Here is a 115,343-nt window from a genome sequence, read left to right as displayed (position 1 = left end):
TAATGCGGCATTAGTTTTTGCAGCGCTGGCCTTGATCAGCAAAAATGCACGCATGAACTCGGGGCATCGGCCAATCCCCACCCCGGTGACCGGAAAATTATCCAGAGCACGTTGTGTATGCACCCCCCAGTTTGCGCCATACGGCACAGCGCATGCACCAAGACTATCCTGTTCGACGCGCTGATTGGGGAGACGTTCTGTGATAAGTTCATGGCGAGATGGCATGATGATTATCTTTTTAAAATATTGATTGTAAAAAATGCAGTGTGGGAAGACTTACCTCCCACACCGTCATATACTCAGGCGAATATCTGCACTTTAGAAATCAAGTGATGTTTTGACGTAATACATTCCACCGTTAAATCCATAAGGGGAATATGATGCATATTTGGAGAGACCCTGCTGCGTATTGGCAATGGAGCTTGGCACACGGGTTGGGTATTTATTCCCCAGATTATTGGCCCCTACCCCAATGCTCCAATGCGGCATGACCTTGTAGTTCACTTCCATATTTGTAATAAAACCGGGGTTTTGCGTAAAAGGTACCGCACCTGCCCCCGTTGGAGCGGCCATGTAAATAATAGAGCCGTAGCGCATTTCCTGCACAAAAACAGACCATTTCCCCATTTCCCAATTCACGCTTATCTGTTCGCGGTTTTTGGGAGCGGAGTGTAGGACCATCATTTTGGTGTATTCATTAACAAGACTATCCTGAGCCGAACGAATTTCATTATCCGAGAAGTTAACACCAAGCGCAAAGCGGAACTTGCCCATGTTTTTGGTATGCAAGGTGTAATCCGCGCTCAGATCGCCACCAAAAGTCTGGGTATTATAAAGATTGGCGTAGTAAGAAATAGACGTAGCCGTAGAAAGATTGGCAGCATCCAAAAGGGCTTTCAGTGCTGTATCATTCGGGTCAACAGAAAAAGACTTTGTGCTGCCCATGCGGCCATTAATGGCAATGTAATACAGATTTCCAGTGACATGAAAATCATCGACAGGTGTTGCATCAATACCGATAGAATAGCTCCGCGAGTATTCACCCGACATTTTGCCAGCACCAAAATACTTGGCCACATCACTGCTTGATGGCACCTGATCGACCGTATACCCCGGGTAAGGCGCAGAGTAGAAGTAAGACAGCGCACCCAGAGTTGGCGGACGATACCCAGTATTGATGTTGGCCCGAACAGCCCAACGCTTATTAAAGTTATAGCGCGTGCCAATAGAGCCGGTTTCTACCGTAGCCATGTTGCTATAACTGGCAACACGCCCCCCCAGTGTCCACTCCCACTTTTTGGTCACGTAAAAATCCAGATTGATATTGCCTTCGTAAATATCGCGGCTTTGATGTGTCGCTGACATGGGTACGTTACCGGGGTGATCGGTCGCACCAAGCCCTGACCATGATGCCTCCTCCCCCTCTGTCATCTGGAACGTATCATGCCGATATTCTGCCCCAAAACGCAGGTTGATCGGCTTTGGTGCCCAACTGGGACGGAACGAACGCGACCCGCGCAGGCCTGCTGTCATTTCGGATGAAATGGAAGCGCCATCCTCAAACGAGGTTTGCGTGCTGTCGGGATAGGACACGTTTTCAGAATCCATGGTGCGATAGTTCTGCTTGTCCCGTGCGTAGGTTATGTACGCATCCCATGCAAAACCAAACTTGCGGGCCTTGATCCCGTTGTCAGTCTCAAAATCATACTGGTCCATGCCAATATACGGCTGGTTACCATCGGGGTACAGGTTGGTGTTGGTCCACGAACTGGTCGCTGAGCGGTAAGTTTCCGCCACATTGGAACGACGGTGCGAAAATGTGGACGTGCTGTAAAAATTATAATCACTGATCAGCGGTACAGACATGTTTTCGCTGATCGTTTCCAGCGTGGATTTTGGCGTTCCCAAACCGCGCTGAATATCACGATCGGCTGTCTCGTTCCGGCCGTCGTTAAAAAGAGTTCCGTAAAAATCACCACCACGCGTTGTTGGCTGCTGGTGCGTTACCTGAGCCGCAAGGTCCAGATATCCGCCATTATGCCCAAGGGCCATGCCATAATCTGCCGACCCATCCAGCCCCTGACCATCACCTGCATAATAGCCACTGTTTTTAAAGTTAATGCTGCCACCATGCGTATTGTGCTTGAGCACAATGTTGACAGCCCCTGCAATGGCGTCCTGCCCATAAAGGGCCGATGCTCCTTCAGTGACCACTTCAATATGATCGATGGCGGAAATGGGAATAAGCGAAATGTCACTTGGTTCACTCCCCCAGTTGGTGCCTGAGTTGGAGTTGAAGTTGGCACCAATATGCCGCCTGTGCCCGTTAACCAGAATAAGCGTATCATCCGGGGACTGCCCGCGCAGCTGCATGGTCTGCACAAAGGAGCTTGCACCACCACCGGGCAGTGCCGCCGTAGTAATGGCCGGGTTAGCTTGGGCCAAAGCGGAAAGAACACTAGTCTGACCAGTTTTAAGCAGTTCAGCCCCGGTTACAATTGTAACCTGAGTAGTGCTGTGCCGTGGGGTGGAGGGTGTAAACACGGAATTGACGGAATGCCCACCCACATCAATCGATTCCGACGACGCCATAAGAGCGGCATTTTTTTTACGCGCTGCCATTTTTGTCTTGGAAACAAGCACTGTTTTTGCAGCACTTTTGCCTGTTCCCGTGGATGCAGACACCGAATGAGCAGCAAAAACCTGCTTTGCCGGGATCAGGGCGCCCAAAGCAACACCTGCAACAAGGGAGAGTTGGAATCTGGAAAATTTAGCCATCGCATCACCTTTAAAAGCCGGTCAGGCCCACATCATTTCATTATCGTTATGATACGTTTCCGTGATGTTTTGGCGTCATACTGATTATTGATATATCGCCTAATCTAACAATTTCAGTTTTTATGTTTTTGAAAAACAGGTCTGTTATAAAAGAAAAAAGTCCATGCCCAGAAAGCATGAACTTTTCCTACCTAGGTAGGCATCACCCCTATAAATCTATGGTCTTAGCATCTGTCATGCCATGCGGATCGACTGGCGAACAGTTATCAGGGAGATACATGCCGCCACAATCAGGGAAATGGCACACGCATACCATGCGGCATTAAAACTCCCTGTGTAGGAAACAACATATCCTGTTACAATGGGTGCTGTCAGGCCAATGGCATTGCTGCATGTCAGGGTAACACCTGTTACCGATCCTATTTTGCTCCCATCTTCCAGCATGTCTGCAAGCATTGCCGTATTGGCGCCATTGGCGGCGATAAGGCAGCAAAGAGAAAGCGATAGAATAATAAGAATTGGAAACTCTGCGTGAAAAAATGGCAAGATTCCAATAATTGAACTTCCCATAATGCATGCAGCAACAATATACCGCCTATGGCTAGGGATCGCATGGTTTTTAAAGACTGCTCGCTCCAGCACGCGCCCCAGAATAATGGCGCCTACAGCCCCCAGCACATAACACCCAGCCGTACCGCTACCCGAATGCAGCACATCTATATGCAACTCATGCATAAGGTACACAGGAACCCATGACATAAGCAGAAAATTGAGAAAATTTTGTGTGCACTGGACCGACAGGATACCGCAGAACGTGCGGGATTTGAAAAGTGAGAGAACTTGCGGAATGGAAATGGGTCGTGGTGTCGCCTTTTCTGCCCCGACCTTGTCCCGATAGATAAGCCACCATGCCATTGACCAGACAAAGCCGATCATACCCAGAAATATAAACTCGTACCGCCACCCCATTTTGGTAATCAGATACGCCCCTGCCAGAGTGCCACTGGCAAGGCCAAGCTGCATTCCGGTTAAGAGAATGGTCATAACCGTGCCACGCTCTTTGCTCTGCGCCCAACCACGCACAATAGTAGCACCCACACCAAACGTTGGGGCTTCCCCCACGCCCAGCAGCATACGCGTTGCAATAAACTGCGAAATATTCTGCGCCATTCCCCCCAGCATCATGGCGCCAGACCAGACCGAAACAGCCAAAGTGCCCACCAGCCTGGCCCCCACAATATCAAGCATGATGGTTGATGGCAGGTTAAGCAGAAAATAAGACCATAAAAAGCTGGATGACACCCACCCCATCTGCACTGAAGACAAGGAGAACTCCCGCCCCAGGTCCGGCAGGGAAATGGAAAGAGCCGCCCGATCACCATAGCTGATGACGTACATAAGAAAGATCATGAAGAAAAAGACGTAACGAGATGTCTGCCTGCCCGGCACCTGCACACTCTTCTCCTTGTCGCAGGAAACAAAAGGCGACAGGATAGCAGGTTGATGATTCTGTTTTTTGTATGCTGACATTTTACAAACACCTGTGCGTTATCTGCCTCATGATGCAGAAAAAGAATTTTCAACGGCGTGCAAAAAAGCCTTTCTGTTCAGGCTTGTTTTTTAGGAGTGATTTGTTCATGCCGCAGCATCCACAGGCCTGAACCAATAATCAGGAATCCACCCGCGAACATGGCTATACCGGGCACTTCCCTAAACCCGAGCCACCCGATCAGCCCTGCCCAGATCAGGCCGGAGTAAGTGAATGGACCAATGGCGGACACCTGCGCCGATGCAAATGCCTCGGTCTGCAAAACCTGCGCAATACCGGCAAAAGCACCGATCGCCACCAGAGCAAACACTTCGAGCAGAGTGGGTTTCTGCCAGACAAATGGCAGGGCCGCAGCCGTTGCAACCGTCATAAGAATTGCCTGCCACATGGCAATGGTCGTGCTTTTTTCTGTGGTGGAAAGCTGCCTTATCTGCATTGTGGTCAAGGCACCAACGCCACCTTGCGCAAGGGCTACGCCATAGGCCCATGCAGGAACATGCACCGCACCGCCATGCAGCAGCCCCTTGCCTGCACCAACAACCACCACCCCTACAAACCCGATGGCCACGGCAATCCACCTTTGCAAAGATGGCTGTTCGTTCATGAAGGGAATGGAAAGCAGGATTAAAAACAGAGGCTGTGTGTAAGACAGAACCTGCTGCTCGGCCAAAGGCAGATGGGTAACGGCAACAACAGTCATGACCATGCTGATAAGCCCCACAACCGAGCGCAGCACATGCCCCGAAAAATGGTGCGTTTTCAGCACTATTCCCTTACGCGATGCAATGAGCACAACAAATGGCAGGGAAAAGAGATTTCTGAAAAAAACAATTTCCAGAACAGAGAGTGAAGACCCTGTGAGCTTTTGCAGGGCATTGAGCATAGCCGTGAACAGGGTTGCCAGCGACAGCAGATAAGCGCCACGAACAAGGTTATGCTTCATATTTGTGTCGCCCTCATTCCATATTCCAGAACTACCGCCTGCCGTTTTATTTTACTCCAGATATTATTCCGGTATCAAAATATTATGCTTGCAGTATTACATTTCAAGTCTTGCGCCAAACCTGCGCGGCCAATCAGTCCGGACGCAGGATTTGCCCGCCAGCCTCCATAATTTGTGACGCAATAGTCCGTGCCAGAACATCTGACCCCGGCGTGTCACTATGGAGGAGGATGGAGCGCGTCTTTATTGGCAGCGCTGTTCCATCCTGCGTAATGACGCCACCTTGTTTGAGAAAATAACCAATCCGTTCACGCATTAACTCTGGTTCGTGAATAACCGCGCCGGGTTGCCCCCGTGGCACCAGAGTTCCATCTGCCCGGTAAGCCCTGTCTGCCAAAAAGAGGTGCCTGACCCGCAGACCCGCTTTTTGCGCTGCTTTTTCTATCGGATGTCCCGCCATGCAAAGCATGACAAGGCTGGAATCAAGCCCCGCAATAACGCGCGCCAGCCTGTCTGCCAGGTCCTGATCACTATTGGCCATGGTACCAAAGGCGGCATGGTAGCTTACATGCTCAACACGCACACCATGGCGGGTGGCAATGCCTTTTAACGCACCAATCTGGTAGGCCAGCATGGCTTCCATTTCTTCAGCACTGACCGCCATATCCCGCCGTCCAAACCCCATAAGGTCAGGCAGGCCGGGGTGAGCACCAATGGACACATGATGTGCTTTGGCCGCACGTACCATCCGGTCCATAATCAGGTGGTCACCCGCGTGGTAGCCACAGGCAATATTGGCGGAGGAGATTAACGGCATCAGCGCATCATCATCCGCAATACGCCACCGGCCAAAACCTTCGCCAATATCAGCATTCAAATCAATTTTCATGCTTGTTTTCCGGTATGTCCGGCTCCTCTACGGCTAAAGGATTTTCTGTAAAGCATTAAGTTTTTCTGAGCATTTTTCAGATATGTCTGAACATCTTCTGCGGCCGCCAGACCTTGCGCATGATCGCACAGTTGCAGCCGGACAAAACTCCCTATACGGGCCTGCGCCAGACGCCACAGATCTGCCTCGATCACTGTTGCAATCCGTGGATAACCTCCAGCGGTATTGGCGTCCGCCATCTGAATGATTGGCTCGCCCGATGGAGGCACCTGAATGATCCCGGGCACAACCCCATAGGAGCGCAATTCCACCGGCTCCCTCATCCGCAGAGCGCCCCCCTTGAGCCTGTAGCCCACACGGTCACTCTGCGCGGTAATCTGCCAGCCGATTGCGCCAAATTGCTTAAGGGAATCCCCTGTAAACAGCGTGTAATCTGTTGCTGGGATAACCCTGAGAACGACAGTTTTTTCGTCCGTACCCTCTGCCTTCAATGCAAGTGCCTGAGCTGGAGGCACAAGCCCCACCTCCTCTACACAAGAGAGGTTGCACAGTGGCAGTTCATCACCTTGCTGCAACGGGCGACCTTGCCAGCCACCAAACCCACCCCGGAGCTGCGTGCTACGCGATGCAAGAACGACGGGAACGTCCAGCCCACCTGCAATACACAGGTACATCCGCGCCCCGGCAACCGGCCGTTCAATCCGCAGAACATCTCCTTGGCGGGCACAAAGCGCAAACCATGGCAGAACGGGTTTGCCGTCCAATGTCATGGGGGCATGACCACCAGTGACGGAAAAACCTGTTTGACTGCCAAAACTTACAGAAAACGGGAATGTCTGTATCTCAATACAGGCAGCCTCTGCCGGGTTATTGAGCAGCATATTCCCGCATTGCAGGGCAAGCCTGTCCATAACACCAGACGTGCTGACCCCAAGATGGCGGTAACCCAGACGCCCGGCATCCTGCACGCTGTTCAGCATGCCTGTTTCCAAAATCCGGATCACAACTCTATACTTTCAGCATGGAACCGGAGCGTATCACCCACGGCAAACAGGGCCGGTGGCTGCCGCGTGGGGTCAAACATCACCAGATCCGTAAAACCTATGGAATTCCAGCCATTTGGGCCCGTAAGGGCAGAGATCCCCGCTTGCGGACCCCCTATGGTGACAGTTCCCGCCAGCATTTTGAGCGATGGCGTTGTCTTGCGCGGTGTGGCAAGCCTTGGGTCCAGCCCGTGCAGGTAGCCAAATCCGGGCACACTGCCGACTGCGCAGACTGTATAAACAGGAGCCTGATGCAGCGCGATAACCTCGTGCGGGGACAAACCTGTATGCAGGGCAACACTCGCCAGATCATGCCCCAGTTCCCCACCGTAGCGGACACCAATGTCAAACTGACGCCCTTTGATATGCTTTTCCGGCAGATGATCCCACGCACGGCGCAGGTCTGCTGCAACCTCATCCGGGCATTCTGGCGGGGTGGAAAATATGAGCATAAGGTTGGTAACACCCGGCATGACCTCGGCCACATCCGCACGCATTGAGGCCACATCCATAAGCGCCCATATCCGCCGCTGGCACGCCAGAGTGAACTCCCCCGGAGCCTCAAAAAGCATGGCGCTGGTGCCAATCATGCTGATTGCAGGCTCACCGTTAACCAGAGCCGTTGCAGGGGCAGTACGCTCCACGCACTCAACCACGGCAACGGCTCCAGCTTGCCCAACCAGCCCCGCAAACGGGCAGGCAGCATACGCATGCGGCATGATGTAAAGAACGTGTCACCAGAAGCTTTCCCGAACCTGATTGTCTATATCGTGTTCGCAACGATATGACTGCAGGCCCTGCCTCCGCCAACATTATATGAATGTAAGGGCATACAATAATCTTATGACCTGACCACTCAGCGCGCAGACATTGAATCTTCTTATGACGCAAGACCAAACGCATCTTGGTCAAGCAAACATTTCATCTCTAATCTGAAACAAATAAAGGAATATCGCCCATAATCTCAGCACGGTGCGATAACATATTTATTGGGGTATCTCGCAGCATGACCATACAGCCTTATCATACAGCACTTGTTACCGGCGCATCCTCGGGTATTGGTGCTGCCACCGTACGCAAACTGCGTGAACTTGGGCTGGAGGTGCACGCAGTTGCACGGAATAAAGAACGCCTTGAGGAACTGGCAGCAGAAACAGGATGCATTGTGCATGCCGCCAGCGTGGCTGACTGCACCGCAATGCAGAAGATTTTTGAGAACACAGACATTGATGTTCTGGTCAACAATGCAGGCCAGTCGCGCACAGGCAATATTGCCAACACAACTGAAGACGATGTGGACGCACTTGTTGATATTAACCTGCGCGCCGTCCTGCAACTGACCCGCCTTGCCCTGCCGGGCATGATGGCACGTGACCGTGGCCATATCATCAACATCAGTTCCATTGCCGGGCATTATGCCTTTGCCGGGGGCAATACTGTTTACCACGCAACAAAGGCGGGTGTACATTCGCTTTCCCAGCAGTTGCGCTGTGATCTGTTTGGAAAAAAAATCCGCGTCACCGAAATTTCTCCCGCACGCGTGGAAACAGAAGTCTTTGGCCGCCTTATCGGGGATATGGAAGAAGCACAGCGCCGCTTCTTTGCCGAATATGACTCCCTGCTGCCCGAAGACCTGGCAAACGCCATTGCATTTGCCGTAAGCTCCCCCCAGCGCATGAATGTCAGTTTTATGGAGGTTCTGCCAACCATGCAGGTTGTAGGCGGGCTGAACTTCGCCAAAAAAACCACTGGCACGCCCTGAACGTCATGGACATTCAAGCGCTCAAGTCCCTGATTGACCTGTTTTCTCAAGCACCATTACAGGAACTTGACGTTTCGGATGGTGCATGCACGCTCAGGATCACGCGGACTGCCAGCCATGCCCCGCTCCATGGCGCGGCATGCCTGCCCCACCACCCCACCTCTGCACCAGAGGTGGACATTGCGCACACGCCACTGCCAGCAGAAGGACCTGCTCCAGCCCCAACGGGGGAACACACCCTGTGCGCTCCCCTGTATGGCACGCTCCACCTAGCCCCCTCCCCCGATGCACCTGCCTTTGTATCTGTTGGGGATACGCTGAGCATAGGCCAGCAGGTAGGACTGATTGAAGCCATGAAGGTCTTTACACCCATCAAGGCAACATGTGCGGGCAGGCTGGAGGCCATTTTGGTTGAGGATGGTCAGGAAGTGGAGGCCGAGCAGCCCCTTATGAGGCTTTCATGACAGAACCCAAGAATTTCCAGCGTGTTCTTATTGCCAATCGTGGCGAAATTGCACTGCGCATCCAGCGGGCCTGCCGCCAGCTCGGGCTGGAAACGGTTGCCGTTCATTCCGAGGCAGACGCCCAGAGCCGCCATGTGCAGGAAGCCGACATAGCCCTGTGCATTGGCCCCAATGCAGCCGCACGCAGCTATCTGGATGCCGAGGCGATTATTCTGGCAGCCCGCCTGACAGAGGCTGGCGCCATTCATCCCGGCTACGGTTTTCTGTCCGAAAATGCGGATTTTGCCGAGGCCGTGGAAGCCGCAGGCATACGCTTTATTGGACCAACCCCTGCCGCAATCCGCCTGATGGGGGATAAAATTACCGCCAAACAGACCATGCAGGCAGCCGGTGTGCCCTGCGTTGCAGGCTCGGATGGCCCATTGCCAGAGGACGAACAGAAAATTCTCGCACTGGCCGAGCAGGTCGGTTTTCCAGTTATTGTCAAGGCATCTGGCGGGGGCGGTGGACGTGGCATGCGCGTGGTCTGGCAGGCTGATGACCTGCTCAAAGCCGTAGCACTCACCCGCAAGGAAGCCCAACAGGCATTTGGCAACCCGACCCTGTATCTGGAAAGCTTCATGCAGAAGCCCAGACATATCGAAATTCAGGTCCTATGCGATACGCATGGCAACGCGCTGTGGCTGGGCGCGCGTGACTGCTCCTTGCAACGGCGCCACCAAAAAGTGCTTGAAGAGGCACCTCCCCCCGGCATTCCGCCAGAACTGATTGCCAAAATCGGGCAAAGCTGTGCACAGGCCTGCCGCCACATTGGATACCGTGGGGCTGGAACATTCGAATTCCTGTACGAAGACGGCGTTTTTGCGTTTATTGAGATGAACACGCGCCTACAGGTAGAACACCCGGTTACAGAGGAAACAACCGGGCTGGATATTGTCTGCGCCCAGATTGAAATTGCTCAGGGCAAACCGCTGCACCTGCAACAGGCAGATGTACAAACCATCGGGCATGCCATTGAATGCCGAATCAATGCGGAAAACCCGTTTTCCTTTGCGCCCTCGCCCGGCCTTGTCACACAATGGACGCTACCGGGTGGGGCAGGTATTCGCATGGACACGCATATGGCGCAGGGCTGCACGGTTCAGCCTTATTATGACTCGCTCATTGCCAAGGTCATAGCCCGCGGCGCAACCCGGACCGAAGCCATAAACCGCCTGCAGGTCGCCCTTGCCGAAATGCAGGTGGAGGGGATTGAAACAAACATCCCGCTCCATCAGGCTATTTTGCAGGATACAGGTTTTTTGGAAGGTGGCGTGGACATTCATCACCTTGAACACTGGCTGGAAAAAAGGTCTCACCCCTGATGGAAAAGCCCATAACGCTCCCTGCGTTTGAAGCACTCCCCACACCGCAGGATCTGGCCCAGATCACCCACTGGCTGCAACAGGCTGGCCTGCATGAACTGGAACTGACAAACGCACAGGGTCTACGCCTGCGCCTTGTCGCCAATACGTCCGCTCTCTCTGTGGCCTCGCCTTCCCTGCCGTCGACTGCCCCAACCGCACCTGCCAAGCCCACATCAACGCCTATCCTTACCCCCTATTTCGGGCATTTGCGTTTACAGGATGTGGCAACAGACAAGGCTTTTGTCACTGTCGGCCAGACAGTGCAGCAGGGGCAGACCGTGGGCATGCTTGATCTGGGGAGCATAACCGTGGCCATACAGGCCCCCGGCAATGGTGTGCTCAGCAGTATCTGTGCTCAGGAAGGTGATCTGGTGGGGTATGGGCACACCATTGCCTTTATAACCCCCTCATAATCTTTTGCTTTTCCCCCTGCCATTGCGGCAGGGGGAAAAAGCAGAAGCCCCGCTTATTTGAGCCCTGCCACAAAGTCCGCAATACGGCGGCAACCTTCTGTAAGAACATCCACACTGGTTGCATAGGAAAGACGAAAAAACGGGCTCATACCGTAAGCCGTTCCCTGCACGGTAGCCACCTGCTGCTCCTCCAGAAGCCCCATGACAAAGTCTGTATCGGTTGCAATCTGCCGTCCGGCGGCCGAAACCTTGTTCAGACAGGCACGAATATCGACATAAACATAAAACGCCCCCTGCGGTTTGTGGCAGGTCAGGCCGGGAATGGCATTGAGCAGGTCCACGACCAGATCACGACGGGCCTGATACTCCAGTGCCCGCTCCCGCAGGAACTCCTGCGGGCCTTCCAGCGCTGCAACAGCCGCAGCCTGTGCAAGGGTGTTGATCCCACTGGTGGACTGCCCCTGCATATTGTTCATTGCGGCAATCAGTTTTGCTGGCCCACCACAAAAACCAACCCGCCAGCCGGTCATGGCATAAGCTTTGGAAACACCATTGACTGTCAGCACCCGTGGCTTCAGTGCCGGTTCCACCTGTGCGATCGTACAGAATTCAAAATCGTCATAAACCAGATGTTCGTAAATATCATCGGTCATGATCCAGACATGTTCGTGCTTGAGAAGGACTTTTGCAATTTTCTGCATCTCTTCCTTCGGGCAGCAGGCACCTGTGGGATTGTTGGGAAAATTCAGGATAACCCATTTGGTCTGTGGCGTAATGGCCGCATCCAGATCTTCTGCCTTCAAGCAAAAACCATTGTGTTCGTGGCAAGGCACCTGCACAACACTAGCACCCGCAAGGCGGGCCTGATCGGCATAGCTGATCCAGTATGGCGTTGGCAGGACAACATTGTCGCCCGGATTGCAGGTGGCCATAATGGCATCAAAAATAATCTGTTTTCCGCCATTGGCCACCAGAATTTCGTCCAATGCGTAATCCAGATTATTCTCACGCAGGAACTTGGCCCTTACGGCACGTTTGAGTGCTGGTTTGCCTGCCTGTGGCGGGTATTTTGTATCTCCCGCACGCCCGGCTGCCACTGCGGCCTCCAGCACATGCTCAGGTGTTGGAAAATCCGGCTCACCAGAGGATAGGCTGACAATCTGCTTGCCGTCCGCCTTCAGGGCAGAGGCCTTATCCGTCATTGCAGCCGAAGCAGAAATGGCAATTCCGTTCAGTCGATCGGCAAAACCTGGCATGGTATGCATACTCCCGCAGCTCTCCCTCCAAATAGAAAGACAGCCTGTATAAATGTGATATCGCCTGAATTTACCCCACTGCCTGCTCCCCTCGGTAGCGGTTAAAAACATCTGGCCCCATAGAAGAAAGCTATGGAATGATTTAAATTTTTACATAAGAACAATGCCAGATGCACTCCTTGAACAACCCACCCAAAACCTGTTTATAAGTATTTATTTCAATCACAATCAAAGAATTATAAGTAAAAATATTTAATTTTACAGAAATTGTTATTTTTGCATTTTATTGACTTTAGCCCGATATATCATTAAAAATTATAGCTGTTCCGTCGCAGGGAGTGCAGCGCATTGGACATCAGGCGTTTACAGGCGTTCGTAAAAATTATTGATGTTGGCAGCATTTCGCGCGCCGCAGATATTCTCAACATTGCCCAGCCTGCACTCAGCCAGCAGCTTGCATCGCTTGAAACGGCTTTTAAACAAAAACTCCTGATCCGCAGCAAAATGGGGGTCACGCCGACTGCCGCCGGGCTGGAACTCTACCGGCACGCACAGACCATGAGCAAACAGCTTGACCGCGCCATGGAAGAAGTCAGCAATGGCACCGGCCCGTTGGTTGGCAAGGTTTCGGTCGGGCTTTCGCCCTATTGTTCCGGCTCCTCCCTTGCCTTGGGCCTGTTACAGGAAGTCCGGCAGAAACTGCCCAATATCACGCTCCATCTTTCAGAAAGTTTTGACGATATTTACAGTGAGATGGTCATGACCGGCAGGCTGGACATGGCAATCATTCACGGGGCGGGACCGATCAAGGGTGTTAATTTTATGCCCTTGATGAAAGAGAATTTTTTTCTGGTCGCACATGCCGACTTCGGTTTTGGCACAGACACGGCCACGCCAGTCAAATTATCGGATCTGGCACAAACGCCCCTTCTGGTCCCCCCCGATTACAACTTTGTTCGCAAACGGATCAACGTCGCTTTTGCGCGCAAACAGATTGTTCCAAACATTGTTGCCGAAGTGGAAGCCCTGCTCACCCTGCGCGACGCCGTGGCCGCAGGGTTGGGCTGCACCATTCTGCCATGGGCTGTAGCAAGCAAAATTGTCGTCCCCGGCCAGTCGCTTATTTACCCGCTCAGCAGCCCGACCATTCAGGAAAACGTCTCTCTGTGCATTCCTGAAAGTATCCCCGAAACCGAGGCCGGGGTTGCCGTCAGGGAGCTACTTGTGCTTCTGGCCCAACATATGGTGACCTCCCAGAACTGGCCCGGCACACAAATGGCGGACCCTCCCCCCGCCGAATAAGCCTCTCCCTACCCGGCCAAACCGGGAGGAGCAAAAGCCAACGGGCAAAGCCCTTATACAATTGCTTTGCCACAACATCGTTGTTTGCATGCCTGCCCCCGCCAGCAGCACCCCTGCATGCAAGATATGATCTGGCTAACGCGAATGATTTGCGATAAACAACACGCATGTCCTCTCGCGCGCACAGTCTGGCTTACCTGATGGTCTTTTGGCCTCTTGTAATGCTTGCTCTTATTGCGCGCCTGACTTTTGGTGGTCTTGCCTCCCCCACTACTCTGGTGGACGACCCGCTTAAAAACCTTACAAAACTCAGTATTCTTTGCGACGACCAGTCACAATCCCCATCCCCCGATGGGCAACATCATCACTCCACCAATCCAGAAGACGACAGCTTTCTTCTTTCCGAAGCTGATGAGCTTTTACTGCTCAGCGTTGCGTTTTGTCTCTGTATGGCGCTGGCTGTTTGCGACAGCCCTCACGCATGGATGTTCGCGCCCATTCGTGGGCCACCCGCGCCACAACGGACGTCTCTCTGCCCGCAGGGACCACCTGCCTGACCTGAATTGAAAACGCCGCTCACACGCATTGGCCTGTGAGCTTTTTGTGCTGTTTATTCAGGTTTAAACCCCATGTTACATACTCATCACCTGTCACGCCCGTTATGCGGGGTGGCGGCGCTTGTCGCCGCACTTGCCACACCTCATGCTCGTGCAGAAACACAACATATTCCACCCCTTACGGAACGTGAGCATGCTCCTGTTCACACACATAGGCCCGGCAAAGCGGCCAACACAACGGAACAGATCCTTGTAACAGGATCAAACCGTGCATCGGCCCTGACGCATCCGGCGGGCCAGACAACTTTTAGCGCTGACAGACGCGATTTTGGGAACCAGGTTGGCCAGAGCGTTGCGGATATGGTGGTCACTATTCCCGGTGTCACCTTTACTCAAGGGAATGGGCCACGCGATACCAACATTTCCATTCGCGGTTCAGGCGACCGCCAGTCATGGGGGTTGAAAAATATTCAGGTGCTGGAAGATGGTTTCCCTATGACCCAGCCAGACGGCACAGCCCGCGCCGATCTGATTGACCCGCACGCCTATCAGGGCGTGGATGTGTTTGAAGGCCCAGCCTCCACCCTTTACGGCAATTACGCCATGAACGGCGCCATCAACTTCCGCACCCGCAAAGGGGCTGATATTCACGGGCTGGAACTCGGCTCCGATTTTGGCAGCTTTGGGATGTTTAACAACTACGCAACCCTTGGCTTTGGCAACAGGCACTACGACCTGATGATCTTTGGCAGTGACGTGCGCGGTAACGGATTTATTGCCAACAGCCGTTATAATACCTCAACAGAAAACATCCGCCTGCGTGTCAACCTGAGTGCAACAGACCGCCTTATTCTCAAATTTGTAAACAACGTGACCGATGCTTTTCTGCCTGCAAGGCTCTCGCTCAACCAGTATCGTGCCAACCCCTACCAGCAGGGATGCGCACAGGCAGCCAGCGCAGCAGCGGGTTGTGCATCCGTTAACCTGCTGGTCAATGGCCGTTACGGCGCAAAGGAGGCCATGAGCCCCGAAGCCGCTGGTCTGGGCCGTTTTGACCGACGAACAGTTGTCGGGCTGCGCTGGGAACATGATTTTAACAGCCAGACCACATGGCACAACCAGTTTACCTATGACCAGCGCCACATTGACCAGCCAACTTCTCCTACCGTTTATGTCGGCCCTTATAATTCCTATGCAGTAAGCAGCGATATCACCAACCACGCCCAGCTTGCAGGCAGAACGCTGGAGACATTCGGCGGGGTAAATTTTGATTATCTCGACTTTGGGTCACAGACGTACAACGTCATGCCGCTAGGTGGCGCAACCCGTGGGGCCATGAGTTCGCAAAGTTATGGCCATCAGTGGAACCTTGGTGCCCGCTTTCAGGAAGACTGGCATTTTGCACCTGACTGGCACGCAGTTGTCGGGCTTGGCGGCACCTATTCCGACATTGGCGCGACCGAAACACTGTATGCTTACTCCGCCACAACAAGCAGCCAGCGCGCCATTACCGCCAACCGTTTTTACTTCAACCTCGCCCCGGAAGGGGCCTTGATCTACACCCCGTCCAAAGACTGGACGCTGCACACCCGTGTTGGCACGGCTTACGGCACCCCCTCCTCCTCCAACCTCTTCATCACGCCGCAAGGGCAATACGGCAACAATACACAGCTACAAAGCCAGACAAGTGTTGGCATTGACCTTGGAGCAGACTGGCACCCGTCTTCCAACATCAACATTCAGGCAACGGGTTTTTACGAGTTTTACAAAAACGAACTGGTCAGCCAGTCGGCTGGCATTAACGCTGTGGGTTCCTATACTTTCAACGCCCCTGCATCTGAACATCGCGGCGTAGTGCTTGGCGTGGAGTGGAAGCCACTCCCCCAAACTCTGGCAGGCGGACGGGTCAAGCTGAGCTATACTTACGATAATCAGATTTATACCAATTATACCGAAACACTTTCCAACACGACCCTCTCGCGCAGTTTCAGCCGGGCAGGCAATTATATTCCCGGGGTTGTTCCCAATTTTCTCAATGCCCGTTTTCTCTACGATCAGCCTGATGGTCTGCTGGAGGGTCTGGGCGGTTATGCGGAAGTCACCTGGCGGGATTCCTACTGGCTGGACAACGCTAACCGCTTAAAAGCACCCGGCTACACCCTGCTGAATCTTGAGGTGCATTATAACCCACCAGCCCGGCTAGGATGGGCGCACCGCCTGCACTGGTATTGTGAGGTGCAGAATGTTGCCAACCAGACGTATATCGCAGGTGCCAGCAATATCAGCGACAAACTGCAATCCAACGGACAGCAGGCTGATGCTGCCACACTCATGAACAGCACAGGCTCGATCTACGCAGGCTCCCCCCGCGCGTATTTTGGCGGTGTGCGGGTCCGGTTCTGAGGATAACACTACCATGACCAGATACCTGACTACTCTCTGGCCTGATCGGCGCACGCTCTGGCGCTGGCATTTTTTTGCCGGGTTATGCTGCCTGCCTTTTGTGGCCTTCTTGTCTGTCACAGGCGCCATCTATCTCTTCAAACCACAGATTGATGCGTGGATAGACTGGAAATATGACCACCTGCCAGCAGCCGTCTCCCCCTCACCCGAGGGGGAGGTGCATGCAGCCCTTGCGGCTGTGCCACACAGTGCTTTTCTGGCCTATGAACTTCCGCATTCCCCACACAGCGCGGCAAGGGTTCTGTTAACCCGGCAGGATGGTCAGGCCGTGCGTGTGTACGTCGACAGAAATACCCATGCAGTGCTGAAAACCATACTGGAAGAAAGCAGGTTTGAGCGCCTGATCTTCCGGCTGCACGGACAGCTCCTTTTAGGGAATATTGGTTCTATCATTATGGAAATGGTCGCATCATGGACCATTGTTCTTGTTATCACGGGCCTGCTGCTCTGGTGGCCACGTGGCAGGCAAAGGCTGGCAGGTGTTATTTACCCTCGGCTTGGAGCAGACAGCCGAACCCGCTGGCGGGACCTGCACGCCGTAACAGGCGTGTGGATCTCTGTGTTTCTGGTACTGTTTCTGGTCTCTGGCCTTCCATGGTCTTTTGTGTGGGGGCATGCGCTGCAATCGGTTGAAAATACGGTTGGCCGCCTGACATCCGTCAAAGACTGGGAGATTGGCTCCGTACCAGCGGCCACGGTTATTGCCGGGCATCCCCCCACACCACCAGCATCCGCTCCTGCTCCAGCACCAAACACAATGGACATGCCGGGAATGGATATGCCCGACACACCTGCACCGGCTCCAGAACAACGCCAGTTGGAGGGGCTGGACACCGTTGTGCAGGCGGCCTCTGCTCTCTCATGGCCTGCTCCGGTGCTTGTAACCCCATCTGGCCCGCACTGGACCATCCGCTCGGACACACAGAACCGCCCCTTGCGAGAGAGCATGACAATAACACCAAGCGGGCACGTAACGGCCCATGCCACCTTTGCCCAGAAAGGCATGGTGGACCGCATAATTGGCTATGGTGTTGCCGCACATGAAGGCCAGCTTTTTGGCTGGGCAAACCAGATCATGAACATGCTGGTCGCGGGCGGTTTACTGCTCATGAGTAGTGCTGCCACACTCTTATGGCTCAAACGCAAACCCGCCGGGGGGCTGGGCGCGCCTCCTGCCCTGCACTCACAAAAAAACGGCTTTGCAGGCATAGCCCTGCTGATGGTTCTGGCTCTTGTTCTGCCAGAACTCGGTGCATCCTTACTTATTCTGGCTCTGGCTGCCTTGGCCATGAAGGCGCGGCGCAAACCCTGAAGTCAGGACGGCGGCAACAGGCGCTTAAGGTCTGCTACGATCTGATGGGCACTGGAATCAACAGGTATCATGCCGACAAGGTGGTTCTGCCCGTCCATCAGATACAGCAAGGAGCTATGATCGACCAGATACCCGGCCCCATCCCCCGAACGATGCCGTGCAGAGACATGAAACGCCTTCATAACCGGTTGCAGTTGTGCCTCACTGCCTGTCAGGCCGACAATCCTTGGGGAGAAGCGCTGTACGTAATTCTGGATAACCTCAGGCGTATCCCGCTCAGGATCAACCGAAATAAAAACCGGCGTAACACGCCCCCCCTGCGCACCAAGCTCATCAAGTGCAGCAGAAACAGTTGCCAAAGTCAGGGGGCAGACATCCACGCAATGCGTGTAGCCAAAATAGAGGAGCGTAAAATGACCGTAAAAATCGGCTTGGGTACGCGTTTTCCCGTATCCATCAATCAGGGTATAATCCCCGCCAATGGGTGCATGATGCTGGGATACCAACACGGCGCGCAACCCGGCCGCCCCAGCCAGCAGAACCAGAACGGCACCAAGAACGGGAAGTATTTTTTTCCACTCCGCTTGAGTGGAAGTCGAGGCTCTTCGAGTTTTGGTGGTGTTTGAACGGTTCTTCGGCTTCATACCCGAAGAATAGCAAATTCAGCCTGAGATTTCATTACAACCTACTTCATTTTTCTTATGGCTGTTTCGCTTATAGCGGCAAACATTCAGGGCTATGGCACAACACAAGCTGCCGAATAGCCTCATTTTAGGCGTCAGACACATGCAGGTTGCCAGCATGCAGTATATTCTAGCACGACAATGAATATAAATTCCTGCTTTGCGTTACCCACACAGAGCGAAATTTTACCCACTCATTACCCACAAAGCTATGCGCTTATATGAAACAAAATGAGAACACGTGAGAACACAAAAAGCGCAAAAAGCCCGGAATATCAAGGCTTTTGAGAGCTTATGAGAATGAGGGTTGGCGGAAGGGGTGGGATTCGAACCCACGGTACGCTCTCACGCACGCCGGTTTTCAAGACCGGTGCCTTAAACCGCTCGGCCACCCTTCCTTACCTGCTCAGGTGGAGGTCTTATAAACAGGATGCACCCCTTCTGTCCAGCGGTGCAAAGCGGGAGAGTTCACCTTGCAACGCTTGCCCTTCCCGCCGTGGAACTGTAGAAGCCCAGACAGAATAGCCATTCCTCATCAGGAACCAAGTATGAAACAGCAGGCAAACCTGATCCGCGCCGGTCAGGTCATTGAACATGACGGTCGTCGCTGGACGGTATTGAAACAGCAGATCATTACCCCGGGCAAGGGGGGGGCGTTCATTCAGGTTGAAATGCGCGACCTCAAGACCGGCAACAAAACCAACGAACGCTGGCGCACCGCCGACACGGTAGAACGTCTGATGACCGAAGACCGTGAATATCTGTATTCCTATACAGATGGTGAACTGCTGGTTCTCATGGACCCGGAAACATTTGAACAGCTTTCCGTTCCCGTGGACCTGCTGGGCGATCAGGCTCCCTTCATTCAGGACAACATGACCATCAACCTGCATCTGGTTGAAGGCGACCCGGTTGGCATTGACCTGCCGCCGCATGTTACGCTGGAAGTGGTTGAGGCTGACCCGGTTGTTAAGGGCCAGACCGCCAGCTCCTCCTACAAGCCCGCAATGCTGTCCAATGGTGTAAAAACCATGGTGCCGCCGTTTATCGAAGCGGGTGAACGCATTGTGGTCCGCACGGAAGACGGCTCTTACGTCGAACGCGCCAAGGACTGATTTTTTCAGGTTTTTTCTCTCCAGAGCAGGACTTAACTACAGTGGCCATGCGTCTCTCCCCCGTCATGATGGTGATGCAAACCGCAGCACAGAAAGCTGCCAAGCGTCTCCTGCGCGATTTTAACGAAGTCGAGCAGCTTCAGGTCAGCATCAAGGGGCCGGGTGACTTTGTTTCCCAGGCGGACCTGCGTGCGGAACAGACCTTGCGCGAAGAACTGGAGCGGGCCCGGCCGGGCTACGCCTTCCTTATGGAAGAATCCGGGGAATCGGGCAGCGAAAACTGGACATGGCGCTGGATTGTGGACCCGCTTGATGGCACATCCAACTTCCTGCACGGCATTCCGCACTGGGCCATCTCCATTGGTCTTCAGCGCCGCCTGCCCGATGGCAAGGTGGAACTGGCTGCGGCCCTGATCTACAACCCCGCAGCAGGGGAAATGTTCTGGGCAGAAAAAGGCAACGGGGCGTACCTCAACGAACGGCGTATCCGTGTTTCCGCCCGCCGGGACATGCACGAATCCCTGTTTGCAACGGGTATTCCCTTTGCCAAGGTTCCCGCCCGCCAGCGCCTGCCTTTTGCCCGCGTGCTGGGCAACCTGATGCCCCGCGTTGCTGGTGTCCGCCGCTTTGGCGCTGCTGCACTGGATCTGGCATGGGTCGCTGCGGGCCGCTACGAAGGGTACTGGGAATTCGGCATCAAACCATGGGATTGCGCCGCTGGTATTCTCATCGTGCGTGAGGCCGGCGGTCAGGTCACCGACCCTGATGGGGGTGAGCTTGATGACCTGCCCGATGATGTGATGATTGTTGCAGGCAATGGCCACATGCACGGCAAGCTGCTGGAAATTGTTGCCGACAGCCTGAAAAACCCCGAGTAAAATCCGGTTTTCCCGCAAACCCCGCCGTGCGCTGCCCGGCGGGGTTTTGTGTATCTGGCACTCTGCATAACGCCCTGCCTGTTCTTCTCTGGCATTTGCCGCCAGAATGGATCATGTAAAACAGAATGCAGCCATCCTTTCCCTCAGCCCATGACGCACCGGCCCTTATCTCCTGCCATGGTCGGTTTTCGCTGCTGACCGAAGATGGGGAACTGCTCAGCCTGAGCGCATCCGATGTGCGCGAGCGCCTGCATGCCATGCCATGCCCGCTGGTTGTGCATGCGCCAGCCCTTGCCCGCAAACTCGGCCTGCCCCCTACAGGCCAGCCCGCGCCATGGCTGGACCTGCTTGAGCTTTTTGCCTTCGTCTTTCCCGCCCAGACCGTTGCACCCACGCCACGCGGTCTGGCCATAGCCCTTGGGCTGGATGAGCAGAGCCTCCACACAACCGAGGCAGACCTGCTCCCCAGCCTGTTATCCATCCTGCTGGGAGCTCTGGCGCGGCAGGCCAAGGCAGGCCAGAGCGAACTGTTGGCAGCCTTTACCGTACGTCTGGGTCAGGCTGGCTGGGTCTGGACCGGCACCGTGGCCGAAACCATAGACCTACGTGCCAGACTGACCAATAACGGCAAACTGGCCGAGGAGGCCACACAACCCACTGACGCCCTAAGGGTATGGCGGCATCTGCCCAAATGGGAAGAACAGGCCCAGCGCCCGCCCCCCGCCTCCAACCCCATAAGCCCGGCAGAGGCGCGTGAACGGCTGACCCACATACTGGGCAGCGAGGCGGAAATACGCTCCGGACAGGCAGATTTTGCCAGTGTCTCGACCGAAGCCTTTGCCCCGCGCGCCATGCGCGGAGACCCCGCCATTGTGCTGGCCGAGGCAGGCACAGGCACAGGCAAGACTCTGGGCTACATTGCCCCCGCCAGCCTGTGGGCCGAGCGTAATGATGGGGCTGTGTGGATAAGCACCTACACCCGCCACCTGCAACGCCAGATTGAGCAGGAGACAAAACGCCTCTACCCTGACCCCGCAGCCCACCGCCAGCATGTGGTGTTGCGCAAAGGGCGGGAGAACTACCTGTGCCTGCTAAACATGGAAGAGGCCGTCAACAGTGCGGCCTCCCGCCCGGCTGGTGTGAGCATTGCCCTGTGCATGCTCGCCCGGTGGGCAATGGCCACAGCGGATGGAGACCTGTTTGGCGGAGACCTGCCCGGCTGGTTTGGAGACCTGTTCGGCCACGGCAATCTTGCGGGTGTGGCCGACCGTAGGGGCGAGTGCATTCACGGAGCCTGCGCGCATTATCAACGCTGCTTTGTGGAACACTCCATACGCCGTGCGCATGATGCCTCTCTGGTCATCGCCAATCATGCTCTGGTTATGACGCAGGCCGCCTACGCACAGGCGGGCATGAGCGATGATGACGAAGCCGGAGCGCAGGCCAACACCCCCTCGCGCTATGTGTTTGATGAGGGGCACCACCTGGCGGATGCCGCAGACAGTGCGTTCTGTGCCGAACTCTCCGGGCTGGAGGCGGCCGAACTGCGCCGCTGGCTACTGGGGGCTGAGGGCAGGCGCTCCCGGGCTCGCGGGCTCAAACGCAGGCTGGATGATCTGGTGGTGGGCCACCCAAAGCTGGAAAACCCGCTGGATGCGGCCCTGCTTGCGGCAACAGCCCTGCCTGCGCCGGGCTGGTCCACCCGTCTGGCACCAGAGGTGGCCAACGAACCACCACCACCAGAACCCATGGACCTGAGCACCCTGTTCCCGCCCGAGCCCGTAGCCGACCAGCCGGTTATGGAAAACCCGACGGAAGCTTTTTTGCGCCTGTTGCGCCAGCAGGCCATGGCCCGCTCGGCCGAAGGCGGCAAGCAGGCCATCCACGCTGCCATGGAATGTGACCTGCACCCGCTTATACCCGATATAGCAGAAGCCGGTCAGCAGCTTGCTCGCGCCCTTGGCCGCATTGTGGAACCCCTGCGCACCCTGAGCGAGCGCCTGCAAGCCCGCCTTGAGGACGATGCAGATACGCTGGATGCAACCACCCGTGGCCGCATAGAGGCCATGACCCGCGCCCTGCGCCGCCGCGCCATCTCCCGGCTGGATGCGTGGATTGCCATGCTTGCTGCGCTGGACCAGCCGCCAGAACCGGGCAGCACCCCGGCACATGTCCACTTCATCCGCCTTGAAAGACGCGAAAAACAGCGCGTGAACGAGCAGGACGTCGGCCTGTACCGCCATTGGCTGGACCCGACCATTCCATTTGCGGGCATTATGGCCGTACCCGCACAGGGTATGCTCATGACGTCGGCCACACTGCGTGACCAGCAGGGCGGCGCACAGGAGAGTGACGAGGCAGAAATTGCGTGGGAAGCGGCAGAAGCACGCACCGGGGCCAATCATTTTCCTTCCCCTGCCCTGCGCGCCAGTCTGGCCAGCCCGTTCGATTACGCCCGGCAGACCCGTGCCTTTATTGTAACGGATGTAGACAACAGCAGCATTGTGGACCTGTCTGCCGCGTTCCGCACGCTGTTCCAGTCCTCTGGCGGTGGGGGGCTTGGCCTGTTTACCGCCATATCCCGCCTGCGCGGCGTGTATGAGCGCATAGCTCCAACGCTGGAGAGCGAAGGCTTACCCCTTTACGCCCAGCATGTGGACGCGATGGACAACAATACGCTGGTGGATATTTTTCGGACGGAAGAGCACGCCTGCCTGCTTGGCACGGACGCCATGCGTGACGGTGTGGATGTTCCGGGCAACGCCCTGCGTCTGGTGGTATTTGAGCGCGTTCCCTGGCCCCGCCCCGACATTTTGCACCGCGAGCGGCGTATTCATCTGTCTGGTGGAGACCCCAAGGGTTTTGATGACCGCATAGCCCGGCTCAGGTTGCGGCAGGCATTCGGGCGGTTGATCCGCCGCCAGTCAGACAGGGGGGTATTTGTTCTGCTGGACCGGCGCACACCCACAAGGCTTTTAAGCGCTTTTCCCAACGGGGTTGCCGTTGAGCGGTGTGGTCTTGCACAGACTGCACGCCAGATTTCCGCCTTTTTGGCGGAGCAGGCCGGACAGGCGTAACCGGCCCGGCCCCGGACCGCTGTTTTAGAGCGGCTTCAGGTTGGTGGCTGCCTGCTTACCGCGTTCCTCCACCATGTCGTAGGACAGTTTCTGCCCATCATTCAACGCGCGCAGACCGGCTGCCTGTACAGCGGTAATATGCACAAACACGTCTTTCCCTCCATCATCGGGGGCAATAAAACCAAACCCTTTGGTGGCGTTGAACCATTTAACGGTACCTGTCGACATGAGCGAAGTCATCCTTATTTCGGCCAGTTACTCCTCCTGCACACGACGTGCCGCGAGGAGAGAGGACATTCTCCCCCACGACAGGGGGCGCTTGTCAATCACAATTCAGCCCGACCTGCCCTGAAGGCGCACAAAAATCCTTACGGATTGAGCGTGCTCTTGAGGAACGCAATGCTGCGCTCCTGCGCACTTACAAAGGCTTTTGCATTGTACGAGGCACGCTCCTCGCAGCCAAAACCGTGCTCTGCATCGTCGTACACATAAAGTTCCACTTCTGGGTGAGCAGCGCGAATGGCGGCTACATCGGTGTGGGGAATACTGGTGTCACGCTCACCAAAATGTAATTGCACAGGGCAATGCGGAGTCTCGTCCTTATGGTCGGCAATGCCCCCGCCATACCAGCCTACGGCTGCGGCAAAGTCATGCGTCCGGCAGGCGGCGTTCCATGCCAGTGCACCACCCCAGCAATAGCCGATCACCCCGACCCTGCGCGCCTTGAGCGCATGGGCCGCGGCCTGCACGTCCAGCAGGATTTTGGACAGAGGAATCTGCGCACGCAGGGCCAGCCCCTTCTCCACACCATCGGTCGTGTATTCCAGTTCCACCCCACGCTCGACACGGTCAAACAGGGCGGGGGCGATCACATGGAAGCCCGCCTGCGCAAACCGCTCGCACACGGAGCGGATATGGTGGTTCACGCCAAAAATTTCCTGCAACACCACCAAAGCGTATGGGTGCGTGCTCCGCTCGGTCTCCCATACGGCAAGTTCGTGGCCGTCTGCTGCCTCAATTGTGCGCATCTGTCCCATGTTCAATCTCCTTGTCAGGGATGAAGTTAAAACAAAAAGAAACTTCTCCCGCCTTCCTTGACTCACCTTGGGGGCGAACCTACTTTCTGCTCTAGCACTCCTTGTGGTGGAGTGCTAACGCGACGCGGCGTTATGTGTACGCGCGGTTCAAACGGGTGGCGCTGCTTTCTGACAAAGGGCGTCATCACAGCAAATGAATGTGGAGTGATCCATAATGACGAAGTTTCGTCCCTTACACGACCGGGTAGTTGTACGTCGCCTTGAAGGCGAACAGAAGACAGCCGGTGGCATCATCATTCCCGACACGGCAAAAGAAAAGCCGATGGAAGGCGAAGTGGTCGCTGTTGGTGCGGGTGCCCGCAACGAACAGGGTCAGGTTGTGGCGCTTGATGTCAAGGTCGGCGACCGCATTCTGTTTGGCAAATGGTCCGGCACGGAAGTGAAGATCGACGGCGAAGAGCTGCTGATCATGAAGGAAAGCGACATTCTGGGCATTGTCGCAGCCTGATCCGCTCTGATCCGACCGTTTACCTACAAAAGATCTTCACAGGAGAAATTCAATGGCTGCCAAAGACGTAAAGTTTGGTGCAGACGCACGCCAGCGTATGCTGCGCGGTGTGGACATTCTGGCTGACGCCGTAAAGGTAACACTCGGCCCCAAAGGCCGTAACGTTGTTCTGGACAAGAGCTTCGGCGCGCCCCGCATCACCAAGGACGGCGTTTCCGTCGCCAAGGAAATCGAACTGGCTGACAAGTTCGAAAACATGGGCGCACAGATGCTGCGCGAAGTGGCCTCCAAGACCAACGACGTGGCCGGTGACGGCACCACGACGGCAACCGTGCTGGCTCAGGCCATTGTGCGCGAAGGTCTGAAGGCTGTTGCAGCAGGCATGAACCCGATGGACCTCAAGCGCGGCGTGGACAAGGCCGTTGCCGTGGTTGTCGAGGAACTGAAGAAGAACGCCAAAAAGGTCACCACCCCGGCTGAAACCGCTCAGGTTGGCACCATCTCCGCCAATGGCGAGAGCGAAATCGGCAAGATGATCTCCGAAGCCATGCAGAAAGTTGGCTCCGAAGGCGTGATCACCGTTGAAGAAGCCAAGCACTTCCAGACCGAACTGGACGTGGTTGAAGGCATGCAGTTCGACCGTGGCTACATCTCTCCGTACTTCGTGACGAACCCGGAAAAGATGACGGCCGATCTGGAAAACCCCTACATCCTGATCCATGAAAAGAAGCTCTCTTCTCTTCAGCCGATCCTGCCCCTGCTGGAATCTGTTGTTCAGTCCGGCCGTCCGCTGCTGATCATTGCTGAAGACGTTGACGGCGAAGCGCTGGCAACTCTGGTTGTCAACAAGCTGCGCGGTGGGCTCAAGATTGCTGCTGTCAAGGCTCCCGGCTTTGGTGACCGCCGTAAAGCCATGCTTGAAGACATTGCCATCCTTACGGGTGGGCAGGTCATCAGCGAAGACCTCGGCATCAAGCTCGAAACCGTTACCCTGCCGATGCTTGGCACCGCCAAGAAAGTACACATCGACAAGGAAAACACCACCATTGTTGACGGCGCTGGCAACGGCGACGACATCAAGGGCCGCGTGAAGCAGATCCGTGCGCAGATCGAGGAAACCTCCTCCGACTACGACCGTGAAAAACTTCAGGAACGTCTGGCCAAGCTGGCTGGCGGTGTTGCCGTGATCCGCGTTGGCGGCTCCACGGAAATCGAAGTGAAGGAACGCAAGGACCGCGTGGACGACGCCCTGCACGCAACCCGCGCAGCAGTGGAAGAAGGCATTGTTCCCGGTGGTGGCACGGCTCTGGCCCGCGCAACCAAGGCTCTGGCCCACTTGCACTACCACAATGACGACCAGCGCGTTGGTGGCAACATCATCCTCAGCGCTCTGCAGGCTCCCCTGCGCCAGATCGCCCTGAACGCGGGTGAAGACGGTGCCGTGGTCGCCAACAAGGTGCTCGAAAGCGAAGACTACAACTTCGGCTTCGACGCACAGGCTGGCGAATACAAGAACCTGGTTGAAGCCGGTATTATCGACCCGGCCAAGGTTGTCCGTACCGCTCTGCAGGACGCAGCATCCGTTGCTGGCCTGCTGATCACCACGGAAGCCATGGTTGCAGAACGCCCTGAAAAGAAGGCAGCCCCTGCGGGCGGGCCTGACATGGGCGGCATGGGTGGCATGGACTTCTAAGTCCCCCCAACCGGGTTTTGGGAATGTGGGGGGAGTTGGCCTGACTGGCTCCCCCTCTCCTTCCCAGACAGGTATTAAGGGCGTGCAGACCTTCGGGTGTGCGCGCCCTTTTTGCGTTAAGGGTCTGCCGCGCTGTGATTTTTATGGCTTTTTGAGCGCACAAGTCAGATTGTAAAAATAATTCGGTATCAAACCGGATTGCCTCCCCGGTCATTCCGGAATAGATACAATACAATTAGGCCTGTCGCTGCCTTGCACGAATCTGGCGAGCATCAATGGCTGCGTATTTTAAGGAGAACGCATCATCATGTCAGCGCGACCCTTCCAAGCTGTCAACCCGGCGAGAGGTCCAGTTATCCGCAAGACCATGGCTATTCTGTCGGTCAGTCTTGTAGCAGCACTTGGCTGTTCCGGGGCCTATGCCGCGGATGCAGCACCTCCTCCGATCGACACGGGGGATACGGCATGGATGCTTACCAGCACCGCACTTGTGCTGATGATGACCATCCCCGGTCTTGCCCTGTTCTATGCGGGCATGGTGCGCAAGAAAAACGTGCTGGCCACACTCATGCAGTCCTTTGCGCTGTGCTGCATCATGTCCATTGTATGGATGGTCGCGGGTTATTCGCTCGCCTTTACAACGGGTACGCCGTGGATTGGCGGCTTCTCCCGCGTGCTGCTTAACGGCATTGGCGCACACATCCATAACGGGGCGGACGTGGGCTTTACACTGGGTGCGGACAGCCCCAATGCAACAACCATGACCATCCCCGAGAGCATCTTCATGATGTTCCAGATGACCTTCGCCATCATCACTCCTGCCCTGATCTCTGGTGCATATGCCGAGCGCATGAAGTTCAGCGCCATGTGCATCTTCTCCATTGTCTGGTCTTTGGTCGTCTATGCGCCCATCGCCCACTGGGTCTGGAGCCCGATCGGCTGGCTGGCGGGCCTTGGTACGGCTGACTTTGCCGGTGGTACGGTTGTGCACATCAATGCTGGTGTGGCCGGTCTGGTCTGTGCGCTGGTGCTGGGCCGCCGCAAAGGGTACGGGCAGGACGACCTTTCTCCTTTCAACCTGACCTATGCCGTTATCGGTGCTGCCCTGCTGTGGGTTGGCTGGTTCGGCTTTAACGCAGGGTCCGCTGTTGGTGCCAACGGTCGTGCAGGCATGGCCATGGCCGCAACCCAGATTGCCGCTGCTGGTGCTGGTGTGTCCTGGATGGTGGCTGAATGGCTGCGTTCGGGCAAACCCACAGTGCTGGGCGTGATCTCCGGCGCTGTTGGCGGGCTGGTTGCCATTACACCTGCTGCAGGCTTTGTGCTGCCGGGCAGTGCGCTGATTATCGGCCTGATTACTGGCGTTGTCTGCTACTGGGGCGCCACATCCCTTAAACACATGATGGGGTATGACGACAGCCTGGACGCCTTTGGCGTACACGGCGTGGGCGGTATTGTTGGCGCGCTGCTGACCGGCCTGCTGGCTTACGGCCCCCTTTCCGCCACAGACGCTAACCCCACGGGTGTTGTCGGCTCCCTGCACCAGTTGCTTGTGCAGTCCGAGGCGGTACTGGTGACCATTGTGTGGTGTGCCTTTGCCTCCTACATCATCCTCAAGGTGATTGATCTGGCAATCGGGCTGCGCGTGACCGCTGATCAGGAACTCGAAGGGCTGGATATGTCCCTCCATGGTGAGCGGATCAACAACTGAGCGGCTAACCCCACTCTTTTGAACAAAAACCTCCGTGCCACAAACACGGAGGTTTTTTTATGCCCGCAGCCACGCACTGGCAGGCAAACCATGCTATGCCCCGGCCATGGCTATTTCCATTCTTCCCACCCTGTCGCTGCCAGAGTCCGAGCTCGAAGTCAGCTATATTCTGGCCTCAGGCCCCGGTGGGCAGAATGTGAACAAGGTCGCAACTGCGGCCCAACTGCGTTTTAATGCCGCACTATCCCCCTCCCTGCCTGAGCGGATACGCACACGTGTGCTGGAGCTGGCAGGCACCAGAGCCACGCGCGACGGCGTTATTGTAATTACTGCGCGGCGCTTCCGTACCCAGTTGCGTAACCGCGAAGACGCCATAGAGCGGCTGGTCGCCCTGATCCGGGAGGCCGCACACCGCCCCGCCTTCCGTGTGGCCACACGTCCGGGCCGGGCGGCACGCCAGCGCAGACTGGACGGCAAGGCCCACCGTGCCACCATCAAACGTGGACGCTCCGCCCGGTTTGATGACTGAACACACCACACATTGGCTTACCCGCTACCAAGTCCCCACCAGCACTACTGGCCGGAGAGCCGGGGCATATGCGTATTAATATTTTATTCATGCTGCGCAAAGCCGTGAGACGAGCATTCCTCGTCCATGGTTTTTCATGATACTGATGCAAGGTAGGCAGCATGGGGCTGCCGCTCAATCGTCCTCCTTGCATGAGGTATATTCATGACTGTTGTTGCACGCACCGGATTGGCCGCTCTGCTGCTTGGCTGCGCCACAGCCCTTTCCCTTCCCAGCGCCCACGCCATGACGGTGAAGGAGTGCCACGAGAAGTTCAAGGAAGCCAAAACCGCCAATACGCTCAAAGGTCAGTCTTTTAAGGAATTCAAGGCCAGCTCCTGCGATACGGCAGTACAGGCTCCGGCCCCCGCAACTGCTGCGGCAACAGCAGCCCCCGCCGCTACCAAGGCAGCAGCCAAGCCAGAAGCCGCAGCAAGCGCAGAGGCCGAAAAACCTGCCAAGCAGACGGCAGCCGCCACCGCAGCATCGGCCACAAATGCAACCCTGCCCACGGCCGTAGCTGCGCAATATGCCAAGCTCGCCCCCGGCAAAGCCCGCATGAAAACCTGCCTTGACCAGTACAACGCCAACAAGACCAGCAATGCCAATGCTGGCCTGAAGTGGATTGAAAAAGGCGGTGGCTACTACAGCGTGTGCAACAAGCACCTGAAGGGCGAATAACCTTTTCCCACGGTTATGGGGCACATTCCCCCATAACCGTGGCAGCACCTTTAGCGCGTGCGCCCCGTTGCGGGCATGACATACAGCGTATGTGTGCGATACGATATCCACACCCTGTGCGCGGCAAACCAGTCTGCTCCAAGCAGCATGTCCACCGTATCCTGCACCGGAGCCACCGTGAGCACGGGTGCGTGCTCCTGCTCCTGCCCCACCTGCATCATGCCGAACTTATGCCAGTGGTACGTCTGCTGGTGACCATCCACCCCTGTGGTCAGCCCACCGGGGTCTGTGGCAAGCTGAGCGGCACTCACGCCCATGCGCTCAGCCGCACGGGTTGAGACAATGCATGAGCGCGCCCCGCTATCGACCAGCGCCTCCAGAGCATGCCCATCCAGTTCCACACGGGCAATAACCCGCTCGCCCACATTCTGCAGGGGGACTGCACGGTAAATATAGCGCCACCCCTGCGGCCCGGCACACTCTGGCGTTCCCACAGACCAGAAGGAGAGCGTGCCCTGTGCCACGTCAAACTCCACATCGTACCGCGAGAGCAGGTCCCCCCCGACCAGCCCTTCCACCGCAGGCTCCGTGCGCGGCACTGCGGGTAAGGTGTCCACTGGAACAGAAACGGGGCCAAACTCCAGCCCCCCCATTTTAAAGGAACGTACCACCGCATTGGGCACAATGCGGCCAACGCCACCCGTGCCATGCACCATGGTATGCCTGCTCGGATCAAGCCGCGTGTCAAACAACGCTGCGGCCTCGGGCGAGAGCAGGCTACCCTCCGAGCCGGTATCGACAATCATACTTGCAGCATGGCCGTTCAGGCTGACCGGAATATTCAGGAACCCCTGATCATTCCGCAAGGCAACCCGCGCAACCAGCTTGGGGCAGGACTGGGCACTGGCCGCATACGGGGCAAGCCCGAGCAGGGGCAGAGCCACTGCCATGCCGTATAGCCAGCCCCCTCCACCCTTTTGCTTGACCCGAGCGGGTGTCATGCCAGTTCCCGCGCAAAACGGTCCGTGGCATTGAGCAGGGCGGTCAGGATACCGGGTTCAAACAGGGCGTGGCCAGCAGCATCAATCAGCTGGAAATCTGCCTCCGGCCATGCCCTATGCAGGTCCCATGCGGTGCGCACGGGGGTTGCCATGTCATACCGCCCTTGCACAATTACGGTCGGGATGTGGCGGATGCGGTCCACATCAGCAATAAGCTGCCCTTCTTCCAGCCAGCCACCATGCACAAAATAATGGTTTTCAATACGGGAGAAGGCCAGAGCGTAATCGGCCTCGTCATGCTGATGTTCCATTTCGGGGCAAGGCAGCAGGGTCAGGGTGCGCCCTTCCCACAGGCTCCATGCCCGCGCGGCTTCCAGCCGCTCCTCCCTGTTGTCCGAAATCAGGCGTTTACGGTAAGCGCCCATCATGTCCGCCCGCTCGGCGGCAGGGATGGGGGCTACAAAGTCCTCCCATTTGTCGGGGAACAGCCAGGACGCTCCTTCCTGATAATACCAGAGCAGTTCGGCACGACGCAGGGTAAAAATCCCCCGCAGCATCAGGGCACTCACGCGCGTCGGGTGCGCCTGCGCATAGGCCAGCGCCAGTGTGGACCCCCATGAACCACCAAAAACGGCCCATTTTTCCACACCACACAGGGTGCGCAGGCGCTCTATATCGGCCACGAGATGCCACGTCGTATTAGCCTCGAGCGAGGCATGCGGGCGCGAGCGGCCACAGCCGCGCTGGTCAAACAGCACAATGCGGTAGCGCGCGGGGTCAAACAACTGGCGCTGGGCGGCCGAACACCCGCCCCCCGGCCCACCGTGCAGAAACACAACCGGAATACCATCGGGGTTACCACACTGCTCCCAGTAAACCTGATGCCCCTCCCCGGTATCCAGATAGCCATGGGCGTAGGGTTCTATTTCGGGCCACGGAGTGCGGTGGGCGGTGCTTGTCATAACCCTCAACCTTCTTTTTCATGGGTGTTGCGCTCCATTTGCGCACGCGGATGCGCACGCGTCCAGACATCAAGCAGACGCGCCTCATCCGCCAGCGTGTAGCGCTGCGTGGTGGACAGGCTGGCATGGCCCAGCAGTTCCTGAATAACGCGCAAATCCGCGCCGCCTTCCATCAGATGTGTAGCAAAGGAATGGCGCAGGGCATGCGGCGTTACGTGTTCGGGCAGGCCATTGCCAATGCGCCATTCACGCATGGCCTTCTGGGCAATGGCGGGTTGCAGGCGCCCCCCCCGAACCCCGACAAACAGCGGACTATCCGCTGTGGCCGCAGGGTGGCGTTTGCGCCATGCCTCCAGCGCCTTGCGCACAACAGGCAGCACTGGCACCAGCCGCTCCTTGCCCCCCTTGCCATGAATGCGCAGCACGCCACTGCCATCCATGCCCTGCAAATCGGCTATGTTCAGGTTCAGCGCTTCAGAAATACGCAGGCCACACCCGTATAGCAGCAAAAAAAGCGTTGCATTGCGCTGCTCCTCCATGGGCGTACGCGCCATGCTGGCTATGTCCTCCGGGGCGAGCAGTGCTGCCTCCCGCGCCAGCGGGCGGGGCAGCGTTTTTTTGGTGCGGGGCAGCCGCAAAAGCGAGACTGCCGGATTCTCCACCCCTTCCCTGCGCGCCAGATATTTAAAAAATGACCGCAGGGCAGAAACGCGGCGCGCCCGGGTGCGCGCCGCCTGATCCGGTGTTGTCTTCCGCGCAAGGGGGCGCTTGGCCTGCGCTTGCGCCTGTGCAACCTCATGCGCAAGCCATGCCCTGAGGTCCCGCAGGCTCAGACTGGCAAGGCCCTGCATATCAGGCGGCCCACCCAGATGCGTGGTCATGAACGCCAGAAAACGGGCCAGGTCCCCCCGGTAGGCCTCTATGGTTAAAGGGGAGGCCCGTTTTTCCACCGCCATCCACGCCAGAAATTTTTGTACCGCGTCCTCGCCCGTCATACCCTTCCGCTCCCCCCAGTGCTGGCGCCAGTGCATTGCGTTCAGGCAAAAAGCCCCGCAGGCAACCCCTGTTCTTTAAGCACCCACACGCTTAAACAGAAAAACATGGCAGTGGCACCTCCTCCCCCGCATGCGCATGACCCGGACATGCCCTCCCCCGCAGCACAGGCAAGGCGCGTGCCCGTGCTGCTGCCCATGCCCTTTGCCGGAGCGTTTGACTACAAAGCCCCCGCAGATATGCGACTCAGGGCGGGGGATATTGTCAGCGTTCCTCTGGGCAACCGCCGCCAGACCGGCGTGGTATGGGATAGCCAGAGCGCTCTACCACCCGACCTTGCCCAACCCGCACCGAACAAAACAGTTGCAGACAACCGCCTGCGCGCCGTGGCCGAACGGCTGGACCTGCCCCCGCTCAATGCCGAACTCCGCCATTTTGTGGACTGGGTAGCCGCCTATACCCTCTCCCCCCCCGGTATGGTGCTGGCCATGACCCTGCGCCTGCACATGAAGGGCAGCGCACCAGCCCCTGCAACCGGCTGGATGGTGCAAAGCCCAGCACCGACTACATTGCGCATGACCCCCGCACGCCAAAGCGTACTGGCACTTATGGCAGACGGCACCACCCGCACCACAACGGACATTGCCAGTGCCGCCGGGGTCAGTGCCGGTGTAGTCAAGGGGCTGGCGGATGCTGGAGCGCTACGCCCGGTTCTGCTGGAGCCTGCCCGTCCTTTTGCCCAACCAGACCCCCTGCACCACCCCCCAACACTGGAAGGCGCGCAGGAGGATGCCGCCGCAGCCCTGCGCCAGAGCGTGCGGGAGAAAAAATTCTCCGTTACCCTGCTTGAAGGGGTAACAGGCTCAGGCAAAACGGAAATCTACCTTGAAGCCATAGCCGCCTGCCTTGAACAGGGGCAGCAGGCCCTTGTGCTGCTGCCAGAAATTGCGCTGTCCGCCCAATGGATGGAGCGCTTTACCCGCCGCTTTGGCGTACGCCCCGCCGTATGGCACTCCGAAATCGGGCAGAAGGCACGCCGTCAGACATGGCTGGGCGCTGCCGACGGATCGGTTACGGTAGTGGTTGGTGCACGCTCTGCCCTGTTCCTGCCGTTTTGCAACCCCGGCCTGATTATTGTGGATGAAGAGCACGAATCCCTGTTCAAGCAGGAGGAAGGCGTCATTTACAACGCACGGGACATGGCGGTTGTGCGCGGCAGGCTGGCAGGTTTTCCTGTTGTTGTGGTCTCTGCCACCCCCAGCCTGGAAACACTGGCCAATGCACAGGCCGGGCGTTACCAGCGCCTTGTCCTGCCCACCCGCCATGGCGGCGCATCCCTGCCACAAACCCACCTGCTGGACATGCGCGACGCCCCACCCGAGCGCGGGATGTTCCTCTCCCCCAAACTGGTGAAGGACATAGCTGCCACTCTGGGGCGGGAGGAGCAGGCCATGCTGTTCCTCAACCGCCGTGGGTATGCACCCCTCACCCTGTGCCGCACATGCGGGCACCGTATGGAATGCCCCCACTGCACGGCATGGCTGGTGGAGCACCGTAACCGGCAGGTGTTAAGCTGCCATTACTGTGACCACACAGAACCCATGCCCCCCGTTTGCCCAAGCTGCAAAACCGAACACAGCCTGACCGCCATAGGGCCGGGAATCGAGCGCATAACCGAGGAGGCGCGTCAGCTCTTCCCCGATGCGCGCATTCTTGTCATGTCGAGCGACACGCTGGGCGGCCCTGCTGCTACGGCAGAAGCCGTGGCCAAAATTGCCCGCCGCGAGGTGGACCTGATTATTGGCACACAGATCGTGGCCAAGGGCTGGCACTTCCCGCATCTGACGCTTGTTGGCATTGTGGATGCCGATCTGGGGCTTGGCGGGGCGGACCTGCGGGCGGGGGAGCGCACCATCCAGCTTTTGCATCAGGTAGCCGGGCGCGCGGGGCGGGCCTCCGCACCCGGGCGGGTGGTGCTGCAAAGCTATACGCCGGAACATCCGGTCATGCAGGCGCTGCTTTCTGGCGATTTTGACCAGTTCATGGAGCAGGAGGCAGAACAGCGCCGCCCCGGCTTCTGGCCCCCGTACGGGCGGCTGGCGGCCCTGATTATCAGCGCGGACACCCCACAGGCGGCGGATGAGGCCGCCGCCCGCTTTGGCCGCACGGCACCTTATGGGGAAGGTATTCAGGTACTGGGGCCGGCACCGGCCCCACTGGCGCTGCTACGCGGGCGGCACCGCCGCAGGCTGCTGCTGCGCACATGGCGCAACATTGCGGTGCAACCCATATTGCACCGCTGGCTGGGACTGGTGCAGCTGGACAGGCACATGCGGGTCGAGGTGGATATAGACCCCGTATCCTTCCTGTAACCTACCCCATACCTTAATTTGGCACTTAGTCGTTGGCAGGCTTGGCTGTGCTGGTCAGCACGGTGGAAATGGTCTCACGCATCACCATAACGCGCACGTTGGGTGCAATTTCCACTTCCACTTCGCTCGAATCTTCCTTGGTGCGCTGCACAACGCCCACAACACCACCGGCTGTTACAATCCGGTCGCCCCGACGCAGGGCCTTGAGTTCGGACTTGAGCTGCTTCTGCCGCTGCTGCTGCGGGCGGATGAGCAGAAAATACATGATGGCAAACACAGCCACAAACGGCAGGAAGGACATAAGCCCCGAAACACCGCCAGAGCCTCCGGCTGTCTGGGCGTATGCAGCGGGGATAAGAAAATCGGACATAAGGTTACAGACCTTCAACAATGGCTGGTTGCGAAAACAGAAGAAGTGACCATAATTTTCAATCCCTCCGCGTCAAGCTCCCATGCGGGGGAAAGAGCGCCAGAAAGACCTTAATAAGGAATAAAAACCGATGGACCAGACCCTACTGCCAACATTGGACCGTATTGCCTCGGCTCTGGAGCGCCTTTCCCCGCCCCCCGCAACGCTGGATGGGGTGGATGGCGCGGATGCTTTTGTGTGGCTGCCAGAGCGCGGGCGGCTGCTGCCCATAGCCCATGTGGCCCACGTACCCGTTGACCTGCTACAGGGCATAGACCTGCAACGGCGTATTCTGCTGGAGAACACGCGCCATTTTGCCCACGGCCTGCCTGCCAACAACGCCATGCTGTGGGGTGCGCGCGGCATGGGCAAGTCATCGCTCGTCAAGGGTGCGCACGCGCTGGTCAATCAGGTGGACGGCAGACCCTGCACACCAGGTGCGGGCCGGGTGGCGCTGATAGAAATCCAGCGCGAAGACCTGACAAGCCTGCCACTCCTGCTCAGCTTGCTGCGCGAGAACCCGCGCCGCTTTATCCTGTTCTGCGATGACCTGTCGTTTGAAAAGGAGGACCGCGATTACAAAGCCCTCAAATCCGTGCTGGATGGGGGCATTGCGGGGCGACCGGAAAATGTTCTGTTCTACGCCACATCCAACCGCCGCCACCTGATGCCGCGTGACATGATAGAAAACGAACGCGCGACCGCCATAAACCCGTCCGAGGCCACGGAGGAAAAAGTCTCCCTCTCCGACCGGTTTGGCCTGTGGCTTGGCTTCCATGCCTGCGAGCAGGATACCTACGCCGATATGGTCAAAACCTACGCCCGCGCACGGAACCTGCCCATTGCTGGCGACGCCCTGCTGGCCCGCGCCAATGAATGGGCCATTACCCGTGGCAGCCGCTCCGGCCGTGTGGCATACCAGTTTGTGGAGGCCCTGACCGCCGAACTGGCCGCGCATTAATTTGCCAGACTGCCCCCTATGGTCTTGCATCGCGCAGGCCTATGCGTTGAGAATAGCATTCGCAAATGGCAGCATCACACCGATGCTGCGGGGGTCCCCCTGATTCGAGGCGCCATGAACCAGACAGTACCGCCCTGCCCTGATGATGCATCCTTTGGGGCGGAAACACGCTCCAGCACAACGGACATACGCAGGGTACGCTCAAACCCCGACTACTGGTACCCGGTCGCATGGTCGCACGAACTCAAAGCAGGCAAAACCATAGGCACCCGCTACGCAGGCACGCCCATAGCGCTGGTGCGCCCGGTGGAAGGCCCCGTTTTTGCTCTGGAGGACCGCTGCGCGCACAGGCAGGTGCCACTCAGCAAGGGTGTTGTCTCGGGCAGTTCGGTCAAATGCTGCTACCATGGCTGGGCCTATGGCCGCTCTGGCCGGTGTATTGATGTGCCCTATCTGGGCAAGGGCAAGCTGCCCAACGGCGTGCGCACCTTCCCCTGCCGCGAGCAGAACGGCATGATCTTTGTCTTCCCCGGCGACCCGGAGAAGGCCCAGAGCGTGCCCCTTGCCCCCCATCTGGCCAAGGCAGACAACCCCGCTTACAAAACCCGCTATTTTGGCCGCAAGGTCGGGTGCCACTACAGCTTCATGCATGAGAACCTGATGGACATGAACCACCAGTTCATGCACTCCAAACAGATGGGGCAGATGAAGCCCCGCTTTCTGGGCCAGAAGCGCGAACCCGGACTGGTGGAAGCCCGCTACAGCTTTGCCCGCACAGGCGGTAAGCAACCGTATGGCGAGGCGCTGATTTTTGGCGAGCGGCGTGATGCATCGGACAAGTTCCAGCACCGCGATGTCATGACCATCCGCACCGAATACCCTTACCAGACCCTGCGTATCCAGACAGGGGATGAAGACCCGGTCATGGACCTGTGGATTGTGTACACCCCCCAGAGCGCGGATGAACTGACCAACCGGACCTTTGGCCTGCTCTCGGTCAAACGGCCCAAAATTCCGGGTATTCTGGACCTTGCATGGCCGCTGCTAGTAGCCTTTACCGAGCGGATTTTTGCCGAAGACCGCGAAATTGTGGAGCTGGAGCAAACCGCATGGCGCGAACTGGGCGGCGACCATAACGTGGAGGTCTTCCCCGTTATCAACGCACTCAGGGCTCTTCTGGTTGAATGCGGCATTCCCCCTGCCAGCGAGTCCCATGCCTGATACCGGACCTTTGTTACTGGATGCTGGCCCGTATCTGTTACGCCCGCTCCAGCCTGATGATGCAACCACCCTGCACCACCTCGTCAACGACTGGGAGGTGGTGCGTATGCTCAGCCGCCTGCCTTTTCCCTACCCGCGGGATCTGGCGGATAACTGGATTGCCTCAACCTGCCAGATGCAGGCACGGGGCGAGGGGTACCATTTTGCCATAACCACACCCGGTGGGGCTTTTCTGGGCTGTATTGGGGTGCGTATTCAAACCCTGCCACAGGTGGGGCGCGTGGGCATGCTGGGCTACTGGGTTGGCCGCCCTTACTGGGGGCAGGGTATTGCCACCCATGCCGCGACCCGCATGGCCCGCTGGGCCCTTGCCCATCTGGACATTACCGCCCTGCGCGCAACGGCAGCGCAGGATAATGCCGCCTCCATCCGTGTGCTTGAACATGCGGGGTTCCGCCACTGCGGTACCGACAGGCAGATGTTTACCGCCCGCGGCACGGAACTACCTGTTGCCATGATGGAAGCCAACCGGACCGATCTGGACATGAGCACCACACCCATCCCCCCCCAGAGCACCCGCAAGCTTGTGCTGGTCAGTGCAGCAGCGCTGATAGATGCACGTGGCCACATTCTGCTCGCCCGCAGGCCAGAGGGCAAAAGCATGGCCGGGTTATGGGAGTTCCCCGGTGGCAAGGTAGAGCCGGGAGAAACACCCGAGGCGGCCCTTGTACGCGAACTGCATGAGGAACTGGGGCTGGATATGGCGCGCGCCTGTCTGGCGCCCTTTACCTTTGCATCCCACGCCTACCCCGGCTTTGACCTGCTGATGCCCCTGTACATCTGCCGCCGCTGGCAGGGCACCCCCACCGCGCGGGAGGGGCAGAAGCTGGCGTGGGTCGCCCCCTCCGCCCTGCGCGATTACGCCATGCCAGAGGCTGACCTGCCATTTATTCCCCTATTGCAGACGTTATTATAGATCGTAACCACAACCCTGATATGTGGAATATGGGCGGTTCGTAGATAAAATACATTCTTGACGAAGGATAAGAACACGGATTAACCAGAACACAGAATGTTTCCAACCGGAGACCTTCCCTCGTGATTTGTTGGGCCGGCTTGCGGCGAGGTAAAAAAAACGCGCTAAAGAGGCTTTGACGGCGCGCATAATCCGACGTCATGGTTTCCACGGTCAATTTGAGAGCCCAAACCCTGCGGATGAGCGCACCCCTGCGCACGCCCCGTGGTTTGGATCAGGCACGAAAGAACCGGATACTAGTCCCATGAGTGATAACCAGACTTCCTCCCCCAAGGCGTGGCGCCCGGCCACACGTCAGCTCCATGCCGGTCTGGAGCGCACTGAATATGGCGAAACCAGCGAGGCCCTCTTTCTGACCTCCGGCTTTGTGTATGACAATGCCGAGCAGGCGGCCAAAACCTTTACGGGTGAGGTCACGCACTACCAGTACAGCCGCTTTGGCAACCCCACCACAGCAGCGCTTGAAAACCGCCTTGCCGACCTGGAAGGGGCCGAGGCCTGCGTGGCCACAGCCACAGGCATGGGGGCTGTATCTTCCGCCCTGCTCTCCCACGTAACGGCTGGCGGGCGCGTTGTGGCCTCCCGCGCGCTGTTTGGGTCCTGCCACTGGATTGTCAACCACCTGCTCCCCCGTTACGGCGTGGAAACCGTGTTTGTGGATGGCGAGGATCTGGCCCAGTGGGACGAGGCACTGTCCGTCCCGACCGATGCGGTGCTGCTGGAAAGCCCGTCCAACCCCATGCTCGATATTCTCGACATTGCCGCCATTTCCGAGCGGGCCCACAAGGCCGGGGCCATTGTGATCGTGGACAATGTGTTTGCCTCCCCCATCTTCCAAAAGCCACTGGAACTTGGGGCCGATGTGGTGGTCTATTCGTGTACCAAGCACATAGATGGTCAGGGCCGTGTGCTGGGTGGGGCCGTACTGGGCCGCAAGGACTGGATTACCGAGACCCTTCAGCCCTTCACCCGCAACACCGGCAATGCGCTCTCCCCCTTTAATGCGTGGGTCATGCTTAAAGGGCTGGAAACCCTGTCCCTGCGGGTGGAAGCCATGGCCCGTAACGCTGCTGCCGTAGCGGACTACCTTGCCTCTGCTCCGGGGATCAAACTGGTGCGTTACCCCGGCCGCAAGGACCACCCGCAGTACGAACTGGCCCAGCGCCAGATGAGCGGCAACGGTACGCTGGTGGCGTTTGTGGTCGAGGGCGGGCAGAAAGAGGCCTTCGCCTTTATGAACGCGCTGGAACTGATCGCCATTTCCAACAATCTGGGCGATTCCCGCTCGCTGGTCACGCACCCGGCCACCACCACCCACTCCAAGATCAGCCCCGAAGAACGGGCAGCCCTTGGCATTACCGATGGCGCCATCCGCTTTTCTGTCGGGCTGGAGGACAGTGCGGACCTGATAGACGACCTGGCACGTGGTGTTGCCGCTCTCAAAGCGCTGTAAAAACTCCATAACCTGCGTACAGTGTGCGCCCGAGCCAGCGTAAGCCCGGCTCGGGCCACCACCACGCAGGGTGCTCCCCATGTGCTGCATGGTGGATCGCGCTTTGCACAACCCCCATGTTCATGATACTGGCTCCCTCTTCGCATCCAATGCGAGCATGGCGCGCGGAACGGCTGATCTGGGCCGAACCTTTTTCCATTTTGCAGGAGCTGGAGACTCATGGCCGACTGGGCCGTTGCCCCCTTTGCACAATCCCCGGAAGATGCTCTGAACGACCTGTTTTCGCCACTTCCGGTGTACGAGGCCATTACAGAGGGTATTCGCGTTCAGGTGCAGGTCTTCTGGCTACCCGACCAGTCCGAACCGGACGAGCACAGTTACTGTTGGGTTTACCGCATCCGCATTGGCAACGACACCGTCCGCCCGGTGCAACTGCTGGAGCGGACATGGCATATTACCGACACATCCGGCCGGACCGAATATGTCCATGGCGAGGGTGTGGTGGGCGAACAGCCGATTATTCAGCCCGGCACTCTTTACGAATATACGTCCGGTGCGTCTCTTTCCACGCCCGGTGGGTTCATGCGCGGGTCTTACCTGTTGCAGACCACCACGGACAAAAAACGGTTTGATGCCGTCATTCCCGCCTTCAGCCTGGACAGCCCCTTCCAGAACCACCAGCTCCAATAACCAAAGCAGGAGACCGGCATGAGCGTGCCTGAGCACAACACGGACCGCCCCACCCAAAAAGAGGCCGAACAGGCCGTACGCACCCTGCTGCGCTGGGCGGGGGATGACCCAACGCGTGAAGGTCTGCTGGACACGCCAGCCCGCGTTGCCCGCGCGTACACCGACTTTTTTTCGGGGTATGAGATTGATCCCGCCAACCTGCTGCGCCGGACTTTTTCCGAAGTAGATGGGTATGACGAAATTGTGCTGCTGCGTGACATCCGGTTTGAAAGCCACTGCGAGCACCATCTGGCCCCCATTATTGGCCGCGCCCATGTCGCCTACCTGCCGCGCCAGCGGGTTGTGGGCATTTCCAAACTGGCCCGTGTGGTGGATGCCTATGCCCGCCGCCTCCAGATTCAGGAACGCATGACGGCCCAGATCGCCAACACCATCAATGACGAGCTAGAGCCCCACGGCGTGGCGGTTATTCTTGAATCCGCACATGAATGTATGACAACACGCGGCGTGCATAAGCCCGGCGTATCCATGGTGACCAGCACCATGCTCGGCGTTTTCCGCGATAATTCGGACACACGGCGTGAGCTGATGGCCATGCTCAGCCGCCCTGCCGTAAGCGACTACTAAGCCGCGCAAATACCCCGGTGCCACACTGGCTACCGGGGCCTCCCCCAGCGCTCCCCCCACAATACAGGGGCGCGCAAGATGGGGTTAAATGCTGATGTTGGCGCCAAGTACCTTAAGGAACTGGGCAAGCCATGCAGGGTGTGCTGGCCATGCGGGCGCACTCACCAGCTCTCCGTCCGTTACCGCTTCTGTCACAGCAATATCGGCATAGGTGCCACCTGCAAGCTCCACCTCCGGCCTGCATGCGGGATAAGCCGATACGGTGCGCCCCTTGATAACCCCGGCTGCGGCCAGCAACTGCGCACCATGGCAGATGGCGGCCATGGGCCGGTCCGCAAAAGCACGCACAATCTCGATAACACGCGGGTTGAGACGCAGATATTCAGGCGCACGGCCACCGGGGACAATAAGGCCCAGATATTCGTCCGTATCGATCGCATCAAAATCCGCGGTCAACGTAAAAGCATGGCCGGGTTTTTCGCTGTAGGTCTGCGCGCCCTCAAAGTCATGGATCGCGGTCAGGACCTTATCGCCCGCCTTCCTGTCCGGGCAGACCACGTCCACCCGGTAGCCCAGCATGGACAGTGCCTGATAGGGGACCATGATCTCATAGTCCTCTACGTAATCTCCGGCCAGCATCAGCAGTTTGACGTCATCAGTCATGGTGTGTGCTCTCCTTCAGCCCTTCACGCAGGCGGGGCATCAGTTCCACAAAGTTGCAGGGGCGGTGGCGGCTATCAAGCTGGAACACCAGAATATCGTCCCAGCCATCCTTGACCGCACCTGTCGATCCGGGGAGTGCGAACAGGTATGTCCCGCCCGCAACACCCGCAACAGCACGGGACTGAATGGTGGATGTGCCAATCTTCTGGTAGGACAGCATGCGAAAAAGCTCACCAAAACCTTCAATCCGCTTTTCCATAACGCGCTCGAACGCCTCTGGTGTCACGTCGCGGCCGGTCACGCCTGTGCCGCCGTTGGTGATGACCACATCCACCAGCGGGTCGGCAATCCATGCGCCAAGCTGTGCGGCAATCAGGTCTGCATCGTCAGAGACAATGGTGCGGACGGCAACGCTGTGCCCTGCGCCCTCGATCCGTGCGACAAGGGCTGCGCCGGATGTGTCCGTCTCCAGCGTGCGCGAATCCGAAACAGTCATGACAGCAATACGCACGGGCAAAAACGGTCTGTTTGTATCAATTCTGGACATGGCTGACTGTTATATCTCCGCAAGTATGATGCAAAAACGCATCAGAGAAATGAATAATAGCCATCTGGGGCAGAAAATAGCCACATCTGGGCAACCTTTTGTCTGCACTGGCATAAAAAACATTTAAACACTGGGGTTGTTCCACCCCGATAAACCATGATTGATCTTGTTGCTCACGCAAAAGACCAATCCAAAGACAACAAAATTGGGATCATGACCAAACGTATTTTTTTTCCTTTTCGCACCCTCTGGCTTTTTGCCGTTCTTTTCCCTCTTCTGGCTGTGGCGCTGCCTGCACGGGCGCAGCTTCTGCCCGGCGGCAACAGTTCTATTGGTCTTTTACCCAGTCTGGAAGTTGATAACGAGGCCAATCTGGTCGAGGACCCCGGCCCCCTGTTTGCCGCGCCTTACGGCAAGGACCATTTTTTTGGTGACTGGGGCGGCGCACAGCCGTGGCTGCTCAGCCATGGCATTCATATTCTGGCCGATGTGCATGAGGAACTGGCAGGCAACTTCCGTGGTGGCCGCAAGCAGGGCGTGACCAATGCTGGCCAGGTGGGTGTTGAGCTGGACGTGGACTGGGGCAAGCTGACCAATACGGACCTGTTCAAGAACTTCTGGACCCATATGATGGTCGTTAACGGCCACGGACGGAACCTGAGCACGGACTATATTGGGGACTCCATTGGTGGTGTGCAGCAGATTTATGGCGCACGCGGCAATGTGGTGGCGCACCTTGTTTACCTGTATGCCGAAAAATCCTTTTTGCATAACCATCTGGATATCAGCGCGGGCTGGATTCCGCCGGGCAGCTTTTTTGCCGCCTCCCCCCTGTTCTGCATGTATATGAACGTGGCCATGTGCGGTAACCCCGCCCCCACCAAATACACAGAAGGGGCGCGTGACTGGCCATCGGGCAACCTCGGGTTTGTGGCGCGTGTCATGCCCACAAGCGAGACCTACGTCATGGGTGCGCTGTTTGCCGTCTCCCCCCACGCTTTTAACGGTGGCATTTCGGGCTGGGCATGGGCGCAGGATGGTCTGGGTAAGTTCTCCTCCCCCGTGGAAGTGGGCTGGCTGCCCAAGTTTGGCAAAAACCACCTGAACGGGCACTACAAGGCCGGTTTTGGCTACGATAACTCCAGCTATCCCGACCTTTTGGAAGATGGGCAGGGTAATGCATGGATCAACAGCGGCAGACCCGCCCGCTACCGTGCGGGCCGCGCAAGCGCATGGGTGATGGCCGACCAGATGCTGATGCGCAACGGTGATGGCCCGACCAACGGCCTGATCGCTCTGGCAGGCTGGATGTGGGCAGACGGGCACACCACCGCCATGTCCCACCATATCTGGGCTGGCATGGTAGAAACCGGGGCCAAATGGGGCCGCCCGATGGATAGCGTGGGGGTCATGTACCAGTGGGAGCTGATGAGCCGCGCCTCAACCTTGCAGCAGGAAGCCGCAAGCATGGCCGGTGTCCCCTTCCCCGCCAACCAGTGGGGCAAGGTATGGGGTATTCAGTCGCACGAAAATATTTACGAAGTGTTCTATAACGCCCATGTGGCTCCCGGCATTTCGTTGCAGCCGGACTTCCAGTACATCAACCGCCCCGGCGGCAGCACCGTCTTCCACGATGCCGCCGTTATGGGGTTGCAGTTCAACGCTGTTCTGTAATTAACGCGGGGGCGTAAAATGCTCCATCGGGTGCAGGCTCAGCAGCCTGCCCCGCAGGGGGGCAAACTGCTCGGCATGGCAGGTGAGCAGAATGATCTGCAACCGCGTTGCTGCATCGGACAGAACGTCAAACAGGGTTTCCAGCCTTTGGGAGTCCGAAAAACTCAGCGCATCATCCAACACCAAAATGGCCGGTGCGCCGCGTTTGTGCAGCAACTCGGCAAAGCCCAGCCGCACCAGCACAGCAATCTGCTCGCGTGTTCCATCGGACAGGTCCTTGACCTCCTCCGAGCGCTGGCGGGTTAAGCCGGTCAGGGCAAACTGCGTATCCATCTCCAGCGCAACACCACGGAACAGGGCAGAAAAAGCCGGTTGCATAGCCTGCACCAGCGGAGCGAGATACCGCTCGGTCTGTGTGGTTTCGGCCTTGAGCAGTGCGCTCTCCAGCAAGGCAAGGGCTGCGCGTTCGCGCTCGCAGGCAGCCTGCTCCCCCTGTAGGCGCGTTGCATGGCGCTGCGCGCTGGCAAGTTGCTCGTCCAGCCCTTCCCCTTCCGCCTGACGGATGCGTGTTTCACGCTCCCGCAGGTTCATGGACAGGGTTTTAACCTGCTCGCGCGCGTGCTCCATGCCCTGCTCACGCCGCAGAATCCCCTGCTCCACCACGGCCAGAGGCTCCTCCTGCTGGCGGGTCTGGGCAATACGCTCCAGTGCCTCCTGCGCCTGCTGCTGCTGCTGCCCGCTTTGCGCAACACGGACCAGCAAATCCGGCTCCGGCTCACGCGTGAGCCATACATCCAGCTCCCTCTGGCAGCGTTGCAACGCCTGCTGTTGCTGCGTAGCCTGAACCAACGCCTGCTCCAGCCGGGTATGTGCCGCACGCCGCAGGTCTGATGCAGACTGCTCACACTGTCGGGCCACCTCCACCGCGGCAAGCCGTTCCTGCTCCTGCCTGTTGGCTGCATCCATATCCGGTTGCGGGCTAAGCCCCTCACCTTCTGGCGTCAGGGCCGCCTGTTCACGCGCCAGAAGGGCTTCCTGCTCGTGCAAGGTCTGCCGCTGGCTATCCAGAGCCCTGCCAATACTGCTGACATCGGATACGGACAAAAGCGCCATACACTCGGCTGCGGCCTGCGCCACCTCACGTTCCATCTGCCGGTACGCCTCATGCTGGCTTTCCGCCTGATCGGTGCTGTGGCACCCGACCTCGCGCAGCAGTTCGTCCACGGCTGTCTGGGCGGCTGCATGGGCTTTGTGCAATGCCGCATGCTGCTGCATGGGTGGGCTTATGGTAAAGCGGCCCACACCATCCACCACCAGTTCGGCCACATCTGTCAGGGCTTGTGGGGTTATTGGGCAGGGTTGCCCGTTCAGCCAGACCGTTCCTGCTGCATCGGGTTCCAGTTGCGCCACAAAGCGTGTGGCCTGCGCATGCATATGGGCCTGTGCCTGCTGCAAAGCCTGCACGGCTTTGGCCAGACGCCGCATAAAAGCCCCGTCCACGCGCATGACCTGCAGGCTGGCCTGTGCTTTTTCCAGCTTTGCATGGGCGGCCTGCGCGCGCTCAAACGCAGTACGTTCGCGCGCAACACTCTGCCGGGTCTGGGCCAGTGCCGCATGCAGCACAACGCGGGCCAGCACGGCACGGGCCTGCTGGTGCTGCTCCGTAGCTGCCGCCAGCCGGGCCTGTGCCTGCACCAACGCCTGATCTGCCTCCCGCGCCAGGCGCTCCAGTTCGCTCCGGGCGCGTTGCCCCTCCGCCAGAGCCTGCTCCAGCCGGGCAATCTCCGCCCGGTGAGTGTGCCGGCGCTCCTGCTCGGCCTGCGCATACTGGAGGGCCTGCCCCGCTGCGTGCAGCTTTGTTTGCGCAAGCTGCTCCTGATCCACCAGAGCGCGCAACTGGTCGCGCTTTTGCCTGAGCAGGAGCAGTTTTTCCTCCTCCTGCCTGCGGCGTTCGGGGTTTTCGCTCTCGGCCAGTGTGCGGCGGATCTGCTCCAGCGCGTGAATATCTTCACGCAATGCCTCCCTGCGTGCCGCAAGTGCTGCAACCTGCGCCTGCGCCTGTGCGCTTTCCTCCTGCACCTGTTTTAAACGGCCTGTGGTTTTGCCTGTGGCGGCAGTCTGGTACTGGGCAAGCTGCCTGCGTACCAGTGCCAGCATGGCGCTGGCCTCGGCCGTGCCTGTTACGCCCTGTAGGCCCTGTTGCAGGCAGGCTTGCAGGCTGCTCCGCCCGGCACCTTGCAGTGCGGGCTGGGCAAAGCTCTCGCCCTGCGCCACCAGCAGGGCGTTCCACAGACCTGCGGCCTCGCCCTTGCTGACTTTTTCCAACTCAAACAGGGCTTGTAGCTGCTCCTCCGCCTCGTCCCCATCAAAGCGCTCGCCCCCCAGATCAAGGCGTGCGAGCTTACCGTTGCCAAACTTCTTTTCCAGCCAGCAGGGCTGATTGTTCCACGTAAAACCAACGCCGATATGGGGCGAGCCACCACCATAGGGCAGCAGGTCACGGACCGGTTGCGCCTTGGAGCCATGCCGGAGTGTGAGGGCTGCCCGCAGCGCCATAAGCACCGTGGATTTGCCTGCCTCGTTCGGGGCGGCCAGTACGTTCAGCCCCGCCCCCAGCCCTTCCACCCGAATGGGCGAAGTAAAGCGACGCACGGCTTCAAGCTGGATATCAGTCAGGATCATGGCTGCGCCCTCCGCACGTCACCCCATAGCAGGAAGAGCCTTTGCAGCGCCTCCTGCGCAACCACGGCCTCTGCCCCCCCGGCCTCCACCTGCGCCAGCAGGGCCGATGCGGCCTCTCGCACCGGGCCGAACGCCCCCAACATGTCCAGATCGTCCACCCCTGCGGCAAGCCCCGGTGCACCGGACAGGCGCAGGCAGGTCAGGGCGCTGCGGAGGCGGCGCTCGATCAGACTTTCGTAAAGAGCCAGATTCTCTACCCCCAGCATGCCGCTGACTTCCAGCCATGCCAGAATGGTCTCAGGCTGCTCGGGGGCTATGGCGCGCACCCTGCTTTCCAGCGCCTCTATGTCCGCGCCACTGGTCAGCACCACATTCTCCAGCTTGCGCCAGATAAAGCGCCCCGTTCGGTGCGTGCTCAGCCGTGGGGGGGATGTGGGGCCATCAAACGCTGCCACCACACACTCACCTCCACCCGCACCCCCCGTGCCAAAACGGTCCACCTCTGGTGTACCCGCATAGACGGTGCGCGCGTTGATCTGACGAAACCCGTGCCAGTCCCCCAATGCCAGATAGGCAAGCCCGGCCTGCTCCGCCCGGTCTATGGCAATGGGGTTATGTTGTGCCTCGTCCTCATTCCCAAACCCCACAACCGAGCCATGGGCCACTCCAATGCGCAGGGCGCCTTCAGGCGTTGGGGCATCGTTCATGTAAGCCGTCAGGTCGGACAGGGTGTGCCGCCGCTGCAAAACGGCGGGCAGCAGCCACGCCTGCCCCCCTGCATCCAGCGCTACGGGGGCGGGGCTCAGGTGCAGCCTGACGTTATCGGGTACAGCGTTATCCCGCAGCAGGCGTGTCCACACCCCCTGTGGAGTATGGGCGTCATGGTTCCCCGGAATAAGGTGCCAGGTGATATCGGCAAACTGGCGCATACGCTCCATGGGCTGGCGTAGCGTGCGCTCGGACGGGGTTTCGTGCTCATACACATCCCCTGCCACCAGCACATGGGGGGCTCCCTCCTGCCGGGCGAGCGCGCCTATGCGGCCAATAACATTCAGCCGCTCGGCCTGAAGTGCGCCCAGTGCCTCGTCATCCACAAAGCTGAAGGTTCGGCCGATCTGCCAGTCGGAGGTATGCACAATTTTCATACACACTGTTGTGCCCGCTCCCCCAATGGCCCGACAAGATGGAATATGGCATGACATCAGCCACAAACATGCGCACATCAACAACTATGGGCGGCACAGGGCCGGGGTGGGTCTAGCAGATTGTAGTTTGTGGGGCTGACAGGTCAGGTCTGCCACGCGTGTAGTGCAAGGCCCGGATTGGGGCAGAACTTTCCCCAACATTATATTTTATTTTAATATACGCCCGACAATCCGGATTCGAGACATCCTCCTGCTCAGTGGCCACAACAAAAGCAGACCCAGAATGACCGCTGAGAAAACAGCTTTCATGCATCGCCCTGGCTGGAAGGGGTGGTTCCTCCAGCTTCCACCCTCGGTTTTTTCTCCGGGGTGGTTCCTGTTCTGCCTGCGTACATGGCTATCCGCCGTGCTGGCGCTGGGGACGGCATTCTGGCTCCAGCTTTCCTCCCCCGGTACGGCGGCGGTTACGGTCATGATTCTGGCCCAGCCCTTGCGCGGGCAGGTGCTCTCCAAAGCGCTTTACCGTCTGGCGGGGACCATTATTGGTGCATTTGTCGCCCTGTTCCTGACTGCCTGCTTCAATCAGGAGCGTGGGGTTTTTCTGGGCGGGGTCGCGCTGTGGCTGAGCCTGTGCACCATTGTGGGCACGCTGGAGAGGGACTTTCGTGCCTATGCCGCCATGCTCTCGGGCTATACGGTCGCCATTGTGGGGATCAGTTGCATTGATAACCCGGCCGCCATTTTTGATGTCACGGTCAACCGCGTGTCCTGCATTGTGGTGGGCATTGCCTCCACTGCTGCGATCAACGATATTTTTGGCTCACCCACCGCATTTGAAAAACTGACCGCCAACCTGCGCCGCACGTCGGATATGGTGCGCCGCATCGCCAAGGATGCACTGGCCGGGCACAGCATACCAGACAGCATGGCCTGCGCAGGGCTTGCGGGGGAAATTATTGCCCTGACATCCCAGATATCCTTCGCCAAGACCGAACTGCCTGATGCGCGGCTGCGGCTGGCGGGAGCACGCTCGGCCATGGTGGCACTGCTGGAAATGCTCTCGTGCAGCCAAGCTATTGCCCTTGTCCTGCGCAAAGGGGAGGTCTCCGACGCCGTGCTCAAACACATCCGCAATGCTTTTGGCGATGGCACGCCCGTAAACTCCCCCGCACAAGCCGTGCATGACCTTGAAGACCTTGCGCGTGAAGCCCATGAGAACGAACTCTGCCTTGGCCCAACGCTGGATGAGGCATGGCTGATCGAACGCTCCATGGCCGTTCTGTCCGACACCCGCTGGGCTGTGGACGGCATAGATGCCTTTGAGCACGGCCAGCGGGCACGCACGCAGGCCCCTGAACTTAAAATTGAACAGCATGATGACGTAATTGCCGCCCTGCTCAACGGGCTACGCACGCTTATCGGTTTTTCCGTCGCGGCGGGGCTGTGCATTATCTCCGATATTCCAGCCACCTATTCCGCCCTGTCGCAGGTGGCCATTATCCTGACCCTTGCCGCAACAACCTACAATGTGCGTGGCTTTGGCATGGGGGCTCTGCTGGGTACGCCGCTGGCCATTATGGTGGCGGCCGTGCTCAACTTTGGCATTCTGCCCAAAGGGGCGGACATGCCTTTTCTGGCCATGGCCATTATTCCTGTTGTTTTTGGCGGCTGTCTGCTGCTCATACACCCCAAGACGGCAACCATCGGCTTTAATGCCGGGGTGTTCTTCTTTGTCATCCTTGGCGTGGCAAACCAGCAGAATTACGAGCCATCGGCCTTTATTGACCGCAACGTGCTGTACCTGTTTGCCGCGATCATGATCTTTATCTCGCTGGTGCTCCTCCTCCCCCCTTCGGCCTCACGCAGGCGGTTCCGGGTTGGCATTACCATCGGGCATGACCTTCTGCTCCAGTTTGAAGGGCATGGCGAGCAGGCAGGCTCCGCCCTGATCAGCCGCCACTATGACCGGCTGTGCCGTATTCTGGAGTGGAACCGCTACCTGCCCGCCAACAAGGCGCGCCAGCGTGTTTTTGCCCGCCTTGCCAGTCTGGACGCACTCAACCTTGAACTGGCGCGCGCACGCCGCCACCTGCAACGTGCCGCGACCATTCCCGCCATTCGGCTGGATGCGGAATCCGCCTACCGTGCGACCATCATCTACAACGTGGATGCGGCACTGGTACGCATGCGCCACAAGGCCCGCATTCTGCTTGACCACGCCATTGGCCTGCCACACGGGCAGATGGCCACAGCCCTTGCCGCCGTCTCCGCCATGGTTGGCGCCATTCGCCTGCTGGAGCACAACCGCTCCGCCCTGCACCTGTATGACCTGCTGCCCGTACCCGACCAGCAGTGGAAGGCACGCTGACATGGAACTCCAGCCTGTTCTTGATATTGGCGGTCTGCTGGTGTCCTCCTTTGTGGTGCATGCGGGGCTGGCCATTGCCACCTTGCTGGCACTCAACCCGCTTTTGGCCAAGGTTCGCGCACGCCGTGTGGTCTGGAACCTGCCGCTGGCCGAATTTGGCATTCTTATTGGCCTTATCGGCCTTTACACCATCCTGCTGTGAAAGGGCTTTTCCGCCGTGTTTGAACGTGCGCGCCGCCTTCTGCAATTCATCACCACCGGCATTATTCTGGCCATTGCGGCCGTGGTCTGCTTTGTGCTGTGGGATTATTACACCGCCGCCCCCTGGACCCGTAACGGGCAGGTACGCGTACAGGTGGCCGATATTGCGCCGCGCGTGTCCGGCCAGATTATCGACATCAAGGTCCGCGACAACCAGTTTGTCCATGCTGGCGATATTTTGTACGATATAGACCCGTTCGACTTCAAGGTGAACGTCGCCTCCGCCACAGCCGTGGTGAACGAACGGCAGGCGGAAATGGTGCTCAAGGCCACACAGGAATACCGGCGTAACAACCTGACCGACGCCGCCGCATCCCGCGAGGAAAAACAGGTCTACCAAGCCACGGCGGAAGTGGCCAAGGCACAGTATGCCGCCGCCATGGCCGCTCTCTCGCAAGCCAATATCAACCTTGACCGAACCCATGTCCGCAGCACTGTAACCGGCTACGTGACCAACCTGATCATGCGTGTGGGGGATTACGCCACCACCGCCAAAGCCAATATTCAGGTCATTGATGCCTCATCCTACTGGGTGGATGGATATTTTGAGGAAACTAAAATCCGCTCCATCCACATTGGCGATCGCGCCCGCATGGACCTGATGGGGTACCGCCAGCCCATGTGGGGGCATGTCACCAGCATTACACGCGGGATTGCCACCCCAAACGCAACCCCTTCCACTCAGGGGCTGCCATCGGTGGACCCGGTCTATACATGGGTGCGTCTGGCACAGCGTATTCCCGTGCGGGTACAGATTGACAGCATCCCCCCCGGCACCCAGTTTGCCGCAGGGATGACAACCACCGTGACCATTGTGGGCAGCAAGGGCAAACGTGCCCATGACTCCCTGACCGAGGCGCTGAACAGGCTGCGTGACGCCCTTATGGGGGGCACGGGCGGGAGCGGGCAGCGGTATTAAAACACGCAAGTATGGACGCCCGGCCCACAGGCTGGCACAAACATAGGCATGCAGCATTCCTTTGCCCCGTTCCGTTTTGCATCTACGCTGTGTGCTCTGGGCCTGTGCCTGACCACCGCCGCCCATGCCCGCAGCATACCCGGCCAGCGGGTGCAGGTGAGTGCACCCTGCCTGAGCGCCTTGCATGTTGTGACCGACAGCGCGCTCTCCGGCGCGGTGGAGGTTCCCGGACCATGGCCAGCGGGGCTGCAAAGCACAACTGCGGCTGACGGCACCATAACCCTGTCACAGGCAGGGTGCCCGCGCGGGCAAAGCCTTGAGCTACACACCCCCTCCTCTATGCCGCTTGCCATAGACAGCCCTCAGGCGACCCACATTGTCATTGATGACCGCAGTGGCCCCATGTCCATTCAGGCAGGTTCGGGCGGGCTGGATGCCGGAAGCACCGGAGCAATTGACCTTGCCACGGACTCCTCCGGGCCTATCCACATTGGCAGGCTTGCAGGCGCAGCCCGCCTGCGCTCCACTACATCGGCCCCCATAACCATTGACCAGATTGATGCCCCGGCCCTTGCCGTCTACCTTGCAGGCACGGCAAGCCTGAATGCGCCGTCAGGCACGCTCAAGGCGCTGGACATCAACAACACAGGCAAAGGCCACGCCAGCTTTGGCGGCACAACAGGTGTTGCCGCCCTGCATGTGCAGGGTGATGGTGGCATTAGCGTGCACAAAGCCACAGGCACACTGGCAACCGAGCGGGACGGCAAAGGGCGCATAGAGGTCAACCTGCCCCAGACCACTCCCTAGAACCAGCAGGACCACGCCCCCAATCTCCCCCCTCCAGCACAGCCAGAGGAGCCATGCCGGTGTCTTTTAGTCGGCTGTTTATCATGCGCCCCGTTGGCACAACCCTTATGGCGGTTGCGTTTATGGTGGCGGGTCTTTTTGCCTACCGCGCCATGCCGGTGGCAGACCTGCCCAATATTTCCGTCCCGGTCATTTATGTTATTGCCTCCCAGCCCGGCAGTTCGCCCCAGCAGTTGGCCAGCGCCGTCACCACACCACTGGAGCGCAGACTTGGCCAGATTGCGGGTGTGAGCAGCATGCGCTCGGACACCACGGACTCCAGCGCGTTCATCCTGCTGTTTTTTGATGACAACCGGGACATCAACGGTGCCGCACGTGATGTGGAGGCCGCCCTGCGGGCCGCCCGTGCGGACATGCCCCACACACTTCTGGACCAGCCACAATATTACAAGGCCAACCCGTCGGACAGCCCGATCATGGTTGCCGCCCTCAGCTCCCCCACCCGCAACGTAACCGCCCTGCGCGACCTTGGGGAGACACGCCTCAAACCCATGCTGGCAGGGGTCAAGGGGGTTGGCTGGGTGGATGTTGTGGGCTCGGACAAACCCGCCATCCGGGTGGAGGTCAACCCCCAGCTACTCTACCAGTACGGCATCGGATTTGAAGACGTGCGCTCGGCCCTTGCCTCGGCCAACGCCAACACTCCCAAAGGGTTTATAGAAACCGGGGGCCAACGGCTGACGCTTGAAACCAACGATCAGGCGCACAGCCCCGAGCAGTACCGTGATCTGGTCATTGGGTACCGCAACAACCGGCCCGTGCGGCTGAGCAGTGTGGCCACTGTCCGCTCCGGCCCGCAGAATGAGCGCACGGCAGGGTGGTTCAACAAACAGCCCGCCGTGCTGGCCATTATCCGCGCCCAGCCGGGCAGCAACGTGATTGAGGTCACAGACGCCATACGCGCGCGCGCCACACTCCTGCGCAATGCCCTGCCTGCGGATGTGGCGTTTACGCTGGTATCGGACCGCTCGGTCTCCATCCGTGGAGCGCTGGAAGACACGCAGGAGACCCTGCTGGGTGCGGTGGCGCTGGTTGTGCTGGTGGTTCTGGCATTTTTGCGGAGCTGGCGCTCCACCTTTATTCCCGCCATTACGGTGCCTGTCTCGCTCGCAGGGTCTCTGGCCTTCATGCATCTGCTGGGCTTTTCGCTCGACACGCTCTCCCTCATGGCCCTGACCATTGCCACCGGCTTTGTGGTGGATGACGCCATTGTGGTGGTGGAAAACATCGCCCGCCATATGGAAGAGGGCATGAGCCGCATGCAGGCCACCTTGCAGGGCGCGCAGGAGATCGGCTTTACCATCCTGTCCATCACCATTTCGCTGATTGCGGTCTTTCTGCCGCTGCTGCTGATGGGGGGCGTTGCGGGCAAGGTCTTTTTTGAATTTGCCATGACCCTGACCATAGCGGTCTCGGTATCGTTTTTTCTGGCCATATCGCTCACTCCGATGATGTGTGCGCATTTTCTGGAAGTGCATGGCCCGGACCAGCCAGCCACCGCCAAAACGGCCAACCCGCTGGTCCGTGCGGCCCATCTGCTGGCCGATGGTACGGATTATGCACTGGCCGGGATGATGCGCCTCTACCGCACCACGCTCGATGGCGCACTGCGCCACCCGTGGCTGACCCTGCTCTCCCTCCCGCTCACTCTTGTCGCCACCGTCGGGCTGGTTATCATTATTCCCAAAACCATTTTGCCCGCAGAAGACATAGCCCTTTTGCAAGGCTACCTGAGCGTGGACCAGACATCCTCCTTTTCCGCCATGTCGGCCAAAACACGTATGGTGCTTGACGCCATGCAGGCGGCACCGGGGGTGGAGGGGGTTATTGGCTTTACCGGGGAGGACGCGGCAAACGAGGCGGAAGTGTATGCCCAGCTCAAACCCAAAGGGCAGCGCAGCCAGACACCGGAGGCCATTGCCGCCCATATCCAGCAGGCTGTAAGCGACATACCGGGGCTGAGCACCAGCATTTCCAACGCGGGCGATATTAACGGCGGTGGCCAGCGTGTACATGAAGGTGCGTACAGCTTTGTTTTTCGGAGCGAAAACGAAGCCGATATTGACCAGTGGGTCCCCCGCATGACCGAGGCCCTGCGCAACAGCCGTATCCTGAGCGGGGTCAGCAGTCACACGGTGGGGCATGGCATGGCGCTGCACGTACACATCAACCGTGACAACGCAGCGCGCTACCAGATCACCCCGCAGTTGATTGGCAATGCCCTGTACGATGCGTACGGCCAGCGCACGGCATCGAGCATTTCCACCCCGCTCACCACCTATTACGTGATCATGGAAGTGCAAAAACAGTTCCGCGATAACCCGGAAATGCTCAAGAGCCTCTGGGTGTCCACCGCTGGCGGCACGGCATCGGGGGCTGTGGCCTCCAACACCATACGGGTACGCAACACTACCGATTCCACAGATGCGCGCAGCGACAACCTGTCCAAGCAATCCTTCCGCAACGCCATTGCCAACCGGCTGGCAGGCGGGGGAGCGGGCGCATCCAACGGCTCCGCCGTTTCCGCCACGGCGGAAACCATGGTGCCCCTGCCCACGCTCTCGCGCATTGTCAGCGCGCCAACCCCGCTCCAGGTCAGCCACGAGAACGGTTTTGTCTCCGGCGCACTCTCCTTTGACCTGAGCCCCGGCCACTCCATAAGTGATGCGGAAGCCGAAATCCGCAAAACCATGCGTGACCTGCATGCGCCCGAAAGCCTGAAAGGTGATTTTTCGGGCGAGGCAGGCGACCTGCACAAAAATCTGGTGAACGAGGCACTGGTGTTTGTGGCCGCCATTGCCACCATGTACATCACGCTCGGCATTTTATACGAAAGCTACATCCAGCCGCTGACCATTCTCTCCACCCTGCCCTCCGCCGCTTTTGGCGCGGTGCTGACCTTGTGGCTGTCTGGCCAGCCGTTCTCGCTTATCAGCATGATTGCGGTGATCATGCTGGTCGGGATTGTAAAGAAAAACGCCATCCTGATGATCGACTTTGCACTCAATGCCGAACGCAGCCAGAGCCTGAGCCCGCATGACGCCATAAAAGCGGCGTGCCTGACCCGCTTCCGCCCCATTCTCATGACCACCATGGCTGCGGCCTTTGCCGCCATACCCATGATTGTGGGCCACGGCTACGGGGCAGAACTGCGCCTGCCACTGGGCATTGCCATTCTGGGCGGGCTGGCAACCAGCCAGTTGCTCACCCTGTATTCCACACCTGTTGTCTATCTGCTCATGCACAGGCTGGCAGCTTTTGGGCACAAAAGCAGGGTATGGCTCCAGCGCAGGCTGGCACGCAGAAGCCCGGCACGGCCCAATACCGCGCCATAACGCGGTTCAGCCTGCATGGCCTTTCTGCTCAAAAGCTTTTAAAACACGGTTCGAACACCCATTTTACCAAGGAAGTTTCTGTTATGTCCGATGCAATGCCTGACCGTCTCTCCGTCAACCCGAACAGCGAATTCTACAACGAAGCCCTGCTCGAACGTGGCGTTGGCGTGCGCTTTAAGGGCGTGGAAAAAACCAATGTTGAGGAATACTGCGTCAGCGAAGGCTGGGTCCGCGTGGCTGTTGGCAAAACCGTTGACCGTCGTGGCAACGCCCTGACCATGAAGCTGAACGGCCCGGTTGAAGTCTGGCTTAAAGACTGACCTGCCGCCAGAACATGGCGCACTGACAATTAAATACTTTATTTAATTGTCAGTGTTTGGAATAGTGTCACGCATAATTCAAGGCAGACCAGAAAGGGACCCCGTATCCATGACCCAGACAACACCCAGCACGGCGGCCGATATCAGCCACACCATTGTTATTGTTGGCGGCGGGTCGGCTGGCATTGCCGTGGCGTCACGCCTGCTGCGCGAACGCCCCACACTGGATATTGCCATTATTGACCCTGCCACCACCCACGCCTACCAGCCGGGCTGGACCCTTGTGGGTGCTGGGGTGATGAAGCTGCGTGACACGCTGGAGCAGGAAGGCGGGCTTATTCCCAAAGGCTGCGTGTGGCTACGTGCCGCCGTCAGCACCTTTGACCCCGACAACAACACCCTTGCTCTGGCAGACGGGCGCACCGTGGCCTATGGCCGCCTTATTGTCTGCCCCGGCCTGCAACTGGACTGGGACAAGATCGAAGGGCTGAGCGAAACACTGGGCCGCAACGGCGTCTGCTCCAACTACTCCAAGGATACGGTAGAATATACCTGGACCTGCATCCAGTCCCTTGCCGGTGGCACCGCCTTGTTTACCCAGCCACCCATGCCGATCAAATGCGCAGGTGCTCCGCAAAAAATTGCCTATCTGGCTGCCGACCACTGGCGCAAGCAGGGTACACTCAACCGCACCAGCGTGGACTTCTGCCTTGCGGGGGACGCCCTGTTTGGTGTGGCCTACTTCCGCCCCGCACTGCAACAGGCGGTAGATTATTACGGCATCAACCTACAGTACAAACACAATCTGATTGCCGTTAACGGCCCCGAGCGCAAAGCAACCTTTGCTGTAACCGGGCCGGATGGCAAGGTGACAAAAGTGGTCAGGGAGTTTGACATGCTCCATGTAACCCCACCACAGAGCGCCCCCGATTTTGTTAAAAAAAGCCCGCTGGCCGATGCCGCAGGCTGGCTGGACGTCAATGCCACCACACTCCAGCACGCCAAATACCCGACCGTGTTTGGCATTGGGGATGTGATGAACACATCCAACGCCAAAACCATGGCGGCGGCCCGCGCACAAACCCCCGTGGTCGTCCGCAATGTTCTGGCCTCGCTCGACAATCGCCCGCTCAGCGCACAGTACGATGGATATGGCGCATGCCCGCTGACCGTTGCCTATGGCAAGATTGTGCTGGCCGAGTTCCTGTATGGCGGCAAACCCGCTCCCAGCTTCCCCTACGACCAGCGCAAGCCCAGCCGGTTTGCGTGGTTCCTCAAAACCACCGTATTCCCCCGCGTTTACTGGGATATGATGCTCAAGGGCCGCGACATTGAAGTGCCGCACCACCCTGACTGGTCCAAAAACTGACACTGCTTTGCCGCACGGGGGTTACCCCCTGTGTGGCAGAAATGGCGGACAATAAAAAACCTCCCCGAAAATCCGGGGAGGTTTTTTTATACCCAAAGTGTCGGGCCGCGATCACGCCCGATAGTGCATCAGGGGTCAGACATCATCCTCCGCCCGTTTGGGCAGCAGAGCCGGTACGAACACCAGTGTGCCCAACAGTGTGCAGGCCAGCGAGAGCAGCAGCAGACGCCCCATGCTGGCCGTACCGGGGTGGTGAGAGAGCGCTAGAGAGCCAAAGGCCGTACCCGTGGTCAGGGCAGAAAACAGCACCGCCCGCGCCGTGGGGGACGCCAGCGGAGATTTAACCCCATCACGCCAGTTCATAACAAAATAGATGTTAAAGGACACGCCAACCCCCAGCAGCAGGGGTAGCGCAATAATATTAGCAAAGTTCAGGGTTTCGGGCAGCAGCACAACCAGAATGACCGTCATCAGTGCAGAAAGCAGCAGCGGCGCCAGCACAAGCGCCATATCCTTGACCCTGCGCAGCGCGATGATGAGGATAATGGCGATCATGACCACCGCCGCACCCGCCGCCTGCTCAAACGCGCGCACAATGGAGCGGGCACTCTCCACAATATCCACCGCCGTGCCGGCCATGTCCGGCTCGATCTTTTGCAAGGACCCGACAAACTTGCGCAAAGCACCAGAGCTGCTCATCACCCCTTTGGGGTGCACTTCAACCAGAGCGCGGCCATCGGGTAGCAGATAGTCGTTTGCAATGCTCGGCGGCACATCATGAATGCTCACCGGACCAGCCTGTAGCATGGTCCGCAGTTGCGCCAGTTCTGGCGGCAAAAAGCGCACAAGAGCCGTGTTGGCAGCCAGCACCCGCTCGTCCGATGCTGTGGACAGACGGGCGAGAGCTGCCTGAATGCGGCGTAGCGGGTCGTTGGCAGGCAGCTTGTCCAGCACGTCTGCCAGCGCTGCTGCTGTGCTGGCGGCCGATGTCCGCAGGGCTGCTGCATCCGGGGCCGGTTTGGGGTTGGGCACAATCAGGGTGGGGAGCAGCATGGAGGCTGCATCCTGAATAAGCGCGAGTTTTTCTGGCTGCTGCGTGGGCACATATGACCCAAGCCACATGACGTCATGCACATCGGGCAATTCGTCCAGACGGTCGGCCTCCTTCTGGGCGTCTGCAAGCGATTTCACCAGCAGTTCCGCACTGTAAGGAGATGTCTGAGGGTTATCAATCAGCAGGCTCAGGGCACGCATGCCCTCGGAGTTGGGGTTTTTGGTGTGCAGCGGGTCGCCGTCAAACTGCAAGGATGGCACCAGCGCCAGCCCGATAACCGCCACCACACCAAAAAAGGCCAGAAGCCATTTGCGGTGGTGCCGGATCTGGGCATCCACCGGCTTCATCCATGCATAGCCCATGCTGGGGCAGTTCAACGGTGGGCGGCAGATGCACAGCAGCGCAGGCAGCAAGGTGGTGGTGCACACAAACGCCACCAGCATGCCAATGCCCGCAATAAGCCCCAACTGCGCCACACCCAGAAAGGCGGTAGGCGTAAACGCCAGAAAACCGGCCGAAGTCGCCAGAGCGGCAACCAGAATCTGGTGCCCCGTTTCCTCCCCTGTCATGCGCAGGGCTTCGTACATGCCTTCCCTGCCCGCAGCCTCGGGGCTTTGTGCACGAAAACGCACGGAAAACTGGATGGCAAAGTCCACCGCAATCCCCACAAACAGGATCGCAAAGGCAACAGAAATAAGGTTGAGCGTACCCACAGCCACTGCGGCAAAGCCTGTGGTCAGCAAAAGCCCCACAACCAGCGTGACAACAATGGGCAGCACCACGCGCCATGAGCGGACCGCAAGCGTCAGCCATAGCGTGACCAGCAGCAAGGAACCCACAAGCCCCGCCACCATGCCCTCGGCCACGGTGGCAAACTCTTCATCATCTAGTTGCACCTGCCCGGTCAGATGGACCTTGGCGTGACCACTGCGCACGAACTCAAGGTCTTTAATTACCCCAAGCATGGCATCCGTTGCCGCACCACCGGGCTGGAAGGAGCCATAATCAAGCACGGGCTGGGTAATGACAAACTGGTAACGCCCAGCAAGGTCGGACAACTGCCCACCCAGCAGGCGCTGCCAGGACATGGGGCTTGCCTGCCCGTCTGCTGCTTTTTCCAACGTGTTGGCAAAGCCAGTGAGTGGCGCCTGAAAACCTGCCAGATTGGCCTCTCCCTGCTTGACCCCCTGCGCAATAAGCGAGAGCGCGCCAAACAGCCCACGGGCGGAAGGGTCCTGCGCAAGAGCGGACAAAAACGGCTGGGCGGCAATTGTGTCGTTAAGAATGCCAGCAAGCGGTTTGGGCTCAAGGAACATAAGCCCGTTACGCTCAAGGTAGGGGTTGGCATCCGGCCTGTTGGCAAAAGCAAAGTGCTGGTGATCGGCTGCCAGCTTTTCTGCCAGTTGGCGGGCGGTCTCCTGCCCTTCTTCGGGCAGGTCGGCTTCCACCACCGCAACCAGCAGGTTTTCCTTCTGGGGGAACAGGCGGGCCATCTCGTCGGAACGCTGCTTCCATGCCAGACGGGGGGAGAGCATTTTGCTCGTATCCGTGGTGACGCCAAGCTGGGTCATGCCCGCATAAACGCACGCGCCGGACAACACGCAAAAAAGTGCCACGACCAGCCAAGCATGGCGCGCACAAAGGGTGATAAAACGACCTATGGGTGCAAAAAGCATGATAACCGACAAGATCCTAGAAAAGCCATGGCGTCAGGCACAAAACCGCCTTGGTTTGCCCAACAGCTTGGCACGATGCAAGTGACGATGTGGCAGAGCACTCTATCTTTTATCGCCCGGAGTGAGGAAAATGGGATTTTTCCGCGCCATTACCATGGCCGGGCCATGCGTGCTCCAGCCATTGCCACAACAGCAGCGAGGGCACGCCCCAAGCAATTTCACGCAGGCGTTTGATCAGAGAGAGCGCAATGGCAACAGGGGGGGCAATGCCAAACAGCCCGCCCACAACCATATACCCCCCCTCTGACACACCAAGCGCGCCGGGTACGGCAAACCCTGCGGATTTGGCAGCCTCCCCCACACCTTCAATCACAAAGCCAGTCGCCAACGAGCAGTCATGGCCCATAAAATGCAGGATCAGGCAGACCTCCACGGCCCCCAGCGCCCAAGCCGAAAACTGGAGGAGCAGGCTGGTCACGGCATTGCGGCGGGTCTTGTAAAGGCCAAGCACCTCCTGATGGATGCCCCGAATACCCTCTACCCCACCCCAACCCAGATGGGAGGCTATACGCTCGAGCAGTTTTTCCACCACAGCCACAGCGCCAAGCCACTGGCTGGCAAACACGGCCACACCCACAACCGCCAGCACCAGAGCGCTCTCCAGCAGCCGGTCGGTCACTGCCGAACGCCGCACAAGAGCCAGCAGCAACAACAGCCCCGAGACCGTGAACAGCACCTGACTGAGCAGTTCGAGTGTCAGGTCACAAATGGTAGCGGCCGCAGCACGGCGCAAACCCAGACCACGCTGGCCCAGCAGGCGGCTGGCAACAACCTCGCCCCCCACCTGCGCGACGGGGAGCAGGTTGTTCACCCCCTCACGCACACAGCGGAGCATGAAAAAATCCCGCAAGGGTAGATGGGGGGCAAGGTCACGCCGCGCGATAATACGCCACGCCTGCGCGGAAAGAGAGACCTGAACGCTATGAAAAACAATGGCGGCAAGGATTCCCCAGCCGCCCGTCATGACCAGTGCAAAAATAGCCTGCGCGCCAAAGCGCGAGAGCATCCATACCGTAAGGCCCAGCCCCAGAACACCGGCGACAAGAGTGATACGCTTCATGCGGTCTCCCCATTTTCTGCCCGAGGCTGCGCCATGCTGGCCTGTGATGCCTGTTTTTATCCCTCCCTGATCTGGCGGAGCAGCGCAAGGGATTCCACACAGGCCGCAGCGGCTTCACGCCCTTTATTATGCACATCATCCGAAGAACGCACAGTGGCCTGTTCTTCTGTATAGGTTGTCAAAATACCAAATGCGACCGGCACTTCCGTAGCAAGGCTTGCCTGAATGATGCCCATGGTCGCCCCAAGGCTGATGAACTCAAAATGCGCGGTATCGCCCTTGACCACACAGCCCAGGCAGATCACCCCTTCATACCGTCCGCTTTTGGCCAGTGCCTGTGCAAGCAGGGGCATTTCAAACGCGCCGGGGGCTGCAAACACATCGCCCGGTGTTACGGCAATACCGTGCTCACCCAGCCATGCAATGGCGCCATCACGCAGCCCGCCGGTCACTGTCTCATTAAACCGGCTGACGACCAGCGCCAGACGCGGAGCCGGGGAAAGTGCCTTGAGGTCAGGCAGAGTAACGGGGGAACGTGTACCCATAAGTCATGTTATCCTTGTTAAAACGCGTGGTCTTGTAAAACAGATCAGGCCGGGACCGTGTGCATGGCGGGCTGGGGCGAATCACAGCTCAGGTGGTGACCCATACGCTGGCGCTTGGCGTGCAGATAGGCGCGGTTGAAGGTGTTGGCCGGAATTTCCAGCCCCAGCCTGCGCCGTACCACAAAGCCCTGGCTCTCCAGCGCGCGCACCTTGTCGGGGTTGTTGGTCAGCAGGTCAAGCTGCCCCACGCCAAGGCTGCGCAGAACACCCGCAGCCGCACGCCAGTCGCGCATATCGGTTGCAAAACCCAGCCTGTGGTTGGCCTCTACTGTGTCCAGCCCGGCATCTTGCAGTTCGTAGGCGCGGATTTTGTTGACAAGGCCAATGCCGCGCCCTTCGTGCCCACGCACGTAAACCAGCACACCACAGTCCGCCTGCCCGATGGCGCGCAAGGCGGCCTGTAACTGGGAACCACAGTCACACCGCAAGGAACCCAGCGCATCACCCGTCACACATTCGGAATGCAGGCGTACCAGCGGCACCGGCCCTGCGGGGCGCACATCGCCCTTAACCAGTGCGACATGCTCCACGCCGCTGTCGTCCTTGAAGGCGTGGATCACCAGATCATCCCCACCATACACGCTGGGCAGGGCGGCCTCGGCCAGATCGGCCAACCCTTCCTCCCCCTGTGTGGCAGGCTGGGCGGGTTGGGTCTGCTCCAGTGGGGCCAGACCATGCGCCCCGATCCATTCCACCAGTTCGGCAATGGAAATGATGGGCATGTCATGCTGGCGGGCGAACACATCCAACTGGGGGCGGCGCGCCATTGTGCCGTCCTCGTTCAGAATTTCGCAGATCACGGCTGCGGGCTTCAGCCCGGCAAGGCGCAGCAGGTCAATGGAGCCTTCGGTATGGCCAATACGCGCCAGCACACCACCGGGTTCAGCCCGCAGGGGGAAGATATGCCCCGGAGAAGCAATGTCGGCCGGCCCTGCACCATCGGCTGCGGCAACGCACACCGTCCGGGCACGATCTGCGGCGGAAATACCCGTACTCACCCCCTCACGCGCCTCGATCGAGACCGTAAAGGCCGTGCCATACTGCGCGGTGTTATCGCTCTGGCGCACCATCATGGGCAGTTCAAGCTGCGCCACGCGCTCGGCGGTCAGGGGTAGGCAGACCAGACCACGGGCATGGGTGATCATGAAGTTCATGGCCTGCGGGGTCATGAACTCCGCAGCCATAACGAGGTCACCCTCGTTTTCGCGGTCCTCATCATCCACCATCACCACCATGCGTCCGGCGCGTACGGCAGCCAGTGCGCGCAGCAGGCGCTCGGAAGGCTGGAGCGGTGCGGTCTGCCCCTGTGTCATTTTGTCTGACATTGTGCCTCCACATATTTTGCAATGATGTCCACTTCCACATTCACGGCATCTCCCGCGCGGAGCGTGCCCAGCGTGGTGTGTTCCCATGTGTGCGGAATAATCATGAGGGCAATACGGAACACGTCCCCATGCACTGCTCCCACCTCGTTCAGTGTCAGGCTGATCCCGTCGAGTGCGACGGAGCCTTTTTCCACCATGTAGCGCCGCAGGGTGGCTGGCACGTCAAACTCCACACGCCGTGCATCCCCCACAGGAGTTGCGCCGACAAACCGGGCCAGCCCATCCACATGCCCCTGCACAATATGGCCGGAAAGACGGGTGGAAGGCGTAACCGCGCGTTCCAGATTAACACGCGCCCCTGCTGTGAGGGTGCCCAGCATGGTACGGTCCAGTGTTTCCCCACTCACAAAAAAGCGTACGGGGGCGTTCTGCGCCGGGGCTACTGCGGTCAGGCAGACGCCGTTCACGGCAATGCTCTCACCCTCCGCCACGTCGGCAAGCCCGGTCTGTACTTCCAGCATAAGGGAGTGCGCCCCCTGCTCCACCGCAAGGACCTGACCGAGAGATTCTATAATACCGGAAAACATGCCTGCTCCTGCGTGCATCGTGCCCATTCGGGAAAAAGCGAAAGGGGGGAAATGTCGTGTCGGGTTGAAACAGAAAAATGGTCGCGTCCCTGCGCGTCCTGCCCAATACTCAGCCAGTCATCCCACAGGTTCTGCGCGCACAGGGCGCGCAGCAGGGTGGGGCCTGCCTCCACCATGACCCACAGGGCCGGAGTTGTGGCCAGCAGAGCTGGTAGGTCAGAACAATCGGGGCAGAACAATACGTCAAACCGCTGTTCCGCCTGCTCCAGCCAGTTGGAAGGTACATTGCGCGACGCCCCGCATACCACCAGCACTCGCCGCCGGTTAGGGTGGTCGGGCACATGCCGCACGGTAAAGGAGGGCAGGTCAGCCCGCACTGTACCCGTGCCGGTGACAAGGCCATCAGTCACGCGCCGCAGGGCATGGGCAAACTGGAGCGACTGAGGCGTTGTAAAGGTTTTGTGGCCCACAGGCGGCACCATGCTGCCCTGAGCGTTAACCGCCTGTTTGACCGTAATCCACGGCCGCCCATGCACCATACGCCACGCAAACGGAGCCAGCAGCGCCCGGCAACGCGCCATGTATGCCGCCCCGTTGGGAGCCTGCTCCAGCCAGCGTACCGTCAGCCCTTTGGCCTGCAAATATGCGGCTCCACCACCGGGTACATGGGGGTTGGGGTCTGCGCAGCCGATCCACACCGTCTGCACCGGGGTGGACAGCAGGGCCTGCGTGCACGGGGGGGTGCGGCCCGTATGGTTGCAAGGCTCAAGTGTAACCACAGCGGTGTGAATACGCTCCACCACGCCAAGGGCACGCGCCTGCTCCACGGCCAGACGCTCGGCATGCAATTCACCCGCCTTATGGTGGGCGGCAATAACCAGCACGTTGCCCTGCACGTCCAGCAGCACACACCCTACGGCGGGGTTGGGTGCTGTCTGCCCTGCAAAACGCCATGCCTCTGACACGGCAAGGTCAAACGCCGCGCCCACACGCTCTGGCAATGCGTAGGAGAAAGATTGTGAAAAACTGTTCACCCTGCTCTCTTCAGTCCATACCTGCACGTTACAGACGGACTCAGGGCGTCAAAAAAGGATACGCACTTCCTGCTCGCAGCCGGATTCCGGGCTTGCGGACAAAAAGCGAGTCTCTCTTTTTCCGTTCTCTTTCATCCGGACTGTGACCGTCGGCTCCGGAATTGCACCGGATCTGCTGACCCTGCCAAAGCAGGCGCTCGCGGGCTTGAAGGGACAGGCCCCCCTTTACCGCCGGTAGGGAATTACACCCTGCCCTGAGAACGTCGCACCCGCACACACGCGGCTGCATCTGCATAGTATGATGGGACCAACACCCACAGGTTGCAAGGGCAAAACGCTTCACATCTGCTTATACCACGTTGCGCACTGACACAGATAAGAAGAAAATCATTACAAATGCGACCCAAAAACGCACCCTGAGCCGCAAGCCCCTTTGTCTGGCATGGCGAGCCTGTTAAGAGAGACCGACGTAAGCCAGCCCCCTGACCCGATGCGCGTAAGGGTGGCCCTTTTTGCAACCGTAAGTTCAAGGCAGGTTTTTCTTGCGCGTTCCGTGTTTTTTTCATCCCGTCATGTGCGTGGTGCCTGCTGGCATTCCTCTTACCCTCATGGACCAGCCATGACCCAGCCAGACCCGGTGACCAGACCCAACACCCCCGCCATGACCGGCCTTGCCGGATGGGTGGAGGCACGCCTGCCTGTTATTTCCGCCTTCCGGGCCGAATATATTGACTTCCGCCTGCCCCGTAACCTGAACGGGCTGTGGAACTTTGGCGCCATTCTTACGGTTGTCCTGATGCTTATGCTGGCCACAGGCATTTTTCTGGCCATGAATTACACCTCCACCAATGCCGGGGCTTTTCTGTCGGTCGAAGCCATAGACCGCCAGCTTGCCGGTGGGTGGCTGCTGCGGGCCATGCACATGACCGGGGCCAACCTGTTTTTGGCTGCTCTTTACGTCCATCTGTTCCGCGGGTTGTATTACGGTTCCTACAAAGCCCCGCGTGAACTGCTGTGGCTGAGCGGGCTGGTTCTGCTGCTGCTGGTCATGGCGACAGCCTTTGCCGGTTACATGCTGCCGTGGGGACAGATGTCCTACTGGGGGGCGGATGTGATTACAAAAGCCGTGGGGGCCGTACCCGGCATTGGTCCGGACCTTGAGCACATCATGGCCGGGGGGGACCATCTGGGGGATGTGTTCTTGCACCACTTTTTTGTGCTGCACTTCCTGCTCGCATTTGCCATTGTCGCGGTGGTGGGGCTGCACGTCACCCTTGTGCACGTCAACGGCTCCAACAACCCGCTGGGCATTGAGCCACGTACCCCCAAGGATACCGTACCGTTCTACCCCTACTACATCAGCAAGGATCTGGTGGGGCTGATCCTGTTTGCCATGGTGTTTGCCGCCCTGATGTTCTTCTGGCCCAATGTGCTGATCGAGGCGGATAACTACACCCCGGCAGACCCCATGCACACGCCTGCCGATATTGAGCCAGAATGGTATTTTCTACCTTTTTATGGGCTACTCCAGTCTGTACCTTCCAAATTCGGGGGGCTGCTGGCTTCCGCCGCGTCCCTGCTGATCCTTTTTGCGCTTCCGTGGCTGGACCGCTCACCTGTGCGTTCCATGCGTTTTCGCCCCCTATGCCGTATTGGCCTGTTCGGGCTGGTGGCGGCCTTTATTCTGCTCGCCGCAGCAGGTAAGCACCATGCGCAGGGTGGATGGCTGATTGTGGCGCGGCTGGCCGGGATTTATTACTTCAGCTACTTTGTTGTGCTGCTCCCCCTTGTCTCCCGCAGGGAAAAAACACGCCCGCTCCCCTCCTCCATTTTTGCGGCGGAAGGAAAGCGCTGATGCCCCCCCATATCTATCGCCCTGTCGCAGGGCTGCTGATCGCCCTTGGCCTGTCTGGTGCTGCACTGGCTAATGAACCGGACAAAGCGCCTCCTCATCAGGCATGGAGCTTTGAGGGGCCTTTGGGTCAGTACGACCAGAGCAGCCTGCAACGCGGTTTTATCGTGTTCCAGCACGTCTGCTCCACCTGCCACGGCATGCGCAACCTGACCTATGCCGACCTGGCAGGCATTGGCCTGACCCAGCAGCAGATTGCGGAAACGGCAAAGACCAAACCACAGCCCGGCGCACCAGATGCCACAGGCCAGCCCACCATGCGCCCGGGCCTGCCTGATGACCACCTGAACTCCCCCTTCCCCAACGATGCGGCTGCGGCGGCCATGATGGGGGGCATTGCCCCCCCTGATCAGTCCCGTCTGGCCATGACCCACCCCGGCGGGCCGGACTGGCTCTATGCCTTCCTGACCGGTTACCGCATGCCCCCACCGGCGGACGCACCCGTAGTGCCGGGCAAGTTTTATAACGACTGGGCAGCAGGCCATATGATTGGCATGCCCCCACCACTGATGAACGGCATGATCCAGTACCCCGATGGCACCCCCGCCACGGTGGAACAGCAGGCGCGCGATATTACCACCTTTCTGGTCTGGGCGTCCGATCCGCACCGCAATGAACGCCACAGCATTGGCAAGGCCGTTATGGCCTACCTGATCGTCCTGCTTGCGCTGGCCATTGCATGGAAACGCAAAATCTGGAAACGCCTGAAAACGCAGTAAAGAAAGCACGCAACAACCATGACACGCGAGACTGACACCACCCCAGCTCCCGAACAGGCTCCCGGCCGCCGTGACTTTCTGGGCATGGTCACCACGGCTGGCACGGTCACAGGCATTGCGGCCTGCGCCATTCCGTTTGTACAAAGCCTGCAACCCCAGGACAGCGCCGCTGCCCACCTGCCTGTTGATGTGGACATTACCCATCTGGCCCCCGGGCAACAGATGATCGCCGTGTGGCAGGGTAAACCTGTTTTTATCATCCGCCGCACACCACAGGAACTGGCCAGCCTGCAGAATGCGGAACTGAGCGCACAGCTCAAGGATGCCAGTTCCACCGCCAACCAGCAGCCGGGTTATGCCCGCAACTGGCACCGCTCCCTGACCCCGGAATTTGGTATTTATGTTGGCATCTGCACCCATCTGGGCTGCGTCCCGGCCTACACCCCGCCGCAGGGGTCCGGGCCGGAGGCATCCGGCGGATACGGCTGCCCCTGCCACGGCTCCAAATTTGATCTGGCTGGCCGGGTGCAAAAAGGGGCCCCTGCCCCGTACAACCTGCCTGTCCCACCCTACGCCATGCCCTCCGCAACGGTGATCCGGCTGGGCGAAAACCCTAAAGGGGAGACATTCGACTTTTCCACGATCGAGCAGATCTGAGCGGCACCCCCGCTCGCCCTGCCCCCTGCATCTCATACCTGTGGTGTGAGATGCTTTTGCCCAAAAGCAGCTTATCGCACACGCCGGACTACGCCATGCTCCGTAGCACAAGAGCCAGCCCTTGGGGTCTGACCCACACACGGAGATGCTGACATGTCTGATATTGTTGTTGTTTATCACTCTGGTTATGGCCACACCCGCAAGGTGGCCGAACACCTTGCCAAGGCTGCCGAAGCCGAACTGCTGGCCATTGATGACAACGGTGACCTGCCCGAAAGCGCATGGGACAAGCTGGCACAGGCCAAAACCATTGTTTTTGGTGCTCCCACCTATATGGGCAACGTAAGCTGGCAGTTTAAAAAATTCGCGGATGCCACATCCAAAATCTGGTACATGCGTGGCTGGCAGAACAAACTGTTTGCTGGCTTTACCAACAGCGCAAGCCCGGTGGGGGACAAGGGGCTGACCCTGTCCTGGCTGCAAACTCTGGCTGCACAGCACGGCGGCCTGTGGATTAGCCTTGGCATGCTGCCCTCCAACACCAAAGCTGCCAAAAATACGGACCTGAACGCCCTAGGGGGTTCCACCGGCCTGCTGGTACAAAGCCCATCCGACGCCAGCGTGGACGAAATTCCGCAAGGTGGGCTGGATACGGCAGCCGCTTTTGGCACGCGGATTGCTGATATTACAAAGAAATTTGTATAAGACGGTTTAAAATACAATTAAAAACTGATTTTATTCAGCTTTACATAAAACTGCGCGCATAAATATTTTACATAAAGGCGGTTATCACGGAACTGTGATAACCGCCTTTATGGTTTTTGTTTTATTTTGAAAGTGGAATGTTACCAATCCAACTGGTCCCATAACGACAGCATACACATCTAAATAATAAATAACGCGGGAATCTGAGACATGCATCTGCCCAGAAAAAAATCAGGTCTTGCCCTTGCCCTGAGCGTTGCCTCCGTTCTGGTGGCTGTTCCCGTCAAATCAGCAAAGGCTCAGGTTCACCCTTTTTCGGCTTTTTCCAGCGGTGGCTCGGACCTGTCACACTGGCTGTCGGATGTCACCCTGATCGGGCAAATTGAAGGGGGCATTATGGCCAACCCCGCACGCCCCAACCCCGGTTATAACTTTGGGGACTTTCTGGCAGACCATGCCAATCAGGTGCAGTTGAATCAGGCAGAATTCACACTTTCCAAAGCCATAGATACCAGCAAGAACACTTACCAGATCGGCTTTACGCTGGAAGGGCTTTATGGCTCGGATGCACGATACTACCATCTGGTCGGCATCTCCGATCAGGAATGGAAGTCCCGCTACCAGCTTATTCCCGCACAGGCCCATATTGATGTCCACCTGCCGTGGCTGACATCTGGCGGGCTGGATATGCAGGCCGGTATTCTACAGGCCCCCATGGGTGTGGAAGGGCTGGACCCAGCCTCCCGCGCTTTTTACACACTGGCGTATACCTCCGAATATTCCGTGCCGTTCCAACATGTTGGGGCCATGTTCAACTGGCACGTAACCCCCATACTGGACGTGACATTCGGGATTGATACGGGGAACCAGACAACCTTTGGCGCATCGGACAACAACAGTCGCCCTGCTGGGTATTTTGGTTTTAACCTGAACAATCTGGCCGGTGGCAAGCTGCGCATTGTTGAACTCAGCCGCGTTGGGCCAGAAAACTCATGGCGGGCACTTGGCGATCATTATGAAGCCGACCACGCACAACGCTTCTGGAACGATATTAACGCGACCTATCAGGTCAATGACAAGCTGACCCTGACAGCAGAGTTCAACTACCTGCATGATGAAGGCATTCGTGGCATTGGTGCACGCGGCCAGTTTGCTGGCACGGATGCGGAGAGCTTTGTCAGCTTCCTCAGCTACAAGATCAACAAGGACTTCACCTTCAATTACCGTGGCGAAATCTACCGCGACAACACCAACTCCATGGTTGCCACCTTCCGTGGGAACAACTCTTACATGAACGCCATTGCCGGACGGCCGTATGATACGGTGCCGGGTGCAAGTGGCCATGGCACCACCTATGGCGACCTCTCGCTCAACGTAGCCTACCGCCCTGACCTTGGGCACCATGTCCGCGTTTTCCAGCTTCGTCCGGAAATCCGCTTTGACCGCGCACTCAACAGCACCACCCCCTTTAATGGCGGCAACAACAACGGCATGTTCACCTTTGGCGGAGATGCGGTAATTGGTTTTTAACACGCTGCGCACCTCGACCTGACAGCACGCATGCCCCAACAGGCAAACCAGACAGTCTGAAAAGACTGTCTGCCCGCCCCATGCCCTGACACGCCCCTACCAACAAGGGGCGTGGTCTACGCCCCCATCATCCGCATGGTTTTGGCTCTGGCATACATGCGTGCGGGAGGCGGCTTTTTTAACCCCACCATTTTTATGTAACGCAAACATCTGCACCAAGCCAGATGACCTGCGCCAAATATTAACACCCCCACTTCCAGCCCCCAGACAATGCAGATACATCCAAAACCCCCTGCATGAATGCCGAAACATTTGGGAGTGACAATGGAACAGACGTACCTCACACCTCCTACACTGCAAAAATATTAATTAAAATATAAATTAACGCACTGATAACTATAAAATACTATAATTTAAACATAATTGTAAAATAACATCATTTGTTAATTCAAATATAACCATATCGTTATTTGATAAAAACTTAACTTATATTCCATTATCGGAACAAATATTTGTATTGTCTTCCACCTTGGCATTGTTTAATTGATTTGTGTCAATTTCCATATTTGCAGGCCGTGTTATTGCCCCGTCTTCGGTTAACAGCACGAGCTTGAAAGGTCATCCAGATGCCGATTCAGGAAAAGCCAGCCTCGCATGAAGTCGATGCCGACCTGTATGCGACCCGATCTGCGGGAATCACGGTTCCCAAATTCCGCTTTCCCAAAGGCGAGATGCGCCCTGACGTGGCTGAAGCCCTCATCCGCGACGAACTGTTCCTGGACGGGAACGCACGCCAGAACCTTGCCACCTTCGGGCAGACGTGGATGGAGCCGGAAATTCATCGCCTGATGGATCTGGCCATCGACAAGAATATGATCGACAAGGACGAGTACCCCGCCACAGCGGAAATCGAACGTCGTTGCGTCAGCATTCTGGCCGATCTGTGGAACGCCCCCGAGCTGAACCGCTCCATCGGCTGTGCCACCATTGGCTCCAGCGAAGCCGCCATGCTGGGTGGCCTTGCCCTGAAGTGGCGCTGGCGCGAAAAAGCCAAGGCAGCCGGGCGCCCCACTGACCGCCCGAACATTGTAACTGGCCCCGTACAGGTCTGCTGGCACAAGTTTGCCCGGTATTTTGATGTTGAAATCCGCGAAATTCCGCTTGAAAAAGACCGGATCAGCATGAATGCCGAGGAAGTGCTGAAGCGGGTTGATGAAAACACGATTGGCGTTATGCCAACCTTTGGCGTGACCTTTACCTGCCAGTACGAACCCGTTGCTGAAATTGCAGCCGCACTGGACAAACTGCAGGCCGAAACCGGGCTGGATATTCCCATCCATGTTGATGCGGCCTCCGGCGGCTTTACAGCCCCCTTTAAAGAGCCGGACATGGAGTGGGACTTCCGCCTGCCCCGCGTCTGCTCGATCAACGCGTCCGGCCACAAATATGGCCTTGCTCCGCTGGGCGTGGGCTGGGTTGTGTGGAAAGACAAGACCGACCTGCCGGATGACCTGATTTTCTGGGTCAACTATCTTGGCGGCAACATGCCCACATTTGCGCTGAACTTCTCGCGTCCGGGCGGTCAGATCATTGCGCAGTATTATCTGTTCCTGCGTCTTGGCCGCGAAGGCTACCGCCGCCTGCTCGACAATATGTACGACACGGCCGGGCATATTGCGCAGGAAATTGTCAAGATTGGCCCGTTCCATCTGTTTTTTGATGGTGACAGCAAAAAGGGCATTCCCGGTGTGTCGTGGACGCTGGAGGGGAACCCGGGTTGGTCGCTCTTTGACCTTTCCGACCGTCTGCGCACACGTGGCTGGCAGGCTGCGGCTTATACGATGCTGCCCAACATTACCGATGTTGTTGTCATGCGTGTTCTGGTCCGCCACGGCTTTACCCGTGATATGGCCGACCTCTTCCTTGCAGATGTGAAGCGCTCCATTGATTATCTTGAGGCCCACAAGCCCGCAACACCACTGGGCGCAGCAGGGCAGAAAACACCACACCATGCGTTTTCAAAAGACACGGTGCCCGCAAAGGCTCCGTAACACCGGTCTTTGTAACGTTTAGTACCTGATAAAACTGCCACGCTCTTTGTTGGAACGTGGCAGTTTTTTTCATTTTGTCCCAAACTTTTTTCCCCGGAGCGTTCTCCTGCCATGGCATGGATTGAAACTGTACTGAAAACCTACCCTCCGATTGCAGTATTCATAGCCCTGGCCTTTGGGTACTGGTTCGGCAAATTCAACTACCGTGGTCTCGGGCTGGGTGCAGTCACGTCCACGCTGATTGCCGCAGTTGCGATCGGGCAGTTCAACATCCCGATCTCGCCCATGGTGGGGTCCTTTTTCTTTCTGCTCTTCCTGTTTGCTGTTGGTTATGGCGTTGGCCCGCAGTTTGTGCGGGGGCTGGCAAAGGACGGGCTGAAGCAGGCCCTGTTTGCCGTTGTGGTCTGCCTGCTCTGCCTTGGCTCCGTGTGGCTGGCAGCGCGCCTTGCCGGGTATAATGCAGGAACGGCTGCGGGTCTTTTTGCCGGGTCCCAAACACTTTCTGCCTCCATGGGGCTTGCGACCGACAGCATTAACCAGCTTGCCATTACGGTGGAAGAAAAACGCCACCTGCTGAACGAAATGCCAGTTGCCTATGCGGTCACCTATCTGTTTGGCACGGTTGGCTCTGCCATTATCCTTGCACTACTCGGGCCAAAACTGCTGCGCGTGGACCTTGCCAAGGAATGTGCGGATTACGAAGCCAGCATGGGCGGCATGGACCACAATGCCAGTGGCGATCTGGCCTGGCACCCTTACGAACTCCGCGCTTTTCAGGTTGGGGAGTCAACCAAGGTCAGCGGGCAGACAGTCTCGGAGATCGAACATCTCTTTCCCCATGGCGGTGTTTTTATTGAACGCGTGCGCCGAGGCTCTCAGGTCATGGCAGCTAAAGGGGATATGGTTGTCCAGACCGGGGATGTTCTGGCCATTACCGGGTCACGCCATATCCTGATCGATATTATTGGCACACATGCCAAGGAAGTGGACGACCGCGAGCTGCTCTCGGTTCCCATGGAAGGCATTGATATTTTCATCACCAGCCGTGCGATCAGCGGGAAAACAATTGCTGAAATTGCAAAAATGCCCGAAGCACACGGCGTTTTCCTGTGCAGGATTGCACGCGGGCTGACCGGGGAGGAAATTCCCCTGCTGCCCAAAACAGTTGTGCAGCGTGGAGACGTGCTCTCGGTGAGTGGGCGCACGGCAGATACCTCCATCGCCGCCAAGGCATGGGGCCGTGTGGACCGCCCCGGCAGTGTTACGGATGTTATGACACTGGCACTCGCCATTACCATTGGCTGCCTTGTTGGTGCGGTCACCATTCGTATCGGGTCCATACCCCTTACCCTGTCTACGGCTGGTGGTGCGCTGATCGCGGGCCTTATTACTGGCTGGCTCCGCTCCATCCACCCGACCTTTGGCTACATACCCACCTCAACAGTCTGGTTTATGAACTCTGTGGGGCTAAACGTCTTTATTGCAGGCGTGGGCATTGCATCGGGGCCAACCTTTGTTGCCGGGCTGGAAAATCTGGGGGCCGGAATATTCCTGTGGGGCATGTTTGCAACAACGCTCCCGCTTGTTCTGTCCATCTTTATTGGCAAATATCTGTTCCGCTTCCACCCTGCCATCCTGCTTGGCGCCTGCGCAGGGGCGCGCACAACAACCGCAGCACTGGGCATGATCAACGAAATTGCCCGCAGTCAGGTCCCCACCCTTGGCTACACCGTTACTTACGCCGTAGGGAACACGCTGCTGACTATCTGGGGCATGGTGATTATTCTGCTTATGACCTGACAAAAACCGCCACGACACCCAAAACCAGCCGGGATGATGCTGCTTTTACGCCAGTATCTCCCGGCTGAAAGCTGCAAACGCAGTGGACAAAAACCCGGACCGGCTGACCAGCCATGTTGGCATTGTGCACAGCGTTGTCCGCTCCAGCGTCACATCAGGCACCATAAGGGTAATCACACTGGCTGGCATAATGCAGGCACAGGCCCCGACTGCCGTATAGGCAAACATCTCATGGTAGGATGCGACCTGCCGGAGCGTTACGCCCTCCCCGCCAGCGTGGTGCTCGTGCAACCACGCTTCTGCCACAGCGCGGTAGGAACAGCCCGGCGCAAATACCGCCAGCACTTTTTGCGCCCCGTGCGCCCAATACCCTGAGGAGCAGAGCAGTTGCAGTTCCTCCTCAAACGCAGGTACTTCCTGCGCATGCAGAGTATTGGGGAATGATGCTCCGGGTTGTTGCGCAAGCAACGCACAATCCAGCTCCTGTGCCGCAAGTGCTCGTAACAGCTGCGCACTCGGCCCTGCTGTCAGACTGACCGAAATAGCGGGCCACGCCGCCTTAAACCGCGCCAGTGGCACAGGCAGGCGGCTGGCCAGCGTACACTCCATGGCACCCACCCGGAGTGTTGTTGCCGTGTGCGCGGGTTGAATGGCCATTTTGGCGTCTTCAGCCAATGTGAGCATCCGCTGCGCATACTCCAGATATATCCTGCCCTGCGCACTGAGCAGCATGCGCTTTGTCTGTCGCTCAAAAAGCGGCACACCCAGTTCAGCCTCCATCTGGCGTAGACGGGTGGTGATGTTTGATGGTGCACGCCCCAGCAGCGCCGCAGCCCGTGTGACGCTCTGCTCCCGAGCGACTGCACAAAAGACTGTGAGCGATAGAAAATCCATTCTTTTGACCCGTTGCATAAACACACAGGCCATATATTCTTACTTTAATAATAAATTGCAATGGATATTCACAAAAGGAGAATATCATGGTTGCAACACCCCGGGCGACCCTGAGCAACCTGCCCTTACCCATTATTCAGGCACCCATGGCGGGCGTTTCCACCCCCCGGTTGGCAGCCGCCGTATCCAACGCCGGGGGGCTTGGCTCACTGGGGCTTGGTGCGTGCACCGCAGCCCAAGCCCGCGCCATGATTGAGGAAACACAGGCCCTTACGGACAAGCCATTCAACGTAAATGTTTTTTGCCACACCACGGGCAAGCGGGACAATGCGCGGGATACGGCATGGCTCGCGCACCTCGCCCCTTTTTTTGCAGAATTTGGTGCGCAGCCCCCTCAGGCGCTGACGGAAATCTACCAGAGCTTTCTGGCAGATGATGCGCTTTTTCACACCCTGCTGGCACTCCGGCCCGCTTATGTCAGCTTCCATTTTGGTCTGCCCCATGCCCACCATTTAAGTGCTCTGCGCCAACTGGGCATTACAACAATGGCCACCGCCACCAACCCGCAGGAGGCCGCACTGGTGGAAGCCGCAGGCGTGGACGCAATTATTGCCCAAGGCATAGAAGCCGGCGGGCATAGGGGCATGTTTGACCCGAACGCTGTTGATGAGCAGTTGAGTACGGCTGTTCTGCTCAGACTTCTGCGACGCCAGACAACCCTGCCACTTGTGGCAGCAGGCGGCATAATGGATGGATATGCCATACAAGCAGCGCTCGACCTGGGCGCAACGGCAGCCCAGTTGGGCACGGCTTTTATTCTATGCCCCGAATCTGCCGCCAGCGCGCCCTACCGCACAAGCCTGAAGAGCAAAAGAGCGTCTGCCACGCGCCTGACCTCTGTTTTATCTGGTCGTCCGGCCCGCGGGCTTGTCAATCGCTTCATTCTGCAAAGCGAAGGGGCAGGACAGCCCAAAGCCGCCGACTACCCCTTTGCCTATGACGCCGCCAAGCAGTTGAACGCCCTTGCCACACGGCAGGGCAGTGCGGAATTTTCTGCCCATTGGGCAGGGCAAGGCGCTCCACTGGCGCGAGAACTCCCTGCGACCCGGCTTATGCAGGTTCTGGCCGAGGAATTGCAGCAGGCCGCCACCCGGTAACACCGCGCAAACTCACGCACGCCCCTGAAGGAAAACGCTAATGTTCAAAGCCATTGTGGTTGACAAAGACAAGACCGACTACCACGCAACCTACACAGAACTGGCAGAAAACAGCCTGCCTGAATATGACGTGCTGGTTGATGTCAGCCACAGCACGCTCAATTATAAAGACGCTCTTGCCATAACCGGCAAAGGGCCTGTGGTCCGGCAGTTCCCCATGGTTCCGGGGATTGATCTGGTCGGCACGGTTGTAAGCTCCGAACACCCCGCCTACCACAAAGGGCAGCCTGTTCTGCTGAACGGTTGGGGTGTTGGCGAACAGAGTTGGGGCGGATTGGCCCAGAAAGCCCGCGTCCGGGGGGAATGGCTGATCCCCCTGCCCGCTGGTTTGTCCCCCAGCCAGGCCATGGCCATTGGCACGGCGGGTTATACCGCCATGCTGTGTGTTCTTGCGTTGGAAAAACACGGCGTAACACCAGAAAAGGGCGATATTCTGGTCACCGGCGCAAATGGGGGCGTGGGCAGCATTGCCGTGCTCCTGCTTGCACGGCTGGGGTACCGGGTTGTGGCCTCCACAGGCCGCACGCATGAGGCAGAGCACCTGCTCAACCTTGGGGCTACCGAGGTTGTGGACCGCGCCACACTTATAGCGCCGGGCAAACCCCTGCAAAAAGAACGCTGGGCAGGAGTTATTGATTCTCTGGGCAGCCATACTCTGGCCAATGCCTGCGCCAGCACGCAGGCTGATGGCGTTTTGACAACCTGCGGTCTGGCACAGGGGTTGGAACTGGCGACCACGGTAGCACCGTTTATTCTGCGCGGTATCAGCCTGCTTGGCATTAACAGCGTAACACGCCCGCAGGCCGAGCGCGTAACCGCCTGGGCGCGCCTGAGCCGGGACATAGACTTTGAAAAACTGGAAACCCTGACCCGCACAATCGGCCTGACCGAGTCCATTGCCTATGCTCAATCCCTGCTGGCTGGTCAGGTCCGTGGCAGGCTGGTGGTGGATGTGAACCGCTGAGCAGGCGAATAGATATATTCATTTGACATTTTTAAAAGGCTTTATAAGGTGCATTTGTTCTACACCTTATAAAGAAGCGATCATGGCAGCCCCACTGGACGACGCAACCCGCGCAATAGTCAAAGCCTGCGTTCCCGCACTGGAAGCGCACGGCCTTACCATCACTCAGGAGATGTACAAACGCCTGCTGGCCACACCAGAAATCCGCGACCTGTTCAACATGTCGCACCAGAAGGATGGTGAGCAGCCAAAGGCGCTGGCACTGGCCGTGCTGGCCTATGCCCGCCATATTGATGACCTTGGCACACTGGGTGGCATGGTCGAACGCATTGCCGAAAAACATGTCGGCCTGAACATTCTGCCCGAGCATTATCCCTTTGTGGCCACTGCGCTGCTGGGGGCCATTGCCCATGTGCTGGGCGATGCAGCAACGCCGGAAGTGCTGGACGCGTGGGGCAAAGCCTACTGGTTCCTAGCCGATATTCTGATCGGGCGTGAAGGCCAGATTTACCATGCACATGAGACCGCCCCCGGTGGCTGGACCGGCTGGCGCAGCTTTACCGTAAGCACCCGTGTGCGTGAGAGCGAGAATATTACCTCGTTCGTGCTGACCCCGGCAGATGGCAAGCCGGTCATGCGCCACCAGCCCGGCCAGTACCTCAGCTTCCGGCTGGATATTCCCGGCCATGGCTCACAGCGCCGCAACTACAGCATTTCCTCCGCCCCCAGCGACAACAGCTACCGCATCAGTGTCCGGCGGATGGGTGGTGGTGTCGTATCCGAATGGCTGCATGACAGCGTGCAACCCGGTACGGAACTTCAGGTCTCTGCCCCGGCGGGTGATTTTACACTGAGTGAGCCATCCTCGGCTCCGGTTGTACTGCTCAGCGCAGGCGTTGGGCTTACCCCCATGATCTCCCTGCTGGGTGCGCTCACATCGGCACAAACGCCTGCCGCCATCCGTTATATTCACACAACGCCTTCAACCGACACCGAAGCCTTTGGAGAGTACATCAACACTCTGGCACAGTCGGGGAAAATTCAGGCAGACGTGTTCTATAGCCAAAAGGCCCCCACCAGTGCACATGGTGCTGTGACCCAACACACGGGGCGGATGACGCAGGACTGGCTGAAGAGCCAGATCGACCCGCGTGCGACATACTACATCTGCGGTCCTGACAGCTTTATGCGGGATGTGATTGCAACACTCAGAGAGGCCGGTTTGCCAAAAGCTCAGGTACGTTACGAATTTTTCGGGTCGGCCAGCGATGCCGATCTGGTCACGTGACTCACAAACTCCATATTCAGGTCAGGCGGGTTTATGACCCGCCTGAAGCCGATGATGGCGCACGGGTTCTGGTCGATCGTCTCTGGCCACGCGGGGTCAGCAAAGAGCGCGCGCATCTGGACCTGTGGCTGAAAGATATTGCCCCCTCCACCGCACTGCGGGAGTGGTTTAACCACGACCCGGCAAAATGGTCTGCTTTTGGGGAACGTTATCAGGCGGAACTCTCAGCCAATCCGGTTGCGGTGGCCCAGATTATGGCGCTCATCAAACAAGGGCCGGTCACACTGCTTTATGGCGCGCGGGACACTGAACACAACGAGGCCGTTGTGCTGGCGGCATGGCTGGATAAACACGGCAAAGACTGAACCCCGGCGAGGACCTGTCATGATTTTGCACCTTGGCGCGCTGGTCGGGCGTCTGTCCATACCTGTTGGGCGCGCCAGCCGGATGGAGTTGCTGGGTGCTACCGGAGCACTCCTTGGCATTACGCTTACAGCCCTGCTCAGCAGCCTGCTCGCGCATTCGGCATTTCCATTTATTGTGGCACCCCTTGGTGCATCGGCGGTTCTGCTGTTTGCAGTGCCTTCCAGCCCCCTAGCCCAGCCCTGGTCCATTGTGGGTGGCAATACTCTGAGCGCCGCCGTGGGGGTGGCCGTCTCCCTTACTGTGCCCAACATGACCATAGCTGCGGGCCTGTCTGTGGCACTCGCCATTATCATCATGATCATGACCCGCTCCCTGCACCCTCCCGGTGGGGCTGCGGCCCTGACTGCCGTTCTGGTGCACCCCTCCGCCACCAGCCTGTCTGCCGCACTGCTTTTCCCTTTTCTGCCGGTGGCGTTGAACTCCCTTATTCTGGTTCTTGTGGGGGTGCTGTTTCACAAAATATCCGGGCACCGTTACCCACACTCGGCCGAGGCGGCACTTGCCTCCCCCTCCCAGCGGCTGGCCATGGAAGATATTGAGGCAGCCCTGACAACTATGGGCGATGCGTTTGACATAGACCCTGCGGATCTACAGCACCTGCTACTCCTTGCTGAACAGCACGCGCTGGAAAGAACAACCAGAACCACTCCTGACAACAAAGCGTAACATAGGGGCGTGCGCCTGCCCCCCATACCGGTAGTACGTCTGGCGGGTAGTCACACTGTTTTTGCACGTTCTGCCGCCACAAAGGCGCGCAATGTGAAAAACATGAGCCTGCGTGCCAGAACAGCGCCGGGTGGTTACGCCCGGCTGCTGCACGCATGTTTTTTGCCCATGGCGCACGAATCATTCGATACGATATTGCAATATTATTTAATGTATATACAACCAAAGGGGCGGTACGCATGCGCGGAATAGGATTCAGGCCCAATGAGCGTCCAATACGAGACCTCCTGTAAAAAAGAGCACACCCCCACTCAACCTGTTACGTTTGGCACACACACAACCACGATTGCCGAGATCGTTGCCGTGGCCCATGGAGCACCTGTTGTTGTGGATGAGGGCGCACTGGCGGCACTCCACGCGCTACAGGCCAGCCTACAGGACGCCATCGCCCAGAAGCGCCCCGTTTATGGCCTGACCACAGGGGTCGGTGACCAGTACTCGGTTCTGCTTTCGGCTGAAGAAATCAGCAATGCTCAGATTGGCATGCTCCGCAGCCATGCCTGCGGCATAGGCGCGCCACACCCCCATACAGTCGTGCGCGCTATTATGGCCACCATGCTCCGCGCACTCCTGCAAGGCCATAGTGGCGTGGGGACACCCCTTGTAACCACAATGGCCGCCATGCTGAACAGGGGGGTCATTCCCTGCTCCCCCTCCAAAGGGTCTGTGGGCTACCTGATTGCCACCGCCCATATCGGTCTGGTTATTTTTGGGGAGGGAGAAGCCACCTACAGGGGCGAGCGCCTGCCCGGCCGTGTTGCCATGGAGCGGGCGGGGTTACCCCCCCTCACCCCCGGCCCGCGTGAAGGGCATGCCCTGATCAGTGGCACATATGAGATTACAGCCATTGGCGCTCTGGCCTTTGAGCAGGCCCGCCATGCGGTGGAACTGGCTGACCTGGCTGGCTGTATGGCGCTGGAAGCATTGCGTGGGAACAGCCGTGGCTATGACCCTGACCTGCAAAGCCTGCGCCCCCATCCGGGGCAGGTCCACACGGCTGCCGTTCTCAGGCAGCTTCTGGCCGACAGCCAGATCATGGCTGCAAACAGGAACCACCGCCTGCAAGATGCGCTCAGCCTGCGCTGCATTCCACAGGTGCATGGCGCAGTCAGGGACGCCATGCACTATGTCGGGCAGGTGCTGGAGACGGAAATAAACGCAGTAACCGACAACCCTGTTTTTTTCTGGCGCAACAATAGCTACGAGGCCCTACCGGGCGGGAACGGGCACGGTGCGCCCACGGCTCTGGCGCTGGACACACTGGCCATTGCCATTGCCTCCATCAGCAACATGTCGCAAGCCCGCTCCGACCGGCTGACCAATACGTATTTAAGCGGCTTGCCGCCTTTTCTGGCCCCAAAGGGCAGTGGGCTTTCCGGCCTGATGATCCCCCCTTATGCCGCCGCAGCAGCCGCGGCAGAGAACAGGTGCCTTGCCACCCCCTCCTCCGTGAACAGCCTGTCCACCTGTGCCGGGCAGGAAGACCATACCAGCATGGGGGTGTATGCGGCCCAAAAAGCCCATACCGCGGCAGACAACGCGCTGGATGTTATTTGTATAGAGTTCCTGTGCGCCGCACAGGCACTGGAGTACCACCAGCCCCTGCGTGCTGGCAGGGCCGTGCAGGCAGCGTATGAGGCCATTCGCGCCCATGTTCCCCCCCGCCACGCGGACACTGCACTCCACCCCGAGCTAGGCGCTATCCGCACACTCATGGACACGGGTGTCCTCAGCGCCTGCGTGCGGGACGCTCTGGCCCCCTCACCCTCAGGAGAATGACCGTGACCGCTGCATCATCACCATGCCTGCCATTGCAGGGTGTTAAGGTTCTGGATTTATCCCGGGTTCTGGCAGGGCCTTTGTGCGCAGCCATGCTTGCAGACCTTGGGGCGGATGTCACCAAGATCGAACGGCCAGACGGAGGGGATGATTCCCGCGCGTTCGGGCCTTACCTTAACGGAGAGAGCACCTACTTCATGCTCCTCAACAGAGGTAAAAAAAGCATCACCCTTGACCTAAAAAAAGAAGATGGCATGGCCATTTTTCTCAAACTAGTCAAACAGGCCGATGTTCTGGTCGAAAACTTCAGGCCCGGCGTAACAGCCCGTCTGGGCATTGATTATGCCAGCCTCCACGCCATTAACCCCCGCCTTGTCTATGTCAGTATTTCAGGCTTTGGGCAGGAAGGCCCCCTTGCCCAGCGCGCGGCCTATGACCACGTCATTCAGGCCATAGGCGGGATTATGAGCAGCACCGGCTGGCCGTCCACCGGGCCAACAAGGGTGGGTGACCCTATTGCCGATGTGGTGTCCGGCCTGTATGGCGCATGGGGCGCACTGGCAGGCATTCTCCAACGCCAGATCAGCGGCAATGGTACCCATATTGATGTGGCCATGCTGGATGCTGTTATTTCGCTTCAGGTTGTCTCACTCGCACAGCTTATGGGGGGTGCTCCCCCACCCGGCCTGCTGGGTAATGCCCATGCCATAAGCGCTCCGATGGACACATTCCCGACCACGGATGGGGAGATTGTTATTGCCGTAGCCAACGACAGCCTGTTTACACGCCTTGCAAAAGCCATAGGCCAGCCCGACCTGGATCAGGACTCCCGTTTTAGTTCCGACCCACAGCGCCACCAGAATCAGGACGCCCTGAAAACCATCCTGAGCGCATGGTCCAGCACCCTGACCACGCAGGAGGCCATGACCATGCTGGTCACAGCAGGTGTGCCCGCAGCCCCGGTCAACACCCTTGCTGAGGCACTGCAAAGCCCGCATGTGCATGAGCGCGGCATTGTAAAGCAGGTTGAGCACCCCGTTGCCGGTCCCATACAGATTATTCCCCAGCCTGTACGATTTAATGGGCTCAACCCCGCGCCGGAGCGTGCAGCCCCGGTTCTGGGTGCACACACCGATACGATCTTGCACGATGATCTGGAACTGTCGGACGCGCAGATCGCACAACTCCGCGCAGACCATGTGCTTTAAGCCCGGGCAGAACAGACAATGACGGACACCGCACACATGACCCAAAGTAAAATTGCCGTTGTCGGTGCGGGGACCATGGGCGCAGGCATTGCCAGCGTCTTTGCCGCACTCGGGTGGCAGGTTGCCCTGTACTCGCGCAGCCAGACCACGCTGGATACCGCCAGAACCATTGTAGAGGCCGGTGCTGGCAATGCTGCTGCCCATGTTCTTTACACCACATCCTTGCAGGCCTGTCTGGAAAATGCCGATGTGGTCAGTGAAAATCTGGCTGAAAACCCCGAGCTGAAAAAAACCGTTCTGCGGGAGGTTGAACAACAGGTTCCTCCAGCCTGCCTGTTAAGCACCAACACCTCCAGCGTGCCCATTACCCAACTGGCAACAGCCCTGCGCTGCCCACAAAGGTTGATTGGCATACACTGGTTCAACCCCCCTCAGGTCATGCCGCTGGTGGAAATTGTGCTGGGGGAGGCAACAGCGGATGACGTTGTGGCTCAGGCACAGGCACTGGCCAAAGCTGCGGGTAAAGCCTCCATTATCGTGCGTCAGGACTGTCCGGGCTTTGTGGTCAACCGCCTGCAATACGCCATGCTGCGCGAGGCCCTTTTTCTGGTCGAACAGGGGGTCGCCAGCATGGCCGATGTGGACCTGGCGGTTGAGAGCACACTGGCGCCGCGCTGGTCCGCATGTGGTCCATTACGCCTGATGGACATGGCCGGGCTGGATACGGTGAAAAATGTCTCCGCCATTCTTATGCCCGCCCTGAGCAACGCCACGGATATTCCTGCTCTGGTAACGCAACGGGTTGCTGAAGGCGCACTCGGCACCAAAACCGGACGGGGTTTTTACCCATGGACGGAAGAAAGCGCTGCATCCGCCCGCAGCAGACGAGACCAGATGGTCACCCATGCACGCAAGGTCGCCAGCCATGACTGAACCACTCATCCTCAAGCAAAAACAGGGCTGTATCGGGCAGATTACCCTCAACCGCCCCCAAAAGCTGAATGCGCTCAGCCTGCCTATGCTGGCCGAACTTGTCGCAACCATACGGGAATACGATGCGGCCACAGATGTGCGGGCCATTGTCATCTGCGGGCAGGCTCGCGCCTTTGCCGCCGGGGCAGACGTTGGCACACTTGCCCAGAGTGGCGCCATAGCCCTGTACACCAGCGGATTTAGCGAACACTGGGACCAGATTGCCGCCTGCCAGACCCCGATCATAGCCGCAGTGCAGGGCTATGCGCTGGGCGGCGGGCTGGAACTGCTGATGGCGTGCGATATTATTATTGCAGCCCCAGACGCTGTTTTTGGGCTGCCTGAAACCACACTGGGCATTATCCCCGGTGCAGGGGCCACACAAAGGCTGACCCGCACACTTGGCAAGTCCCTTGCCATGGAAATGGTTCTGGCCGGGCGCAGGCTCACGGCAACAGAAGCCTGCACACAAGGGCTGGTCAGCCAGATAACACAAGCAGGCGAGGCCGTATCCACCGCCATGGCAGTAGCCGAACGCATTGCTCAGGCTGGCCCGCTGGCTACACACATGGCCAAAGCTGCCCTGCTGGCCAGCTATGACATGCCGCTTACTGCGGGTATCAAATATGAGCGCACACTCTCCGCACTGGTCGCCGCGAGCGAGGACCGGCAGGCGGGCCTGAGCGCCCTTGCAAGCAAAACCAGACCTATTTTTCACGGGCGTTAAAATCAGACGCCACAACAAGGCAGCGCCCTGCAACCCGGCTTTGCGCCTGCTACCCGCACTCTCTACCAGACACGCCGGGGGCAGCGGGCCTGCCCCCAATACATCTTTGCTGGACTATACGGCGGGGGATAGCGCGCAGTTCTGCGGGTCCACCACCACACGGCCACCAAAAATGACCCCACGCGGTTTTCTGCCCCCGATCCAGTAAGACAGTTCATGGGGGCCAGCCATGTCCCACAAGGCCATATCCGCCTGACAGCCGGGTTTGAGCATACCCAGATTTTGCTCCAGCCCCAGTGCACGCGCACCTACGGTTGTGACAGCCCTGAATGTTTCCTCCGGTGTCATTCTGAACAATGTGCAGGCCATGTTCATTACACCGGGCAGGCTTAATATGGGGGAAGTTCCGGGGTTGCAGTCCGTTGCCAGCCCCATGGGTACACCATAATGGCGGAACAGATTGATAGGAGGTACCTTGCTCTCCCGGATAAAGTAGAATGCGCCGGGCAGCAGCATGGCAACCGTGCCGGCCTGCGCCATACAGCTTACGGCGTCCTCGTTCACATATTCCAGATGGTCAGCAGACAGCGCACCATAACGTGCAGCCAGCAACCCACCACCACTGGCCGACAACTGGTCAGCATGAATGCGCACGGGCAGCTTGAGCTCCTGCGCCCTGCTGAACAGTTTTTCAGCCTGCTCTGTGGAAAAGGCTATGTTTTCACAAAAAACATCCAGACTATCCACCAGATTTTCTGCCATCAGGCATGGCAGCATCTCTTCACTCAGGTGGCGGATGTACTCGTCAGCGCGGCCAACGTATTCTTCTGGCAGAGCGTGCGCACCCAAAAACGTGGTGTGCACATGTACAGGCAAGCGGCGCGCCAGCTCCCGCGCAACCCGCAGTTGCTTCAACTCATCACTTGTGCGCAGGCCGTAACCGGATTTGACCTCTATGGCCGTTGTGCCCGACGCAATCATCTCCTGCACACGGGGGATGGCCTTGTGTAGCAACTCCTCCTCCGTGGCATCACGCGTGGCCCGGACTGTGGAGAGAATCCCTCCCCCCTGGCGCGCAATCTCCTCATACGACACGCCATGAAGGCGGAGGGAGAACTCGGCACTCCGGTCACCACCAAAAACAACATGCGTATGCGCATCCACCAGACCGGGCGTCATCCACAGTCCCTGCCCGTGGCGCAGTTCACGCGCAAGCGTATGGGCGGGGGCAGGCAGATCCTCCATAGCCCCGACCCATGCAATCTTGCCATCCTGCACAGCCAGAGCGCCATTGCGTATGCAGCCAAAGCCATCCTCCCCGGATATCCGCTCCGGGTCGGAGGTCGCCAGATGGACGTCCAGCCACAAAGTATCCCACGTCATAGCCTGTTCCTTTTGTTCTTCGACTGACCTAGCAATATATGTATATACAACTATGTCAATTCCGTTATAGTTTCGAAACAGACCCGTTGTGGTGAACCCTTGCTCGAGCTCGCAGAACTTCAGATGTCCGATCTTTTTGCACGACAGGCCCTCCTCCCCGATGGATGGCACCAGAATGTTACAATAACTCTTGCCAAGGACGGCACCTTTGCAAAGGTTACGCCCGACAGCGCAGCCCCCGCGGGCGTGGAGCAGGTGGCCTGTGTTGTGCCGCCCATGCCCAACCTGCACTCGCACGCCTTCCAGCGCGCCATGTCCGGTCTGGGGGAAAAACGCGCCAACCCGGATGATACATTCTGGACATGGCGCAAGCTCATGTATCAGCTCGCGCACCGCATAACGCCCGAGCAGATGCACGCCATCTCCGCTTACCTGTACGCAGAAATGCTGTGTGCAGGGTACACGCAGGTTGCTGAATTCCATTACCTGCACAACGCGCATGACGGTGCGGCCTATGCCCAGAAGGCCACACTCTCCCTCTGTCTGGCCAATGCGGCGGAAGAAGCAGGCATGGGCCTGACCCTGCTGCCCACACTTTACACCTATGCGGGCTTTGGCAAAAAACCACTACAAGACGCCCAAAAACGCTTTGCCAGCACGCCAGAACTCATAGCTGATATTGTAACCGCCACACAGACAGCCACACAGGATTCCAAACTGGTCAGGGTGGGTGTTGGCCTGCATTCACTCCGCGCTGTAGCACTCGATACGGTCGCCGACATGCTGCGCATTGCGGGCCCGCATACGCCCGTCCACATCCATATTGCCGAACAGATGCAGGAAGTGCGGGACTGCATAGCGGCAACCGGCCAGCGCCCGGTAGAGCATCTGCTTACCCACACCCCGGTCGATGCACGCTGGTGCCTTGTGCATGCCACCCACCTGACTGAGGCCGAAGCACAGGCTCTGGCAAAAAGTGGGGCCATAGCGGGCCTCTGCCCGATTACGGAAGCCAATCTGGGTGATGGTATTTTCCCTCTGGCAGACTACGTCAGCCACAACGGCCGCTTCGGGTTGGGGAGCGACAGCAATATTCTTCTCAGCCCATGGGAGGAATTGCGGATTTTGGAATACAGCCAGCGCCTGCACCACCAGAAGCGCTGCGTCGGCCTGCCATCGGGGCATCTTGGCTCTACCGGCGGCTGGCTCTACCGCGAGAGCCTGAAAGGCGGCGCACAGGCCTGTGGCCTGCCTGAGTGGGGCCTGCAAGCCGGAGCCCGCGCAGACCTGTGCGTGCTGGATACAGAGGCGTTTCTCCTCCCCGACCTGATGGGGGATGATGTGCTGGACGCTGCCATTTTCTCGCAGACAGCGCCGCCCGTGCTGCATGTGATGAGTGCCGGGCAATGGCGCGTGCGTGACAGACAACACCACAACGCCGCCGCCCTGCGTCAGGCGTTCCGTCAGGCGGTGCGTCCGCTCCTGTCCAATTAACTCCAAGCAGGCCCAAAAGCATGAGCGATATTTTTACGTATTCTCCCGGTCAGTTGCCTCTTCTGGTCACTATCCCCCACTCCGGCACCCTGCTCCCTCCCGGCATGGAGGCGCGCCTGACACCCCATGCCCGCACACTGCCGGACACGGACTGGTACGTGGACCACCTTTACGCCTGCGCGCACGCACTGGGTGCCAGCACCCTGCGGGCACGCTATTCACGCTATGTCACGGACCTGAACAGGGGGGCAGACAATGCCGTGCTCTATCCCGGCCGCCCCAGCACGGGTGTTGTACCCACACATGCCTTTGATGGTGCGCCCCTGTATCTGGCCGGGCAGGAGCCGGACGAGGCCGAAATACAGGAGCGTATCAGCTCGTACTGGCACCCCTACCACAACGCCATAACAGCGGAACTGGAGCGACTACGGGCCAAATGGGGCTGGGCCATCCTGTGGGATGCCCATTCCATCCGCTCGCACATTCCCCACCTGTTTGAAGGCACACTCCCCACCCTTAACTTTGGCACAAACAGCGGCGCAAGCTGTGCAGCCACTCTGGCGGAGCAGCTTGTGCAGCACGCAGCGCAACACAGCAGCGACACGCATGTGCTCAATGGTCGCTTCAAGGGTGGATATACAACCCGCCATTACGGGCAGCCACAGAACGGCATCCATGCCGTGCAGCTTGAACTGGCCCAGTCCGCCTACCTTGCCAGCGAGGATGCGCCATGGCCCATAAGCCTGCCCGCCGCAGCCCAGCTTGGCCAGTTGATAGAAGGCCTGCTCAAACTTGCCATTGCCTACCGGCCTGACAGGTAAAAACGCACAACACACCCCGGCGGCACTTTGCCAAACCGCGCCACCGGGGCATTTGCCCCTAAGCCTTCAACCTGCCCCATCCGTTACAGCGAACACGCCATAGGCCAACGGGGCCTCCCCCTCGTCCGGCACCAAATCCAGCGTCTGCGGGGTGGAAGAGCGTAAAAAGGAGGTTCCCGCTGCAACGCGCACCTCCTCCTCCGGCGGCATGGCACCAATACGCCAGCCCCCCCGCACAGGCACAAGGGCGAGCAGACCGTCCACCCTGCATGCCTGTGTTATCGGACGCAATAGATGGCGCTGCCCGGCACCGTACATCAGGTTCAGCACCTGCACCGGGCCATCATGCAGCATGCCAGTCAGCGCAAGATTGCCAGAAAAAGCAAAACACACACCGGCCCTATCCAGCACCATGGGGGCAAGCGCCTGATCCTGTGGCTGAAGAGAAAGGCCATGGCCACACATCAGACCAATTTCGCGCGTCAGCCCCTCAAAAATGGAGAAGCTGGAGGACGTCCGGATTTCTGCCAGACTGAGCCGCCATGTGGCATCTCCCCCCAGCACACGGGTCAGCCCCTGCCCGTTTTTCCAAGGCTCCCAGTGACACTCCTCAAAAAAAACAGTCTGAGACATGCGCGCCATACCTTATACAATCAAACTGTCTTTATTGGTTTTTCCGGGCTGGCAATGTCAATATGGCTGGGGCGTATAACAGGCGGTCAATACAACATCCCCCACTCCCACAGTTTTCCTATGCTCGCTTTTTGCGCCACCAATGCTAAGGTGTGCGCAATCAGGCAACGATTTCATGGAACAACCGTGTCACAGACTCTGAAAAAAAACCGTTCTGCCTCTCGTTATGTACAGGTCAAAACCTTTATTACCGACCGTATTAACAAGGGGGAATGGAATGTTGGCTACCGCCTTCCTTCCGAGAACGAACTTGTTGAACAACTTGGCATTTCACGCATGACGGTGCACCGCGCCCTGCGTGAGTTGACGGCAGACGGTATTGTGACACGCGCACAAGGGGTTGGCACCTTTGTGGCCAAACCCGCCAAACGGGTAGAACTGCTGGAAATCCGCGATATTGTTGATGACATTGTTGCCAGCGGCAACAACTACCGCGCTCAGGTTCTGGCGCTGGAAATGATCCGGGCCAACAGTGATCTGGCCATTGCCTTTGACCTGCGGCCGGGGGCGCGGCTTTTTCGCTCCCTGATTGTGCATTACGAAGACGACACCCCACTCCAGCTAGAAGAACGCTTTGTTCTGCCCTCCTTTGCGCCGGATTATCTGGAGCAGGATTTTACCACGACCATTCCCCACCGCTACCTGTTTGGCATTGCGGGCCCGGAGGAAATTGAACACGTGGTGTTTGCTGTCTCCCCCTCCCCCAGCATGTCCAAGGATTTGCAGATTGGCCAGCATGATGCCTGCCTGCAACTTGTCCGGCGCACATGGGTGGACAATCATGTCGTGATGAAAGGGATTTTTACCTACCCCGGCAACCGTTACAGCTTTGGTGGGCATTACAAACCCTGATCGGGGCAGGCTCCGTATTGTCTGATTGACAGCATGGAAAATAGCATGAAACATACTTGTACATACAATAGTGCAGGTAGTAATCCGACCCATGCCCGATACGCGACAAACCCTGTTACTGGATGCCCCCCTTACCCCCCAGCAGGTCTGGGATATTGCGCAAAATACCGTAAAGCTGGACCTGTCCAGCGCGGCGCGCCTACGCATCCGCCAGGCCAACACCAGCCTGCGCCAGCTCATTGAAGGTGACACCCCCATTTATGGCCTGAATACAGGCGTAGGGGGGTTATCCGAGCAGAGAATATCCGCCGCACAGCAGGCTGAACTGTCCAAAAAAATTCTGTTCAGCCACGCCGTGGGCGTTGGCCGCCCGCTGGACGCTGCACAGACACGTGCAATTATGGCCTGTGCCATCAATTCCTATGCACTGGGTTATACTGGTGTTCGGGAAGATATTCCTGACAGGCTGCTCGCCCTGCTCAACAGCAACAGCCTGCCCATTATTCCCAGCGAAGGCTCGGTGGGTTATCTGGTCCATATGGCGCATATTGCGCTGGCGCTCATCGGCCACGGCACACTGCAAACACCCACAGGGCTGGAACCCGCAGCCCTTGTCCTGCAAAAACTGGGCTTTACCCCCTTGCAGCCAGAAGCCAAGGAAGGGCTCGCACTGGTCAATGGGCTGGCCTGTGCAACCGGGCTTGGGTGCCTGAGTGCACACAGCCTGAGCACAACCCTGCATTGGGCCGACCGGATTGCCGCTGCAACATTTGATATTATGGGCGGCCAAAGCCGGGCGTTTGACCCGTGCTCCGCGACCTTGCGCACCATGCCCGGCGGGCAGCATGTTGCCGCCAGACTACGCGCACTGACACAGGGTTCCGCACACCTTGCCGCACGGCAGGGCGGCAGAACACAGGACGCCCTGAGCCTGCGCGCCGTCCCCCATATTCATGGTAGCGTGCATGACGCGCTTGAGGGCATTGAGCGCACACTGGCGCAGGAACTCAGCAGCCTGTCTGATAACCCCGCAATTATTAACATTGACAACCAGCCACAGGCTTTTTCTCAAGCGCATGCGGTTGGGGCCAGTCTGGCCCGGATTATGGATGAAACCGCACTGGCAGCAGCATCGCTCGGCGCCATAGCGGAGCGGCGGCTGGACCGGATGGTCAACCCGCTTGTCAGCCCCTTCCCCGCCTTTTTGCCGAGCGATAGCGGCACAGGCAGTGGGTTTATGATCGCGCAGTACACAGCCTGCGCTCTGGTTGGGCAGAACCGGCGTCTGGCGGCACCCGCCAGTCTGGACGGGGGGATTACCTCCGGGTTGCAGGAGGATATTCTGGTCCACGCCACACCTGCGGCCCTTAAAGCCCAGAACGTTGTGGACAATACCCGCACCATCCTTGCCATTGAACTGCTGGCACTATGCCAGGCCATAGACCTTGCCGGGCTTTACCCTGATCTGGCCCCAAAAACACAGGAGCTTTACACACAGGTCCGCGCCAAAGTGCCCCATTATCAGGAAGACCACCCTTTGGCGGATGATATTGCAACCATGACCCAGTGGCTTGGAACTACCCAGCCCTGAGACAAGGGTACGCCAACCTCTGGCACCATGCAGTAAGGCGGCTGTCACAGCCGCCTTTTTTGTTGGCTACCCTAGTGCTTTAGCAGGGTTATACCATTTCCAGATGCGCTTCATGCTCTGTGGGGGCCACAGTGGATTTGTGCAATGCCCTAAAAAGAACCGGCAATGCAAAAGGTAACGGGGCAACACACATCAGGAATCCACAAATCCCGAGTATGGTAAAAGAGGTATGGTCAACCAAAAGCCCGCCAAGTGGCGCGCCCAGCGCATAGCCCATGCGGTCCATGCCACCACAAAACGTGCCAACACGGCCACTGCCATCCAGCGTTGCCGCACTCCCCAGCAACCATGCGTAAGACAACATGGCGCAATTCCAGTACAGAACCACACCAGCACCATAGCTCAGGGCATCCCACGCTACGCAGGTCAGCAGGCACCCTGCCCCGGTTCCCAGCAGGGTCAACAGCAAAACCGTCTCCCTGCGCCAGCGATGGGCCAGAGCCGCCCCAACCAGACTGGCAAGAACACTGGTAACAATGCCAACGGTCGAGAGGGAGACAATAAAGTCTGGAGTAAGGCCAAGGTTGCGGCCTATACGCTCAGCAAAAGACCATGCCATGCTGGAGCCTAGGGAACAGCCCACCCACACACACAGCAGGGCAATGGCACCGCCCGTTAGCAGCGGTCCACCCTTCTGCTGCCGGGTAAGCGGCCTGCCTGCATGCACATGGCGGAAGCTGATAACAGATGGCATGGCAAGCAGCATGATGCAGGCCACAGCCAGAAAAACACCTAACGGGCCAAAATACCGTGTGCTCACAGGCACAAGAGCAATAACAGACACAATAATGACCAGCCCGCCCCCGCTGGCAATGGCGTATATCCGCTCGGGGTTCAAAGACGAGGAGACGGCCCGCACGTAGGAGCGGCACAGTAAAGCCGCAGAAAGGCCAAGCAGAATGGCCACACTACAGATCCAAACCTCCACCCCCGGTCCAATATACAGCAAAAGGCAGGCAACCACGCCCAGAGCCATACCAGACAAAGCAGAATACATGACCGGCAGCGCAAGAAACACGCGAGAGAGCAGGAGCATGAACAACGCGAAGGAGAAAATTTCAAAAAAACCGAAAACACCAGCCAGACTGGCCGACTGATGCAAACCGGTCATTAACGCATCAATCTGGAATGGCATGATGGATGACCCCAGATGCGCGCAGCCCGAGCAGATACTCGCACCCATGGCCAGAACCAGAACGGAACGATCCTGAGCAGAGTGCGCTTGTTCTGATCTGGCCATATATCTTGCCTTTTTTGATGATGCATTAACGAAGGAGGAAGAAGAGCGTGCAAGGCATACAGCATGGGCGCAGAGTGCCCGCAGAACATCTCTGGCCCATGCTCCTTACGTGGTCTCAGCTTTTGCGGGTAATCATAGGCAGATCAAGGCCTTTTTCCACCGCGCAGTTGACTGCAATGTCGTACCCTGCATCCGCATGACGCATCACACCGGTTGCCGGGTCATTCCACAGCACACGCTCAAGCCGGGCAGCAGCATCCTGTGTGCCATCCGCAACAATGACCATGCCCGAATGCTGCGAGAAACCCATGCCAACCCCGCCACCATGATGGAGGGAAACCCACGTGGCGCCAGAGGCCGTGTTGAGCAGCGCATTGAGCAGCGGCCAGTCAGACACAGCATCCGAACCATCCTGCATGGATTCTGTTTCGCGGTTGGGGCTGGCGACCGAACCACTGTCCAGATGGTCACGACCGATGACGATGGGGGCTTTGAGTTCACCCTTGGCAACCATTTCGTTAAAGGCCAGTCCCAGACGGTGCCGATCCCCTAACCCAACCCAGCAGATGCGCGAGGGCAGACCCTGGAACTGGATTTTCTCACGCGCCATATCCAGCCAGTTGTGCAGATGCTTGTCGTCGGGCAGGAGTTCCTTGACCTTCTGGTCGGTCTTGTAAATATCTTCCGGGTCGCCGGACAAAGCAGCCCAGCGGAACGGACCAATCCCCCGGCAGAAAAGCGGGCGGATATAGGCCGGCACAAAACCGGGGAAGGCAAAGGCATCTTCCAGACCGTCTTCAAACGCCATCTGACGGATGTTGTTGCCATAATCAAAGGTGGGAATACCCATGCGGTGGAACGCAACCATGGCCGCAACATGCTCACGCATGGAGGCACGGGCAGCTTTTTCCACTGCTGCGGGGTTTGTCTCCCGCATTTTGGCGGCCTGTTCCAGCGTCCACCCAGCAGGCAGGTAGCCATTCAGCGGGTCATGGGCGGATGTCTGGTCCGTTACGGCATCGGGGCGGATACCACGGCGCACCAGTTCGGGGAAAACCTCTGCCGCATTGCCCAGCAGACCAACAGAAACAGCCTCGCCTTTTGCGCAGGCATCATGGATAATGCTCAGCGCCTCATCCAGCGTATCAACCTGCCGGTCAAGGTAGCCGGTTTCCAGACGTTTGCGAATACGTGAGGGTTCGCACTCAACCGCCAGCATGGAAGCACCGGCCATAACCGCCGCCAGAGGCTGCGCGCCGCTCATGCCGCCAAGGCCACCTGTCAGAATCCAGCGCCCTTTCAGGCTGCCGTTGTAATACTGGCGGGCCATCTCGACAAAGGTTTCATACGTCCCCTGCACAATGCCCTGCGAACCGATGTAAATCCATGAGCCAGCCGTCATCTGGCCATACATCATCAGGCCACGCCGATCGAGTTCGTTAAACTTGTCCCAGTTGGCCCAGTGGGGCACCAGATTGGAGTTTGCAATCAGCACACGCGGCGCATTGGCATGGGTGCGGAACACCCCAACCGGCTTGCCGGACTGCACGACCAGTGTTTCCTCATCCCCCAGCCCACGAATACATTCTACAATGCGGTCGTAGCAGGCCCAGTTGCGGGCTGCCTTGCCAATACCGCCATAGACCACCAGTTCGTCCGGTTTTTCGGCCACTTCGGGGTCCAGGTTGTTCATGAGCATGCGCAATGCGGCTTCTGTCTGCCATGATTTGGCAGTTTTTTCCGTCCCATGGGCGGCCCGGATCACGCGACCGTTTGCCACAACCTGCTCGGAAGAAAAGGACTCATTTTGCATAGACTTGAAACCTCTGTTTTTCTTGTAATGGACTTGACGCGATAAAGTCAGAAACCGGCGGCAATAGTCATGGACGTGGTAAAGCGCGGCGCAATGTAATACTGGGGCGAAGAGCCTCCTATGCTGGAGCCGTGTATTCCCGTTACGGTCTGGGCGTTCAACTGGGGAGACGCCACACCGGAGAGCACTTTCTCATCAGTAAGATTCATGAATGCAACGCGTATTTCAGGATTTTTAACAAACCCGAAGCTGGGCAGACGATACCCCAAAGACAGGTTGAGGGTCTTGTAGCTCGGCATTTTTTCGTCGTTCATGAAGGTCGAATACTGCGAGCCGGTGTATTTGACAGAGAATGTGCCAAAAAAGTTCCGGTGATCATAAACAATGCCGATAGCACCCTGAAAATGCGGGCTCCTGACTGCTGTTTTACCAGCCGTTGGCAGGTAATCATTCCCAACCTGAATGTTGTTATCAATCGTTGCGTGCAGGTACTCGGCCGAAACATAGGGAGAAAACCCATGGAAGGGCATCAAGCCTGCCTCAAAATCCACACCGCGCGTTGTCTGCCCACCGCCATTGATGGTGGAGTAAACCTGCACGTTGTTCACGTACCGCTGGCTGGAAACCTGACGATTGGTAAAGTTGTAGTTGAAGAGTGCAACAGATGCATGAACAATGCTCCCCTGATACCGATACCCAAGTTCTTCCGAAATGGAATATTCGGGTTTGAGGTTGGAGTTCCCCTGCGTACTGATCGCCCCACCCGAATAGCTGTTGTACAGCGTGTCATCGATCGGCATGAGCGTATTGGTGGTGACGTTAAAGAACACCTGATGGTCTTTGCTGAACTTATACGCCACCGAAAGCCGGGGAAGTGGCTGGAAGTTGTTGCTCCCCACATGGTACTGCGGCCCGGGCAGGCTGTTGGTGCCCTCCTTGTTCACCATCAGCGCCTTAATACCCCCCACAATCTTCAGCCTATCCTGCAAAAGAGAGACCTCGTCTTGCAGGTAAAGGGCGTTTGTCTGGGTAACGGTATGTTCTTTTTCCGCCATATAGGGCTCGCCATTGCCCATGGTGACGTTGTGCAAACTCCATGCAGACCCCGTCAGCCCCGAAGACGATACGCCGGAAAACGGCATGGACAGGTCATCCACACCATACTGGTACCAATACCCAAGCGTAATTTTGTGGTCGCCAAACTTGCGCGACAGGGCTGCATTGACCCCACCCACGCTCTGCGTGCCCACATAATCGCTCCGCACGCTCCCGCCTGATTCATCAACACCGGGAATAGTGACGGAGACAGGCTGCGTGCCATAGTAATTCCCTGTCTCAGACAAAGTGGAAGACGCAGGAGAGTTCTGCCATGCTTCCAGAAAATAAGGGGTAACATTCAACTCGGTTTTGCCCGGCAGTTTGAACAGAGATGGCATGCTGAGCATGATCTGCTCCCACTTCCAACGGTTCTGCTGCCAGTAATCCGAGCTACCGGGTGAGAAGGTTCCACCCCATGCATAGCTGCGCCCGTAGGTGTTCCAGCTATCCTTGGTCGGGTTGGGGTTATTCATGTAGTCCATGTCAACGTAAGAGCCATTCAGCTTGATGACATCGCCGTTTTCAAAGTCTTTTTTCACAGCAAAATCAACATGCCGCCGCATCTGCCGCCCCGGACCGAGCGAGTTCTTGGCTGTTCCGTTGGAAAAAGAGACGTAGCCCGTCAAACCCGTGTGACCGATTTCGCCACTGTCAATGCGGCCATAAAACCGCTCCAGATTCAGCGTGCCATAGCTATAATCTACCAGCCCGCCGAACTTTTTGCCCGGATCGCGCATGGTCGTGGTAATCTGCCCGCCTGCTGCGTTCATGACCGGGGCCGTAATGGCGGCAGAGCCCTGCGTCAGGCTGACGGACTCAATATCCTCACCATCGGCCCAGTAGGTCGGGTATCCATTGTAGGTTTCAATGTCGTTTACGGGCATGCCTTCCCAGACCTGCCCCACTTCATTCCCACCCAGACCGCGCACGCTCAGCATGGAGTTGGCGGCAAAACCGTACGGATCGCTCTGCGAAAAGTTAGCGCCCGGCGTCAGCGATACAGCCTGATAAGCCGTGGTGGTTGCTGCCTGCTTGTTAATATATTCCGACGTAACCGTACTGCGCATATCCCCACCGGTCTGGCGCGCCATAAGGCCACCACCGGCAATGCGGCGCATCCGCCCATAAGCGCCATGCTGCAAGGCTGCGTTAACCTGCACCTCTTCCGTGCCATGCGATACTAGTGTCCGGGGTGCCGCAGCCTTAGTCTTGCCCGAAGCGGCCTTGCCCGACGTAACATGCGACCCGGATGCCACCTCATGCTGCCCGGCAGCACTGCGCACATGGGTATGATCGACAGCGGCATGCGCCAAGGCAGTGGAAGCCAGAAAGGATGCGGTTGAAAGTGCAATGTATGTCTTACACGCACGATAATGTACGATGGTTAGCATGGCACCTGCCCTGGATGGTATTTTTGTTTCAAACAAGCAATGACATTGTTTAACTTGTCTATGCAACCATATTTTTCATCCAGACCGAAAAAACATTACGATTTAGAATTAAAAAATTTTCACCTCACGCCAAAAATCAGCGCGCACCTAAAATAATTTTATTTATTTACAGTTACTTAAACCCATAAAATTGCACAACATCACGCCACCACACACGCTCTTACATGCGGAAAAGTCATTCTCACCAAGAACCAAAGCGCCTCAGAAAGTGGGATTCGTTCAGAAATTCCGAAAAATAAAATATTGTATAGGTATGTTATTTTCTCTTGAATCAGTAAGCAGCCCAAACCTGTCTCCGATACGCCTGATTCCACCATCATATTTTATAAAATATTATCTTCTATACAAGAACTTGAGATTATTTTATCCTGATAGTGGCAAAATCAAGTTGTACATACATTTGTATGGGATTTATCATGCATCAGCCTGCAAGCCATATCGGGGACCCGGTTGCTCCTTTTACACAAAGAGCCAGTACCCCCACGGGCAGCCATACATTTGATATGAGCGGCGGGCGCTTTAACCTGCTTTTGTTTTGTAGCACGCTCAATACACCAACAATCACAGAGACACTGGATGCCATTCAGGCCAATCCTCCGCCCGCTGGTCCGCCAAACTGCTCTGTTTTTATCGTCTGCTCCGGCACAATCAATTCAACTGATGCAGACCTGCAAAAGCGTTATCCACACTGCGTGTTCTTTTTTGATTGTGACCACAAAGTTCATAAGCTGTTTGGCATACCACCCAACGCCCCCACCCAATGGGTCATTGTTAATCCGATGTTACATGTTGCTGAGCGGATGCCGCACACACCACAAATATGGCAGGCCCTCCACACATGGGTGAGCCAGCAGCAGGCCGTGCCATTGGGTATGGAGTGCCCGGTCCCCGCTCTTGTGTTGCCGCATGTTCTGGAACCAGAGTTCTGCGCCGCCCTCATGCATTATTACCAAACCCATGATGCGCAGCCCTCCCCCATTCTGTTTGCAGACAGGGACGGAAACCCGCAACGCGTTATCGCCCCTGATTTCAAAAGACGACATGATTGTTTTTTACGGGACAAACATCTGGTAGAGGGACTGCAAGCGCGCGTCATACGTCGGGCCGTGCCTGCTATTTTTAAAGTATTCCGTTTTCAGGCAAGCCGGATGGAGCGCCTGCTCATCAGCGCATACCATGCGGAAGATCAGGGGTTTTTTGGCCCTCATAGAGACAACACCGTCTCCTCCTCCGCGCATAGGCAGTTTGCAATTTCCATCAATCTTAACAGCGATTTTGACGGCGGCAGATTGTTTTTTCCTGAATTCAGTCTTCAGGAGTTTTCGGCTCCTGCGGGGGGCGCCGTCATTTTCTCCTGCGCTCTGCTCCACGCTGTAACCCCCGTAACCCGAGGAAAACGCTACGCCTGCCTGCCCTTTATTTCCTGAGCAATTCTGTTGCGGCAAATACCCTGCCGGAGCAGTTTTTACACCATGGCGGCACTGATATGTGCACTGATCTTTGGGGGACATACGCCCCCAAGATCAGCCCTTGCATATTTGAACAAGCACACCTATAAACCGTGCTCACGGAGAGGTGCCAGAGCGGTCGAATGGGGCGGTCTCGAAAACCGTTGTGCGAGCAATCGTACCTAGGGTTCGAATCCCTATCTCTCCGCCAACCTCAATTCTCATAAACTAGCGCCTGACGACGCTGACGAGTTGATGTCGCTCATGACCTCGCTCAGAGCGGGATGCTGGCCGGCATTTGGCATGTAATGAAATGCAGACACAAAAAACCTGCCGGTAAAGGCGTGCTTTGCAACATTATCAGCCACCATCAAATGTCCGACAGGAGGAGCAGAGCGAGAAGGCTGATTGCATCCATACCTTCACTGCGGGTCTCTTCTGTTCTTGACGTCAAGAAAAACCGGATAGTGGATTGGCGGCAGGATATAGAAGTCAGGTGCTCTTGTTACCGGCTTATTGGCTCTCGGTCTTTGCGTCTGAGCTGGAACAGGTGATCAGGTCCATCACCACATCTTTGTCTCCGGTATGGGCCCCACCTTGATGCCAGCGTGGTCAAAATATGTGTCTGACATCCATATTAAGTGAGCTTTCTCAGCTTTATACCAGCCATTCCACACGCTGTTTGCGTCTTGACGCTGGCAGCTATCTGGCGCAAGTCAGCGGGCGATCTTTTGTTTTTGTTGACGCTGAATGGTATGGGGCCACCTAATATGACATCAATCCCCCGGCACGCTTTATCCTGAGCGAAGATGCATAACAGCACTTGCCATTCCAGCCTGCGCATCCATTTTTTTGACATGACAGATCATCAGGAACGCCTTCAGAACATGACCATGGCCCATCAGGACGTGCTGAAAGACCATTTACCTGAGCAGTCTGCGCCACGCCACATCAAGGTGGTTTTTCTTCTGATCGCCCAGCCACACCAGACGCTGCACTCCCTGCCAATCGCTTTTGAAATGGCAACACGTCACCCGGATGTGGAAGTCCACGTCACCTGCCTGACCAAACGCCATCTGGATTACGTGCGCTCGCTCGGCAAGCTCTACCCCTCCGCCAGAGTTATTTATGAGCTGCTGCCCATCCCATCATGGCTGACAAAACTGATTGAGCGGCACGGCCCCGGCCCGTTTGAAAAAGTGGCCTCCCTGTTTTTTAGCCGGCATTATTTTGACCAGTTTCAGGCCATTGTGGTGCCCGAGCGCACATCGCTCTACCTCAAGCGCATGGGCGTTACCAAACCACGCTACATCTGGACAAGGCATGGTGCGGGTGACCGCGCCATAGGGTTTGCCAAAGATATCAAACGGTTCGACTTTGTGCTCCTGTCCGGCAAAAAAGTGGAGGAAAGGCTGCTCGAACGCCGCCTGATTACACCGGGCAACTACTATATGGGCTCTTACGCCAAGTTTGACATTGTTGAGCGGCTGCAAAAAAAGCGGTCGCGCCTGTTTGATAATGACAAGCCAATTGTGCTGTATAACCCGCATTTTTCGCGTAACCTGACCTCCTGGTATCTGTTTGGTGAGGCGATCCTGAACTATTTTGCCAATCAGGACCGTTACAACCTGATTTGCGCCCCCCATTACCGCCTGTTCAACAGCCACCAAAAACAGGGCAAGGCGCTTATCAAACGCTTTGCACAGTATCCCAACATCCTGATCGATACTGGCAGCACCAGCAGCATAGACATGACCTACACCATGGCTGCGGACCTTTACCTAGGCGATGTGAGCAGTCAGGTTGCTGAATTCCTGATCCGCCCGCGCCCCTGCATTTTTCTGAACGCGCATCATGCGGCGTGGCAGAACAACAAGGACTACCGCTTCTGGACACTGGGGCAGGTCATTGATAACCCCGCAGACCTGAAAAAAGCACTCCCCGTAGCCTTTGCCCGGCAAAACGAATTTGTGGCCAAGCAGCGCGCCTACGTAGCGGAAACCTTTGAACATTATGCCCAAGGCCCCACCTCCCCTGGTGCAGCGGATGCAATTGTCCGGTTTTTGCAAAAATCTGCCTGAGGTCTGGCTGGCCCGCGCACACGGCAGGGGCTTGCTCCCTCGCCTATTGGGCTGATTTGTGCAAAACTCGCGGCAATGAAAATCGCATATGTCATAAACTCCGTGGAAGGCGGCGGCGCGGCCTCACCCGTTCCAGCCATAACGCAGGTCATGCGTGAGGCAGGGCACCATGTGGAAGTCTTTGCCCTGACCCGCCGGGACGGACTGGCCATAGAGCCAATGCACAAGGCGGGCCTTAGCGTGCATATCCGCCCCGGCACACGCAAAGACCACGGCCCTGCCCTGTACTGGCTGAACAGACAAATGCGTACCTACCAGCCCGATGTCATATGGACATCCCTTAGCCGGGCAACGCTGCTGGGGCAGATTGTAGGGCAATGGCGCCATGTGCCGGTTATAAGCTGGCAGCATTCAGCCCGCCTTAAGCCCTTTAACGCCTTTATGCTCAGGCGCTTCAGGGACAAAACTGCGCTATGGGTGGCAGATTCCTCATGCGTGGCGGAGCAGACACGGCAGACACTGGGCATCTCCCCCGAGCATCTTGTGCTGTGGCCCATCTTCCGCGCGGATGCATCTTTCCCCATCGCAACTCCATGGCAGCCGGGGACAATCGTGCGTATTGGCGCACTGGGCCGCCTGCACCCCGTAAAAGGGTACGACATCCTGTGCGCCGCCATTGCCCGGCTTCAATCCCTCCCCGACCTGCCCCCATTTGAGGTGTTGATTGCGGGCGAGGGAGAAGAACGTCCGAAACTGGAAAAGCTGATTGCGCGGGGTAATCTGCCCGTGCGGATTATGGGGCATGTCAAAAACCCGGCTGGTTTTTTGTCGCAGCTACACCTTTATGTGCAGCCTTCCCTGTGGGAGGGGTTCTGCTTGGCCGCACACGAGGCCATGCTGGCTGGACTGCCCGTTATCGCCTCCAGAGCCGGGGAAATGCCCGCCACAATCACACCCCAGACCGGGCGCATTGTGCCTCCGCAGGATGTGGAAGCCCTAACCTCTGCCCTGTATGAACTGCTCCGCCAGCCTGACCAACTAGCACTCATGGGCCAGCGTGCGCGCAGCACTGTGCTCGACCGTTTTGGCGCAGCCCGTTTTGACCAGACGGGGCGCACCATACTAGCCCGCGTCGAACAGATTGTGAGAGCCCGCCGCTAAAAACAAGGGGCTGACCCCTGCGGCAATGCGGTCCACCTGCCCTGTACCTATGCAGATTACCCACGACCTGCGCGCATTTTACTGTCCACAGCGGCAAGATACATCTGTGCACCCACATTGATCCGAAAACGGGCCACACGCTCCCCGACAAGATGGGTAATATCCCGTCCGTTCCGCAAAGCCTCGACCAGCCCTTTAGCCAGAGCCTTCGGGTTGTTCGGCGGCACAACCTTGCCGCAAACGCCATCGTCAAAAATATCGTACACGGCTGGGGTGCAATCCGTTGTCACCACATAACGCCCGGCTTCCAGCGCCTCCAACAGAACCGCACCATACCCTTCCCGGCGGGAGGAGAGGACAAAAATGGCGTTCCTGTCCAAATACGGGCGTATATTCTGCACATACCCGACCAGCGTTACGGTATCCTCCAGCCCATACCGGCGGATGAGCCGCTCCAGAGCGGGTCTTTCCTCCCCCTCGCCACAAATGGTCAGCCGTGCCTGTGGCAACGCGCGCCGCACCAGCGCAAATGCCCGGACAAGATCATCAAACCCTTTTTGCTCAGTGAGCCGTCCTGCGGCAACAACGGACAGTGTTGCCGGGCGCGGCGTAGGGGGCATTCCTATTGCATCCAGTGCGGGCAGCGGGATGACCAGAGTGTCCGTTCTGTGCAAAATGGCGTTGCTCTGGCGCGCACTCAGGCTATCCATGGCCACCACAAGGTCGCTCCTGTTCAGCAGGTAGCGCATGCGTAGGTTAAACAGCATCTGCCTGAAGCGCGAACGACCGGGTTTGTAGATAAGAGAGCTGATCTGGGAGACAAGAACAGGCCGTACAGGCAAAGGTAGCCGGGCCATCTCATGCGTAACAGGCCAGTGGTAATTACCCGGAATATAGCAAAAATCCACAGGATGCTCAGCAAAATACCGCCGCGCCCTGCGCGCAAGCTGATACATACTGCCATAATGGCGCGACAGGGCGGGAGATGTGCAAACCACTTTAACACTGTCGCAAAGGAGGTGGCGCATCTCCCCCTGAGCGGAGGCGCAGAAAACCGTTACCGAAAACCCGTTACCAGACCAGTAATTTGCAAGTCGGATGGCTATACGTTCCGAACCACCGAACTTGAAATCGTGAATGACCACACCAATACCTGACAGCGCCGTGCCCCCCATACCTGCACCCATGATACCTTGCTTAAACTCTAAGAAGATGCCTCCATTTTTCCATAATTTTATGGGGTGAGAACAAACCAGACCGCACCTTGGCCGCAGCAGAAAAGCGCACGCGCATGGCCCGGTCATCCATCAACTCAAGCACGGCATGGGCAAAGCCCTGAACATCATCCTGCGTTACAAGAAAACCCGTTTGCTCTGATACAATAATCTCAGCAGGCCCTGTTTCACAATCAAAAGCGACAATTGGTATTCCTGCGGCTTCCGCTTCCAGCATAACCATGGGCAGCCCCTCATACCGTGACGTGGAGACCAGAATACCCGTGCGCGCATACACAGCACTGACATCCTTTTGGGCAGGCAAAAAGTCTATATGTGTGAGGGATGCAGCCTTGTGCCGCAACGGCTCCAGTTCCGGGCCAGACCCTATGATCTGTAACACCCAACCCGCAGCACGCCTGTCCTGTATAATTTTTTCCCAAGCAGCCAGAAGCCTGTCAAACCCCTTCTGGTGCGTGAGCCGACCAATAGCAACAACATGGCGTGAGTCCGGGTCATATTGCACAGGCGGCAGTGCGGGCACCATGTTGGGAATACAGACCAGTCTGGCTTTTGGGGCCAGTTTCTGGCGCCACAGGGCTATGTCCCGGCTGGTCAGGGTTACAATATCATCCGCCCAGCGCGCCGCTATCCACCGCCCCCAGCGGCGCTTGCGCTTACCCATATCCACATTGCAGTTAAAATGCTCCCAGACAACGCAGCGAATACCCGCCAGACGGCAGGCCGCAACGCCGTACAGGGCGTGCGTACTTTCCACCACCACCAGCACATCCAGCCCCAAGGCGCGGATCTGCTTGTAACACTGCCAGACCAGACGCCCCCAGTGGCTGAGCATGGGCACATGTCTGGTAAAAAGGGAAACGGTCTGTACTCTGGGGTCCAGCCCATATGCCGCAGGGCCTTGGGACCAGAGTTCGATCAGGGATACGCTGGCATGCTCGACCAGCCCATTCATCACAGCGCAGGCGGTCCGTTCTGTCCCGCCCAGACCATTGATGTGCTGAATGAGAAACCCTACGCGCATATCATGCCAACCCTATACGCCTGAACAGCAAGCACCCGGCACAGGGTTAAGGGCGCATGCAGCCATTAAGATTGCGTTTTACTATCATCAGTCAGCGGCATAAACCAATCCCTCTTACACGCGCAGCAGAAATTCACCACACGACCATACGGCCTACCGGCCCCGTGCCCCCTGAGATGACGCCAGCAGGGAAAGGTAATGCTCCCCACCATGAGCCAGATGGAAAGAGCGCACGGTTTCAGCCAGTTTTTCGCACGGCGGAGCTGGCTGGGACTGCAAGCGCACAATAGCGTCCGCCAGAGCACATGGGTCCCCCACAGACACGGCCTCCCCCACCCATGGAGCCTGCATCAGGTCCTGTAACGCAGGCGTGCACCGGGTGCTGACAATCTGCCGCCCCGCTGCCAGAGCCTCCACCAGAACAGCGCCATAACTTTCCGCATAGGAAGACAGGACAAACATGCGGCACGCATCCAGCCACGGACGGATGCAGGAAACATAACCCGCGAGAACCACATTGTCGTGTAACCCCAGAGTGCTGATCAGATTTTCCAGCCTTGGGCGCTCCGGCCCCTCGCCACAGATAGTCAGGCGCACGGTGGGGCACTGTTTTTTTACAAGGGCAATGGCCTCAATCAGCACATCAAACCCCTTGACCGGCACCAGCCTGCCTGCTGCCAGAATGTTCAGCGCACCCTTTTCGGGCACGGGCACAAGGTCGTGCTCCTCCCACACAACGGGCAGGGGAATAACCTTGACCTCCCTGCCTGTCAGCACGCTACGGGTGTCTTTGGCCAGTTCGCGGCTGACAGCGACAACATGATCACTGGCACGCAGCAAAAACCGCATGCGCACATTATACAGCCACTGCGACAGCAGGCTGCGCCCCTGCCGGAAGATGGGAGAACTGACCTGCGACACAAGGGTCGGCCTGACCCGCTTAGGCAATTGCGCCAGACGCCGGGTAATGGGCCAGTGGCCATTGCCAGGCACATAGCATGCCTGCACGGGGTTGGCCCTAAAATGCTGCTGTGCGGCACAGGCTGTTTTTTCGCCCAGAAGCCTGTCCGGGACCGTTGTGGGGAGTGATGCGGAATGCACGATAATTTCCGGGCGCAGCAGCTCCCGCATTTCGCCCTCGCTCCGCCCGACAAACACCGTGACCAGAAAACCAAGCCCGGACCAGTAATTGGCAAGACCTATGGCAACACGCTCGCTGCCGCCAAGCCTGAAGTCCCTAAGAACAACCCCTATTTTAAAAAGTTGCTGGCTTGCAAAATGTTCCATTACCGACATCTTTATTATCAGATGGTTTCTACAATTCCTGCTTTGTCTCAAACATGTGCAATTGATGAATGTTTTGTATAGAATAACAAAGTGAAATCCTACCTATATTCCGCACATGGCCTGCGCAACACGACCTGATGAAATTAAAATTATTTTTAACACTCTTTATCAGCATGCATTCCACAAAACAGAAAGCATATACCGCCCCACGCCAAATGCTGCCCCCTACCCTGGCGGAGTAATAACCCATCTTTACCTACCGGAGCACACATCTGATCACACGGCAGACCCGCCTGTCAGGCGTTTTTAGCACAGCATACATGCCACATCAGCACTAAATGGGCAGGTATGGGTCTTATTTTCCACACACCAGCAATTGGTGTAAAAGCCGCGCTTCAGGCCTTTGATGTGTGAGATTGCATGGACCACAGCCACAATTCTGTTTTTATGCGTATTCTGGGGAATACAGGAATTCTGATCGGCAGCCGCGTGGTCAACGCCGTATGCAGTTTTGTGTATGTTGCCTGGGCAGCCCAGACGCTGGGGTTACAGGACTTTGGCGTTATGCTGCTTGTCATTACCTTTGCCGCCATGGTGTGTGACATCACACACCTGCAATCGTGGCAGTCCCTTTTGCATTACGGCACCAGTTATTTTGAACAAAAACAGTTTGACCGGTTTTATGATGTGCTCACCTTCTGCATCCGTGCAGATTTTATCAGCGGGCTGGTTGGGGTGCTTACAGGCCTAGGGGGGGTCGCCTTGCTGGGCGGCTCCTTTATGGGGTGGAGCCCGCAGGTCCAGCTTGATGCAGCCTTGTGCATGCTGACCATTTTTTTGATGAACACGGGCTGGTCAACCGGCATGCTGCGGCTGTGCAACCGCTTTAAACTTGTGCCCGTCTACGAGTTCCTGACAACCTGTGTGCGTACGGGTGGCACCGGTATTGGCTTTATGTACCATTTGGGCATTGGCTACTTTCTGCTTGTCTGGTCCTTAACCCAGTTGACCATGTTTGTGTCCTGTAGCTGCGCCGGAGTGTATCTGGTTAAAAAACAGACCGGGGGCTTTCCCTCCCTCTCCCATATTGTTCTGGGCAGGTCAGGCATTGCGGGCATATGGCCCTACACGATCAAGACAAGCGTCAATCAGGTTCTGGAATCCTTTTTCTCGCAAGGAGCCACGCTGCTGATCGGTGGCAGACTGGGCGCGAGCGAAGCTGCGGTGTACAAAGTCGCCCGCCAGATCAGCAACGGGCTGGCCAAACCCGCACAGCTGATGATTCCAACGCTCTACCCCGAATTCATTCGCCTGCGGGATGCACAGGACTGGCAGGGCATCCGCACCGTTATGCTCAAGATATTCGGCCTGATCTTTGCATTTTCAGCCCTCTCGCTTGTGCTGACGGCAACTGTGGGTAACCGCCTGTTTTCTTACATGCTGCATGACGTCTGGCCCGGCCAGCAGACCATACTCCTGCTGCTTGTGGGCGGCTCCTTGCTGGATATCTGCCTGATCCCGCTGGAGCCATTCCTTGTCATGATCGACAGGGTTTCCATTCTGCTGCGGTGGCGTATTATTGTGATGTGCCTTTATTTTCCGCTGCTTTTTGTGTTCATGGCGTTTGGCGGCATCAAAGGCGCATCGCTGGAAACACTTCTGGCCTCGCTGATGATGTTTGTGGCCTGTGCACTCCCCGTCCTGCGCCAGCTCAACCACAAAGTCGTCCAGCCCCGGCCCACAGGCCAGACCACTCAGGGCTAGGCAGACTACGCCGCCCTCCACAAGGTCGCCCCGACACCTGACCCGACAAGCAAGGAACACTCCACCATGGGATTGCGAAAAGACATCTGGCGCGTTGGTATTGTCGACAGCCCCCTGCCCGCCATTCTTGAGCGCGGCACGCTTGAAGGGCTGCCTGTTGTCTGGACCCCTCCCATGCGTAGCTTCTGCTTCCGTGCAGACCCGTTCGGGCTATGGCGCGATGGCAGGCTGCATGTGTTCGTGGAGGATTACGACCACCGCGTGCGCGTGGGTTCCATAGATGTCTTTATCTATGACGCGGCATTCAACCTTCAGGAGCAGCGCAAGGCGCTCCAGACTCCGTGGCATCTCTCCTACCCTTATGTTTTTGAGGCAGACGGGCAGACATGGATGCTCCCCGAGGCCCACCACTCGGGCAGGCTCACGCTGTATCGGGCCGTCAACTTTCCTGACCAGTGGGAGGAAGCGGCCGTTATCCCCCTAGGGGAAGATATTGCCGTGGATGCAACACCCTTCTTCCACGACGGGTTGTGGTGGCTGTTCTACACACCCGCCAGACGCCCGGCCGCCCCTGTGGGTGAACTCCACCTTGCCTACGCCCCCAACCTGCTTGGCCCGTGGCAGCGCCACCCCTCCAACCCCGTACGGCTGGACAACGCCAGCACCCGCCCCGGTGGTACCCCCTGTGTGGTCGGCGGCAAGGTTGTGCTGCCCGTGCAGGACTGCACCCACACTTATGGCGGGGCCATCCGCCCCCTGATTTTTGATGAGCTGAGTCCACAGAAGGTCATAACCCACGCCGGTGCGGCCATTCGCAGGCCCGCAAGCTACGCCCCTTATACAGAGGGCATGCATACGCTGGCAGCCGCAGGCAACGTGACCCTGATTGATGTAAAATACACCAACCTGTCTGCGCACGGGCTGGGGTTACAGGCGTGGCGTGAGATCAAAAAACTGGTCCGCAAAATACCACCACGGGCCTGAGCGTGCAGGTGCCGCAAGGGTACGTCTGGCAGGCGGAGTGTGGCCAATCTGCACGGTACAGACTGCCAAAACCACCCCATGCGGCCAGAACCGTGGCATACGCGCAAGTTCGTTGTTGACGTGGCGGCGAGTCTGCCAGTAAAAGCCCCGCTGATCCACGCAGATGGAAGCATGCCGTGCAAAGTCACGGTCAAAGAATAAAAAGCGAGCTGATCTTTCGCCTGTGCCCAAGGTGCCGCGAGGGTCAAGAGATCGGAAAGAGAGACAGTTTATGTTCGCAGTTATCCGCACTGGCGGCAAACAGTACCGGGTTGAGCCCAACATGGTGCTGAAGGTTGAAAAGCTGGAAGTCGAAGCCGGCTCCACCATCACCTTTGATGACGTTCTGGCCGTTGGTGGCGAGAGCGGCACCACCATTGGTGCTCCCACAGTAGCTGGCGCAAAGGTAACGGCCACCGTTATCGCTCAGGACCGCCTCAAGAAGGTCATCATCTTCAAGAAGCGCCGTCGGCAGAACAGCCGCCGCAAAAACGGCCACCGTCAGCCGGTTACCGTTCTGCGCATTCAGGAAATTAACGCCGCCTGATTTCCCCAAGGGGAACAACAGGCCGGTACGACCACGGAGGACTTAGGTCATGGCACAAAAAAAAGCTGGCGGTTCATCCCGTAACGGGCGCGATAGCGCCGGACGCCGCCTTGGTGTAAAAAAGTTTGGTGGCGAGCAGGTTATTGCTGGCAACATCATCATTCGTCAGCGCGGCACAAAGGTTAAGGCTGGCGTTGGCGTTGGTGTTGGCCGCGACCACACACTGTTTGCTCTGGTTGACGGCAGCGTGCGTTTTGAACGCCGTGCAGAAGGCCGCGTCCACGTTTCTGTTGACGCGCTGCCCCTCGCAGCCGAATAAGCAGGCTGGTTTTTCCAGCCTACGTTTTAGCGTAGCTGGAACGCAAAACAGGGCCGGGCCGGAAGGTTCGGCCCTTTTTCGTGTTCCGGGGCGGAAGGTATGTCATGAAATTTCTGGACCAGGCTAAAATCTACGTTCGCTCAGGCGATGGTGGAGATGGGGTGACAGCCTTCCGGCGGGAAAAATACGTCGAATTCGGTGGCCCCGATGGCGGTAACGGCGGCCGTGGGGGCGACATTATATTCGAGGCGGTTCCCAACCTGAACACGCTGATCGATTTTCGCTATACCCAGCATTTCCGCGCCCGCAAGGGTGGGAATGGCGCAGGCTCAGACCGCACGGGGGCTGCCTCTCCCCCCGTTGTCATCAAAGTGCCCATCGGCACCCAGATCATGGATGATGACCGCGAAACCCTGCTGGCTGACCTGGACGAGGCAGGCAAGCGCGTAACCCTGTGCCGTGGGGGCGATGGCGGCTTTGGTAACGCCAACTACAAAAGCAGCACCAACCGCGCCCCCCGCCGCTCAGACAAGGGCTGGCCGGGCGAGGAACGCTGGGTGTGGCTGCGGCTCAAGCTGATTGCCGATGTCGGGCTGGTGGGCCTGCCCAATGCTGGCAAATCCACATTCCTGTCCGTTGTCTCTGCCGCACGGCCAAAAATTGCCGACTACCCCTTTACCACCCTGCACCCCCAACTGGGGGTTGTCCGCCTGTCCATGACCGAAGAATTTGTGGTGGCAGATATTCCCGGGCTGATTGAAGGCGCGCATGAAGGCACGGGGCTGGGTGACCGCTTTTTGGGCCACGTCGAACGCTGCGCCGTACTGCTGCACCTGATTGATGGCGCAGCGGGCAATGTGGTGGACACATGGCGCACCATCCGCCACGAACTGGCGGCCTATGGGGGCGGTCTGGCTGAAAAGCCCGAAATTATTGCCCTGAACAAGAACGACGCCATGACCCCGCGTGAGGCATCTGCCCGCCGGGCGGCCCTGCAAAAGGCCAGTGGCGCGCCTGTTCTCCTGATCTCCGCCGCAACACGGCAGGGTGTTCCCGAACTGCTGCGCCTGCTGCAAGATACGGTCACCGCAAAACGACGGGATGCGGACACCCAATCCTGACCCAATACCCTACAATGCCATAGCTGGAGGGGGCATACCCCCAACGGATAAGCCCATGACCACACACAGTACCCGCCCCTCCCTCCTGCGTGCCAAACGGCTTGTTGTCAAAATTGGCAGCGCTCTGGTGGTGGACCCGCAAAAAGCGGCCCCACGGCAGGAGTGGCTGGCAAGCGTTGCCGCAGATATTGCGGTTTTGCGCAGGCAGGGTGTTGCTGTCAGTGTTGTCTCCTCCGGGGCTATTGCTCTGGCACGCCACACGCTGGGCCTTACGGGCGGCCCCCTGCGGCTGGCGGAAAAACAGGCCGCAGCAGCCGTGGGCCAGATCAGCCTTGCACAGGCGTGGAGCCATGCTCTTTCCGCCCACGGGCTGACCGCGGCCCAACTCCTGCTGACCCCCGAAGATACTGAAGACCGCAAGCGCTACCTGAACGCCCGCGCAACGCTGAACACCCTGCTGGAGCTTGGGTGTGTGCCGGTGATCAACGAGAACGACACCATTGCCACGGCCGAGATCCGCTTTGGGGACAACGACCGCCTTGCCGCACGCGTGGCGCAGATGACCGATGCCGACCAGCTTGTTCTGCTCTCCGACATTGATGGGCTCTACACAGCCGACCCCCGCACCAACCCCGATGCCCAGCACCTGCCGGTCATTGAGCACCTGACCCCTGAAATAGAAGCCATGGGGGGGGAGCCACCTCCGGGTTATTCCTCTGGTGGCATGCGCACCAAACTGCTGGCAGCCAACATTGCCACGCGCTCGGGTTGCGCCATGGCCATTGCCATAGGCAAACCCCTGCACCCGTTACAGGCCCTTATGGATGGCGCGCGCTGCTCGTGGTTCCTGCCCCATAGCAACGGGCACACAGGCCGCAAGCAATGGATTGCGGGGAGCCTGAACCCCACGGGTGAAATCAGGGTGGATGACGGCGCAGCCGAGGCGCTGCGCAAAGGCGGCTCCCTGCTCCCTGCAGGGGTCCTGCATGTGCAGGGCAATTTTACACAGGGTGATCTGGTTGAGGTGGTGGACGCCAACGGGCGTATTCTCGCCCACGGCCTTGCCGCCTACGATGCGGACGACGCCCGCCGCATAGCGGGCCACCAGTCAAGCGAGACAGTGCATATTCTGGGCTGGCAGGGACGCGACGAGCTGATCCACCGTGATGACCTTGTCATGGTCTGAGCCGCCTTGCGCACAACAGCCGCAGGGCGCGCCAACAACAGGTCGGGCGTAACAACCGGGCAGCCGTAGCCAGAAGTTACGGCCTGTCGCGGGATGGAAAATGCAGCACAGGTTCAGCCCGGCCCGTATGCGCGTCATAACGCGTCTCGGACACCGATGGGCGTATGGGTGACTGCTCGTGTGAAAAATCGGGCCTGTAGGCAACCTGATTGGCGTCGGGCGCTCTCTGGCGGCGCAGAATTTCGGCCCCGCTTTCGGCTACAGGGGGCTGTTCCTCATGCCAGGGCATACGTCTGGCTGGGGCAGCTTTGTAGGGGTCAGGCTCAATATGTGGGGCGGGGGGCACATCCTGCCGTGGCTCGTAAGCATCCGAGACCCTTGGCGCACGCAGTTCTGCAAAAACGGGAGTGCTGCGTGGTGGCTGGTTTTTTTCCACCACGGGTGGGCGCACCTCCTCCACCACGGGCGCATCCGTCCGCCGGGCAACAAAGGGGAGCGGGCCTTCCACCGCGCCAGAGGCATATCCGGCGGAAGCCCCATTCCCCTGCATGGCGCGTGCACGCAGTTCTGCCTGAAGCTCCTCCAACTGGAGAGAGAGCTCAGACAGCCTGCTTTTGACGCCAAAAACTGCAAAAGGCATCATCATAAACGCAAGCCCGAACACAATGCCCACCGCCAGCACCAGCAACTGGCCCCATAGCGGCACCCATTCGGGAAAAGACAATGTCATCATCAAAAGCCATCCCGACCTTGTGTTGCGCCTGCGCGGGTACTCTTACATGCCCAGAGCACGGCGGTAGATGTCCAGCAGGGTTTCCTGCTCTTCCACTTCCGAGGGTTCCTGTTTGCGCAAGCGGATAATCTGGCGGATGACCTTAACATCAAACCCGGCCGATTTGGCCTCGGTAAAAATGTCCTTTATGTCACCTGCAAGTGCCTTGCGCTCTTCCTCAAGCCGTTCAACCCGTTCAATAATGCTTCTCAGCCGGTCTGCGGCAATACCGCCTACTGCTGCGTCTTCATGTTCGCCATCCATGTTCGGCTCCCTTTAGTTGCGCATCGTATCCCAGGCTCATCAGTACGGGATAACAAAAACCGTACCGTGCGGCCTAGCCAAAGGCTGCGGGCTTATCGTGCCGCGTGCATGCGGTCAATGTCACACACCATTCTAACCCTTGCAAACCCGCCCCGAGCCTTCCATAAGCTGAAACAATTGTTGTGTTGCGGGCGCGCACCCCCACAACACTTTTATTGACGGCGGCCCAGCCCACCACCCCTGCGGGAATGTTCTTCCATGGCTCTTGTCAATCACACGGGACCTTTTGACTTTGTCATTTTTGGCGCAACTGGCGACCTGTCGCGCCGCAAGCTGCTGCCTGCCTTTTTGCGCCGCTTTCATGCGCAGGAGTTCAGCGATGACGCGCAGATCATCTGTGTTGCCCGCACAGCCCTGAACACGGAGCAGTTCCGTGAGCAGACAGAAGCCGCCCTGCGTGAATTTGCCCCCGAAACCGCGCAGGACGAGCAGACCCTGCACCATTTTCTGGGCCTTCTGACCTATATCACGCTTGATGCCCTCCAGCCCGGTGGGGACTGGCAGGCGCTCAAAACCCTGCTAGCCACAAACGACCGCCCCCGGGTTTTTTATCTGGCCACGGCCCCGGCCCTGTACTCCCCGCTCTGCGAGGCACTGGCACGCCATGACCTGATAAACCAGCACTCCCGCGTGGTGCTGGAAAAACCCATTGGCGTTAATCTGGAGACCGCACAGGCCATTAACCATGGCGTGGGGCAGTTCTTCCCCGAAGCCTCCATCTACCGGATCGACCATTATCTGGGCAAGGAAGGGGTGCAGAACATTCTGGCCCTACGCTTTGCCAACCCGATGCTGGAAAAACTGTGGTCGTCCGAGGCCATAGCTCATGTGCAGATCACCGCAGCCGAGACGGTGGGCGTTGGCAGCCGCGGCTCCTACTACGATGAATCCGGTGCACTGCGCGACATGGTGCAAAACCACCTGTTGCAGATGCTGTGCATGGTGGCCATGGACGCCCCGGCCTCCCTCGGCTCCGATGACCTGCGTAATGAAAAACTGAAGGTGCTGAACGCCCTGCGCCCCATGACCCCGGACATGGTGCGCCGCAATGTTATTCGCGGGCAGTACGTGGCGGGGGAACTCAAACGCAAGGATGTGCCCGGTTATAATGATGACCTTGGCACAGGCCGGGCCAGTAATACCGAAACCTTTGTGGCCATCCGCACCAAAATCCGCACCGCGCGGTGGGGGCATACACCGTTTTACCTGCGCACCGGCAAGCGGCTGGCAACAAAAACCACCGAGATTGTTATCCAGTTCCGCCCGCAGGTGTGGCCGATCTTTACCAACATGCCCTCACCGGGGCGGCTGGTCATCCGCATTGCCCCGCGCGAGGAACTGTCCCTTGTGACCGCGGTGCGCGACCCCGGTGCTGGCGGGTTCCGCGTACGTAACGCAAAGCTGAGCATGTCTTACGAAAATGCGTTTTCCGTCACCTATCAGGACTCATACGAGCGCCTGCTGCTTGATGCGGTACGCGGTGACCCTGCCCTGTTCATCCGCCGTGATGAGGTCGAGGCCTCATGGCGGTGGATCGAGCCCATTCTCAACTCATGGCGCCATGCCATGACCCCGCTGGAGCCCTACCGCGCCGGAAGCTGGGGGCCAGCCTCCACCAGAGCCTTGCTGGCACGCGATGGCGCCTTGTGGCATGAAGATATGCTGACATGACAGACACCAACAAAACCCCACCTTCCGCCCGCCCTGTTATAGGGGCAAAGCGCGGCCCGTTTGCCAAACGCACCCTGCGCCAGCATATCCTGCGCAGGCTGGCCATGGTGCTGCCCTTGACCCTGCTTATGCTGGTGCTGGCAAAGAGCGGTATTCTGGAACGTATGGTGGACCGTTACACGTTCTCCGCCCAAAGCTGGTACAACGACACGGCTTTGGTCCAGCACCTGCGGCTCAAGGTCACGCAGAACGGCATGACCCACGACAAACCGGAATGTCTGCTGTTTGTTGTCAATGGCAACGACCAGCCCACGGCATCGCGCATTGATGTGATGGAAAAAAGCACCGGCACATGCCCTGCCCCCAAGGGTGAGCTGAACAAGCTGTTCACCCTCAAGGTGGACCGCATGAACCGGGTCATCCTCTCCGATCAGGGCTCACCGGGCTTTTTCCACCCCATTCCCTGAACCACCTCCCCTATATCTGGGCAGGTCGCGGGTCGCCCGTAGTTATGTGCGGGCGGCAAAGACCCTGCGCAGTGCTCTCCCCCCAAGGCGTAAGGCGGCCTTGCCATGGGGCATAAGGGCATAAAAATTGAGAAAAGCATGTAAGGTTCCGGGGTAGCAGCGGTATAGCACCGCCACCCCGGCCCGCTGGAGGGCCGAGGCATAGGCCCGCCCTTCATCACGCATGGGGTCGCATTCCGCCGTCACAATCACCGCTGGAGCCAACCCACCCAGTTCGGCCGTGTGGCCGGGTACAAAGCTGGGGTGGGTCCAGTCCTCGTCGCGCTGCACATACTGGGCGGCATACCACTCCATGGACCGGCGGGAGAGAAAATACCCATCCTCGTACGTTGCCTGCGATGGCAGGTTGTTGCGGCCATAGAGCGAGGGATAATACAGCAGTTGCAAGGCCGGGTCGGGGCAGCGGCCCGCCCGCCCC

General features: G+C 58.2%; 100 protein-coding genes, 2 tRNA genes and 2 riboswitches (1 of these 104 running past the window's edge). Of the genes, 63 read left to right on the top strand and 39 right to left on the bottom strand.

Annotated features, from left to right (window positions below; genetic code table 11):
• The 7 genes from HK26_RS09890 to pxpB form a co-directional block, all read right to left on the bottom strand.
• Window positions 1-225, bottom strand: partial view of an aspartate ammonia-lyase gene (locus tag HK26_RS09890; RefSeq protein WP_086639625.1) — the beginning only. Its footprint begins 1,221 nt before the window's first position; the window shows 225 of its 1,446 coding nt (coding positions 1-225); the start codon lies at window positions 223-225; its stop codon lies off the left edge, out of view.
• Between the two features lie 93 nt (window positions 226-318).
• The gene (locus HK26_RS09885; RefSeq protein ID WP_086639624.1) at window positions 319-2,778 is read right to left on the bottom strand and encodes a TonB-dependent receptor plug domain-containing protein; all 2,460 of its coding nucleotides are present in this window, start codon (window positions 2,776-2,778) and stop codon (window positions 319-321) included.
• A 234-nt stretch (window positions 2,779-3,012) separates the two neighbouring features.
• Window positions 3,013-4,188 carry an MFS transporter gene (locus HK26_RS09880; RefSeq protein ID WP_086639623.1) on the bottom strand — a complete coding sequence of 392 codons (1,176 nt, stop codon included), beginning with the start codon at window positions 4,186-4,188 and terminating at the stop codon, window positions 3,013-3,015.
• Window positions 4,189-4,385: 197 nt separating this feature from the next.
• A complete protein-coding gene (locus tag HK26_RS09875) occupies window positions 4,386-5,270 on the bottom strand; it encodes a DMT family transporter (RefSeq protein ID WP_086639622.1) in 885 nt (294 codons plus the stop codon).
• A 133-nt stretch (window positions 5,271-5,403) separates the two neighbouring features.
• The gene (locus tag HK26_RS09870) at window positions 5,404-6,159 is read right to left on the bottom strand and encodes a LamB/YcsF family protein (RefSeq protein WP_086639621.1); all 756 of its coding nucleotides are present in this window, start codon (window positions 6,157-6,159) and stop codon (window positions 5,404-5,406) included.
• Window positions 6,156-7,163 carry a 5-oxoprolinase subunit C family protein gene (locus HK26_RS09865; protein WP_086639620.1) on the bottom strand — a complete coding sequence of 336 codons (1,008 nt, stop codon included), beginning with the start codon at window positions 7,161-7,163 and terminating at the stop codon, window positions 6,156-6,158. The genes HK26_RS09870 and HK26_RS09865 overlap by 4 nt, the downstream gene beginning before the upstream one ends.
• Window positions 7,160-7,792, bottom strand: coding sequence for a 5-oxoprolinase subunit PxpB (gene pxpB / locus HK26_RS09860; protein WP_086639634.1), 633 nt, complete (start codon window positions 7,790-7,792; stop codon window positions 7,160-7,162). Before pxpB ends, HK26_RS09865 begins: the two co-directional genes overlap by 4 nt.
• Before the next feature lie 416 nt (window positions 7,793-8,208).
• Between pxpB and HK26_RS09855 the strand changes: the two genes are divergently transcribed.
• The 4 genes from HK26_RS09855 to HK26_RS09840 are packed head-to-tail and all read left to right on the top strand — an operon-like array spanning window position 8,209 to window position 11,247.
• Window positions 8,209-8,964, top strand: a complete 756-nt coding sequence (locus tag HK26_RS09855) for an SDR family oxidoreductase (RefSeq protein ID WP_086639619.1) — start codon at window positions 8,209-8,211, stop codon at window positions 8,962-8,964.
• 5 nt (window positions 8,965-8,969) lie between these two features.
• Window positions 8,970-9,428, top strand: coding sequence for an acetyl-CoA carboxylase biotin carboxyl carrier protein (locus HK26_RS09850; RefSeq protein ID WP_086639618.1), 459 nt, complete (start codon window positions 8,970-8,972; stop codon window positions 9,426-9,428).
• Window positions 9,425-10,792 carry an acetyl-CoA carboxylase biotin carboxylase subunit gene (accC, locus tag HK26_RS09845; RefSeq protein ID WP_086639617.1) on the top strand — a complete coding sequence of 456 codons (1,368 nt, stop codon included), beginning with the start codon at window positions 9,425-9,427 and terminating at the stop codon, window positions 10,790-10,792. The genes HK26_RS09850 and accC overlap by 4 nt, the downstream gene beginning before the upstream one ends.
• Window positions 10,792-11,247, top strand: coding sequence for an acetyl-CoA carboxylase biotin carboxyl carrier protein (locus HK26_RS09840; protein ID WP_086639616.1), 456 nt, complete (start codon window positions 10,792-10,794; stop codon window positions 11,245-11,247). Before accC ends, HK26_RS09840 begins: the two co-directional genes overlap by 1 nt.
• A 53-nt stretch (window positions 11,248-11,300) precedes the next feature.
• On the opposite strand, the gene HK26_RS09835 is transcribed toward HK26_RS09840, so the two are convergent.
• Window positions 11,301-12,503, bottom strand: a complete 1,203-nt coding sequence (locus HK26_RS09835) for a pyridoxal phosphate-dependent aminotransferase (protein ID WP_086639633.1) — start codon at window positions 12,501-12,503, stop codon at window positions 11,301-11,303.
• 348 nt (window positions 12,504-12,851) lie between these two features.
• On the opposite strand from HK26_RS09835, the gene HK26_RS09830 reads away from it, so the two are divergent.
• The 4 genes from HK26_RS09830 (at window position 12,852) to HK26_RS09815 (ending at window position 18,137) form a co-directional block, all read left to right on the top strand.
• The gene (locus tag HK26_RS09830; protein ID WP_086639615.1) at window positions 12,852-13,805 is read left to right on the top strand and encodes a LysR substrate-binding domain-containing protein; all 954 of its coding nucleotides are present in this window, start codon (window positions 12,852-12,854) and stop codon (window positions 13,803-13,805) included.
• A 167-nt stretch (window positions 13,806-13,972) separates the two neighbouring features.
• Window positions 13,973-14,362 carry a hypothetical protein gene (locus HK26_RS09825; protein WP_086639614.1) on the top strand — a complete coding sequence of 130 codons (390 nt, stop codon included), beginning with the start codon at window positions 13,973-13,975 and terminating at the stop codon, window positions 14,360-14,362.
• Between the two features lie 72 nt (window positions 14,363-14,434).
• Window positions 14,435-16,765: a TonB-dependent receptor family protein gene (locus HK26_RS09820; RefSeq protein ID WP_086639613.1), complete on the top strand. Its 2,331-nt coding sequence runs from the start codon at window positions 14,435-14,437 to the stop codon at window positions 16,763-16,765.
• A gap of 13 nt (window positions 16,766-16,778) precedes the next feature.
• Complete coding sequence (locus HK26_RS09815) at window positions 16,779-18,137, top strand: PepSY-associated TM helix domain-containing protein (protein ID WP_143296335.1); 1,359 nt, start codon at window positions 16,779-16,781, stop codon at window positions 18,135-18,137.
• Between the two features lie 2 nt (window positions 18,138-18,139).
• Here HK26_RS09815 and HK26_RS09810 read toward each other — a convergent pair whose 3' ends face one another.
• Window positions 18,140-18,781 (bottom strand): SCO family protein, encoded by a 642-nt coding sequence (locus HK26_RS09810; RefSeq protein WP_086639611.1) that lies wholly within the window; start codon window positions 18,779-18,781, stop codon window positions 18,140-18,142.
• Window positions 18,782-19,128: 347 nt separating this feature from the next.
• Window positions 19,129-19,218, bottom strand: a tRNA-Ser gene (locus HK26_RS09805).
• A gap of 150 nt (window positions 19,219-19,368) precedes the next feature.
• Here HK26_RS09805 and efp point away from each other — a divergent pair.
• The 3 genes from efp (at window position 19,369) to HK26_RS09790 (ending at window position 23,890) form a co-directional block, all read left to right on the top strand.
• The gene (efp, locus tag HK26_RS09800) at window positions 19,369-19,935 is read left to right on the top strand and encodes an elongation factor P (RefSeq protein WP_025827465.1); all 567 of its coding nucleotides are present in this window, start codon (window positions 19,369-19,371) and stop codon (window positions 19,933-19,935) included.
• Window positions 19,936-19,982: 47 nt separating this feature from the next.
• Window positions 19,983-20,813 (top strand): inositol monophosphatase family protein, encoded by an 831-nt coding sequence (locus HK26_RS09795; RefSeq protein WP_180539485.1) that lies wholly within the window; start codon window positions 19,983-19,985, stop codon window positions 20,811-20,813.
• A gap of 125 nt (window positions 20,814-20,938) precedes the next feature.
• Window positions 20,939-23,890, top strand: coding sequence for an ATP-dependent DNA helicase (locus tag HK26_RS09790; RefSeq protein WP_086639609.1), 2,952 nt, complete (start codon window positions 20,939-20,941; stop codon window positions 23,888-23,890).
• Window positions 23,891-23,914: 24 nt separating this feature from the next.
• Here HK26_RS09790 and HK26_RS09785 read toward each other — a convergent pair whose 3' ends face one another.
• Both HK26_RS09785 and HK26_RS09780 read right to left on the bottom strand, forming a co-directional pair.
• Window positions 23,915-24,118: a cold-shock protein gene (locus HK26_RS09785; protein ID WP_025827469.1), complete on the bottom strand. Its 204-nt coding sequence runs from the start codon at window positions 24,116-24,118 to the stop codon at window positions 23,915-23,917.
• Window positions 24,119-24,258: 140 nt separating this feature from the next.
• Complete coding sequence (locus tag HK26_RS09780; RefSeq protein ID WP_086639608.1) at window positions 24,259-24,927, bottom strand: dienelactone hydrolase family protein; 669 nt, start codon at window positions 24,925-24,927, stop codon at window positions 24,259-24,261.
• Window positions 24,928-25,141: 214 nt separating this feature from the next.
• On the opposite strand from HK26_RS09780, the gene groES reads away from it, so the two are divergent.
• From groES to HK26_RS09755, 5 genes are all read left to right on the top strand, one after another.
• Window positions 25,142-25,435, top strand: coding sequence for a co-chaperone GroES (gene groES, locus HK26_RS09775; protein WP_086639607.1), 294 nt, complete (start codon window positions 25,142-25,144; stop codon window positions 25,433-25,435).
• A gap of 52 nt (window positions 25,436-25,487) precedes the next feature.
• On the top strand, window positions 25,488-27,128 hold the full coding sequence (groL, locus tag HK26_RS09770; RefSeq protein ID WP_086639606.1) for a chaperonin GroEL: 1,641 nt from the start codon (window positions 25,488-25,490) through the stop codon (window positions 27,126-27,128).
• Between the two features lie 367 nt (window positions 27,129-27,495).
• Window positions 27,496-28,839 (top strand): ammonium transporter, encoded by a 1,344-nt coding sequence (locus HK26_RS09765; RefSeq protein ID WP_086639605.1) that lies wholly within the window; start codon window positions 27,496-27,498, stop codon window positions 28,837-28,839.
• 106 nt (window positions 28,840-28,945) lie between these two features.
• Window positions 28,946-29,368 carry an alternative ribosome rescue aminoacyl-tRNA hydrolase ArfB gene (arfB, locus tag HK26_RS09760; protein WP_086639632.1) on the top strand — a complete coding sequence of 141 codons (423 nt, stop codon included), beginning with the start codon at window positions 28,946-28,948 and terminating at the stop codon, window positions 29,366-29,368.
• Window positions 29,369-29,572: 204 nt separating this feature from the next.
• Window positions 29,573-30,088 carry a hypothetical protein gene (locus HK26_RS09755; RefSeq protein ID WP_086639604.1) on the top strand — a complete coding sequence of 172 codons (516 nt, stop codon included), beginning with the start codon at window positions 29,573-29,575 and terminating at the stop codon, window positions 30,086-30,088.
• Window positions 30,089-30,138: 50 nt separating this feature from the next.
• Here the strand turns inward: HK26_RS09755 and HK26_RS09750 are convergent, their stop codons facing one another.
• Genes HK26_RS09750 through HK26_RS09740 form a run of 3 tightly spaced genes read right to left on the bottom strand, consistent with a single transcriptional unit; the run spans window position 30,139 to window position 33,046 of the window.
• Window positions 30,139-31,038: a retroviral-like aspartic protease family protein gene (locus tag HK26_RS09750; RefSeq protein WP_086639603.1), complete on the bottom strand. Its 900-nt coding sequence runs from the start codon at window positions 31,036-31,038 to the stop codon at window positions 30,139-30,141.
• Window positions 31,039-31,085: 47 nt separating this feature from the next.
• Window positions 31,086-32,051: a prolyl aminopeptidase gene (gene pip, locus HK26_RS09745; RefSeq protein ID WP_086639602.1), complete on the bottom strand. Its 966-nt coding sequence runs from the start codon at window positions 32,049-32,051 to the stop codon at window positions 31,086-31,088.
• 5 nt (window positions 32,052-32,056) lie between these two features.
• A complete protein-coding gene (locus tag HK26_RS09740) occupies window positions 32,057-33,046 on the bottom strand; it encodes a tyrosine recombinase XerC (protein ID WP_086639631.1) in 990 nt (329 codons plus the stop codon).
• Window positions 33,047-33,193: 147 nt separating this feature from the next.
• On the opposite strand from HK26_RS09740, the gene HK26_RS09735 reads away from it, so the two are divergent.
• Window positions 33,194-35,416 (top strand): primosomal protein N', encoded by a 2,223-nt coding sequence (locus HK26_RS09735; RefSeq protein ID WP_257640958.1) that lies wholly within the window; start codon window positions 33,194-33,196, stop codon window positions 35,414-35,416.
• 25 nt (window positions 35,417-35,441) lie between these two features.
• Here the strand turns inward: HK26_RS09735 and yajC are convergent, their stop codons facing one another.
• Window positions 35,442-35,786: a preprotein translocase subunit YajC gene (yajC, locus tag HK26_RS09730; protein WP_035372311.1), complete on the bottom strand. Its 345-nt coding sequence runs from the start codon at window positions 35,784-35,786 to the stop codon at window positions 35,442-35,444.
• A 130-nt stretch (window positions 35,787-35,916) separates the two neighbouring features.
• Between yajC and HK26_RS09725 the strand changes: the two genes are divergently transcribed.
• The 4 genes from HK26_RS09725 to metZ all read left to right on the top strand — a co-directional run bounded on the left by HK26_RS09725 (window position 35,917) and on the right by metZ (window position 40,496).
• Window positions 35,917-36,786: an ATP-binding protein gene (locus HK26_RS09725; protein ID WP_086639600.1), complete on the top strand. Its 870-nt coding sequence runs from the start codon at window positions 35,917-35,919 to the stop codon at window positions 36,784-36,786.
• Between the two features lie 114 nt (window positions 36,787-36,900).
• Entirely contained in the window at window positions 36,901-38,007 is a 1,107-nt protein-coding gene (locus HK26_RS09720; RefSeq protein ID WP_086639630.1) for an aromatic ring-hydroxylating oxygenase subunit alpha, read from the top strand.
• A complete protein-coding gene (mutT, locus tag HK26_RS13995; RefSeq protein ID WP_086639599.1) occupies window positions 38,000-38,983 on the top strand; it encodes an 8-oxo-dGTP diphosphatase MutT in 984 nt (327 codons plus the stop codon). Before HK26_RS09720 ends, mutT begins: the two co-directional genes overlap by 8 nt.
• 109 nt (window positions 38,984-39,092) lie before the next feature.
• A riboswitch (SAM riboswitch) is annotated at window positions 39,093-39,172 on the top strand.
• 115 nt (window positions 39,173-39,287) lie between these two features.
• The gene (gene metZ, locus HK26_RS09710; RefSeq protein ID WP_086639598.1) at window positions 39,288-40,496 is read left to right on the top strand and encodes an O-succinylhomoserine sulfhydrylase; all 1,209 of its coding nucleotides are present in this window, start codon (window positions 39,288-39,290) and stop codon (window positions 40,494-40,496) included.
• Here metZ and HK26_RS09705 read toward each other — a convergent pair.
• Window positions 40,483-40,695 carry a hypothetical protein gene (locus tag HK26_RS09705; RefSeq protein ID WP_086639597.1) on the bottom strand — a complete coding sequence of 71 codons (213 nt, stop codon included), beginning with the start codon at window positions 40,693-40,695 and terminating at the stop codon, window positions 40,483-40,485. The two genes, metZ and HK26_RS09705, sit on opposite strands and share 14 nt — an antisense overlap.
• A gap of 20 nt (window positions 40,696-40,715) precedes the next feature.
• On the opposite strand from HK26_RS09705, the gene apaG reads away from it, so the two are divergent.
• Both apaG and folE read left to right on the top strand, forming a co-directional pair.
• Entirely contained in the window at window positions 40,716-41,186 is a 471-nt protein-coding gene (apaG, locus tag HK26_RS09700; RefSeq protein WP_086639596.1) for a Co2+/Mg2+ efflux protein ApaG, read from the top strand.
• 18 nt (window positions 41,187-41,204) lie between these two features.
• Window positions 41,205-41,813: a GTP cyclohydrolase I FolE gene (gene folE, locus HK26_RS09695; protein ID WP_086639595.1), complete on the top strand. Its 609-nt coding sequence runs from the start codon at window positions 41,205-41,207 to the stop codon at window positions 41,811-41,813.
• 84 nt (window positions 41,814-41,897) lie between these two features.
• Here folE and HK26_RS09690 read toward each other — a convergent pair whose 3' ends face one another.
• Both HK26_RS09690 and moaB read right to left on the bottom strand, forming a co-directional pair.
• On the bottom strand, window positions 41,898-42,476 hold the full coding sequence (locus HK26_RS09690) for a DJ-1/PfpI family protein (RefSeq protein WP_086639594.1): 579 nt from the start codon (window positions 42,474-42,476) through the stop codon (window positions 41,898-41,900).
• Window positions 42,469-43,023: a molybdenum cofactor biosynthesis protein B gene (gene moaB / locus HK26_RS09685; protein WP_086639593.1), complete on the bottom strand. Its 555-nt coding sequence runs from the start codon at window positions 43,021-43,023 to the stop codon at window positions 42,469-42,471. Before moaB ends, HK26_RS09690 begins: the two co-directional genes overlap by 8 nt.
• Before the next feature lie 213 nt (window positions 43,024-43,236).
• On the opposite strand from moaB, the gene HK26_RS09680 reads away from it, so the two are divergent.
• Complete coding sequence (locus tag HK26_RS09680) at window positions 43,237-44,697, top strand: carbohydrate porin (RefSeq protein ID WP_086639629.1); 1,461 nt, start codon at window positions 43,237-43,239, stop codon at window positions 44,695-44,697.
• On the opposite strand, the gene HK26_RS13990 is transcribed toward HK26_RS09680, so the two are convergent.
• Window positions 44,698-47,379 carry an AAA family ATPase gene (locus tag HK26_RS13990; protein WP_086639592.1) on the bottom strand — a complete coding sequence of 894 codons (2,682 nt, stop codon included), beginning with the start codon at window positions 47,377-47,379 and terminating at the stop codon, window positions 44,698-44,700. It lies immediately after the preceding gene.
• Window positions 47,376-48,524 carry a metallophosphoesterase family protein gene (locus HK26_RS09670; protein ID WP_086639591.1) on the bottom strand — a complete coding sequence of 383 codons (1,149 nt, stop codon included), beginning with the start codon at window positions 48,522-48,524 and terminating at the stop codon, window positions 47,376-47,378. Before HK26_RS09670 ends, HK26_RS13990 begins: the two co-directional genes overlap by 4 nt.
• A gap of 307 nt (window positions 48,525-48,831) precedes the next feature.
• Here HK26_RS09670 and HK26_RS09665 point away from each other — a divergent pair, with 307 nt between their 5' ends.
• From HK26_RS09665 to HK26_RS09635, 7 genes are all read left to right on the top strand, one after another.
• Complete coding sequence (locus HK26_RS09665; protein WP_257640955.1) at window positions 48,832-50,892, top strand: FUSC family protein; 2,061 nt, start codon at window positions 48,832-48,834, stop codon at window positions 50,890-50,892.
• A 1-nt stretch (window position 50,893) separates the two neighbouring features.
• Entirely contained in the window at window positions 50,894-51,094 is a 201-nt protein-coding gene (locus HK26_RS09660) for a DUF1656 domain-containing protein (RefSeq protein ID WP_025826570.1), read from the top strand.
• A gap of 15 nt (window positions 51,095-51,109) precedes the next feature.
• On the top strand, window positions 51,110-52,072 hold the full coding sequence (locus HK26_RS09655; RefSeq protein WP_086639589.1) for an HlyD family secretion protein: 963 nt from the start codon (window positions 51,110-51,112) through the stop codon (window positions 52,070-52,072).
• 48 nt (window positions 52,073-52,120) lie between these two features.
• Window positions 52,121-52,879: a DUF2807 domain-containing protein gene (locus HK26_RS09650; protein WP_086639588.1), complete on the top strand. Its 759-nt coding sequence runs from the start codon at window positions 52,121-52,123 to the stop codon at window positions 52,877-52,879.
• A gap of 59 nt (window positions 52,880-52,938) precedes the next feature.
• Window positions 52,939-56,274, top strand: a complete 3,336-nt coding sequence (locus HK26_RS09645) for an efflux RND transporter permease subunit (protein WP_374188240.1) — start codon at window positions 52,939-52,941, stop codon at window positions 56,272-56,274.
• Between the two features lie 83 nt (window positions 56,275-56,357).
• The gene (locus HK26_RS09640) at window positions 56,358-56,594 is read left to right on the top strand and encodes a DUF3297 family protein (protein WP_025826566.1); all 237 of its coding nucleotides are present in this window, start codon (window positions 56,358-56,360) and stop codon (window positions 56,592-56,594) included.
• A 109-nt stretch (window positions 56,595-56,703) separates the two neighbouring features.
• Window positions 56,704-57,963, top strand: coding sequence for an NAD(P)/FAD-dependent oxidoreductase (locus HK26_RS09635; protein ID WP_086639586.1), 1,260 nt, complete (start codon window positions 56,704-56,706; stop codon window positions 57,961-57,963).
• Between the two features lie 135 nt (window positions 57,964-58,098).
• Here the strand turns inward: HK26_RS09635 and HK26_RS09630 are convergent, their stop codons facing one another.
• The 6 genes from HK26_RS09630 to ribD form a co-directional block, all read right to left on the bottom strand.
• The gene (locus HK26_RS09630; protein WP_086639585.1) at window positions 58,099-60,693 is read right to left on the bottom strand and encodes an MMPL family transporter; all 2,595 of its coding nucleotides are present in this window, start codon (window positions 60,691-60,693) and stop codon (window positions 58,099-58,101) included.
• A 109-nt stretch (window positions 60,694-60,802) separates the two neighbouring features.
• Window positions 60,803-61,813, bottom strand: coding sequence for a lysylphosphatidylglycerol synthase domain-containing protein (locus tag HK26_RS09625; RefSeq protein ID WP_025826561.1), 1,011 nt, complete (start codon window positions 61,811-61,813; stop codon window positions 60,803-60,805).
• A 56-nt stretch (window positions 61,814-61,869) separates the two neighbouring features.
• Window positions 61,870-62,358, bottom strand: coding sequence for a 6,7-dimethyl-8-ribityllumazine synthase (gene ribH, locus HK26_RS09620; protein WP_025826559.1), 489 nt, complete (start codon window positions 62,356-62,358; stop codon window positions 61,870-61,872).
• A gap of 44 nt (window positions 62,359-62,402) precedes the next feature.
• Window positions 62,403-63,743 (bottom strand): 3,4-dihydroxy-2-butanone-4-phosphate synthase, encoded by a 1,341-nt coding sequence (gene ribB, locus HK26_RS09615; RefSeq protein ID WP_257640954.1) that lies wholly within the window; start codon window positions 63,741-63,743, stop codon window positions 62,403-62,405.
• Window positions 63,728-64,330, bottom strand: coding sequence for a riboflavin synthase (locus tag HK26_RS09610; protein WP_086639583.1), 603 nt, complete (start codon window positions 64,328-64,330; stop codon window positions 63,728-63,730). Before HK26_RS09610 ends, ribB begins: the two co-directional genes overlap by 16 nt.
• Window positions 64,312-65,364 (bottom strand): bifunctional diaminohydroxyphosphoribosylaminopyrimidine deaminase/5-amino-6-(5-phosphoribosylamino)uracil reductase RibD, encoded by a 1,053-nt coding sequence (gene ribD / locus HK26_RS09605; protein WP_086639582.1) that lies wholly within the window; start codon window positions 65,362-65,364, stop codon window positions 64,312-64,314. The genes HK26_RS09610 and ribD overlap by 19 nt, the downstream gene beginning before the upstream one ends.
• A 119-nt stretch (window positions 65,365-65,483) precedes the next feature.
• A riboswitch (FMN riboswitch) is annotated at window positions 65,484-65,630 on the bottom strand.
• 395 nt (window positions 65,631-66,025) lie between these two features.
• Here ribD and HK26_RS09600 point away from each other — a divergent pair.
• From HK26_RS09600 to aspT, 7 genes are all read left to right on the top strand, one after another.
• Window positions 66,026-67,219, top strand: a complete 1,194-nt coding sequence (locus tag HK26_RS09600) for a cytochrome b (RefSeq protein ID WP_374188239.1) — start codon at window positions 66,026-66,028, stop codon at window positions 67,217-67,219.
• Complete coding sequence (locus HK26_RS09595; RefSeq protein WP_086639580.1) at window positions 67,219-67,995, top strand: cytochrome c1; 777 nt, start codon at window positions 67,219-67,221, stop codon at window positions 67,993-67,995. The genes HK26_RS09600 and HK26_RS09595 overlap by 1 nt, the downstream gene beginning before the upstream one ends.
• Window positions 67,996-68,013: 18 nt before the next feature.
• Window positions 68,014-68,652: a ubiquinol-cytochrome c reductase iron-sulfur subunit gene (gene petA, locus HK26_RS09590; protein WP_086639579.1), complete on the top strand. Its 639-nt coding sequence runs from the start codon at window positions 68,014-68,016 to the stop codon at window positions 68,650-68,652.
• Window positions 68,653-68,805: 153 nt separating this feature from the next.
• Window positions 68,806-69,357 carry a flavodoxin family protein gene (locus HK26_RS09585; RefSeq protein ID WP_086639578.1) on the top strand — a complete coding sequence of 184 codons (552 nt, stop codon included), beginning with the start codon at window positions 68,806-68,808 and terminating at the stop codon, window positions 69,355-69,357.
• Window positions 69,358-69,567: 210 nt separating this feature from the next.
• On the top strand, window positions 69,568-70,887 hold the full coding sequence (locus HK26_RS09580) for an outer membrane beta-barrel protein (RefSeq protein WP_086639577.1): 1,320 nt from the start codon (window positions 69,568-69,570) through the stop codon (window positions 70,885-70,887).
• 626 nt (window positions 70,888-71,513) lie between these two features.
• Window positions 71,514-72,938 carry a glutamate decarboxylase gene (gad, locus tag HK26_RS09575; RefSeq protein WP_025826542.1) on the top strand — a complete coding sequence of 475 codons (1,425 nt, stop codon included), beginning with the start codon at window positions 71,514-71,516 and terminating at the stop codon, window positions 72,936-72,938.
• A gap of 111 nt (window positions 72,939-73,049) precedes the next feature.
• Complete coding sequence (gene aspT / locus HK26_RS09570) at window positions 73,050-74,738, top strand: aspartate-alanine antiporter (RefSeq protein ID WP_086639576.1); 1,689 nt, start codon at window positions 73,050-73,052, stop codon at window positions 74,736-74,738.
• Window positions 74,739-74,783: 45 nt separating this feature from the next.
• Here the strand turns inward: aspT and HK26_RS09565 are convergent, their stop codons facing one another.
• Window positions 74,784-75,632 (bottom strand): LysR family transcriptional regulator, encoded by an 849-nt coding sequence (locus HK26_RS09565; protein WP_180539482.1) that lies wholly within the window; start codon window positions 75,630-75,632, stop codon window positions 74,784-74,786.
• A gap of 86 nt (window positions 75,633-75,718) precedes the next feature.
• Here HK26_RS09565 and HK26_RS09560 point away from each other — a divergent pair, with 86 nt between their 5' ends.
• The 9 genes from HK26_RS09560 to HK26_RS09520 all read left to right on the top strand — a co-directional run bounded on the left by HK26_RS09560 (window position 75,719) and on the right by HK26_RS09520 (window position 84,939).
• Window positions 75,719-76,789: an NAD(P)H-dependent flavin oxidoreductase gene (locus HK26_RS09560; RefSeq protein WP_086639574.1), complete on the top strand. Its 1,071-nt coding sequence runs from the start codon at window positions 75,719-75,721 to the stop codon at window positions 76,787-76,789.
• Window positions 76,790-76,829: 40 nt separating this feature from the next.
• Complete coding sequence (acuI, locus tag HK26_RS09555; RefSeq protein ID WP_086639573.1) at window positions 76,830-77,813, top strand: acrylyl-CoA reductase (NADPH); 984 nt, start codon at window positions 76,830-76,832, stop codon at window positions 77,811-77,813.
• Window positions 77,814-77,895: 82 nt separating this feature from the next.
• Window positions 77,896-79,101 (top strand): NO-inducible flavohemoprotein, encoded by a 1,206-nt coding sequence (hmpA, locus tag HK26_RS09550; RefSeq protein WP_086639572.1) that lies wholly within the window; start codon window positions 77,896-77,898, stop codon window positions 79,099-79,101.
• Window positions 79,098-79,466 (top strand): DUF488 domain-containing protein, encoded by a 369-nt coding sequence (locus HK26_RS09545; RefSeq protein ID WP_086639571.1) that lies wholly within the window; start codon window positions 79,098-79,100, stop codon window positions 79,464-79,466. The genes hmpA and HK26_RS09545 overlap by 4 nt, the downstream gene beginning before the upstream one ends.
• 19 nt (window positions 79,467-79,485) lie before the next feature.
• On the top strand, window positions 79,486-80,193 hold the full coding sequence (locus HK26_RS09540) for an HPP family protein (RefSeq protein ID WP_180539479.1): 708 nt from the start codon (window positions 79,486-79,488) through the stop codon (window positions 80,191-80,193).
• A gap of 264 nt (window positions 80,194-80,457) precedes the next feature.
• On the top strand, window positions 80,458-82,032 hold the full coding sequence (locus tag HK26_RS09535) for an HAL/PAL/TAL family ammonia-lyase (protein WP_086639569.1): 1,575 nt from the start codon (window positions 80,458-80,460) through the stop codon (window positions 82,030-82,032).
• Between the two features lie 2 nt (window positions 82,033-82,034).
• Window positions 82,035-83,240 carry a CaiB/BaiF CoA transferase family protein gene (locus HK26_RS09530; protein ID WP_219337093.1) on the top strand — a complete coding sequence of 402 codons (1,206 nt, stop codon included), beginning with the start codon at window positions 82,035-82,037 and terminating at the stop codon, window positions 83,238-83,240.
• Between the two features lie 36 nt (window positions 83,241-83,276).
• Window positions 83,277-84,173 carry a 3-hydroxyacyl-CoA dehydrogenase family protein gene (locus HK26_RS09525; RefSeq protein WP_086639628.1) on the top strand — a complete coding sequence of 299 codons (897 nt, stop codon included), beginning with the start codon at window positions 83,277-83,279 and terminating at the stop codon, window positions 84,171-84,173.
• On the top strand, window positions 84,166-84,939 hold the full coding sequence (locus tag HK26_RS09520; protein ID WP_086639567.1) for an enoyl-CoA hydratase-related protein: 774 nt from the start codon (window positions 84,166-84,168) through the stop codon (window positions 84,937-84,939). The genes HK26_RS09525 and HK26_RS09520 overlap by 8 nt, the downstream gene beginning before the upstream one ends.
• Window positions 84,940-85,053: 114 nt before the next feature.
• Here the strand turns inward: HK26_RS09520 and hutI are convergent, their stop codons facing one another.
• Window positions 85,054-86,322: an imidazolonepropionase gene (gene hutI / locus HK26_RS09515; protein WP_086639566.1), complete on the bottom strand. Its 1,269-nt coding sequence runs from the start codon at window positions 86,320-86,322 to the stop codon at window positions 85,054-85,056.
• A 123-nt stretch (window positions 86,323-86,445) separates the two neighbouring features.
• Between hutI and HK26_RS09510 the strand changes: the two genes are divergently transcribed.
• Both HK26_RS09510 and hutG read left to right on the top strand, forming a co-directional pair.
• Complete coding sequence (locus tag HK26_RS09510) at window positions 86,446-87,816, top strand: formimidoylglutamate deiminase (protein WP_086639565.1); 1,371 nt, start codon at window positions 86,446-86,448, stop codon at window positions 87,814-87,816.
• A gap of 20 nt (window positions 87,817-87,836) precedes the next feature.
• A complete protein-coding gene (gene hutG, locus HK26_RS09505; protein ID WP_086639564.1) occupies window positions 87,837-88,637 on the top strand; it encodes an N-formylglutamate deformylase in 801 nt (266 codons plus the stop codon).
• Between the two features lie 66 nt (window positions 88,638-88,703).
• On the opposite strand, the gene HK26_RS09500 is transcribed toward hutG, so the two are convergent.
• Window positions 88,704-89,270, bottom strand: coding sequence for a HutD/Ves family protein (locus HK26_RS09500; protein ID WP_180539477.1), 567 nt, complete (start codon window positions 89,268-89,270; stop codon window positions 88,704-88,706).
• A 186-nt stretch (window positions 89,271-89,456) separates the two neighbouring features.
• On the opposite strand from HK26_RS09500, the gene hutC reads away from it, so the two are divergent.
• Together hutC and HK26_RS09490 are read left to right on the top strand one after the other, a co-directional pair.
• Complete coding sequence (gene hutC, locus HK26_RS09495) at window positions 89,457-90,182, top strand: histidine utilization repressor (protein WP_025826521.1); 726 nt, start codon at window positions 89,457-89,459, stop codon at window positions 90,180-90,182.
• Window positions 90,183-90,273: 91 nt separating this feature from the next.
• Complete coding sequence (locus HK26_RS09490) at window positions 90,274-91,773, top strand: HAL/PAL/TAL family ammonia-lyase (protein WP_086639561.1); 1,500 nt, start codon at window positions 90,274-90,276, stop codon at window positions 91,771-91,773.
• Between the two features lie 88 nt (window positions 91,774-91,861).
• On the opposite strand, the gene HK26_RS09485 is transcribed toward HK26_RS09490, so the two are convergent.
• The 3 genes from HK26_RS09485 to HK26_RS09475 form a co-directional block, all read right to left on the bottom strand.
• Window positions 91,862-93,073 (bottom strand): MFS transporter, encoded by a 1,212-nt coding sequence (locus tag HK26_RS09485; protein WP_086639560.1) that lies wholly within the window; start codon window positions 93,071-93,073, stop codon window positions 91,862-91,864.
• Window positions 93,074-93,188: 115 nt separating this feature from the next.
• Window positions 93,189-94,886, bottom strand: a complete 1,698-nt coding sequence (hutU, locus tag HK26_RS09480) for a urocanate hydratase (protein WP_086639559.1) — start codon at window positions 94,884-94,886, stop codon at window positions 93,189-93,191.
• Window positions 94,887-94,933: 47 nt separating this feature from the next.
• The gene (locus HK26_RS09475) at window positions 94,934-97,297 is read right to left on the bottom strand and encodes a TonB-dependent receptor domain-containing protein (protein WP_180539475.1); all 2,364 of its coding nucleotides are present in this window, start codon (window positions 97,295-97,297) and stop codon (window positions 94,934-94,936) included.
• Window positions 97,298-97,851: 554 nt separating this feature from the next.
• Between HK26_RS09475 and HK26_RS09470 the strand changes: the two genes are divergently transcribed.
• The 4 genes from HK26_RS09470 (at window position 97,852) to HK26_RS09455 (ending at window position 102,125) form a co-directional block, all read left to right on the top strand.
• The gene (locus tag HK26_RS09470; protein WP_180539473.1) at window positions 97,852-98,862 is read left to right on the top strand and encodes a 2OG-Fe(II) oxygenase; all 1,011 of its coding nucleotides are present in this window, start codon (window positions 97,852-97,854) and stop codon (window positions 98,860-98,862) included.
• Window positions 98,863-99,004: 142 nt separating this feature from the next.
• Window positions 99,005-99,094, top strand: a tRNA-Ser gene (locus HK26_RS09465).
• Between the two features lie 739 nt (window positions 99,095-99,833).
• A complete protein-coding gene (locus HK26_RS09460; protein ID WP_086639627.1) occupies window positions 99,834-100,964 on the top strand; it encodes a CDP-glycerol glycerophosphotransferase family protein in 1,131 nt (376 codons plus the stop codon).
• Window positions 100,965-101,039: 75 nt separating this feature from the next.
• Entirely contained in the window at window positions 101,040-102,125 is a 1,086-nt protein-coding gene (locus HK26_RS09455; protein ID WP_086639556.1) for a glycosyltransferase, read from the top strand.
• A gap of 56 nt (window positions 102,126-102,181) precedes the next feature.
• Here the strand turns inward: HK26_RS09455 and HK26_RS09450 are convergent, their stop codons facing one another.
• The 3 genes from HK26_RS09450 to HK26_RS09440 all read right to left on the bottom strand — a co-directional run bounded on the left by HK26_RS09450 (window position 102,182) and on the right by HK26_RS09440 (window position 105,671).
• Window positions 102,182-103,312: a glycosyltransferase gene (locus HK26_RS09450; protein WP_180539470.1), complete on the bottom strand. Its 1,131-nt coding sequence runs from the start codon at window positions 103,310-103,312 to the stop codon at window positions 102,182-102,184.
• Window positions 103,313-103,322: 10 nt separating this feature from the next.
• Window positions 103,323-104,384: a glycosyltransferase family 4 protein gene (locus HK26_RS09445; protein WP_086639554.1), complete on the bottom strand. Its 1,062-nt coding sequence runs from the start codon at window positions 104,382-104,384 to the stop codon at window positions 103,323-103,325.
• A 153-nt stretch (window positions 104,385-104,537) separates the two neighbouring features.
• Window positions 104,538-105,671 (bottom strand): glycosyltransferase, encoded by a 1,134-nt coding sequence (locus tag HK26_RS09440; protein WP_180539468.1) that lies wholly within the window; start codon window positions 105,669-105,671, stop codon window positions 104,538-104,540.
• Window positions 105,672-106,091: 420 nt separating this feature from the next.
• Between HK26_RS09440 and HK26_RS09435 the strand changes: the two genes are divergently transcribed.
• The 6 genes from HK26_RS09435 to proB all read left to right on the top strand — a co-directional run bounded on the left by HK26_RS09435 (window position 106,092) and on the right by proB (window position 111,631).
• On the top strand, window positions 106,092-107,435 hold the full coding sequence (locus HK26_RS09435) for a lipopolysaccharide biosynthesis protein (protein WP_086639552.1): 1,344 nt from the start codon (window positions 106,092-106,094) through the stop codon (window positions 107,433-107,435).
• A 66-nt stretch (window positions 107,436-107,501) separates the two neighbouring features.
• Window positions 107,502-108,419 carry a glucosamine inositolphosphorylceramide transferase family protein gene (locus HK26_RS09430; RefSeq protein ID WP_086639551.1) on the top strand — a complete coding sequence of 306 codons (918 nt, stop codon included), beginning with the start codon at window positions 107,502-107,504 and terminating at the stop codon, window positions 108,417-108,419.
• Window positions 108,420-108,690: 271 nt separating this feature from the next.
• Complete coding sequence (rplU, locus tag HK26_RS09425) at window positions 108,691-109,005, top strand: 50S ribosomal protein L21 (RefSeq protein ID WP_025826492.1); 315 nt, start codon at window positions 108,691-108,693, stop codon at window positions 109,003-109,005.
• Window positions 109,006-109,054: 49 nt separating this feature from the next.
• The gene (rpmA, locus tag HK26_RS09420; RefSeq protein ID WP_025826490.1) at window positions 109,055-109,324 is read left to right on the top strand and encodes a 50S ribosomal protein L27; all 270 of its coding nucleotides are present in this window, start codon (window positions 109,055-109,057) and stop codon (window positions 109,322-109,324) included.
• 104 nt (window positions 109,325-109,428) lie between these two features.
• Window positions 109,429-110,445 carry a GTPase ObgE gene (gene obgE, locus HK26_RS09415; protein WP_086639550.1) on the top strand — a complete coding sequence of 339 codons (1,017 nt, stop codon included), beginning with the start codon at window positions 109,429-109,431 and terminating at the stop codon, window positions 110,443-110,445.
• Between the two features lie 55 nt (window positions 110,446-110,500).
• Complete coding sequence (gene proB, locus HK26_RS09410; protein ID WP_086639549.1) at window positions 110,501-111,631, top strand: glutamate 5-kinase; 1,131 nt, start codon at window positions 110,501-110,503, stop codon at window positions 111,629-111,631.
• A gap of 76 nt (window positions 111,632-111,707) precedes the next feature.
• Here proB and HK26_RS09405 read toward each other — a convergent pair whose 3' ends face one another.
• On the bottom strand, window positions 111,708-112,364 hold the full coding sequence (locus tag HK26_RS09405; protein ID WP_086639548.1) for a hypothetical protein: 657 nt from the start codon (window positions 112,362-112,364) through the stop codon (window positions 111,708-111,710).
• 42 nt (window positions 112,365-112,406) lie between these two features.
• A complete protein-coding gene (locus HK26_RS09400; protein WP_025826482.1) occupies window positions 112,407-112,667 on the bottom strand; it encodes a DUF2312 domain-containing protein in 261 nt (86 codons plus the stop codon).
• Between the two features lie 258 nt (window positions 112,668-112,925).
• Here HK26_RS09400 and zwf point away from each other — a divergent pair, with 258 nt between their 5' ends.
• Both zwf and HK26_RS09390 read left to right on the top strand, forming a co-directional pair.
• Window positions 112,926-114,398, top strand: a complete 1,473-nt coding sequence (gene zwf, locus HK26_RS09395) for a glucose-6-phosphate dehydrogenase (RefSeq protein ID WP_086639547.1) — start codon at window positions 112,926-112,928, stop codon at window positions 114,396-114,398.
• Window positions 114,395-114,865: a hypothetical protein gene (locus tag HK26_RS09390; protein WP_086639546.1), complete on the top strand. Its 471-nt coding sequence runs from the start codon at window positions 114,395-114,397 to the stop codon at window positions 114,863-114,865. Before zwf ends, HK26_RS09390 begins: the two co-directional genes overlap by 4 nt.
• Before the next feature lie 42 nt (window positions 114,866-114,907).
• On the opposite strand, the gene HK26_RS09385 is transcribed toward HK26_RS09390, so the two are convergent.
• The coding region (locus tag HK26_RS09385; RefSeq protein WP_143296332.1) for an alpha/beta hydrolase fold domain-containing protein at window positions 114,908-115,343 on the bottom strand (436 nt) is incomplete at its 5' end.

Origin of the sequence: Acetobacter okinawensis (assembly GCF_002153655.1) — a bacterium.
Classification (GTDB): Bacteria; Pseudomonadota; Alphaproteobacteria; order Acetobacterales; family Acetobacteraceae; genus Acetobacter; species Acetobacter okinawensis_A.
This window is presented reverse-complemented; position numbering and strand designations above follow the sequence as displayed.

Bases quoted from the DNA above. Each gene is read 5' to 3' on its own strand.
- HK26_RS09735 (WP_257640958.1), top strand. From the start codon at position 33,194: ATGCCCTCCCCCGCAGCACAGGCAAGGCGCGTGCCCGTGCTGCTGCCC.
- obgE (WP_086639550.1), top strand. From the start codon at position 109,429: ATGAAATTTCTGGACCAGGCTAAAATCTACGTTCGCTCAGGCGATGGT.
- HK26_RS09815 (WP_143296335.1), top strand. From the start codon at position 16,779: ATGACCAGATACCTGACTACTCTCTGGCCTGATCGGCGCACGCTCTGG.
- proB (WP_086639549.1), top strand. From the start codon at position 110,501: ATGACCACACACAGTACCCGCCCCTCCCTCCTGCGTGCCAAACGGCTT.
- HK26_RS09795 (WP_180539485.1), top strand. From the start codon at position 19,983: ATGCGTCTCTCCCCCGTCATGATGGTGATGCAAACCGCAGCACAGAAA.
- hutI (WP_086639566.1), bottom strand. From the start codon at position 86,322: ATGACGTGGGATACTTTGTGGCTGGACGTCCATCTGGCGACCTCCGAC.
- HK26_RS09440 (WP_180539468.1), bottom strand. From the start codon at position 105,671: ATGGAACATTTTGCAAGCCAGCAACTTTTTAAAATAGGGGTTGTTCTT.
- HK26_RS09840 (WP_086639616.1), top strand. From the start codon at position 10,792: ATGGAAAAGCCCATAACGCTCCCTGCGTTTGAAGCACTCCCCACACCG.
- HK26_RS09585 (WP_086639578.1), top strand. From the start codon at position 68,806: ATGTCTGATATTGTTGTTGTTTATCACTCTGGTTATGGCCACACCCGC.
- folE (WP_086639595.1), top strand. From the start codon at position 41,205: ATGAGCGTGCCTGAGCACAACACGGACCGCCCCACCCAAAAAGAGGCC.
- HK26_RS09640 (WP_025826566.1), top strand. From the start codon at position 56,358: ATGTCCGATGCAATGCCTGACCGTCTCTCCGTCAACCCGAACAGCGAA.
- rpmA (WP_025826490.1), top strand. From the start codon at position 109,055: ATGGCACAAAAAAAAGCTGGCGGTTCATCCCGTAACGGGCGCGATAGC.
- HK26_RS09490 (WP_086639561.1), top strand. From the start codon at position 90,274: ATGCCCGATACGCGACAAACCCTGTTACTGGATGCCCCCCTTACCCCC.
- yajC (WP_035372311.1), bottom strand. From the start codon at position 35,786: ATGTCCGATTTTCTTATCCCCGCTGCATACGCCCAGACAGCCGGAGGC.
- HK26_RS09780 (WP_086639608.1), bottom strand. From the start codon at position 24,927: ATGGGACAGATGCGCACAATTGAGGCAGCAGACGGCCACGAACTTGCC.
- HK26_RS09885 (WP_086639624.1), bottom strand. From the start codon at position 2,778: ATGGCTAAATTTTCCAGATTCCAACTCTCCCTTGTTGCAGGTGTTGCT.
- HK26_RS09820 (WP_086639613.1), top strand. From the start codon at position 14,435: ATGTTACATACTCATCACCTGTCACGCCCGTTATGCGGGGTGGCGGCG.
- HK26_RS13990 (WP_086639592.1), bottom strand. From the start codon at position 47,379: ATGATCCTGACTGATATCCAGCTTGAAGCCGTGCGTCGCTTTACTTCG.
- HK26_RS09435 (WP_086639552.1), top strand. From the start codon at position 106,092: ATGGACCACAGCCACAATTCTGTTTTTATGCGTATTCTGGGGAATACA.
- HK26_RS09665 (WP_257640955.1), top strand. From the start codon at position 48,832: ATGCATCGCCCTGGCTGGAAGGGGTGGTTCCTCCAGCTTCCACCCTCG.
- efp (WP_025827465.1), top strand. From the start codon at position 19,369: ATGAAACAGCAGGCAAACCTGATCCGCGCCGGTCAGGTCATTGAACAT.
- HK26_RS09390 (WP_086639546.1), top strand. From the start codon at position 114,395: ATGACAGACACCAACAAAACCCCACCTTCCGCCCGCCCTGTTATAGGG.
- HK26_RS09670 (WP_086639591.1), bottom strand. From the start codon at position 48,524: ATGAAAATTGTGCATACCTCCGACTGGCAGATCGGCCGAACCTTCAGC.
- acuI (WP_086639573.1), top strand. From the start codon at position 76,830: ATGTTCAAAGCCATTGTGGTTGACAAAGACAAGACCGACTACCACGCA.
- HK26_RS09810 (WP_086639611.1), bottom strand. From the start codon at position 18,781: ATGAAGCCGAAGAACCGTTCAAACACCACCAAAACTCGAAGAGCCTCG.
- HK26_RS09630 (WP_086639585.1), bottom strand. From the start codon at position 60,693: ATGCTTTTTGCACCCATAGGTCGTTTTATCACCCTTTGTGCGCGCCAT.
- HK26_RS09580 (WP_086639577.1), top strand. From the start codon at position 69,568: ATGCATCTGCCCAGAAAAAAATCAGGTCTTGCCCTTGCCCTGAGCGTT.
- pxpB (WP_086639634.1), bottom strand. From the start codon at position 7,792: ATGATTGGCACCAGCGCCATGCTTTTTGAGGCTCCGGGGGAGTTCACT.
- accC (WP_086639617.1), top strand. From the start codon at position 9,425: ATGACAGAACCCAAGAATTTCCAGCGTGTTCTTATTGCCAATCGTGGC.
- HK26_RS09485 (WP_086639560.1), bottom strand. From the start codon at position 93,073: ATGGCCAGATCAGAACAAGCGCACTCTGCTCAGGATCGTTCCGTTCTG.
- HK26_RS09690 (WP_086639594.1), bottom strand. From the start codon at position 42,476: ATGACTGATGACGTCAAACTGCTGATGCTGGCCGGAGATTACGTAGAG.
- HK26_RS09625 (WP_025826561.1), bottom strand. From the start codon at position 61,813: ATGAAGCGTATCACTCTTGTCGCCGGTGTTCTGGGGCTGGGCCTTACG.
- HK26_RS09450 (WP_180539470.1), bottom strand. From the start codon at position 103,312: ATGGGTGCAGGTATGGGGGGCACGGCGCTGTCAGGTATTGGTGTGGTC.
- HK26_RS09785 (WP_025827469.1), bottom strand. From the start codon at position 24,118: ATGTCGACAGGTACCGTTAAATGGTTCAACGCCACCAAAGGGTTTGGT.
- HK26_RS09720 (WP_086639630.1), top strand. From the start codon at position 36,901: ATGAACCAGACAGTACCGCCCTGCCCTGATGATGCATCCTTTGGGGCG.
- zwf (WP_086639547.1), top strand. From the start codon at position 112,926: ATGGCTCTTGTCAATCACACGGGACCTTTTGACTTTGTCATTTTTGGC.
- HK26_RS09855 (WP_086639619.1), top strand. From the start codon at position 8,209: ATGACCATACAGCCTTATCATACAGCACTTGTTACCGGCGCATCCTCG.
- hmpA (WP_086639572.1), top strand. From the start codon at position 77,896: ATGGCAGCCCCACTGGACGACGCAACCCGCGCAATAGTCAAAGCCTGC.
- HK26_RS09470 (WP_180539473.1), top strand. From the start codon at position 97,852: ATGCATCAGCCTGCAAGCCATATCGGGGACCCGGTTGCTCCTTTTACA.
- HK26_RS09660 (WP_025826570.1), top strand. From the start codon at position 50,894: ATGGAACTCCAGCCTGTTCTTGATATTGGCGGTCTGCTGGTGTCCTCC.
- HK26_RS09725 (WP_086639600.1), top strand. From the start codon at position 35,917: ATGGACCAGACCCTACTGCCAACATTGGACCGTATTGCCTCGGCTCTG.
- groL (WP_086639606.1), top strand. From the start codon at position 25,488: ATGGCTGCCAAAGACGTAAAGTTTGGTGCAGACGCACGCCAGCGTATG.
- HK26_RS09850 (WP_086639618.1), top strand. From the start codon at position 8,970: ATGGACATTCAAGCGCTCAAGTCCCTGATTGACCTGTTTTCTCAAGCA.
- HK26_RS09560 (WP_086639574.1), top strand. From the start codon at position 75,719: ATGGTTGCAACACCCCGGGCGACCCTGAGCAACCTGCCCTTACCCATT.
- HK26_RS09430 (WP_086639551.1), top strand. From the start codon at position 107,502: ATGGGATTGCGAAAAGACATCTGGCGCGTTGGTATTGTCGACAGCCCC.
- HK26_RS09635 (WP_086639586.1), top strand. From the start codon at position 56,704: ATGACCCAGACAACACCCAGCACGGCGGCCGATATCAGCCACACCATT.
- HK26_RS09500 (WP_180539477.1), bottom strand. From the start codon at position 89,270: ATGTCTCAGACTGTTTTTTTTGAGGAGTGTCACTGGGAGCCTTGGAAA.
- HK26_RS09600 (WP_374188239.1), top strand. From the start codon at position 66,026: ATGACCGGCCTTGCCGGATGGGTGGAGGCACGCCTGCCTGTTATTTCC.
- mutT (WP_086639599.1), top strand. From the start codon at position 38,000: ATGCCTGATACCGGACCTTTGTTACTGGATGCTGGCCCGTATCTGTTA.
- rplU (WP_025826492.1), top strand. From the start codon at position 108,691: ATGTTCGCAGTTATCCGCACTGGCGGCAAACAGTACCGGGTTGAGCCC.
- HK26_RS09405 (WP_086639548.1), bottom strand. From the start codon at position 112,364: ATGATGACATTGTCTTTTCCCGAATGGGTGCCGCTATGGGGCCAGTTG.
- HK26_RS09445 (WP_086639554.1), bottom strand. From the start codon at position 104,384: ATGCGCGTAGGGTTTCTCATTCAGCACATCAATGGTCTGGGCGGGACA.
- HK26_RS09650 (WP_086639588.1), top strand. From the start codon at position 52,121: ATGCAGCATTCCTTTGCCCCGTTCCGTTTTGCATCTACGCTGTGTGCT.
- HK26_RS09680 (WP_086639629.1), top strand. From the start codon at position 43,237: ATGACCAAACGTATTTTTTTTCCTTTTCGCACCCTCTGGCTTTTTGCC.
- arfB (WP_086639632.1), top strand. From the start codon at position 28,946: ATGGCTATTTCCATTCTTCCCACCCTGTCGCTGCCAGAGTCCGAGCTC.
- groES (WP_086639607.1), top strand. From the start codon at position 25,142: ATGACGAAGTTTCGTCCCTTACACGACCGGGTAGTTGTACGTCGCCTT.
- HK26_RS09520 (WP_086639567.1), top strand. From the start codon at position 84,166: ATGACTGAACCACTCATCCTCAAGCAAAAACAGGGCTGTATCGGGCAG.
- HK26_RS09510 (WP_086639565.1), top strand. From the start codon at position 86,446: ATGTCCGATCTTTTTGCACGACAGGCCCTCCTCCCCGATGGATGGCAC.
- HK26_RS09835 (WP_086639633.1), bottom strand. From the start codon at position 12,503: ATGCCAGGTTTTGCCGATCGACTGAACGGAATTGCCATTTCTGCTTCG.
- HK26_RS09790 (WP_086639609.1), top strand. From the start codon at position 20,939: ATGCAGCCATCCTTTCCCTCAGCCCATGACGCACCGGCCCTTATCTCC.
- HK26_RS09880 (WP_086639623.1), bottom strand. From the start codon at position 4,188: ATGATCTTTCTTATGTACGTCATCAGCTATGGTGATCGGGCGGCTCTT.
- aspT (WP_086639576.1), top strand. From the start codon at position 73,050: ATGGCATGGATTGAAACTGTACTGAAAACCTACCCTCCGATTGCAGTA.
- ribB (WP_257640954.1), bottom strand. From the start codon at position 63,743: ATGTCAGACAAAATGACACAGGGGCAGACCGCACCGCTCCAGCCTTCC.
- HK26_RS09765 (WP_086639605.1), top strand. From the start codon at position 27,496: ATGGCTATTCTGTCGGTCAGTCTTGTAGCAGCACTTGGCTGTTCCGGG.
- HK26_RS09400 (WP_025826482.1), bottom strand. From the start codon at position 112,667: ATGGATGGCGAACATGAAGACGCAGCAGTAGGCGGTATTGCCGCAGAC.
- HK26_RS09750 (WP_086639603.1), bottom strand. From the start codon at position 31,038: ATGGCAGTGGCTCTGCCCCTGCTCGGGCTTGCCCCGTATGCGGCCAGT.
- pip (WP_086639602.1), bottom strand. From the start codon at position 32,051: ATGACAAGCACCGCCCACCGCACTCCGTGGCCCGAAATAGAACCCTAC.
- hutG (WP_086639564.1), top strand. From the start codon at position 87,837: ATGAGCGATATTTTTACGTATTCTCCCGGTCAGTTGCCTCTTCTGGTC.
- HK26_RS09455 (WP_086639556.1), top strand. From the start codon at position 101,040: ATGAAAATCGCATATGTCATAAACTCCGTGGAAGGCGGCGGCGCGGCC.
- HK26_RS09875 (WP_086639622.1), bottom strand. From the start codon at position 5,270: ATGAAGCATAACCTTGTTCGTGGCGCTTATCTGCTGTCGCTGGCAACC.
- HK26_RS09755 (WP_086639604.1), top strand. From the start codon at position 29,573: ATGACTGTTGTTGCACGCACCGGATTGGCCGCTCTGCTGCTTGGCTGC.
- hutU (WP_086639559.1), bottom strand. From the start codon at position 94,886: ATGCAAAATGAGTCCTTTTCTTCCGAGCAGGTTGTGGCAAACGGTCGC.
- HK26_RS09870 (WP_086639621.1), bottom strand. From the start codon at position 6,159: ATGAAAATTGATTTGAATGCTGATATTGGCGAAGGTTTTGGCCGGTGG.
- HK26_RS09565 (WP_180539482.1), bottom strand. From the start codon at position 75,632: ATGGATTTTCTATCGCTCACAGTCTTTTGTGCAGTCGCTCGGGAGCAG.
- moaB (WP_086639593.1), bottom strand. From the start codon at position 43,023: ATGTCCAGAATTGATACAAACAGACCGTTTTTGCCCGTGCGTATTGCT.
- HK26_RS09705 (WP_086639597.1), bottom strand. From the start codon at position 40,695: ATGGAAAAAGGTTCGGCCCAGATCAGCCGTTCCGCGCGCCATGCTCGC.
- HK26_RS09540 (WP_180539479.1), top strand. From the start codon at position 79,486: ATGATTTTGCACCTTGGCGCGCTGGTCGGGCGTCTGTCCATACCTGTT.
- gad (WP_025826542.1), top strand. From the start codon at position 71,514: ATGCCGATTCAGGAAAAGCCAGCCTCGCATGAAGTCGATGCCGACCTG.
- petA (WP_086639579.1), top strand. From the start codon at position 68,014: ATGACACGCGAGACTGACACCACCCCAGCTCCCGAACAGGCTCCCGGC.
- HK26_RS09535 (WP_086639569.1), top strand. From the start codon at position 80,458: ATGAGCGTCCAATACGAGACCTCCTGTAAAAAAGAGCACACCCCCACT.
- HK26_RS09595 (WP_086639580.1), top strand. From the start codon at position 67,219: ATGCCCCCCCATATCTATCGCCCTGTCGCAGGGCTGCTGATCGCCCTT.
- HK26_RS09825 (WP_086639614.1), top strand. From the start codon at position 13,973: ATGTCCTCTCGCGCGCACAGTCTGGCTTACCTGATGGTCTTTTGGCCT.
- HK26_RS09740 (WP_086639631.1), bottom strand. From the start codon at position 33,046: ATGACGGGCGAGGACGCGGTACAAAAATTTCTGGCGTGGATGGCGGTG.
- apaG (WP_086639596.1), top strand. From the start codon at position 40,716: ATGGCCGACTGGGCCGTTGCCCCCTTTGCACAATCCCCGGAAGATGCT.
- ribH (WP_025826559.1), bottom strand. From the start codon at position 62,358: ATGGGTACACGTTCCCCCGTTACTCTGCCTGACCTCAAGGCACTTTCC.
- HK26_RS09610 (WP_086639583.1), bottom strand. From the start codon at position 64,330: ATGTTTTCCGGTATTATAGAATCTCTCGGTCAGGTCCTTGCGGTGGAG.
- metZ (WP_086639598.1), top strand. From the start codon at position 39,288: ATGAGTGATAACCAGACTTCCTCCCCCAAGGCGTGGCGCCCGGCCACA.
- HK26_RS09525 (WP_086639628.1), top strand. From the start codon at position 83,277: ATGACCCAAAGTAAAATTGCCGTTGTCGGTGCGGGGACCATGGGCGCA.